This window comes from Sinorhizobium americanum, assembly GCF_001651855.1.
GTDB classification, from domain to species: Bacteria; Pseudomonadota; Alphaproteobacteria; order Rhizobiales; family Rhizobiaceae; genus Sinorhizobium; species Sinorhizobium americanum.
Window position 1 is genome coordinate 112,526 of the sequence record NZ_LNQC01000045.1, and the last position, 114,788, is coordinate 227,313.

General features: G+C 64.1%; 98 protein-coding genes, 4 tRNA genes and 1 riboswitch (2 of these 103 running past the window's edge). Of the genes, 60 read left to right on the plus strand and 42 right to left on the minus strand.

Annotated elements, in window-relative coordinates; translation table 11 throughout:
* The 4 genes from ATC00_RS09020 to ATC00_RS09035 form a co-directional block, all read left to right on the plus strand.
* A protein-coding gene (locus tag ATC00_RS09020) for a nucleoside triphosphate hydrolase (protein ID WP_064252575.1) crosses the window boundary here: on the plus strand, positions 1–376 show its 3' portion. 245 nt of this gene lie to the left of the window's left edge; only the last 376 of its 621 coding nucleotides appear in the window; the start codon falls outside the window, past its left edge; its stop codon occupies positions 374–376.
* Between the two features lie 145 nt (positions 377–521).
* Positions 522–1,559 (plus strand): dihydroorotase, encoded by a 1,038-nt coding sequence (gene pyrC, locus ATC00_RS09025; RefSeq protein WP_064252576.1) that lies wholly within the window; start codon positions 522–524, stop codon positions 1,557–1,559.
* Between the two features lie 61 nt (positions 1,560–1,620).
* Entirely contained in the window at positions 1,621–2,319 is a 699-nt protein-coding gene (locus ATC00_RS09030) for an orotate phosphoribosyltransferase (RefSeq protein WP_064252577.1), read from the plus strand.
* Positions 2,320–2,369: 50 nt separating this feature from the next.
* Entirely contained in the window at positions 2,370–3,296 is a 927-nt protein-coding gene (locus ATC00_RS09035) for a carbohydrate kinase family protein (protein ID WP_037378298.1), read from the plus strand.
* A 56-nt stretch (positions 3,297–3,352) separates the two neighbouring features.
* Here ATC00_RS09035 and pgi read toward each other — a convergent pair whose 3' ends face one another.
* On the minus strand, positions 3,353–4,978 hold the full coding sequence (pgi, locus tag ATC00_RS09040) for a glucose-6-phosphate isomerase (RefSeq protein WP_064252578.1): 1,626 nt from the start codon (positions 4,976–4,978) through the stop codon (positions 3,353–3,355).
* A gap of 279 nt (positions 4,979–5,257) precedes the next feature.
* Positions 5,258–6,958, minus strand: a complete 1,701-nt coding sequence (locus tag ATC00_RS09045) for a long-chain fatty acid--CoA ligase (protein WP_052035345.1) — start codon at positions 6,956–6,958, stop codon at positions 5,258–5,260.
* A 391-nt stretch (positions 6,959–7,349) separates the two neighbouring features.
* Here ATC00_RS09045 and ATC00_RS09050 point away from each other — a divergent pair, with 391 nt between their 5' ends.
* The 5 genes from ATC00_RS09050 (at position 7,350) to ATC00_RS09070 (ending at position 13,582) form a co-directional block, all read left to right on the plus strand.
* Complete coding sequence (locus tag ATC00_RS09050) at positions 7,350–8,525, plus strand: AI-2E family transporter (RefSeq protein WP_037378303.1); 1,176 nt, start codon at positions 7,350–7,352, stop codon at positions 8,523–8,525.
* 74 nt (positions 8,526–8,599) lie between these two features.
* Positions 8,600–11,275 carry a sensor histidine kinase gene (locus ATC00_RS09055; RefSeq protein ID WP_064252579.1) on the plus strand — a complete coding sequence of 892 codons (2,676 nt, stop codon included), beginning with the start codon at positions 8,600–8,602 and terminating at the stop codon, positions 11,273–11,275.
* Between the two features lie 84 nt (positions 11,276–11,359).
* On the plus strand, positions 11,360–12,025 hold the full coding sequence (locus tag ATC00_RS09060; protein WP_037378307.1) for a CDP-alcohol phosphatidyltransferase family protein: 666 nt from the start codon (positions 11,360–11,362) through the stop codon (positions 12,023–12,025).
* Positions 12,022–12,633, plus strand: a complete 612-nt coding sequence (locus tag ATC00_RS09065) for a lysophospholipid acyltransferase family protein (RefSeq protein ID WP_037378308.1) — start codon at positions 12,022–12,024, stop codon at positions 12,631–12,633. Before ATC00_RS09060 ends, ATC00_RS09065 begins: the two co-directional genes overlap by 4 nt.
* Positions 12,634–12,640: 7 nt before the next feature.
* Entirely contained in the window at positions 12,641–13,582 is a 942-nt protein-coding gene (locus tag ATC00_RS09070; protein ID WP_037378311.1) for a phosphatidate cytidylyltransferase, read from the plus strand.
* A gap of 46 nt (positions 13,583–13,628) precedes the next feature.
* Here ATC00_RS09070 and ATC00_RS09075 read toward each other — a convergent pair.
* Both ATC00_RS09075 and ATC00_RS09080 read right to left on the minus strand, forming a co-directional pair.
* Positions 13,629–13,704 (minus strand) — tRNA-Thr (locus ATC00_RS09075).
* A gap of 76 nt (positions 13,705–13,780) precedes the next feature.
* Complete coding sequence (locus tag ATC00_RS09080; protein ID WP_037378313.1) at positions 13,781–14,791, minus strand: NAD(P)H-dependent flavin oxidoreductase; 1,011 nt, start codon at positions 14,789–14,791, stop codon at positions 13,781–13,783.
* 280 nt (positions 14,792–15,071) lie between these two features.
* Between ATC00_RS09080 and ATC00_RS09085 the strand changes: the two genes are divergently transcribed.
* Entirely contained in the window at positions 15,072–16,232 is a 1,161-nt protein-coding gene (locus ATC00_RS09085; RefSeq protein WP_064252580.1) for a hypothetical protein, read from the plus strand.
* An 18-nt stretch (positions 16,233–16,250) separates the two neighbouring features.
* Here ATC00_RS09085 and ppk2 read toward each other — a convergent pair whose 3' ends face one another.
* Complete coding sequence (gene ppk2, locus ATC00_RS09090) at positions 16,251–17,153, minus strand: polyphosphate kinase 2 (protein ID WP_064252581.1); 903 nt, start codon at positions 17,151–17,153, stop codon at positions 16,251–16,253.
* Between the two features lie 331 nt (positions 17,154–17,484).
* On the opposite strand from ppk2, the gene phoR reads away from it, so the two are divergent.
* The 7 genes from phoR (at position 17,485) to phoB (ending at position 25,227) form a co-directional block, all read left to right on the plus strand.
* On the plus strand, positions 17,485–18,747 hold the full coding sequence (gene phoR, locus ATC00_RS09095) for a phosphate regulon sensor histidine kinase PhoR (RefSeq protein ID WP_064252582.1): 1,263 nt from the start codon (positions 17,485–17,487) through the stop codon (positions 18,745–18,747).
* 192 nt (positions 18,748–18,939) lie between these two features.
* The gene (locus ATC00_RS09100) at positions 18,940–19,974 is read left to right on the plus strand and encodes a substrate-binding domain-containing protein (protein ID WP_064252583.1); all 1,035 of its coding nucleotides are present in this window, start codon (positions 18,940–18,942) and stop codon (positions 19,972–19,974) included.
* Between the two features lie 88 nt (positions 19,975–20,062).
* Complete coding sequence (gene pstC / locus ATC00_RS09105) at positions 20,063–21,547, plus strand: phosphate ABC transporter permease subunit PstC (protein ID WP_064252584.1); 1,485 nt, start codon at positions 20,063–20,065, stop codon at positions 21,545–21,547.
* Positions 21,544–22,866, plus strand: coding sequence for a phosphate ABC transporter permease PstA (gene pstA, locus ATC00_RS09110; RefSeq protein ID WP_064252585.1), 1,323 nt, complete (start codon positions 21,544–21,546; stop codon positions 22,864–22,866). Before pstC ends, pstA begins: the two co-directional genes overlap by 4 nt.
* 13 nt (positions 22,867–22,879) lie before the next feature.
* The gene (gene pstB / locus ATC00_RS09115; RefSeq protein ID WP_012706734.1) at positions 22,880–23,695 is read left to right on the plus strand and encodes a phosphate ABC transporter ATP-binding protein PstB; all 816 of its coding nucleotides are present in this window, start codon (positions 22,880–22,882) and stop codon (positions 23,693–23,695) included.
* Between the two features lie 86 nt (positions 23,696–23,781).
* Entirely contained in the window at positions 23,782–24,495 is a 714-nt protein-coding gene (phoU, locus tag ATC00_RS09120; protein WP_037378325.1) for a phosphate signaling complex protein PhoU, read from the plus strand.
* Positions 24,496–24,543: 48 nt separating this feature from the next.
* Positions 24,544–25,227, plus strand: a complete 684-nt coding sequence (gene phoB, locus ATC00_RS09125; RefSeq protein WP_037378327.1) for a phosphate regulon transcriptional regulator PhoB — start codon at positions 24,544–24,546, stop codon at positions 25,225–25,227.
* Positions 25,228–25,310: 83 nt separating this feature from the next.
* On the opposite strand, the gene ATC00_RS09130 is transcribed toward phoB, so the two are convergent.
* A complete protein-coding gene (locus ATC00_RS09130; protein WP_037378329.1) occupies positions 25,311–25,829 on the minus strand; it encodes a GcrA family cell cycle regulator in 519 nt (172 codons plus the stop codon).
* 415 nt (positions 25,830–26,244) lie between these two features.
* On the opposite strand from ATC00_RS09130, the gene ATC00_RS09135 reads away from it, so the two are divergent.
* The 3 genes from ATC00_RS09135 to ATC00_RS09145 all read left to right on the plus strand — a co-directional run bounded on the left by ATC00_RS09135 (position 26,245) and on the right by ATC00_RS09145 (position 29,814).
* On the plus strand, positions 26,245–27,444 hold the full coding sequence (locus tag ATC00_RS09135) for an aspartate aminotransferase family protein (protein ID WP_037378807.1): 1,200 nt from the start codon (positions 26,245–26,247) through the stop codon (positions 27,442–27,444).
* A 48-nt stretch (positions 27,445–27,492) separates the two neighbouring features.
* Positions 27,493–28,410, plus strand: coding sequence for an ornithine carbamoyltransferase (argF, locus tag ATC00_RS09140; RefSeq protein WP_037378330.1), 918 nt, complete (start codon positions 27,493–27,495; stop codon positions 28,408–28,410).
* A 408-nt stretch (positions 28,411–28,818) separates the two neighbouring features.
* Positions 28,819–29,814: an Hsp33 family molecular chaperone gene (locus tag ATC00_RS09145; protein ID WP_037378809.1), complete on the plus strand. Its 996-nt coding sequence runs from the start codon at positions 28,819–28,821 to the stop codon at positions 29,812–29,814.
* Positions 29,815–29,824: 10 nt separating this feature from the next.
* Here ATC00_RS09145 and apaG read toward each other — a convergent pair whose 3' ends face one another.
* Positions 29,825–30,217: a Co2+/Mg2+ efflux protein ApaG gene (gene apaG / locus ATC00_RS09150; RefSeq protein WP_037378812.1), complete on the minus strand. Its 393-nt coding sequence runs from the start codon at positions 30,215–30,217 to the stop codon at positions 29,825–29,827.
* 111 nt (positions 30,218–30,328) lie between these two features.
* Between apaG and ATC00_RS09155 the strand changes: the two genes are divergently transcribed.
* Positions 30,329–30,943: a CDP-alcohol phosphatidyltransferase family protein gene (locus ATC00_RS09155; protein ID WP_037378331.1), complete on the plus strand. Its 615-nt coding sequence runs from the start codon at positions 30,329–30,331 to the stop codon at positions 30,941–30,943.
* A 51-nt stretch (positions 30,944–30,994) separates the two neighbouring features.
* Here the strand turns inward: ATC00_RS09155 and ATC00_RS09160 are convergent, their stop codons facing one another.
* Positions 30,995–32,179 (minus strand): O-succinylhomoserine sulfhydrylase, encoded by a 1,185-nt coding sequence (locus ATC00_RS09160; protein WP_037378335.1) that lies wholly within the window; start codon positions 32,177–32,179, stop codon positions 30,995–30,997.
* A gap of 42 nt (positions 32,180–32,221) precedes the next feature.
* A riboswitch (SAM riboswitch) is annotated at positions 32,222–32,300 on the minus strand.
* Positions 32,301–32,376: 76 nt separating this feature from the next.
* Between ATC00_RS09160 and ATC00_RS09165 the strand changes: the two genes are divergently transcribed.
* The 3 genes from ATC00_RS09165 (at position 32,377) to ATC00_RS09175 (ending at position 34,619) form a co-directional block, all read left to right on the plus strand.
* On the plus strand, positions 32,377–33,474 hold the full coding sequence (locus ATC00_RS09165) for a 2'-deoxycytidine 5'-triphosphate deaminase (RefSeq protein WP_037378338.1): 1,098 nt from the start codon (positions 32,377–32,379) through the stop codon (positions 33,472–33,474).
* Between the two features lie 95 nt (positions 33,475–33,569).
* Positions 33,570–33,644, plus strand: a tRNA-Gly gene (locus ATC00_RS09170).
* 123 nt (positions 33,645–33,767) lie between these two features.
* Entirely contained in the window at positions 33,768–34,619 is an 852-nt protein-coding gene (locus ATC00_RS09175; protein ID WP_082912189.1) for a transporter substrate-binding domain-containing protein, read from the plus strand.
* Between the two features lie 48 nt (positions 34,620–34,667).
* On the opposite strand, the gene ATC00_RS09180 is transcribed toward ATC00_RS09175, so the two are convergent.
* From ATC00_RS09180 to ATC00_RS09200, 5 genes are all read right to left on the minus strand, one after another.
* A complete protein-coding gene (locus tag ATC00_RS09180; RefSeq protein WP_037378342.1) occupies positions 34,668–35,480 on the minus strand; it encodes a sterol desaturase family protein in 813 nt (270 codons plus the stop codon).
* 168 nt (positions 35,481–35,648) lie between these two features.
* Positions 35,649–36,059: a tellurite resistance TerB family protein gene (locus ATC00_RS09185; RefSeq protein ID WP_037378344.1), complete on the minus strand. Its 411-nt coding sequence runs from the start codon at positions 36,057–36,059 to the stop codon at positions 35,649–35,651.
* Complete coding sequence (locus tag ATC00_RS09190; protein WP_064252587.1) at positions 36,060–36,926, minus strand: thermonuclease family protein; 867 nt, start codon at positions 36,924–36,926, stop codon at positions 36,060–36,062. It lies immediately after the preceding gene.
* A gap of 12 nt (positions 36,927–36,938) precedes the next feature.
* A complete protein-coding gene (locus ATC00_RS09195; protein WP_037378814.1) occupies positions 36,939–37,592 on the minus strand; it encodes a S24 family peptidase in 654 nt (217 codons plus the stop codon).
* A 163-nt stretch (positions 37,593–37,755) separates the two neighbouring features.
* A complete protein-coding gene (locus ATC00_RS09200) occupies positions 37,756–38,274 on the minus strand; it encodes a winged helix-turn-helix transcriptional regulator (protein WP_037378351.1) in 519 nt (172 codons plus the stop codon).
* A gap of 157 nt (positions 38,275–38,431) precedes the next feature.
* Between ATC00_RS09200 and ATC00_RS09205 the strand changes: the two genes are divergently transcribed.
* Positions 38,432–38,905 (plus strand): SRPBCC family protein, encoded by a 474-nt coding sequence (locus ATC00_RS09205; protein WP_037378354.1) that lies wholly within the window; start codon positions 38,432–38,434, stop codon positions 38,903–38,905.
* Between the two features lie 12 nt (positions 38,906–38,917).
* Here the strand turns inward: ATC00_RS09205 and ATC00_RS09210 are convergent, their stop codons facing one another.
* The 5 genes from ATC00_RS09210 to ATC00_RS09230 form a co-directional block, all read right to left on the minus strand.
* Positions 38,918–39,499, minus strand: coding sequence for a LysE family translocator (locus ATC00_RS09210; RefSeq protein WP_037378357.1), 582 nt, complete (start codon positions 39,497–39,499; stop codon positions 38,918–38,920).
* Positions 39,500–39,683: 184 nt separating this feature from the next.
* Entirely contained in the window at positions 39,684–39,851 is a 168-nt protein-coding gene (locus tag ATC00_RS09215; RefSeq protein ID WP_234782264.1) for a DUF6958 family protein, read from the minus strand.
* Between the two features lie 161 nt (positions 39,852–40,012).
* On the minus strand, positions 40,013–42,226 hold the full coding sequence (locus tag ATC00_RS09220) for an FAD-dependent oxidoreductase (RefSeq protein WP_064252588.1): 2,214 nt from the start codon (positions 42,224–42,226) through the stop codon (positions 40,013–40,015).
* Between the two features lie 21 nt (positions 42,227–42,247).
* Positions 42,248–43,456, minus strand: a complete 1,209-nt coding sequence (locus ATC00_RS09225) for an acetyl-CoA C-acetyltransferase (protein WP_037378364.1) — start codon at positions 43,454–43,456, stop codon at positions 42,248–42,250.
* Between the two features lie 110 nt (positions 43,457–43,566).
* On the minus strand, positions 43,567–45,363 hold the full coding sequence (locus ATC00_RS09230) for an acyl-CoA dehydrogenase C-terminal domain-containing protein (RefSeq protein ID WP_064252589.1): 1,797 nt from the start codon (positions 45,361–45,363) through the stop codon (positions 43,567–43,569).
* A 417-nt stretch (positions 45,364–45,780) separates the two neighbouring features.
* Here ATC00_RS09230 and ATC00_RS09235 point away from each other — a divergent pair, with 417 nt between their 5' ends.
* The 4 genes from ATC00_RS09235 to ATC00_RS09250 all read left to right on the plus strand — a co-directional run bounded on the left by ATC00_RS09235 (position 45,781) and on the right by ATC00_RS09250 (position 51,965).
* Positions 45,781–49,461 carry a peptidoglycan-binding protein gene (locus ATC00_RS09235; RefSeq protein ID WP_064252649.1) on the plus strand — a complete coding sequence of 1,227 codons (3,681 nt, stop codon included), beginning with the start codon at positions 45,781–45,783 and terminating at the stop codon, positions 49,459–49,461.
* Positions 49,462–49,846: 385 nt separating this feature from the next.
* Positions 49,847–50,773: a sulfite exporter TauE/SafE family protein gene (locus ATC00_RS09240; protein WP_037378819.1), complete on the plus strand. Its 927-nt coding sequence runs from the start codon at positions 49,847–49,849 to the stop codon at positions 50,771–50,773.
* Positions 50,773–51,576 (plus strand): TIGR02186 family protein, encoded by an 804-nt coding sequence (locus ATC00_RS09245; protein WP_037378369.1) that lies wholly within the window; start codon positions 50,773–50,775, stop codon positions 51,574–51,576. Before ATC00_RS09240 ends, ATC00_RS09245 begins: the two co-directional genes overlap by 1 nt.
* Before the next feature lie 152 nt (positions 51,577–51,728).
* Positions 51,729–51,965: an Lrp/AsnC ligand binding domain-containing protein gene (locus tag ATC00_RS09250; protein WP_037378372.1), complete on the plus strand. Its 237-nt coding sequence runs from the start codon at positions 51,729–51,731 to the stop codon at positions 51,963–51,965.
* A 61-nt stretch (positions 51,966–52,026) separates the two neighbouring features.
* On the opposite strand, the gene pdeM is transcribed toward ATC00_RS09250, so the two are convergent.
* From pdeM to ATC00_RS09270, 4 genes are all read right to left on the minus strand, one after another.
* Complete coding sequence (gene pdeM / locus ATC00_RS09255) at positions 52,027–52,752, minus strand: ligase-associated DNA damage response endonuclease PdeM (protein WP_064252590.1); 726 nt, start codon at positions 52,750–52,752, stop codon at positions 52,027–52,029.
* Positions 52,753–52,982: 230 nt separating this feature from the next.
* The gene (locus ATC00_RS09260; protein WP_064252591.1) at positions 52,983–55,538 is read right to left on the minus strand and encodes a ligase-associated DNA damage response DEXH box helicase; all 2,556 of its coding nucleotides are present in this window, start codon (positions 55,536–55,538) and stop codon (positions 52,983–52,985) included.
* Positions 55,539–55,610: 72 nt separating this feature from the next.
* Positions 55,611–56,246, minus strand: coding sequence for a YitT family protein (locus ATC00_RS09265; RefSeq protein WP_064252592.1), 636 nt, complete (start codon positions 56,244–56,246; stop codon positions 55,611–55,613).
* A 104-nt stretch (positions 56,247–56,350) separates the two neighbouring features.
* A complete protein-coding gene (locus tag ATC00_RS09270; RefSeq protein WP_037378380.1) occupies positions 56,351–57,289 on the minus strand; it encodes a class I SAM-dependent DNA methyltransferase in 939 nt (312 codons plus the stop codon).
* A gap of 144 nt (positions 57,290–57,433) precedes the next feature.
* On the opposite strand from ATC00_RS09270, the gene ATC00_RS09275 reads away from it, so the two are divergent.
* The 3 genes from ATC00_RS09275 to ATC00_RS09285 are packed head-to-tail and all read left to right on the plus strand — an operon-like array spanning position 57,434 to position 59,622.
* Positions 57,434–57,700: a DUF6460 domain-containing protein gene (locus ATC00_RS09275; protein WP_037378382.1), complete on the plus strand. Its 267-nt coding sequence runs from the start codon at positions 57,434–57,436 to the stop codon at positions 57,698–57,700.
* 2 nt (positions 57,701–57,702) lie between these two features.
* The gene (locus tag ATC00_RS09280; protein ID WP_037378384.1) at positions 57,703–58,206 is read left to right on the plus strand and encodes a CAP domain-containing protein; all 504 of its coding nucleotides are present in this window, start codon (positions 57,703–57,705) and stop codon (positions 58,204–58,206) included.
* 48 nt (positions 58,207–58,254) lie between these two features.
* Positions 58,255–59,622 carry an MATE family efflux transporter gene (locus ATC00_RS09285; protein ID WP_064252593.1) on the plus strand — a complete coding sequence of 456 codons (1,368 nt, stop codon included), beginning with the start codon at positions 58,255–58,257 and terminating at the stop codon, positions 59,620–59,622.
* Here the strand turns inward: ATC00_RS09285 and ATC00_RS09290 are convergent.
* Positions 59,598–60,686, minus strand: a complete 1,089-nt coding sequence (locus tag ATC00_RS09290; RefSeq protein WP_037378386.1) for a quinone-dependent dihydroorotate dehydrogenase — start codon at positions 60,684–60,686, stop codon at positions 59,598–59,600. The genes ATC00_RS09285 and ATC00_RS09290 overlap by 25 nt on opposite strands.
* Complete coding sequence (locus ATC00_RS09295; protein ID WP_037378821.1) at positions 60,683–61,030, minus strand: DUF952 domain-containing protein; 348 nt, start codon at positions 61,028–61,030, stop codon at positions 60,683–60,685. The genes ATC00_RS09290 and ATC00_RS09295 overlap by 4 nt, the downstream gene beginning before the upstream one ends.
* Positions 61,031–61,150: 120 nt before the next feature.
* On the opposite strand from ATC00_RS09295, the gene ATC00_RS09300 reads away from it, so the two are divergent.
* Both ATC00_RS09300 and ATC00_RS09305 read left to right on the plus strand, forming a co-directional pair.
* Positions 61,151–61,582 (plus strand): hypothetical protein, encoded by a 432-nt coding sequence (locus ATC00_RS09300; protein WP_037378388.1) that lies wholly within the window; start codon positions 61,151–61,153, stop codon positions 61,580–61,582.
* Between the two features lie 107 nt (positions 61,583–61,689).
* Positions 61,690–62,337 (plus strand): response regulator transcription factor, encoded by a 648-nt coding sequence (locus ATC00_RS09305; protein WP_037378390.1) that lies wholly within the window; start codon positions 61,690–61,692, stop codon positions 62,335–62,337.
* Between the two features lie 206 nt (positions 62,338–62,543).
* On the opposite strand, the gene ATC00_RS09310 is transcribed toward ATC00_RS09305, so the two are convergent.
* Positions 62,544–66,050: a PAS domain-containing hybrid sensor histidine kinase/response regulator gene (locus ATC00_RS09310; protein ID WP_064252594.1), complete on the minus strand. Its 3,507-nt coding sequence runs from the start codon at positions 66,048–66,050 to the stop codon at positions 62,544–62,546.
* A gap of 249 nt (positions 66,051–66,299) precedes the next feature.
* On the opposite strand from ATC00_RS09310, the gene mscL reads away from it, so the two are divergent.
* The 3 genes from mscL to galE all read left to right on the plus strand — a co-directional run bounded on the left by mscL (position 66,300) and on the right by galE (position 69,214).
* Positions 66,300–66,728: a large conductance mechanosensitive channel protein MscL gene (gene mscL / locus ATC00_RS09315; RefSeq protein ID WP_037378395.1), complete on the plus strand. Its 429-nt coding sequence runs from the start codon at positions 66,300–66,302 to the stop codon at positions 66,726–66,728.
* Positions 66,729–66,834: 106 nt separating this feature from the next.
* Positions 66,835–68,001, plus strand: a complete 1,167-nt coding sequence (locus ATC00_RS09320) for a pyridoxal phosphate-dependent aminotransferase (RefSeq protein WP_037378397.1) — start codon at positions 66,835–66,837, stop codon at positions 67,999–68,001.
* Between the two features lie 178 nt (positions 68,002–68,179).
* Positions 68,180–69,214, plus strand: coding sequence for a UDP-glucose 4-epimerase GalE (gene galE / locus ATC00_RS09325; protein ID WP_037378400.1), 1,035 nt, complete (start codon positions 68,180–68,182; stop codon positions 69,212–69,214).
* A gap of 8 nt (positions 69,215–69,222) precedes the next feature.
* On the opposite strand, the gene ATC00_RS09330 is transcribed toward galE, so the two are convergent.
* The 8 genes from ATC00_RS09330 to ATC00_RS09365 all read right to left on the minus strand — a co-directional run bounded on the left by ATC00_RS09330 (position 69,223) and on the right by ATC00_RS09365 (position 77,010).
* Positions 69,223–69,528, minus strand: a complete 306-nt coding sequence (locus ATC00_RS09330) for a chorismate mutase family protein (RefSeq protein ID WP_064252595.1) — start codon at positions 69,526–69,528, stop codon at positions 69,223–69,225.
* 442 nt (positions 69,529–69,970) lie between these two features.
* The gene (gene cydB / locus ATC00_RS09335) at positions 69,971–70,975 is read right to left on the minus strand and encodes a cytochrome d ubiquinol oxidase subunit II (protein ID WP_037378407.1); all 1,005 of its coding nucleotides are present in this window, start codon (positions 70,973–70,975) and stop codon (positions 69,971–69,973) included.
* Positions 70,965–72,380 (minus strand): cytochrome ubiquinol oxidase subunit I, encoded by a 1,416-nt coding sequence (locus ATC00_RS09340; RefSeq protein WP_037378824.1) that lies wholly within the window; start codon positions 72,378–72,380, stop codon positions 70,965–70,967. Before ATC00_RS09340 ends, cydB begins: the two co-directional genes overlap by 11 nt.
* Positions 72,381–72,638: 258 nt before the next feature.
* Positions 72,639–73,808: a M20 aminoacylase family protein gene (locus tag ATC00_RS09345; protein ID WP_037378411.1), complete on the minus strand. Its 1,170-nt coding sequence runs from the start codon at positions 73,806–73,808 to the stop codon at positions 72,639–72,641.
* 1 nt (position 73,809) lies between these two features.
* Positions 73,810–74,634: an ABC transporter permease gene (locus tag ATC00_RS09350; protein ID WP_037378414.1), complete on the minus strand. Its 825-nt coding sequence runs from the start codon at positions 74,632–74,634 to the stop codon at positions 73,810–73,812.
* On the minus strand, positions 74,631–75,356 hold the full coding sequence (locus tag ATC00_RS09355; protein WP_064252596.1) for an ABC transporter permease: 726 nt from the start codon (positions 75,354–75,356) through the stop codon (positions 74,631–74,633). Before ATC00_RS09355 ends, ATC00_RS09350 begins: the two co-directional genes overlap by 4 nt.
* 61 nt (positions 75,357–75,417) lie before the next feature.
* Complete coding sequence (locus ATC00_RS09360; RefSeq protein WP_064252597.1) at positions 75,418–76,200, minus strand: transporter substrate-binding domain-containing protein; 783 nt, start codon at positions 76,198–76,200, stop codon at positions 75,418–75,420.
* Positions 76,201–76,236: 36 nt separating this feature from the next.
* Positions 76,237–77,010 (minus strand): ABC transporter ATP-binding protein, encoded by a 774-nt coding sequence (locus ATC00_RS09365; RefSeq protein ID WP_064252598.1) that lies wholly within the window; start codon positions 77,008–77,010, stop codon positions 76,237–76,239.
* Positions 77,011–77,278: 268 nt separating this feature from the next.
* Here ATC00_RS09365 and ATC00_RS09370 point away from each other — a divergent pair, with 268 nt between their 5' ends.
* The 7 genes from ATC00_RS09370 to ATC00_RS09400 all read left to right on the plus strand — a co-directional run bounded on the left by ATC00_RS09370 (position 77,279) and on the right by ATC00_RS09400 (position 85,994).
* A complete protein-coding gene (locus ATC00_RS09370; protein WP_064252650.1) occupies positions 77,279–77,893 on the plus strand; it encodes a TetR family transcriptional regulator C-terminal domain-containing protein in 615 nt (204 codons plus the stop codon).
* Positions 77,894–77,911: 18 nt separating this feature from the next.
* Positions 77,912–79,102, plus strand: coding sequence for a pyridoxal phosphate-dependent aminotransferase (locus ATC00_RS09375; RefSeq protein ID WP_064252599.1), 1,191 nt, complete (start codon positions 77,912–77,914; stop codon positions 79,100–79,102).
* Positions 79,099–80,709, plus strand: coding sequence for a 5-guanidino-2-oxopentanoate decarboxylase (locus ATC00_RS09380; protein ID WP_064252600.1), 1,611 nt, complete (start codon positions 79,099–79,101; stop codon positions 80,707–80,709). The genes ATC00_RS09375 and ATC00_RS09380 overlap by 4 nt, the downstream gene beginning before the upstream one ends.
* Positions 80,710–80,866: 157 nt before the next feature.
* Positions 80,867–81,322 carry a hypothetical protein gene (locus tag ATC00_RS09385; protein ID WP_052035347.1) on the plus strand — a complete coding sequence of 152 codons (456 nt, stop codon included), beginning with the start codon at positions 80,867–80,869 and terminating at the stop codon, positions 81,320–81,322.
* 153 nt (positions 81,323–81,475) lie between these two features.
* Positions 81,476–84,010 carry a protein translocase subunit SecD gene (gene secD / locus ATC00_RS09390; protein ID WP_064252601.1) on the plus strand — a complete coding sequence of 845 codons (2,535 nt, stop codon included), beginning with the start codon at positions 81,476–81,478 and terminating at the stop codon, positions 84,008–84,010.
* A gap of 501 nt (positions 84,011–84,511) precedes the next feature.
* The gene (locus ATC00_RS09395; protein ID WP_037378429.1) at positions 84,512–84,718 is read left to right on the plus strand and encodes a hypothetical protein; all 207 of its coding nucleotides are present in this window, start codon (positions 84,512–84,514) and stop codon (positions 84,716–84,718) included.
* Between the two features lie 265 nt (positions 84,719–84,983).
* Positions 84,984–85,994: a KpsF/GutQ family sugar-phosphate isomerase gene (locus ATC00_RS09400; protein WP_064252602.1), complete on the plus strand. Its 1,011-nt coding sequence runs from the start codon at positions 84,984–84,986 to the stop codon at positions 85,992–85,994.
* Here the strand turns inward: ATC00_RS09400 and ATC00_RS09405 are convergent.
* The 5 genes from ATC00_RS09405 to ATC00_RS09425 all read right to left on the minus strand — a co-directional run bounded on the left by ATC00_RS09405 (position 85,964) and on the right by ATC00_RS09425 (position 98,769).
* Positions 85,964–87,292 carry a capsule biosynthesis protein gene (locus ATC00_RS09405; protein WP_064252603.1) on the minus strand — a complete coding sequence of 443 codons (1,329 nt, stop codon included), beginning with the start codon at positions 87,290–87,292 and terminating at the stop codon, positions 85,964–85,966. The genes ATC00_RS09400 and ATC00_RS09405 overlap by 31 nt on opposite strands.
* Positions 87,293–87,315: 23 nt before the next feature.
* Positions 87,316–88,911, minus strand: coding sequence for an LTA synthase family protein (locus tag ATC00_RS09410; protein ID WP_037378433.1), 1,596 nt, complete (start codon positions 88,909–88,911; stop codon positions 87,316–87,318).
* A gap of 99 nt (positions 88,912–89,010) precedes the next feature.
* Complete coding sequence (locus tag ATC00_RS09415) at positions 89,011–89,814, minus strand: SDR family oxidoreductase (protein WP_037378434.1); 804 nt, start codon at positions 89,812–89,814, stop codon at positions 89,011–89,013.
* Positions 89,815–89,857: 43 nt separating this feature from the next.
* Complete coding sequence (locus ATC00_RS09420; protein ID WP_064252604.1) at positions 89,858–91,273, minus strand: aminotransferase class I/II-fold pyridoxal phosphate-dependent enzyme; 1,416 nt, start codon at positions 91,271–91,273, stop codon at positions 89,858–89,860.
* Positions 91,270–98,769: a type I polyketide synthase gene (locus tag ATC00_RS09425; RefSeq protein WP_064252605.1), complete on the minus strand. Its 7,500-nt coding sequence runs from the start codon at positions 98,767–98,769 to the stop codon at positions 91,270–91,272. Before ATC00_RS09425 ends, ATC00_RS09420 begins: the two co-directional genes overlap by 4 nt.
* A 404-nt stretch (positions 98,770–99,173) precedes the next feature.
* Here ATC00_RS09425 and ATC00_RS09430 point away from each other — a divergent pair, with 404 nt between their 5' ends.
* The 4 genes from ATC00_RS09430 to ATC00_RS09445 all read left to right on the plus strand — a co-directional run bounded on the left by ATC00_RS09430 (position 99,174) and on the right by ATC00_RS09445 (position 103,034).
* Positions 99,174–100,361 carry a polysaccharide biosynthesis/export family protein gene (locus tag ATC00_RS09430; RefSeq protein WP_037378440.1) on the plus strand — a complete coding sequence of 396 codons (1,188 nt, stop codon included), beginning with the start codon at positions 99,174–99,176 and terminating at the stop codon, positions 100,359–100,361.
* A gap of 226 nt (positions 100,362–100,587) precedes the next feature.
* Positions 100,588–101,187 (plus strand): bifunctional nicotinamidase/pyrazinamidase, encoded by a 600-nt coding sequence (gene pncA / locus ATC00_RS09435; protein WP_064252606.1) that lies wholly within the window; start codon positions 100,588–100,590, stop codon positions 101,185–101,187.
* Between the two features lie 66 nt (positions 101,188–101,253).
* On the plus strand, positions 101,254–102,558 hold the full coding sequence (gene pncB / locus ATC00_RS09440) for a nicotinate phosphoribosyltransferase (RefSeq protein WP_064252607.1): 1,305 nt from the start codon (positions 101,254–101,256) through the stop codon (positions 102,556–102,558).
* 263 nt (positions 102,559–102,821) lie between these two features.
* The gene (locus tag ATC00_RS09445) at positions 102,822–103,034 is read left to right on the plus strand and encodes a hypothetical protein (protein WP_037378445.1); all 213 of its coding nucleotides are present in this window, start codon (positions 102,822–102,824) and stop codon (positions 103,032–103,034) included.
* A 137-nt stretch (positions 103,035–103,171) separates the two neighbouring features.
* On the opposite strand, the gene ATC00_RS32900 is transcribed toward ATC00_RS09445, so the two are convergent.
* Complete coding sequence (locus ATC00_RS32900) at positions 103,172–103,318, minus strand: hypothetical protein (RefSeq protein ID WP_082912172.1); 147 nt, start codon at positions 103,316–103,318, stop codon at positions 103,172–103,174.
* 251 nt (positions 103,319–103,569) lie between these two features.
* On the opposite strand from ATC00_RS32900, the gene ATC00_RS09450 reads away from it, so the two are divergent.
* The gene (locus ATC00_RS09450; protein ID WP_064252608.1) at positions 103,570–105,834 is read left to right on the plus strand and encodes a PBP1A family penicillin-binding protein; all 2,265 of its coding nucleotides are present in this window, start codon (positions 103,570–103,572) and stop codon (positions 105,832–105,834) included.
* 177 nt (positions 105,835–106,011) lie between these two features.
* Here the strand turns inward: ATC00_RS09450 and ATC00_RS33355 are convergent, their stop codons facing one another.
* Entirely contained in the window at positions 106,012–106,218 is a 207-nt protein-coding gene (locus ATC00_RS33355) for a hypothetical protein (protein ID WP_050988378.1), read from the minus strand.
* A 599-nt stretch (positions 106,219–106,817) separates the two neighbouring features.
* Positions 106,818–106,892: transfer RNA gene (locus ATC00_RS09460), tRNA-Thr, on the minus strand.
* Between the two features lie 259 nt (positions 106,893–107,151).
* Between ATC00_RS09460 and ATC00_RS09465 the strand changes: the two genes are divergently transcribed.
* From ATC00_RS09465 to ATC00_RS09510, 10 genes are all read left to right on the plus strand, one after another.
* A complete protein-coding gene (locus ATC00_RS09465; RefSeq protein ID WP_037378450.1) occupies positions 107,152–107,370 on the plus strand; it encodes a hypothetical protein in 219 nt (72 codons plus the stop codon).
* A 158-nt stretch (positions 107,371–107,528) separates the two neighbouring features.
* Positions 107,529–108,821 (plus strand): UDP-N-acetylglucosamine 1-carboxyvinyltransferase, encoded by a 1,293-nt coding sequence (gene murA, locus ATC00_RS09470; protein ID WP_064252609.1) that lies wholly within the window; start codon positions 107,529–107,531, stop codon positions 108,819–108,821.
* A 158-nt stretch (positions 108,822–108,979) separates the two neighbouring features.
* Positions 108,980–109,420, plus strand: coding sequence for a DUF2948 family protein (locus tag ATC00_RS09475; protein ID WP_064252651.1), 441 nt, complete (start codon positions 108,980–108,982; stop codon positions 109,418–109,420).
* 33 nt (positions 109,421–109,453) lie between these two features.
* Entirely contained in the window at positions 109,454–110,758 is a 1,305-nt protein-coding gene (hisD, locus tag ATC00_RS09480) for a histidinol dehydrogenase (protein WP_064252610.1), read from the plus strand.
* Positions 110,755–111,231: a UPF0262 family protein gene (locus ATC00_RS09485; RefSeq protein ID WP_064252611.1), complete on the plus strand. Its 477-nt coding sequence runs from the start codon at positions 110,755–110,757 to the stop codon at positions 111,229–111,231. The genes hisD and ATC00_RS09485 overlap by 4 nt, the downstream gene beginning before the upstream one ends.
* Before the next feature lie 11 nt (positions 111,232–111,242).
* Positions 111,243–111,695 (plus strand): arsenate-mycothiol transferase ArsC, encoded by a 453-nt coding sequence (locus ATC00_RS09490; RefSeq protein WP_037378459.1) that lies wholly within the window; start codon positions 111,243–111,245, stop codon positions 111,693–111,695.
* A 187-nt stretch (positions 111,696–111,882) separates the two neighbouring features.
* Entirely contained in the window at positions 111,883–112,101 is a 219-nt protein-coding gene (gene infA / locus ATC00_RS09495; RefSeq protein WP_014327290.1) for a translation initiation factor IF-1, read from the plus strand.
* Positions 112,102–112,142: 41 nt separating this feature from the next.
* A complete protein-coding gene (locus tag ATC00_RS09500) occupies positions 112,143–112,763 on the plus strand; it encodes a Maf-like protein (protein WP_037378465.1) in 621 nt (206 codons plus the stop codon).
* A gap of 6 nt (positions 112,764–112,769) precedes the next feature.
* Positions 112,770–112,982 carry a DNA gyrase inhibitor YacG gene (gene yacG, locus ATC00_RS09505; RefSeq protein WP_037378468.1) on the plus strand — a complete coding sequence of 71 codons (213 nt, stop codon included), beginning with the start codon at positions 112,770–112,772 and terminating at the stop codon, positions 112,980–112,982.
* Between the two features lie 210 nt (positions 112,983–113,192).
* Positions 113,193–113,268: transfer RNA gene (locus ATC00_RS09510), tRNA-Phe, on the plus strand.
* 255 nt (positions 113,269–113,523) lie between these two features.
* On the opposite strand, the gene ATC00_RS09515 is transcribed toward ATC00_RS09510, so the two are convergent.
* Positions 113,524–114,549: a GlxA family transcriptional regulator gene (locus ATC00_RS09515; protein ID WP_234782265.1), complete on the minus strand. Its 1,026-nt coding sequence runs from the start codon at positions 114,547–114,549 to the stop codon at positions 113,524–113,526.
* Between the two features lie 176 nt (positions 114,550–114,725).
* Here ATC00_RS09515 and ATC00_RS09520 point away from each other — a divergent pair, with 176 nt between their 5' ends.
* On the plus strand, positions 114,726–114,788 hold the beginning of the coding sequence (locus ATC00_RS09520; protein WP_064252613.1) for an ABC transporter substrate-binding protein. 933 nt of this gene lie beyond the right edge of the window; only the first 63 of its 996 coding nucleotides appear in the window; it begins with the start codon at positions 114,726–114,728; the stop codon falls past the right edge of the window.

A 114,788-nucleotide genomic window follows, 5' to 3' on the forward strand; every position in this document is an offset into this window, starting at 1 on the left:
GCGGGCCTTCCTTTCGACTTTGGCTGCGGTGCGCGCCAATGACGGCGAGGTGCTCGTTCCGGTGTTCGACCGGACCCGGGAACTCGCAATTGCCTCGGCGCGCGCAATTGCTCCGGAAACCCGGATCGTGCTGGTCGAGGGCAATTACCTGCTGCTTGACGAACTGCCGTGGAGCAGGCTCGATGGGGCCTTCGACTACTCGATATTCATCGATCCGGGGATCGACGTACTCGAGCAGCGATTGCTGCAGCGCTGGCACGATCACGGCTATGATGAGGAGACCGCCCGCACGAAGGCCCTCGGCAACGATATCCCGAATGCTCGCCGCGTCGTCGGCAGCCGCCGCGCCTGCGATATCGTGATCCGGGATTTCTGAATTATGCTTCGAGCCATTGTCTTCGGCGGCGCAATGATGGTATCGAGGCGCGGTTTCACCACATGAGTTACCGCCCCTTCAAGCGCACTGGCCGGCTTTGACGCCGCCCGCGCCGATCGGGCGCGAGCATCGGGAGAAAGCTGAAATGCAAGAGCTCGTTATCCGCCGCCCGGACGACTGGCATCTCCACCTGCGCGATGGCGGCGTGCTGCGCGGCGTCATCGCCGACACGAGCCGGCATTTCGCCCGCGCTATTATCATGCCTAATCTGGTGCCGCCGGTAGTGACCTCGGCCGACGCCGCGGCCTATCGCGAACGCATCCTCGCCGCCATTCCGGCCGGTGACCGGTTCGAACCTTTGATGACCCTCTATCTCACCGAAGGAACCGACCCCGCCGACGTCGAGGCCGGATTCAGGAGCGGTCTGATCAAGGCAGTGAAGCTCTATCCGGCCGGCGCGACCACCAATTCGCACAGCGGCGTCCGCGACATCACCAAGGCGATGCCTGTTCTCGAGCGCATGGCCGAGATCGGCATGCCGCTCTGCGTCCACGGCGAGGTGACGACGCCGGAGGTCGATATCTTCGACCGCGAGGCCGCCTTCATCGAAACGGTCCTTGACCCGCTTCGCCGGCGGCTGCCGGATCTCCGCATCACCATGGAGCATGTGACGACGAAGGACGGCATCGATTACATCAAGGAGCATGCGGCCAACCTTGCCGGCTCGATCACCACGCATCACCTGATCATCAACCGCAATGCCATCCTCGTCGGCGGCATCAAGCCGCATTATTACTGCCTGCCGGTCGCCAAGCGCGAGACACACCGCCTGGCCTTGCGCGCCGCTGCCGTGTCGGGGGATGTGCGCTTCTTCCTCGGCACCGATTCCGCCCCGCATGTCGATCCGCTCAAGGAATGCGCCTGCGGCTGCGCCGGCATCTATACGTCCGTCAATACGCTGAGCTGCCTTGCCCATGTCTTCGAGGAGGAGGAGGCGCTCGACCGGCTCGAGGCCTTCACCTCGCTGAACGGTCCCGCCTGGTACGGCCTGCCAGTGAATGAGGAAACGATCACGCTGCGCAAGGGAGGGGAGCCCGTTCGCTATCCGGCCAAGGTCGAGACCGACGCAGGGCCGATCACGGTTTTCGACCCGATGTTCCCGCTCCACTGGGCGGTCGTCTGATTGAGATATGTCTTGCTGCGGGTCTGAAAAGCGCTTCGGTCACGCTTCTGAAGGAGAGGTCATGTTTTCGAATGCGTTCACCGACAAGACGGTGATGGCCGAGTTGGTCGCCAAGATGCTTTGGGAAATCAAGGCGGTGCATTTCCGGGCCGACGAGCCCTACAAGCTCGCCTCCGGCATGGCGAGCCCGGTCTATATCGACTGCCGCAAGCTGATTTCCTATCCGCGCATCCGCTCGGCGGTGATGGACTTCGCTGCAGCGACGATCCTCGGCGAGGCCGGCTTCGAGCAGTTTGATGTGGTCGCCGGCGGCGAGACGGCCGGCATCCCCTTTGCCGCCCTGCTCGCCGAGCGCCTCGGCCTGCCGATGATTTATGTCCGCAAGGCGCCGAAGGGGCACGGCCGCAATGCCCAGATCGAGGGCCATATGCCGGAAGGCGCGCGCGTCCTGGTGATCGAGGACCTGACCACCGCCGGCGGCTCGATGTTCAAGTTCATCGACGCGATCCGCGCAGCCGGCGGCATCGTCGAACACGGCATCGCGCTCTTCTACTACGATATTTTCCCGGAAGCCCGGGCCAACATGAAGGCAAAGGGCGTCGACCTGCACTACATCGCCACTTGGCGCAATGTGCTCGCCGTTGCCCGCGAGCAGGCGCTGTTCGACGAGAAGACGCTGAACGAGGTGGAAGCCTTCCTCAATGCGCCGCTCGCCTGGTCGGCCCGCAACGGCGGTGTCGACACGCTCGCGGCCGAGTGACGGCACGATGCTGATCTCGTCGATGGAATAGTTTTCAAGGGAGGACATTGATGATCGTTTGCTGCGGAGAAGCCCTGATCGACATGCTGCCGCGCGAGACGGCGGCCGGTGAAAGCGCCTTTGCCCCCTATGCCGGGGGCGCCATCTTCAACACGGCGATCGCGCTTGGCAGGCTCGGCATTCCGACCGGCTTCTTCACCGGGCTCTCCGACGACATGTTCGGCGACATCCTGCGGGAAACCCTGAAAGCGGCGAATGTCGATTTCGGCCCCTGCGCCACCTTGCCGCTGCACACGACCCTTGCCTTCGTGAAGCTCGTCCACGGCCATGCGAGCTACGCCTTCTTCGATGAGAACACCGCCGGGCGGATGATCACAACGGACCATCTGCCGGCCTTCGGCGATTTCTGCGAGGCACTGCATTTCGGCGCGATCAGCCTCATCCCCGAGCCCTGCGGCTCGACCTATGAAGCGTTGATGACGCGGGAGCACGAAAAGCGGGTCATCTCCTTCGACCCGAACATCCGTCCCGGCTTCATCAAGGACCGGGAGGCGCATCTTGCCCGCATGAACCGCATGTCGGCGATGTCAGACATCGTCAAGTTCTCCGATGAGGACCTCGCCTGGTTCGGCATGGAGGGCAGCCACGATGCGCTCGCGGCCGAATGGCTGCAGCGCGGCCCCAAGCTGGTGGTGATCACCAGGGGCGCAGACGGCGCCGTCGGCTATACGAAGAACCACAAGGTGGAGGTTGCGAGCGAGCGGGTCGCGGTGGTCGATACGGTCGGTGCCGGCGACACCTTCGATGCCGGCGTGCTCGCCTCGCTGAAGCTCAACAATCTGCTGACCAAGAAACAGGTCGCAGACTTGAGTGACGAGGCGGTCCGGCAGGCACTCGCTCTCGGCGCCAAGGCGGCCGCCGTAACCGTGTCGCGCGCCGGCGCCAACCCGCCTTGGAACTATGAGATCGGACTCTGATCCGATAGGTTTGAGGGTACAGAGGGCGCCGGCATCGCTGGCGCCCTTTTTGTTGTTCAGCGTGCCGCCTGCAGCAGTGCCGCCACCAGGCCGGCGGTCGAGGAATCGTGCCCCTCGGCGCTCTCCTTGCCCTCGACGACCGGCAGCAGGCCGGTTGCCAGTTCCTTGCCGAGCTCGACGCCCCACTGGTCGAAGGAGTTGATGTTGAAGAGCGCGCCTTCGACGAAGACGCGGTGCTCGTAAAGCGCGATCAGCCGGCCGAGCGCGAAGGGATCGAGCTGGTCATAGACGAAGGTGAGCGACGGCCGGTTGCCGGTGAAGACCCTGTGCGGCGCGATCCTGTCGGCCTTCGCCTCGTCCATACCCTTGGAGGTCAGCTGCGCCTTAGCCTCAGTCAGGGTGCGGCCCTTCATCAGCGCTTCCGACTGCGCCAGGCAGTTGGCGATCAGCAGCTGGTGCTGGTGGCGCAGATCCTTCTCGTGGCCATTGGCGGCGATCATGAACTCGGCCGGGATGATGTCGGTGCCCTGGTGGATGAGCTGGTAGAAGGCATGCTGGCCGTTGGTGCCGGGCTCGCCCCAGACGACCGGACCGGTCGCAAATTCCACCGGCTTGCTGTCGAGCGTCACGGCCTTGCCGTTCGATTCCATGTCGAGCTGCTGCAGATAGGCCGGGAAGCGGGAGAGGCGCTGGTCGTAGGGCAGGATGGCCCGTGACGGATAACCGAGCACGTTGCGGTGATAGAAGCCGATGAGACCGAGCAGCATCGGGATGTTTTCGCGCAGTGGAGCGGTGCGGAAATGCTCGTCGATTGCATGGCCGCCGTCGAGGAAGCGGCCGAAATTCTCACTTCCCACGGCAATCATCAGCGGCAGGCCGATCGCCGACCAGATCGAATAGCGGCCGCCGACCCAATCCCAGAAGCCAAAAACGCGGGCGGCGTCGATGCCGAAGGCGGCGACCTTGTCGAGCGCCGTCGAGACGGCCGCGAAATGGTGGCCGACCGCCGCCTCGCCGAGCTTGCCGGCGATAAAGGCGCGGGCGGTGGCGGCATTGGTCATCGTCTCGGTCGTCGTGAACGTCTTCGAGGCGACGATGAACAGCGAGGTTTCGGGGTCGAGCAGCTTCAGCGTATCGGCAATATGGGCGCCGTCGACATTGGAAACGAAATGCAGCCGCGGACCGTCATGGAAGGGGGCGAGCGCCAGCGTCGCCATCACCGGGCCGAGGTCGGAGCCGCCAATGCCGATATTGACGACATCGGTGATCTTCTTGCCGGTGGCGCCCTTCAGGGTGCCGGAGCGGATGTCGTCGGCAAAGGCCCCCATCGCCTCGAGCACGGCATTGACGTCCGGCATGACGTCCTTGCCGCCGACGAGGATCGGCCGGTTCGAGCGGTTCCTGAGCGCCGTATGCAGGACGGCGCGCTCCTCGGTGATGTTGATGATGTCGCCACTGAACATCGCGTCCCGCTTTTCCTCGACCTTTGCGGCCTTCGCCAACGCCTCGAGACCATCGAGGATCCGGTCGTTGACGGCGCATTTCGAATAGTCGAGGAGCAGATCACCGAGCCTCGTGCTGAAGCGCGAAAAGCGGTTCGGATCGGCCGCGAAGGCGGCCCGGATGTCGGTTGCATTGGTCTCGCGTGCAGTGGCTTTGAGGTTTTCGACAAGCGCTTTCATCGCAGGGCTCCTTGCATCGGAAATCGGCTGCGATAGCTAGTCGGTTTAGACGTGGCAAATCAAGGGCAGGTGTGCACTGCAGCGAAAAAAGCGAGCGTCGAGCCCTTGTAAACTGCCCCTCACCCCAACCCACCCCAACCCAACCCAACCCAACCCAACCCAACCCAACCCTCTCCCCGCACGCGGGGAGAGGGGATTTTGGGGTGGCGCCGCCGCGAGTTCCTTCTCCCCGCGTGCGGGGGAGAAGGTGCCGGCAGGCGGATGGGGGCACTCAGAATGCTAATCGCGCAAATCCTTGCGCAGGATCTTGCCAACATTGGATTTCGGCAGTTCGGTGCGGAATTCCACGTGCCGCGGCCGCTTGTAGTTGGTCAGGTTCTCGGCGCAGTGGCGCTTGACGTCCGCTTCGGTGAGGTTCGGATCCTTGCGGACGACGAAGAGCTTGACCGCCTCGCCGGAATGCGGGTCGGCAACGCCGACCGCGGCGCATTCCAGGATGCCGGGATGAGTTGCCGCGACCTCTTCGATTTCGTTCGGGAAGACGTTGAAGCCGGAAACGAGGATCATGTCCTTCTTGCGGTCGACGATCTTCGTCAGCCCCGCGGCATTCATGAAGCCGATGTCGCCGGTGCGGAAAAAGCCGTCCGGCGAAATCGCCTTCGCCGTCTCGTCGGGGCGCTGCCAATAGCCGGCCATGACCTGCGGGCCACGGATGCAGATCTCGCCGATTTCGCCGGTCGGCAGCGCGTTGCCGTTCTCGTCGCGGATTTCGACCTCGGTGGAAGGCAGCGGCATGCCGATCGTGCCGGTGAACTCGTCGGTGTCGAGCCGGTTGGCGGTTGCGACCGGCGAAGTTTCCGAGAGCCCGTAGCCTTCATGAATCGGGCAGTGCGTCATAGCGAGCCAGCGCTCGGCGACCGGTCGCTGCACCGCCATGCCGCCGCCGAATGTCAGGATCAGCGAGGAGAAGTCGAGCTTCTGGAATTCCGGATTGTTCATCAGGGCGTTGAACAGCGTGTTGAGCCCCGGGAAGATGTTGGTCTTGTACTTTCCCAGTTCCTTGACGAAGGCTGGAATGTCGCGCGGATTGGGGATCAGGATGTTGTTGCCGCCGGTGGCAAGCCCCATCAGCGAGTTCACCGTCAAAGCGAAGATGTGATAGAGCGGCAGGGCGCACATGAAGGTGAGGTTTTCCGGGCGCGGCTTGCGCAGGAAGGCCGTGTTCAGCCAGAGCTCCATCTGCGCCATGTTGGCCAGAAGATTGGCATGGGTGAGAGTTGCGCCCTTCGAAACGCCCGTCGTGCCGCCGGTATATTGCAGGAAGGCGACGTCGCTCGGCCCGATATTGGGTTTCGCAAGCTGAAGCTTCTCGCCCTTGGCAAGAACCGTTCGGAACGAGAGGTGGCCCGGCAGCGACCAGGCGGGAACGAGCTTCTTCACGCGGCGCACGACGAGATTGACGACGACGCCCTTCACCCCGAGCATGTCGCCCATGGTCGCGACCACCACATGCTTGACCTTGGTGCGGGCGACGACCTGCTCGACCGTATGGGCGAAGTTTTCCAGCACGAAGATCGCCTTGGCGCCGGCGTCGACGAGCTGGTGCTCGAGTTCGCGCGGTGTATAGAGCGGGTTGACGTTCACGACCGTATAGCCGGCCCTGAGAATGCCGTAGACGATCACCGGGTTCTGCAGGATGTTCGGCATCATCACGGCGACGCGATCGCCTTTCGCCAGGCCGAGCGACTGCAGCCAGGCACCGATCCGGCCCGAATGGACGTTGAGATCGGCGAAGCTCAGCGACTTGCCCATTGAGGTGAAGGCGGGATGCCAGGAATGCTGCGCCACCGCATGGTCGAAGAACTCGCCGAGCGATCGGTAGGGGAGCGGCCCGATCTCGGCGGGCACGCCCGGCGGATAGGATTTGACCCAGTTCTTCCCCGCGCCGGACCCCGCCTGCTGCATGCTTGCTTCCGCCATGATCTCTCTCCCTCTGGTGGCAACGAACGGCCTTGCTCACGGCGAAGAAAAATCCCTCCCGATCTTCCCTCCCGATCGAAGATGCTGCTTTTCCAGCGTCTCTTCAAGCAGCAATCGGAATTATATAACTTTGACGTAAACGTCAACAATCCGGAAGCGGCTAGGGATAGCGAATTTTGTCGCCGGCGATCCTCGAGCACGTCTAAATCTGCCTGTCATGTCCGTCCGCTAGACCGGTGAAAGGCGATCACGGCAATTGTGAATTGATCCCTGATCGCCGCGATGATTTGGAGACGCGGCTCCTTCAAGCCGAAAGCGCTGGTCGACGCAGGAGACGGGCTGGCAAGCCTGCGGGATTGTTGTAAGGTTCTTGAAAGACGGAGGACTACAGGTGCAATTGGGCAATCGTGAGCGAGAAAATCCCCCGGCGGAGCCGCGGCTCTTCGGGCAGCCTGCCCATTCGCGCTCGGCCCTCGTCTTGCCTATCTCGGCGGCCCGCTGGCTGCTCGTCCTCGTGCTCATCGCCGGCGTCTATTTCTTCCACGGCTTCGTCGTGCCGGTGCTTGCCGCCGTCGTCATCGGCTTTGCCAGCTGGCCCATCTATCGACGGCTGCTTCAGGCACTGAACGGCAACCGCACCCTAGCGGCGACCATTGCCATCACCTCCGTCGTCGCCTTCATCGTCGTGCCCATCTCGATCGCCGCGGCCTATGCCGTGGACGAGGTGCGCGACTGGCTCGTCTGGGCGGTGGAGACCAACGTCAACGGCGCGCCGGTGCCGGCCTGGCTGACGACCATCCCGGTAGCGGGCGCCTGGCTTGGTCAGCAATGGGTGAAATATGTCGGCCATCCCGGCGCGCTCGGCGAACTGGTCCAACTCGTCAGCGGCTCCAATATCGGCAACATCTACCGCGGCGTCCTGGTAATCGGCGCCTCCGCCTTCCAGTCCTTCCTGACGCTGCTCTTCATGCTGATCACGCTGTTCTTCGTCTATCGCGACGGCCAGTCCTTTTCGAAGCAGCTCGATCGCCTCGGCGAGCAGATTTTCCCGATGCGCTGGGAGCGCCTGTCGCGCGTCGTGCCGCTGACCATCAGCTCGACGGTGACCGGCATGGGCATCATCGCGATCGGCGAAGGCATCGTTCTCGGTGTCGCCTATTGGCTGGCCGGCGTGCCGTCGCCCGTGACGCTCGGCATCATCACCGGCCTCATGGCGCTTATTCCGGGCGGCGCGCCGCTCTGCTTCACCCTGGTGTCGATCTATCTGGTCGCGAGCGGCTCGCCCTTCCACGGCGTGGCGCTCTTCGCCTGGGGTACGACGGAGCTCTTCATCGTCGACAAGACGCTTCGCCCGAGGCTCGTGGGCGGCCCGATCAAGCTGCCCTTCCTGCCGACTTTCTTCGGCCTCGTCGGCGGCGTCAAGACGATGGGCTTTCTCGGCCTTTTCGTCGGCCCGGTACTGATGGCGCTGCTCGTCGCGATCTGGCGGGAATGGATGCACGAAGTGGCGAACCAGCCGGAGCCGGCGGCAAAGCCGATCTCCCGGGTCGACGTCGCCGCGAAATAGGATCGGTGAGGTGGGGGTCCGGCCGCGGATAGGCTCTAGGAGCGAAGCTCCGAGGACCGAGTTTGAGAGATTGCATGTCCGATAGTGATCGCGACCTCAAAAGCCGCCCCGATCCCGATGCCCTGCTGGCGCTCGCCGAACGGGGCGGCAGAGGGAAGCTGACGGTGTTCCTCGGCGCCGCGCCGGGAGTCGGCAAGACCTATGCCATGCTGATGCGGGCGCAGCGCCTCAAGCAAGAGGGCGCCGACATCGTCATCGGCCTCGTCGAGACGCATGGCCGCAGCGAGACTGCGGCGCTGCTCGAAGGGCTGGAAGTCTTGCCGCGCCGGGAGGTCGCGCATAGCGGTCGTACGCTCAGAGAATTCGATCTTGACGCCGCTTTGGCGCGCCGCCCGAGGATCATCGTCGTAGACGAGCTCGCCCATACCAATCTGGGCGATGGCCGCCATCCGAAGCGCTACCAGGACATCGAGGAACTGGTGGACGCCGGCATCGATGTCTGGACGGCGCTTAACATCCAACACCTCGAAAGCCTGTCGGACATCGTCACCCAGATCGCCGGTGTGCCGGTGCGCGAACGGATTCCTGACACGGTCCTGAACCGGGCCGACGAGGTGCTGCTGGTCGACCTGCCGCCGGCGGAACTGATCGAGCGGCTGAGGGAGGGCAAGGTCTATCTGCCCGACAATGCCCGGCGCGCCGCGGACAATTTCTTCCGGCTGGGCAATCTGACGGCGCTGCGCGAGCTGGCGCTGCGGCGGACCGCCGACCGGGTCGACGACCAGATGGTCGACTACCTCAAGCAGAACGCCATCGAGGGGCCGTGGCCCGCTGGCGAAAGGCTCGTCGTCTGCATCGGCCCGGATCCGCTGTCGGAAAGGGTGGTGAGGACGGCGAGCCGGCTTGCCTCCGGACTCAATGCCGATTGGATCGTCGTTTCCATCGAACGGGCGGATCGCGAAGCGGGCGACGGCGAGGCGATGCGGCAGCTCGACGAGACCTTCCGCCTTGCCGAGCAATTGGGCGCAGAGACGCGCCGCATCGTCGGCAGCGATTTCGTCGAGGAGATCCTGAAGCTTGCAAGACGCGAGAATGCGACGCAGATCGTCATCGGCGCGCGCCGGCACTGGTTTCCGCTGAGCCTGTTCCGTGCCTCCTTGCCCGATGCGCTGGCCAAGCGCGTCTCCGGTGTCGGCATTCACCTCGTCACAGGCAAGATTGAGCCTGCCGCGAAGCCGCGGCGGAGAAGCAAGCAGCTGCTGCCGGAAGGCTTGGGGCGAGCCTTCGGCATAGCCGCCGGCACCGTCGGGCTGGCGACCGCGCTCGGCGTGCTGATCGAGCAGGTCATCATTCTGCAGAATATTTCGCTTCTCTATCTCCTCGCGGTGCTCGCCTCTGCGGTTTATGCCGGTTATTTCGCGGCCCTGGCGGCCGCGCTGTTTTCCGTCGTCGCCTATAATTTCTTCTTCATCGAGCCAGTCGGCACATTCACGGTGGCGGAGCCGCACGAGGTTTTCGCGCTCGTCGTTTTCCTGGCGGCAGCGGCGCTCGCCGGCGGGCTTGCCTCGCGCATCCGTGATCAGGCAAAGACCGCGAGGGGTCGAGCGACGGCGACGCAGGCGCTTTACGATTTTTCCCGCAAGCTTTCCGGCACCGCCAATGCCGAAGACGTGTTGTGGGCGGCGGCCACCCAGATGCAAGCGACATTGAAGCGCAACGCCGTGCTGTTGCTGCCGGAAGACGTCGATATTGCCGTGAGGGTGGCGTGGCCGCCGGACACCGAGCTCAGCGTCAGCGACATGATGGCGGCGCGCTGGGCGTTCGAAAAAAAGGAGCCGGCAGGCAACGAGACCGGTACGCTGCCGAACAGCCCGTTTCAATTCAGGCCGCTGATGAGCCCGCATGGCGTTGTTGGCGTCTGCGGCTTTCTGCAAGAGGGCAGTCCTCTCGACATCAACGAAGAACGGGCCCTTGCCGCGATCCTCGACCAGACCGCCATCGCCGTCGACCGCGCGAGGCTGTCGCGTGAAAGCCTCGACCAGGCCGCTCAGCTCGAGGGCGAGAAGTTCCGTGCCGCGCTTCTTTCGTCGCTGTCACACGATCTTACCACCCCGTTGGCGGCGATAAGCGGCGCGGTGGCGGGCCTCCGCCAACTCGGCGAAGGAATGCCGCAGGCAGACCGAGAGGATCTGCTGAACTCGATCGATGAGGAGAGCGGCAGGCTGAAGCATTTCGTTGCCAACCTGCTCGACATGACCCGGCTCGAGGCCGGAACGATCAATGCCAGGCGCGATCGGGTGGATGTGGCGGAGGTGGTCCATGATACGGTGGAACGGGCGCGGAAATATTTTCCGGGCCGGGATTTCGAGACCAGCATCGCCGCGGAGCTGCCCTTGATGCGCGGCGACAGCGTCCTGCTCGAGCAGGCCCTCTTCAATCTGCTCGACAATGCCGACCGGTTCGGCGGCGGCGAACCCGTCAGCATCTATGCCCGGCGGGAGGGTGACGAGGTCGTACTGTCAGTGACTGATCTCGGCAAGGGTATCGCGCCGGCCGATCTCGAGCAGGTCTTCGATAAGTTCTTCCGCAAGGGGAAGCCGGACGGACGCTCGCTTGGCACCGGCCTCGGCCTGTCGATCAGCAAGGGATTCGTCGAGGCGATGGGTGGGCGGATCAAGGCCGAGAGCCCGGCCCTCAGGCGCCGCGGAACGCGGATCTCCATGCGCTTCCCGGCGGAACCATCGACCTGAGGCGAGGCGGCCATATGGCCTTTGCCTCGAAGTTGTTTTATGACGGGTTGCAATCATGAATTTGTAGGGGCCGGGTTCAAAAAGATGAGTGTCGCTCCGGATGGCGGAGAGCCCGACAGGCAGGGCGCGGATCGGCGTCCCATTGCGGCCCGCGACAGCGGCTTGGCGCGCCGCCTCACGGCGCTGCTCCTCAAGACGCCGATCACGCCGAATGGGATTTCACTGCTGAGCATCGGCTTTGCCGCGCTAGGCGCGGCGGCGCTCGTCTTCGCGCCGCGCTGGCCGTTGCTCTATCTCGTCGCCGTCGCCGGCATCCAGTTGCGGCTTCTCTGCAATCTGCTTGACGGCATGGTGGCGGTCGAGGGGGGCCGCGGCTCGCCGGTGGGCGCGCTCTACAACGAGTTTCCCGATCGCATTGCCGACACGCTGCTGATCGTGGCGCTCGGCTACGCTGCCGGCGCCGGCTGGCTCGGCTGGGCCGGTGCGCTTGCGGCCGCCCTGACGGCCTATGTGCGTGTCTTCGGCGGCTCCATCGGCCAGGTCCAGGACTTTCGCGGGCCGATGGCCAAGCAGCATCGCATGGCGCTGATGAGCCTTGGCTCCGTTCTGGCGCTCGGCGAAGCCTGGCTGACGAACGGGCGTTTCGTGCTTTATGCCACGGCATGGATCATCCTTGCCGGAGCGCTTCTCACCTGCTGGACCCGCACCAGGGCGATCGTCTCGCGCATCCCGGGAGCCGCGACGCCGTGATCGATCTGCTGCTGATCGGCCTCACCCGGTTCATCGTCGGCGGCCAGGCGCAATGGATCGGTGCCGTGCCGGATACGCGCCAGCGCATCTATTTCGCCAACCACGCCAGCCATCTCGACACGCTGCTGATCTGGTCGGCCCTGCCGCGACCGTTGCGCGGCACCACCCATCCGATCGCCGCGGCCGACTATTGGGGCAGGGGCAAGCTCCGCCGCCACATTGCGCTGAAGGTGTTGAATGCGGTGCTCGTCGACCGCGCCACCCAGGGTCCGCCCGGGGCGGCGCTCGCCCCCTTGCGCGGCGTGCTCGCCGAGGGCGAGTCGCTCGTTCTCTTTCCCGAGGGCACGCGCGGCAACGAGCGTCTGCCGGGGCCGTTCAAGAGCGGTCTCTACTGGCTGTCGCAGGAATTTCCGGAAGTCGAGCTGATCCCCACCTATCTCGACAATCCCTCGCGCGCCTTTCCAAAGGGAACCTTCCTGCCCGTTCCGATCAGCTGCACCGTTCGCTTCGGCGCGCCGCTCCTGCGGCGGGCGGGGGAAGAGAAGGACGCGTTTCTCGAACGCGCCCGCGCCGCCGTCGGCGCGCTCGCCTCAGACACGGTTCCATGAGGCCGCCATGTCCTTGACTGATAAGCTTTTCATCCTCTTCGGCGGCATCTCAGCGCTGCTCGGCATCGCCTCGGTGATCGGCTTCATGCTGTCGCGCAAGGTGACCTCGGAAAACGGCCGGGCGACAGTCGCCAATCTCAACGCCCGCATCAAGGCCTGGTGGGTGATGGTCGCGATCTTCGCGGTCAGCTTCGCGCTCGGCCGCGGCGTCACCGTGGTGCTCTTCGCACTCACCTCGTTCTACACGCTGCGCGAATTCATATCGCTGACACCGACGCGCGGCGCCGATCACCTGCCTCTGGTCGCCGCCTTCTACGTGCTGCTGCCGCTGCAATACTGGCTGATCTGGACGGACTGGTACGCGCTCTTCACGATCCTCGTCCCGGTCTATGGCTTCCTTCTCCTGCCGAGCCTTGCCGCGCTTAAGGGCGATGCCGGTGAGTTCCTGCTGCGCGTCTCACGCATCCAGTGGGGCCTGATGCTGACCGTCTATTGCATCAGCCACGCGCCTGCTCTGCTGACACTCGACCTCCCCGGCCGTCCGAACGAGGGTTTCCTGCTGCTCTTCTTCCTGATCACCGTCGCGCAGTTCAGCGACGTGATGCAATACGTCTTCGGCAAGCTCTTCGGCCGGACGAAGGTGGCCCCCGTCGTCAGCCCCTCGAAGACCCTCGAAGGCCTCGTCGGCGGCGGCCTCTCCGCCGTCGCCGCCGGCGCCGGCCTCTGGTGGATCACCCCGTTCACGCCGCTTGCAGCCGCCGCCATGGCGCTCGCCGTCGTCGCCATGGGCTTTTTGGGCGGATTGTCGCTCTCGGCCGTCAAGCGCTCGATGGGCGTCAAGGACTGGGGCACGATGATCTCCGGCCACGGCGGCGTGCTCGACCGCATGGACTCGCTGAGCTTCGCCGCGCCGGTGTTCTTTCATCTGACCCGGTATTTTTATACGTGAGACGGGGGGCCGATAGTCTCGCGATATGCGGTCCAGGGGAAGAAAATGGTGCCGCTTACGTGACTCGAACACGTGACCCCATCATTACGAATGATGTGCTCTACCGACTGAGCTAAAGCGGCATTAAAGCGCCCCGCAGCGTGGCCGCGGAACGAATGTGAGGCGCTGATAAACGCAAAGCGCCGGGATTTCAAGTCATCAGTTTCGAGAAGTTGAAAATTCCTTCGGCGCGGTGTGGCCGGCTCGCGACGTGAGACCGAGGCGGGCGCGCGCGGCGTCGTACTCGCTCTCCCACCGGTCGACCAATCGGGCGACCGTACTGACCTCACAAACGGCGCCGATGCCCTGTCCGCAGCCCCAGATGTCCTTCCAGGCCTTGGCCCCGTCCGTTGCCTTGCCGAAATCCATCTTCGACGGGTCGGCCTCCGGCAGGCTGTCCGGATCCATGCCGGCGGCGCGGATCGAGGCCTTGAGGTAGTTGCCGTGAATGCCGGTGAAGTAGTTGGAATAGACGATATCGGCGGCGTTGCCGTCGACGATCGCCTGCTTGTAGGCATCGCTGGCCCGGGCTTCCTCGGTGGCGATGAAGGGCGAGCCGATATAGGCCATGTCGGCGCCCATCGCCTCCGCCGCGAGGATGGCGTCACCGCTGGCGATTGCGCCCGAGAGCAGCAGCGGCCCGTCGAACCAGGCGCGGATTTCCTGGATCAGTGCGAAGGGCGAGAGCGTCCCGGCATGGCCGCCGGCGCCGGCGGCAACCGCAATCAGACCGTCGGCCCCCTTGCGGATCGCCGAGTTCGCATGGCGGTTGTTGATGACGTCGTGCAGCACGATGCCGCCATAGGAGTGGATCGCAGCGTTGACCTCCGGCACCGCGCCGAGCGAGGAGATGACGATCGGCACCTTGTACTTGACGCAAAGCATCAGGTCCTGTTCGAGCCGGGTGTTCGACTTGTGGACGATCTGGTTGACGGCAAAAGGGGCCGCCGGCCGCTCGGGATGCTGGCGGTCGTGGTCGGCGAGTGTTTCGATGATCTCGGCAAGCCATTCGTCGAGTTGTGCCTGCGGACGGGCGTTCAGTGCCGGGAACGCACCGATGACGCCCGCCTTGCATTGCGCAATCGTCAGCTTGGGATGCGAGACGATGAAGAGCGGCGCGCCGACAACCGGCAGTCTCGTCGTTCCGGCAAGAATGGGCGGCAACGGCATCAGCTCTCTCCATCACAATTTTTGACGTTTGCGTAAACGTCAATGTAGATAGCAGCAAAGGCCGTGCTTGCAAAGAGAGGTTTTCCGCCCCGCATTTTGACGGGTCAAGGGGCCTTTTCCCCGTGCAAGACCCGGCCGCAGCGCCGCCGGACTTGCAGATTCCGAAAGCAGCGGTTACCCAATCGTTAATAAAACCAACGGCGTGCCGCGGGAAGAGGCGGGGCGCCTTCCGATACTTGCCCGTTGGGCGCGAAGGCTTCTGTGTGCAAAAGGATTTGATGTGAGCGGACTCGAGACGGCGATCAGGAATGCACTGGAACGCTCGGAGCGGAGCAATGCGGAAGTCCGCGCGCGGATCTATCAGTCGGCCCGCCAGGCGCTGGAAAACGGCCTGAAGAAGCAGGAGATCGAGGACCCGGAAATCATCGCCAACCAGCGCCATCGGCTGGAGGCGGTCATTCACGCCATCGAGACGGAGGAGCGCACGGCGCTGAAGGCGCGCGCCGTGACGCCGGTGGTGAGCCTCGCAGAGGTCAAGAGCAATGCCGACGCCGGCGGGCGGCTCTCAGCCGACCCGGCCGCCAACGTGCGGCAGGAGCCGGGTTTTCAGGCGGAGGCGCGTCTGGCCGGAGACGGTGGCCTCAGTGCGCTCGGAGGCCTGCGCCCGGAGCGCGACGGCCCCTCCACGCAGGTGGTCACCGGTGGCGGAAAATCCGTCGAGGCGGCGAGGTCCGGTTCGGTCGCCCCCGATCTCGGCGTCACCGACAAGCGTCCCCGCAAGCGCAGGCGCGGCCGGCTTCTCTCCTTCGTCATGGTTGTGGCGACCCTGGCTGCCGCCGTCGGCGCGGGCGTCTGGTGGGTTCAGACCAATGAGCTGTTGAAATCACCCGCCGAGCGCGACACCAATGTCGCCAATCCGCCGGCCGTCGTCGAGACCGAGGACTTCCCCGGCGCGGCCGGCTTGCCGACGCTCGGCGCGCAGGAGGGCTTTTCCGACGACTGGATCGAGATTTTCACGCCGACGGACACGGCGGCCGTCACGCCTGGCGCCCGCGCCACGGCCGAACCGTTCGACGACGACGGCGGCGAACGCATCCGGCTGGCGTCGGCGGCCGGGTCGAAGGAGGGCGAGGTGGCAATCGACATTCCCGCCGATGTGCTTGCCCAGCTCTCCGGTAAGTCCTCGACGCTGGCCCTGAGCGTCCAGGCGCTGCCGGGAAAGACGACGGAGTTCTCCGTCGAATGTGATTTCGGGGCACTCGGCGCCTGCGGTCGTCATCGCTTCACCGCGCATGACGAGCGCGTCGACATGCTGTTCAAGATCAGCTTCGGAGATCGTGCTGCGCCGGGCAGTTCCGGAAAGCTGCTGATCAACAGCGATGTCAGCGGCGCCGGCAACAGCCTGGATCTCTATGCGATCCGCGTGCTGCCGGGGCAATGATCGGCCGCCGGGCCTGGTTTACCTGAGGAAGCCGGGGCCGGAGCCGACGATTTTGTCGTCCACCTTGCCGATCGCCGCCTTGTCCTTGCCGTCATAGTCGAGCTTCGTCAGCATGTGGCGGATCAGGTTGATCCTGGCGCGGCGCTTGTCATTGCCGCGGATGACGGTCCAGGGTGCATGGTCCGTATGCGTTTCCTTCAGCATTCGGTCGCGCTTCTTGGTGTAGTCGTCCCATTTCCCCAGCGCCGCTATGTCCATCGGCGACAGCTTCCAGACCTTCAGCGGATCATGCCGCCGGTCGTGAAACCGCTTCAGTTGCATTTCCCGGCCGATGCTTAGCCAGAACTTGAAGAGCTGGATGTCTTCGTTGACGATCATCTTCTCGAAACGCGGTGCTTCCTTGACAAAATGCTCGTACTGTTCCGGCGTGCAGAAGCCCATCACCGGCTCCACGCCGGCCCGGTTGTACCAGGAACGGTCGAAGAGAACGAATTCGCCGGCTGTCGGAAAAGTCGAGACATAGCGCTGGAAATACCATTGGCCCCGTTCGGTCTCGGTGGGCTTGGTGAGCGCCACGATCCGTGCCGAACGAGGGTTCATATAGGCCATCGTCGCATGGATCGCGCCGCCCTTGCCGGCCGCATCGCGCCCCTCGAAGACGGCCATGACCCGCTTGCCGGTCGCCTGCATCCAGAACTGCACCTTGACGAGTTCGATCTGCAGCTTCGTCAGCGTTTCCTCGTACTCTTCCTCATCGAGTTTTTTCTCGTAGGGGTAGTCGTCGGAGGAAAAGGCTTCGTCATCGATCCATTTCGGCAGTTCCGGATTGTCGATGTCGAAGACCCGTGTCTTGCCGCCAATATCGAGCTCGACCGCCCGGCTTCCGGGTGCGCCCGCAGTCGGCATCTGTTCGAGAGCCATGTGATCTCCTCCCGCTGATGTGAATTCACTACCGCGCCGTGCGTCGGTTCAGGCACGCAAGCGTCGTAAGCACCTCGCTCGCTGCATGTCCTTTGTCCTTACATTGATTGGGATTTAAGAAAACATGCGATGGAGGAGGCCACAATTACATTGCAGATTCAAGCATGTCGTGAAAATCATGTCACGAAGCGCCGCTATCTCTGACCTTGTGGCCGGCGCGGTCGGCTGGAACGCTTGAGGCGATTCCAACCCAAGCCGCTCCACCTTCGCGGGTATTCGCCACGCTTGCATCACGTGATGTGCAATTCCTCATGGTTCGGGAGGCGGCAAATTGGACAGCGAGGGTATCGTCTTGGATGGCGCGAAAGTGTTCTGGCAGGGCCTCAAGCCGAAGCTGAAGGCAGAGCGCTGGATTCTCGGCCTCTCGATCCTGCTTGCCGTCCTCGCCGCCCTCGCGGGTATTCATGTGCTGGCGGTCATTGCTTTCTGGCTCGTTCTCGTGGCGGCGCTTCTCAAACGAACTGGGCCCTCGGCAGCGCCTGTGCCAGCAGCGGCGCCGACGGTCATGGAGACGCAGACGGACGCGCTGATGCCCGTGCTGAACGCGCTCGATATGCCGGTTCTCGTCATCGCCACGGATGAAACCGTCCTTTTCCAGAATACTGCCGCCGAGAAGGTCTTTGGCGCGATCCCCCCGGAAAGCTACCTTTCGGCGCGCGTTCGCTCCCCCGGAATCCTCGACATGGTGCGCGAGACCATCGCCACGGGCAAGGTCAATCAGATCGAGCATGCGGAACGTTTGCCTTCGGATGCCGTCTATGTCGTCCGCGTTGCCCCGGCGGATATCGGCGGCGAGGCCCCCAGCGGGCGGATCTTCCTGCTGACCTATCGCGATATCTCGCAGACCCGCCGCATCGACCGGATGCGATCCGACTTCGTGGCCAATGCCAGCCACGAACTGCGTACCCCGCTCGCCTCGCTCCGCGGCTTCATCGAGACGCTGCAAGGGCCGGCAAAGAACGACGCGAAGGCGCAGGAGAGATTCTTCGGCATCATGCACGAGCAGGCGACCCGCATGAGCCGCCTCGTCGATGATCTGCTGTCCCTTTCGCGGCTGGAGCTGAAGTCGCACATCGCTCCCGAAGACCCGGTCGATCTGGTGCCGCTGCTCGGACATGTGCGCGACAGCCTGCAGCTGCTGGCAAGCGATCTCGATGTGACGATCTCGCTCGAGGTGCCCGCTGAGCCTGTCGTCGTCCGAGGCGATCGCGATGAATTGATCGAGGTCTTCGAGAATCTCGTCGAGAACGCCTGCAAATATGGGCAGGAAGGCAAGAAGGTCGAGGTGCGGCTGACCGGCGGCGAGGGCAGCCAGGCAGAGGTCTCGGTCACCGACCATGGGCCGGGCATCCCGGCCGAGCATGTGCCGCGAATTACCGAACGTTTTTACCGGGTTAACGTCGAAGCGAGCCGGTCCAAGAAGGGGACTGGCCTTGGCCTCGCGATCGTCAAGCACATCCTGACCCGCCACCGGGCCCGCCTGCTCATCCATTCCGAGGTCGGCAAGGGCACCGTCTTCACGGTCCGCTTCTGACATAAAAGCGGGTAGACGGCTGCGTCTGTTCGGGATATCGAAGCATCTTCAAAGACATAGGCTGTCATAAATGTTTCACGGAAATGACATAAAAGCTGTGGCCATCGGCGGCTAACTAGGGCAGCCGATCAAACGGCGAAGAGAGCGCTGATCGCTAGCGCACCAACACGAGCCCATTCCGGGAGAACATCAATGAACATTCTTAAACTCAGTGTAGCGGCGCTGGTTGCCTCCGCCGCATTCGCGGGCGCTGCTGTGGCTCGCGACCAGATCCAGGTCGCTGGCTCCTCGACCGTTCTTCCCTACGCCAAGATCGTCGCTGAAAGCTTCGGCGAGGCGTTCCCGAACTTCAAGACCCCGGTCGTCGAATCCGGCGGCTCTTCCGCCGGCCTGAAGGAATTCTGCAAGGGCGTCGGCGAAGACACGATCGACATCGCCAACTCCTCGCGCAAGATCAAGGACAGCGAGATCGAGGCCTGCAAGGCAGCCGGCGTGACCGAGATCCAGGAAGTCAAGATCGGTTACGACGGCATCGTCTTCGCGACCGACGCGGGCAATGCCGATATCGCGCTGAAGCCGGAGCACCTCTACAAGGCGCTCGCCGCTGAGATCGTCGTCGACGGCAAGCTCGCTGCCAACCCCTATAAGAAGTGGTCGGAAGTCGACGCTTCGCTGCCGGATGCCGAAATCGCCGCCTACATCCCGGGTCAGAAGCATGGTACGCGCGAAGTCTTCGAAGAGAAGATCCTCGCTGCGGGCTGCAAGGCTTCCGGCGCTCAGGACGTCATCAAGGCTGCCGTCAGCGATGAAAAGCAGCAGCACAGCAAGTGCGTTGCCGTGCGCAAGGACGGCCTGGCGGTCGACATTGACGGCGATTACACCGAGACGCTCGCCCGCATCGCTTCCAACAAGAGCGGCATCGGCGTCTTCGGCCTGTCGTTCTACGAAAACAACGCCGACAAGCTGAAGGTCGCGACCGTCAACGGCATCGTACCGTCGACCGAGACGATCGCCTCCGGCGAGTACCCGGTTTCCCGTCCGCTGTTCTTCTACGTCAAGAAGGCGCATCTCGGCGTCATCCCGGGCCTCAAGGAATATGTCGAGTTCTTTGTCGACGACCAGATGATCGGCCCCGACAGCCCGCTCGCCGAATACGGCCTGGTTGCCGCTCCGGATGCCGAGCGCGAAGAAATTCGCAAGACCTTCGAAGCCGGCAATCTGCTCTGATCAAGACTGGATCCCGGTGCAGCTTTCCGCTGCGCCGGGACCTTGCATAATTTGGATTTTTTGGCGGCCCTGCCGTGGAGACGTGCCGATGAGCACCTCGCTTCTTCTCCTGATCATCGCTTTAATTGGTTTTGTTGCCTATTTTGCCGGCCGCGCCCGTTCGCTTGCCGAGTCCGGCAACAAGCTTGCCACCTTGCATTCGCTGCCGGGCTACCATGGCAGCTATGTCGCCATCGGGGCGGTGCTGCCCGCGGTCCTGGTGCTTGCCGCATGGCTGATCGCCTCGCCTCTTTATGTTGATTCCACCGTTCGCTCGGCGCTGCCCGATACGGTCCAGGGTCAGGGCGACGCAGCAGTCCAGCTCGCGCTCGGCCAGGTGAAGGCGGTCGCCACGGGGCTTAACCGCCTCGACGCGGCGGAAGTCGAGGCGGTCAAGACCGGTTCGGCCAATCTGCGCGAGACGCTAGCCGCCAAGGGCGTGGCGCTTGCCGGTGAAGGCGAGCCGTACATGGTCGAGGCGGCTGAGCAGTTCAATACGATGCGCGGCTACAGCCGCTGGCTGATGAGCGCCGCCGTGCTGCTCGTCGCCGTCGCCGGCGGCCTCTATGCAATCCGCAACGTTACCACCCGCTTTCGCGCCCGCAACCAGGTTGAGCGCGTTATGCTCGGCTCGCTTGTCGTCGCTTCGTCGATCGCCATCCTGACGACGATCGGCATCATCGGCTCGATGTTGTCGGAAGCCGGTCGCTTCTTCAGCATGGTCTCGCCGATGGAGTTCTTCTTCGGCACGGTTTGGGATCCGCGCTTCGCCGCGGCAGGCAGCGAAGGCGCCTCCGGCCAGTTCGGCCTGCTGCCGCTTCTCGGCGGCACGCTCTATATCGCCTTCGTCGCCATGCTGTTTGCTGTGCCGATCGGCCTGTTCGCCGCCATCTACATGGCCGAGTATGCCAGTCCGCGGCTGCGGTCGATCGCGAAGCCGCTCCTGGAGGTGCTAGCCGGCATCCCGACGATCGTCTACGGCTTCTTCGCGCTCGTCACCGTAGGTCCGTTCCTGCGCGACATCTCCACGCAGCTGAACGGTCTTATCACCGGCAACTACCAGAATTTCATTCAGGCGCAGAGCGTGCTGACCGCCGGCATCGTCATGGGCATCATGCTCATTCCGTTCGTCTCGTCGCTGTCGGACGACATCATCACGCAGGTGCCGCGGGCGCTGCGCGACGGTTCGCTCGGGCTCGGCGCGACGCGCTCGGAGACGGTCAAGAAGGTCATTCTTCCCGCCGCCCTTCCCGGCATCGTCGGAGCGCTGCTGCTGACCGCCTCGCGCGCGGTCGGCGAGACGATGATCGTCGTGCTTGCCGCCGGCGTCGCCGCGCGCATGCAGCTCGACCCCTTCGAACCGATGACGACGGTGACGGTCAAGATCGTCCACCAGCTGACCGGCGACCTGGAGTTCACCTCGCCGCAGACGCTGGTCGCCTTCGCGCTCGGCATCACGCTCTTCGTCATCACGCTCTGCCTCAACATCTATGCGCTCTACATCGTGCGCAAATATCGGGAACAGTACGAATGACCGACGTTGCTTCTCCCACGGTAAGGGTCTCGACCCGTCCCGCCGAAAGCCGCCGCGACATCGGCATCAAGCGCCGCTACGCCGCCGAGCGCCGGTTCCGCGCCTATGGCATCAGCGCCATCGTCATCGGCCTGTTCTTCCTGGCGGTCCTTGTCTGGAGTGTTGTTTCGAAAGGCTACACGGCCTTCCAGCAGACGACGATCACGCTGCCGATCGAGTTTTCCGAAAAGGTGATCGACCCGAAGAACGAGCGGGCGACCGATACGAAGCAGTTGATGACGGCCAACTATCCGGTCCTCGTTCGCGACGCCCTGGTCAAGCAGCTGGGCATCGACCCGAAGAAGCGGCCGCTGGTGAAACAGGCGAACGACATGGTCTCCGACAGCGTCCGCACGCAACTGCGAGACATCGTCGTTGCTGATCCTTCGGTGATCGGCAAGACGATCCCGGTGACGCTGCTCGCCGACGCGAACATCGATTCGGCATTCAAGGGACAGATCGACCTCAAGGTCGAAGAATCGAAGCGCAAGGTTAAGGACCAGCAGGTCGCCTGGATGAACCAGCTGGCCGAGGCCGGCGTGCTGAAGAAGAGCTTCAACACTGGCATTTTCGCGTTCGGCGCATCGAGCCGTCCGGAAGCGGCCGGCGTCGGTGTGGCGCTGGTCGGATCCGCCTATATGATGCTGATCGTCCTGGTCCTGTCGCTGCCCATCGGCGTCGCCGCTTCGATCTATCTCGAGGAGTTCGCGCCGAAGAACCGGTTGACCGACCTTATAGAGGTCAACATCAACAATCTCGCCGCCGTGCCTTCGATCGTCTATGGCCTTCTCGGTCTCGCCGTCTTCGTGAATTTCGCCGGCATGCCGCGCTCGGCCGCCCTCGTCGGCGGTTTCGTACTGACGCTGATGACCCTGCCGACGATCATCATCGCAACGCGCGCCGCGCTGAAGGCGGTGCCGCCGTCGATCCGTTCGGCCGCGCTCGGCCTCGGCGCCTCGAGGATGCAGACGATCTTCCACCATGTGCTGCCGCTTGCCATGCCCGGCATCCTGACCGGCACGATCATAGGCCTGGCGCACGCCCTCGGCGAGACGGCGCCGCTGCTCCTGATCGGCATGGTCGCCTTCGTCGTCGACTATCCGGGCTCGCCGCTCGAACCGTCCACGGCGCTGCCCGTGCAGATCTACATGTGGGCGAACGAGGCGGAGCGCGCTTTCGTCGAGCGAACCTCGGGGGCGATCATCATCCTCTTGATCTTCCTCGTCATCATGAACCTCGGCGCAATTCTGTTGCGGCGTCGCTTTGAGCGTCGCTGGTAGTGGGGTAAGGACTATGAACATCATGTCGGAAGCTGCAGTCGAAAAGGCTCTGGACCAGAAAATGAACACGGTGCCCTTGAAGATGATCGGCAAGGATGTGTCGGTCTATTACGGCGAGAAGCGCGCGCTCTTCGACGTCAACCTGAATATCCGCGAGAATACCGTGACGGCGCTCATCGGTCCTTCCGGATGCGGCAAGTCGACCTTCCTGCGCACCCTCAACCGGATGAACGACACGATCGAGAATTGCCGCGTCACCGGCCGGATCACCCTCGACGAGGACGATATCTACGATCCGTCGATCGACGTGGTGGAACTGCGCGCCCGCGTCGGCATGGTGTTCCAGAAGCCCAATCCATTCCCGAAGTCGATCTATGAGAACGTTTCCTACGGGCCGCGCATCCACGGCCTTGCCCGCACGAAAGCCGATTTCGACGAGATCGTCGAAACGAGCCTGCAGAAGGCGGGCCTGTGGAATGAGGTGAAGGACCGCCTGCAGGAGCCGGGGACGGGTCTTTCCGGCGGCCAGCAGCAGCGTCTCTGCATCGCCCGCGCCGTCGCCGTCAGCCCGGAAGTGATCCTCATGGACGAGCCATGTTCCGCCCTTGATCCGATCGCCACGGCCAAGGTCGAAGAGCTCATTCACGAGCTGCGCGCCAATTTCACCATCGTCATCGTGACCCACTCGATGCAGCAGGCGGCCCGCGTCTCGCAGCGCACCGCCATGTTCCACCTCGGCAATCTCGTCGAGGAGAACGATACCGACAAGATGTTCACCAATCCGGACGACCAGCGCACCCAGGACTACATCATGGGCCGGTTCGGCTAAGGCGAGTTGCGGGTCGGGGGCCTTCCGGCCGCCTCCCGCATGCCTGCTGACGTCCCTTCGAGAACAGCGCGCCCGAGGAAACGCATATGACCCACGCACACATCACGTCCGCATTCGACGAAGAACTGAAATATCTGACCCGCCGGATTTCGGAGATGGGCGGCCTCGCCGAGCAGATGGTAGCGGACTCCGTCCGGGCTCTGGTGAACTCCGACCTGGCGCTTGCCCAGAAGGTCATCTCCGACGATGCGATCCTGGACGATGCCGAGCGGCAGATCGGCGAGAAGGCGATCGTCACCATCGCCAAGCGCCAGCCGATGGCCGCGGATCTGCGCGAGATCATGGGCTCGATCCGGATCGCCGCCGATCTGGAGCGTGTCGGCGACCTCGGCAAGAACACTGCCAAGCGCGTCATCGCGGTTGCCGGCTCCGGAATTCCGCGCAAGCTGGCGCGCGGCCTCGAGCACCTCGCCGAGCTTGCCCTGATCCAGCTCAAGGAGGTCCTCGACGTTTACGCCTCGCGTTCGCCGGAAAAGGCAAACAGCATCCGCGAACGCGACGAGGAGATCGACGCGATTTACACCTCGTTGTTCCGCGAGCTGTTGACCTACATGATGGAGGATCCGCGCAACATCACGCCCTGCACGCATCTTCTTTTCTGCGCCAAGAACATTGAGCGTATCGGCGACCACGCCACCAATATCGCCGAAACGATCTACTACATGGCGACGGGCGCCCAGCCGCAGGGCGAGCGCCCGAAGGACGACATGACGTCGACGCTTGGATCCGTCACCGACTGAGGGTCGGACACCCGCCAATCATGAATCTAGGCAAGGAGTCGTAACTGAATGTTGCCGAAGATAGCCGTTGTCGAGGACGAGGAAGCGCTCAGCGTGCTGCTGCGCTACAATCTTGAGGCTGAGGGCTTCGAGGTCGATACGATCTTTCGCGGCGACGAAGCGGAGATCCGCCTGCAGGAGCGCTTGCCCGACCTTTTGATCCTCGACTGGATGCTGCCCGGCGTCTCCGGCATCGAGCTTTGCCGCCGTCTCCGGCAGCGCCCGGAGACCGAGCGGCTGCCGATCATCATGCTGACGGCGCGCGGCGAGGAAAGCGAGCGGGTGCGAGGCCTTGCGACCGGTGCCGACGACTACGTCGTCAAGCCGTTCTCGACGCCGGAGCTGATGGCGCGGGTCAAGGCGATGCTCCGGCGGGCGAAGCCTGAAGTGCTGTCGACGGTGCTTCGCTGCGGCGACATTGAGCTCGATCGCGAAACCCATCGCGTGCATCGTCGCAGCCGCGAAGTGAGGCTCGGCCCGACGGAGTTCCGGCTCCTGGAGTTCCTGATGGCCTCGCCAGGCCGCGTCTTCTCCCGCTCGCAGCTGCTCGACGGCGTCTGGGGGCACGACATCTATGTCGACGAGCGAACGGTCGACGTCCATGTCGGCCGGCTGCGCAAGGCTTTGAATTTCTCCAATATGCCCGATGTGATCAGGACGGTGCGCGGGGCCGGCTATTCGCTGGAAAGCTGACGCTTGCGCGGCTCTTCCGGCGTTCCAAAGAGTTAGGGGCCCGACGGGCCCCTTCATGCTTTCTTCGTTACTGCTCCGACCGATCAGCGCGCGCGCCGCCGCTCGGCCGAGGGCTGGTAGGCGAGGCGAGCGTGGTAGCTGCAATAGGGGGAGGATTCCGGCGAGTCGTTGCCGCAGAAGTGGAATTCTTCCTTGAGCGGGTCGCCGATCGGCCATTTGCAGGTCCGCTCGGTCAGCTGGGTGAGTTCCAGCCGGCGCGACATCGGGACGACGATGTTGGTGTCGAGTGCGAGATCCTGCTCCGCCACCAAATCGACAGCGACCTCTTCCTTGAGCACGGCCGTGCCGGCAGCGCGGGTAACCGTCCGGGTCACGGCGCGTGCCGCGTAGTTCGGGGCGCGGGGCGCCGAAGTCGTCCGCTTAGGACGAGCCGCCGCGGTCGCTCCGCCGGCCTTGGCGCGGCCTGGCAGGCTCAACCGATGAACCTTGCCGATCACCGCGTTACGGCTGACGCCTCCCAGCTGCGCCGCGATCTGACTCGCGCTTAGTCCCTCCGACCACAGCTTCTTCAGCTTTTCAACCCGCTCGTCAGTCCAGTTCATGTCTGCACTCCCCGTTCTCAGCGTTTGGGATGGCAGAATCCATCACCGTCCTCCGGAAAAACCCCGGAGTTACAACGCGATAACTATTTTGGTGACTAGGTCCGCCGCATGCGTCTAGTAATTGAATATTAACCTACCGACAGGGTGACTCCGTGGCAAGAGTCGCCGGAATCGCGCCGAATCGATTTCGCAGTTTTCCCCAACTTGCTGTCGGATAGTTGCATTTTTGCAAGCCCCGCATCGGGATTTTTTCGCAGCGCGGAATCCGGACCGGCGCGACTGTTGCAAGCCTTGGTTTTGTTGACATTGCGCCGCGATATGGGAATAGTGCCTGCGCCGCCGAAAGGCGGCATTTTTGATTTTTGTCGGGCCGATACGTCCGACAGCGATGCCGATGACGAAGGAGACGCTGATCATGGCCGCAACAACGCCGCTCTACGACACCTATCTGCGTGCGCCGTTGCGTTTCGAGCGAGGCGAGGGCGTCTGGCTGATTGCCGAAGACGGCACCCGCTATCTCGACTTTGCAGCCGGCGTCGCGGTCAATTCGCTCGGCCATGCCCATCCTCATCTCGTCGAAGCGCTGAAAGCTCAGGCCGAGAAGCTCTGGCATGTGTCCAATCTCTACGACGTTCCCGGCCAGGAAAGCCTGGCGCGGCGGCTGACGGCGGTTACCTTCGCCGATCGGGTGTTCTTCACCAATTCCGGTGCCGAAGCGCTCGAATGTGCGATCAAGACGGCGCGCCGCTATCATTTCGCCAAGGGCCATCCGGAGCGGTTCCACGTCATCACCTTCGAAGGCGCTTTCCACGGCCGCACCATCGCGACGATCGCAGCCGGCGGCCAGCAGAAATACATCGAAGGGTTCGGGCCGAAGGCCCCGGGCTTCTATCAGGTGCCGTTCGGCGACATCGCCGCCGTCAAGACCGCGATCAACGACGAGACTGCTGCAATCCTGGTCGAGCCGATCCAGGGCGAGGGCGGCATTCGCCTCGCCTCGAAAGAGTTCATGCAGGAACTGCGCGCGCTCTGCGACGAGTTCGGCCTGCTCCTGATCCTCGACGAGGTCCAGTGCGGCGTCGGCCGCACCGGCAAGCTCTTCGCGCATGAATGGTCGGGCATCAAGCCGGACATCATGGCCGTCGCCAAGGGCATTGGCGGCGGCTTCCCGCTCGGCGCCTGCCTGGCGACCGAGGCGGCGGCCGCCGGCATGGTGGCCGGCACCCACGGCTCGACCTATGGCGGCAATCCGCTGGCGATGGCGGTCGGTAATGCGGTGCTCGACGTCGTCCTCGCCGATGGCTTCCTGGAGAATGTCCGCGACGTGGCGCTCGTCTTTCGTCAGGGGCTTGCCTCGCTCAAGGATCGCTTCCCCGACGTGATCGAGGAGATCCGCGGTGACGGCCTGATGCTCGGTATCAAGGCAAAGGTGCCTTCCGCCGACTTCCTGAAGACGATCCGCGTCGAGAAGCTGCTTGCCGTGCCGGCCGGCGAGAACGTGCTGCGGCTGTTGCCCCCGTTGATCACCACGGCCGCCGAAGCGCGCGAGGGGCTGGCACGACTCGAGCGTGCCGCCGAGGCGGTGCACGCCAAGAGCGGAACGGCCGCGGCGTGAGTCGCGACGAACGGTCGATTACCGGTTTATGACAGGAACTACAGCATTATGACTGCCACCAGACACTTTCTCGATCTCTCGGCAATGACGGCGACCGACCTGCGCACGATCATCGACGATGCCCGCGCACGAAAGACGGCGACCAAGGCCGGAACCGCCGAGAAGCCGCTTGCCGGCAAGATGCTGGCGATGATCTTCGAAAAGCCGTCGACCCGCACCCGCGTTTCCTTCGATGTCGGCATGCGGCAGCTCGGCGGCGAGACGCTGTTCCTGTCGGGTACCGAAATGCAGCTCGGCCGCGCCGAGGCGATCGGCGACACCGCCAAGGTGCTGTCGCGCTATGTCGATGCGATCATGATCCGCACGACCGATCATCGCCGGCTTCTGGAGTTGGCCGAGCACGCCACCGTTCCGGTCATCAACGGGCTGACCGACGACACGCATCCTTGCCAGATCATGGCGGACATCATGACCTTCGAGGAGCATCGCGGGCCGGTCAAGGGAAAGACGATCGCCTGGGCGGGCGACGGCAACAACGTGCTTCACTCGTTGATCGAAGGCTCGGCGCGCTTCGGCTACCGGATGAACATGGCCGTGCCGCTCGGCTCCGAACCGCAGGACAAGTTCCTGAACTGGGCACGCAACAATGGCGGCGAAATCCTGCTCTGCCATGAGGCGGAACAGGCCGTTGCCGGCGCCCATTGCATCGTCACCGACACCTGGGTGTCGATGAATCAGGAGCATCGCGCCCGCGGGCACAACGTCTTCCAGCCCTACCAGGTCAACGCGGCGCTGATGAAGCACGCGGCCCCGGAGGCATTGTTCATGCATTGCCTGCCGGCGCATCGCGGCGAGGAAGTCACCGACGAGGTCATCGACGGCCCGCAGTCGGTCGTCTTCGACGAGGCCGAGAACCGGCTGCACGCTCAGAAGTCGATCCTCGCCTGGTGCCTGGGTGCCGTCTGACGGGACCGTTCGAGGGCAGGCCGGGCTATTGAAATCGGAGAGCGCTGACACAATCTAGGCGATGTGCGGGAGAGTTCGGCCGCTGCGCCGTTTCTCGCCACAGCGCGTTTCTACGGATCCGCCGCATACGGGGCGCTTCCGGAGCCGCGCTTGCCTGCTGGACAAATCGGTCCATGCCGGGATCAAATAGGATAAGCGGCAGTTAGAGACGGAGTGCGTCGATCGGCGCTCTCGATGTCACGGGCAATGCACGGTGTCATGCGACCGTTGCGTCTCTCGATTGAGACGCAGCGATGCAAAGGAACGGCAAAGGGTGTGCGCGGCTTGCCGCTTGCACCCGCAGGATTGAAGTTCGATCACGGCGAAGTCGGGTTGCTCGATCGCTGTGATTCATGCAAGGAGCAAACGATGACAGAGACAGCACCGGGACTTGGCGAGTTCGATTTTGCCGGTGACGACCACGTCGTTCCCTTTCAGGTAGAGGGCCTCGACGTCCGCGGCCGAGCCGTGCAGCTCGGCCCGATGCTCGACGCGATCCTCGAGCGGCACAGCTATCCGCTGCCGGTGGCGCGGCTGGTTGCCGAAACCGTCGTGCTGACGGTCCTGCTCGGTACCTCGCTCAAGTTCGAGGGGAAGTTGATCGTCCAAACCCAGGGCGATGGGCCGGTCGACCTCGTCGTCGCCGATTTCTCCACCCCGGACCGGGTTCGCGCCTATGCGCGCTACGACGAGGAGGCGCTTGCCGCCGCCGAGAAGGGCGGCCGCGCGCAGCCCCACGAACTGCTCGGCAACGGCATCCTTGCCTTCACGATCGACCAGGGCGCCCATACCCAGCGCTACCAGGGCATCGTCGCGCTCGATGGGGCGACACTCGAAGAGATCGCCGCGGTCTATTTCCGCCAGTCGGAACAGATACCGACCAAGGTTCGCTTGGCCGTCGCCGAACTGCTCGACCGGGACGAAAACGGCAAGCCGCGGCATCGCTGGCGCGCCGGCGGCATGGTGGCGCAGTTCCTGCCCGAGGCGTCCGAGCGCATGCGCCAGCCGGATCTGCCCGGCGGCGATGGCGATGACGGCGACGCCAGCCTGCTCTTCGAGGAAGACGATCTCTGGGCCGAGGCCAAGGTGATGGTCGAGACCATCGATACCGACGAGCTGACCGATCCCACCGTCGGCACCGAGCGGCTGCTTTATCGTCTGTTCCATGAGCGGGGCGTGCGCGTCTACCAGCCGCAGGCTGTCTACGATCGCTGCAGCTGCTCGCGCGACAAGATACGCGAGGTCCTGGACGGGCTGAGCCAGGAGGATATCGAGCACAGCATCGAGGACGGGGAGATCAAGGTCACCTGCGAGTTCTGCTCCACAGACTACCGCTTCGAGGCGAGCGAGGTGCGATCTCAATAAAGGCGGACGGCTAGTTCAGCGTCCGCACCAGTCCGGGAGAATCGAGCGAAAAGGCGGGGATGGCAACATTGAAGGTCTCCCCGCCCTCGGCCTCCATGCTGTAGTGGCCGAACATGACGCCGGAGGGGGTGTCGAGCGGGCAGCCGGAGGAATATTCGTAGGTGTCGCCGGGATTGAGAAGCGGCTGCTCGCCGATGACGCCTGGACCGCTCACCTCGTCCACCTGGCCGTTCTCGTCGGTGATGTGCCAGTAGCGGGTCATCAGCCGAACCGCGATTTCGGAATGGTTCGATATGACGATGCGGTAGCCCCAGACATAGCGGCTATCATCCGGATCCGATTGTTCTTCGAGATAGTACGGCTCCACCGTGACCTCTATGTCGCGTGTCAGCGCACGGTACATGTTCGACATCCTGTTTCAAAACTGCTCGAGTATCATACAGCGATAAGGTTTCGTGAAGAATAACGGCGGGATTATACGGGTCCTTACGATTTTCGCGCAAGGCAGGGGAACATGCTCGACGGCGCGGCGCGCAGGCATCTCGATCCTATCCTGAACCGGCTTGGCGCCGCACTCGCCAAGCGGGGCTTGAGTGCCGATGCGGTCACGGTCGCCGGCCTTTGTCTTGGATTTGCTGCAGCCGCCCTGATTGCCTTGCACTACTACCTCGCGGGCGCGGCTCTCATTCTCCTGAGCCGCCTCTGCGACGGCCTCGACGGGGCGGTGGCGCGCGCAAGCCGCAAGACCGACTTCGGCGGTTTTCTCGACATCGTCCTCGACTTCGTCTTCTATGGCGCCATCCCGCTCGCCTTCATCGTCGCCGATCCGGCGGCGAACGGTCTTACCGGCGGGCTCTTGCTCTTTGCCTTCTATGTCAACGGCTCGAGCTTCCTCGCCTTCGCCGCGATCGCCGAGAAGCGGGCACTGTCGACCGAGATCCGCGGTGCGAAGTCGATCTATTTCACCACCGGCCTTGCCGAGGCGACCGAGACCATCGCCTTCTTCCTGGCCGCCTGCCTGTTTCCGCACTGGTTCCCGGTGCTGGCGGCGCTCTTCGCGGTCCTCTGCCTTTACACCGCCCTGTCGCGCATCGTTCTCGCGCGTCTCACCTTTCGCGACCAGCCATGAAAAAGCCGCCCGTCGCAGGCCGGGCGGCTGACTCAGCTGAACTTGGACGGTTCAGGCCCCGATCGACTTCAATGCCTTGGCGAAATCCTCGACCAGGTCGTCGCTGTCCTCGATGCCGGCCGAGAAGCGCACCGTGCCGGCCGAGATGCCGAGTTCGGCACGGGCCTCGTCGGTGAGGTTCTTGTGCGTCGTCGTCGCCGGATGGGTGATGAGGCTCTTGGAATCGCCGAGATTGTTGGAAATTCGCACGATATCAAGGGCGTTCTGCAGCGCAAAGGCCGCATCCTTGCCGCCCTTCAGCTCGAAGGCGACCAGCGTCGAGCCGCCGCTCATCTGCTTGGCAATGATATCGGCCTGCGGATGGTCCTTGCGGCCCGGATAGATGACGCGTGCCACCTGCGGCTGCTCGGCGAGGAAGTCGGCGATGCGGCGGGCGTTTTCCGTCTGCTGCTTGACGCGCAGCGGCAGCGTCTCGATGCCCTTGAGCAGCGTCCAGGCGTTGAAGGGCGACATGGCCGGGCCGGTGTGGCGGAAATAGTCGTGCAGGTTCTCGTCGATCCAGGCTTTGTCGGCAAGCACGACGCCGCCGAGGCAGCGGCCCTGGCCGTCGATATGCTTGGTGGCGGAATAGACGACCACATGGGCGCCGAGCTCCAGCGGCTTCTGGAAGAGCGGCGTCGCGAAGACATTATCGACCACGAGCTTGGCGCCGACGTGGTCGGCGAGCTTGGCGACGCCGGCGATGTCGATCACCTCCAGCGTCGGGTTGGTCGGGCTCTCGAGGAAGAAGACCTTGGTGTTCGGGCGCACCGCCTTCTCCCAATTGGCAAGGTCGCGGCCGTCGACCAGCGTGCATTCCACACCGTATTTCGGGGCGAGCGTTTCGACGACCCAGCGGCAGGAGCCGAACAGGGCGCGGGCCGCGACGATGTGGTCACCTGCCTTGACCTGGCAGAGGATCGCCGATGACACCGCCGCCATGCCGGACGCCGTGGCGCGCGCGTCTTCGGCGCCCTCGAGCATGCACATGCGCTTCTCGAACATGTCGTTGGTCGGGCTGCCGTAGCGGGCATAAATGAAGCCGTCGGTCTCGCCCTTGAATCGGGCTTCCGCCGCTTCCGAGCTTTCATAGACGAAGCCCTGTGTCAGGAAGATCGCTTCCGAGGTCTCGCCGTGCTGCGAGCGGGTGGTCCCGCCATGGACGAGTTGGGTTGCCGGGCGCCAGGTCTTGCTCATGCGACGATCACCTTCAAAACAAAAAAACCGGCCGCGAAACGACCGGTTTGACACCCGGCCTTTTTAGCTACTTGTTTAACGTGGCTGCAAGCCGACCGGCCAAATCACCACGGGATAAAGCTTCAAATACTGCCTGGCCGCGCTTGCGTCAATTCCCGGAGTTTGGTTTTGTCTGGCAACTGAGAATGAGGATCGGAATGGGTCGCGACACAGGGATTTTGGCCGACCGCGCGATTGCCGCGCTGTTTGCCACCGGACGTCTGAAGAGCGAGAAGCCGCTGGATGATGACCAGATCCAGCCGGCCAGCCTCGATCTTCGCCTCGGTTCCAAGGCGTTTCGCGTCCGGGCGAGCTTCATGCCGGGACCGGCGCATCTCGTCGCCGACAAGCTCGACCGCCTGAAGCTGCATGTCATCGATCTCAGCGAGGGCGCCGTGCTGGAAACCGGCTGCGTCTATATCGTGCCGCTGATGGAGAGCCTGTCGCTGCCGGAGTCCATGTCCGCCTCCGCCAATCCGAAGAGTTCGACCGGTCGCCTCGACATCTTCACCCGCGTCATCACCGACCGGGCGCAGGAATTCGACAAAATCCCGGCCGGCTACAACGGGCCGCTCTATCTGGAGATCAGCCCGCGGACCTTCCCGATCGTGGTGCGCCGCGGTTCGCGCCTTTCGCAGATCCGTTTCCGTGTCGGCCAGTCGGTTCTTTCCGAGCAGCAGCTGCTGGCGCTTCACGAAAGCGACGTGCTCGTCGCCAGTGAGCGTCCCAACGTCTCCGGCGGCGGCATTGCGCTGTCGATCGACCTCAAGGGCACCGGCCCGGACGGCCTGATCGGTTATCGCGGCAAGCATCACACGTCGGTGGTCGACGTCGACAAGAAGGCGGAGCACGCCGTCTTCGATTTCTGGGAACCGCTCTATAGCCGCGGCCGCGACGACCTGATCCTCGATCCAGACGAATTCTACATCCTCGTGTCCCGCGAGGCGGTCCATGTGCCGCCGCTCTACGCCGCCGAAATGACCCCCTTCGATCCGTTGGTCGGCGAGTTCCGCGTCCATTATGCCGGCTTCTTCGATCCGGGCTTCGGCCACGCCTCGGCCGGCGGCAGCGGCAGCCGCGCAGTACTCGAGGTCCGCAGCCACGAAGTGCCCTTCATCCTCGAACACGGGCAGATCGTCGGCCGGCTGATCTACGAGCACATGCTGGAGCGCCCGGAAGGTCTTTACGGCATCGATCTCGGCTCGAACTATCAGGCGCAGGGTCTCAAGCTTTCCAAGCATTTTCGCGCCGAGTGAGACCAAAGAGCTGGATGATTCACTGCTCCAATCGATAGTGAAATCATCTAGACGCTTGACAGATCGCGGCCGTTGGGGAAATTTCCGCTTCTGATGCGGGTGTAGTTCAGTGGTAGAACGCCAGCTTCCCAAGCTTGATGTCGTCGGTTCGATCCCGATCACCCGCTCCATTTTCCCTTCCTTCCGTATTCGCTCGACAGGCTTGGGAATACGCAGCCGTGCCGGCGGCCTGCCTATGGTCAGCGCTGCAACATCCCGCTAAGTTCCGTTCAATGCTTGGGAATCGGATGGCAATGACGCGCGCATTCTTTCAGAAGTCTATCGGATTGCTGGCGGCCGCGGCCATGCTCGTCGCGTCCGCGGCGAGCGGCGCGCCGAAGGACCTGCCGCTGTTGTTCGATGCCCGCGAGCGCATCGCCAAGCCCGATCTGACAGGCCTGGCGCGGCTGCGTTTTCTCACCACCGTCGATTTCCCGCCGTTCAATTTCATCGATCAGTCGGGCAAGCTTTCGGGATTCCACGTCGATCTCGCCCGGGAAATCTGCCGCGAGCTGGAGATCGAAGCGAAATGCCAGATTCAAGCGGTAACCTATCCCGAACTGATGCCAGCCCTTGAGCAGGGCCAGGGCGAAGCGATCGTCGCCGGCATTGCCGTGACGCCGGAACTGAGGCGGCGCTTCGCATTCTCCAGGGCCTTCATGCAACTGCCGGCCCGTTTCGCCCTCAACAGGAAGAAAGCTGAGGGAGTTCATAGACCGGACGACCTCGTTGGCAAGCCCGTCGGGGCCGTGGCCGGGACGACGCACGAAGCGATGCTGAAGGCCTTCTTTCCGAAGCTCGAGGCAAAGGCTTATCCCGACCGCGAGGCCTTGCTGAACGCATTGCGGGAGGGCGCCGTGACGGCCGCCTTCTCCGATGCCATGCAGCTCTCCTTCTGGGTCTCCGGCAGCGTCGCCGCGGGATGCTGCGCCCTGATGGACGGCGCCTATTTTTCCGAACGCTTCCTGGGCGAGGGCCTGACGATCATGAACCGGACGACCGAGCCCGCTTTGACGCAAGCGATCGACCATGCGCTGCTGGCGCTTTCGCGCAGCGGCAGGCTCGAAGAAATTTACCTGCGCTATTTTCCGAATGGCATCTATTGATGCTGACCGGGCCGGCCTCGGCTGACAAGCAAGAGCCGTGCGCCCATTTTACCCGCGCCGGAACGGCAGCATCAGCGACCACAGGAGCTTTGTCGGCTCGCTGCGTCCAAAGGCCTTCAAGCCGGTCTCGATCCAGTCGTCGCCGCTCGCCGGCCGCGCCACATAGGTCGAAAACAGCCGGTCCCAAAGCGAGAGATTGAAGCCGTAGTTCGAATCCGTTTCCCGCTTTTCGACGGAGTGATGAATGCGGTGCATGTCGGGCGTGACAATCAGCAGCCGCAAGGCCCGGTCAAATTTCGGCGGCAGTCGCAGGTTGGCGTGGTTGAACATCGCGGCGGCATTGAGGACGATTTCGAAGATCAGCACCGAGAGTGCCGGCGCGCCAAGAGCGATGATGACCGCGCTCTTCCAAGCCATCGAAAGCAGAATCTCCAGGGGATGGAAGCGCAACGCCGTCGTGACGTCCACGCCCGGGTCGGCATGATGCACCCGGTGGATGCGCCATAAGATGGGCAGTTTGTGAAACACCACGTGTTCCAGCCAGACGGCGAAATCGAGCGCGACGAACGCCACGAGACCGGCGAGCGGCGCCGCGACGCCAATCGCTGGCAACAGGCCAGCGCCGCGCAAGCCGGTCCAGATCGCGACGCCTGTCGCGGCGGCCGGAAAGACGATGCGCAGCAGCAGGGAGGAGAGCAGAAGAATCGACAGGTTGGTGGCCCAGCGCCGCGCCTTGATGGCCCGCAGCAGTTCCGGCCTTTCAAGCCGGGGATGCAGCAGTTCGAGTGCCGCCAGCGCGGCGAAGACCACCGCAAAGGCACCGAGCCGCCAGACCGGCTCCGCAATCCCGAGGAAAAGCATTTCACCCTCACGCCGATCCTATGGCCGGTCGCTGTAGAACTTTGAATCGCCGCCTCTTTCCTTGAAGCGGCTTTGATTTAGGGAAAGAGGCGGCAGGACGACGGTATGACTGTTGTCGGGCGCGGGCAAAGACACGTTGCCGTGATGTGGCTCCGTACCGGCAGGCGGCTATCTGCGAAAGCGGGCAAGCGCGCCGCGCTCGATTGCGGCGCAGGTGAGCTTGTCGAGGGCGAGACGGTCGCGCAACAGCTGCAACAGCCGGATTTCCTCCGTGCGGATGCGTTGGTCGGCGGCGGCGATCTCGACGGCAAGCGCATAGGCGGTTTCGTAGTGGCGCTGCGGCAGTGATTCGCGAACCATTTCGAGCGTCACGTCGAGGCCTTCCGGGGCGGCGAGCTGGGCCGCGCATTCGCGGCCGATATGGATCAGCCGATCCTCGTCGAAGCCCTCGAAGGCAGGCAGGAAACGCACGAGGCCGCCGATGCGTGCGAATTCGTCGTCGCTCATGCTCCTGTCCACAGCCGACATCATGACCATGACATAGACGAGGGCTTCGTGCTGGCTGAGGCTCGCGGACATCTACTCTCCTGAAATCGATGGAGCCCAGTTAGGAATTCCCGCGGGGGCTTGCAAGTCCGGCGCGGTCCCGCCGAAGTCCGCGGTGCCCGCGGGCTCCTCGATCACCAGCCGCCGCCTTCGGCTCAGATCACGCGGGTCGCTGCCGTAGAAACCGCGCTTGGCGTTCCGGGCGACCTCCGCCTTCGCTTCGAGGGCGGTGCCGGGGAGCGGCATCGCCCAGCCGTTCGTGACCAGCCATTCGGCGACGTTCATGTTGCCGACCGTACAGCTCGCGGCGGTGGAGCCTTCGCGCTTCTCGTCGACCTCGGCGCAGACGAGCGCCCGTCCTCTCAGGAAATTGCGGAAGGCTGTTCGTGCGACCATGCCGCAGGGCCAGCTCTTGCCGCCTCCCTCGCAGATCCTATCCGCCTTTTCCGGCTCGATGTCCCTGATTTGCAGCGTCGTTTCGCCGGTCTGGACGAGTCCGGCGGCCAGGGCGACGGGCCGCTGCAGCACAAGCGGCGTTGCCTTCTTTTCTGGCGGAGCCGAGAGAGGCGGCCGCGGCGCAATTCGTTCGAGCGGTTTCGCAAGCCCCTCTTCCGGCATGGTGAAAAGATTCGGGTCGACGGGTCGCACCGGCGTCCTGGAGGTCTTGGCGGCCGCCTCCTCTTCGGCGTTCGGCTGCGCTGGCGCGGCTGGCGGTTGCTCCGCCGGAACCGGCTCCGCGGCCGGCTCCTCGATCATCGCAACGTCCGGCGTCTCGAGCACGAGATCGGGCGTGGCGGCGCTTTCACGGCCACGGATCGAGGCGGCCCCGCCGAACAGGATGCCGATATAGAGGGCGAGGGCGGCGAGCCCGCCGGCGATGGAGATGAACTGCGGCCGCATCCCGACGCTTTCCTATTGGCTAGCCCAGATGATCCGGGCGATCCATTCCACGTCTTTCATCTCGAAACTGCGGTTTGGGTGCTCGGGATTGAGCGACAGAAGCTCGACGCCGCGCGACGTCTGACGCGCCAGGAGCTTCGCCATCACCTCTCCCTCGCGGCTTTTGAGGACGACGCGGTCGCCGCGGCGCACCTGCGCTCCCGGATCGACGATCAAAACGTCGCCGTCGCGATAGAGCGGCAGCATGCTGTCGCCTTGGACCTCCAAGGCGTAGACGTTGGACTTGCTCTGCGGCGCGACCGGAAATTCGACCTCGTCCCAACCCTGCCCGACGGGAAAGCCGCCATCGTCGAAGAAGCCGCCAGCGCCTGCCTGCGCGAAGCCGATCAGCGGAATGCCCGAGGCAGGCCCGCCGGAGCGGGACAATGTGCCGCTGCCGGGTTGGAGGAGCGCCATGAACTGGTCGATCGTCGCGCCGGTCGCCTCGAGGACCTTCGCGATCGATTCCGTCGACGGCCAGCGATCGCGACCGTCGGGCGACTGGCGCTTCGATTTGTTGAACGAGGTTGGGTCGAGACCGGCGCGGCGTGCAAGCCCGGACGGCGAGAGCTGATGGCGCTCCGCCAGCGCATCGATCGCCCGCCAGATGCTGTCGTGTGAAAGCATGTCGATCCACCCCGCCGGTGCAGCAAACGCGGCGCAACGGTTGAAAACCGCACGCTGGTTAGCTTCCGCTTCAGCCTGATTGTACATTAACGAAGCCAGGATAGGCCGTAAAGAATGGACAGGAAAATAGTCCTGTGCCTGCGGGGGCGGGGCCGGGGATGGCTTATTTGCCGGCCCTGACGAGTTCCCTGGCCTTGCGAGCCATGACGTCTTCATAGGCCGCCTGCAGCGTCTGGCGCACCGTGGGACCTTCCGTCTCGCCGGGCGCGCCAAGATGTTCGGCCCTCAGCTCATCCATGAAACGCTTCCAGAGGGCCGGGCCGCCTTCCTCCATGAGTTGGGCGCGGATGCTCAGTTCTTCGCTGACCGGCAGATAGCGCCGGCCCCATGCGCCGAGATGCGCCATGATCGGCACCAGTGCGATCGCCATCTCGGTCAGGCTGTAGATCGCCTTCTGCTTATGGCTCGGATCGTCTCTCTTCGTCAGCATGCCGATTTCGAGCAGCGTCTTCAGCCGGTCGGCGAGAATATTGGAGGAAATCCCCTCTTGTGATCGGAGCAACTCACGGAAGTGGCGTTTGCCGCCGAAGATCATGTCGCGGATGATCAGGAGGCTCCATTTGTCGCCGAAGACTTCGAGCGAAAGGTTGATCGGGCAGGTCGAGCGGTGGTCGTCAATCATTCTGGTCTCTGTATCGGGGGCGGAAGGGACATGCGAATCCCGTCCTTTAAAACCGCTTGCATTATTGCAGCAGTGGCACTACAGTGCAACTGCTTTCAAAATGAGATCAGTATCGACGCGTCCGGCGCCGGCCGGGACGCAAGGAGAAGAGAAAGCGATGACCCAGACATCCGTCGAACATGCAAGCTTCACCATCGAGCGCGTCTTCAAGGCGCCCCCGGAGCGGGTGTTCCGCGCCTTTGCCGACTCTGCTGCGCACGACCGCTGGTTCGTCAAGGCCGACAATTGGCCGGTGGCGGAATACCGCCGTGATTTCCGCGTCGGCGGCCGGGAAGGCGGCCGCTTCAGCCAGGACGGTAAGACATTCTACTTCAACGAAACCGTCTATCTCGACATCGTCGAGAACCGGCGGATCATCTCGGCCTATACGATGGCAAAGGACGAACGGCCGATTTCCGCCTCCATCGCCACGGTCGAACTGGTGCCGGAAGGAAGCGGCACGCGCATCATATTCACCGAGCAAGCGGCCTTTCTCGATGGCCTCGACCAGGTCGACTATCGCCGGAGAGGCTGGGAGCAACTGATCGGCGCCCTGGCGGCCGAGCTTGGCGAGAAGGCCGAAGCCGCCTGACCTGCGGATCGCCTACAGCATCGATGCAAGCGCGCTGCCGGCGATCCCGAAGGAGAAAGCGGCAAGACAGGCAGCGGCGATGCGGCGCGGAAGACGTGGACCGACCGGTCGCCTCGGCAGGCGCGCCAGAAGGGTACCGGCGGCAATCCATAGCGAGCCGGCGCTCAGCGTCAGCGCCGCAAAGCCGAAAAGCCAGGGCAGCATCGCGACAAGCCCGAGCTGCGGCATGATGACGAGCGCAATGATCAGCGCCTTCGGATTGAGGAGTGTGGTTACGAAGACCTGTCCGGCGGTGATCGGCCGCTCGCTGGCGCTGTGCGCCTTCATCGTCCAGAGCGCATGCGCCATGAAGAGGATCCAGCAGGCGGCGGCAAGCTTCAGCAAAAGTCCGATCTCGGGATGGGCGGAAATGAGCGGCGCCGCCAGCACCGTTGTCGGGACGATCACCGTCAGATAGCCGCCGACTTCGCCGAGAAGCAGGGGCAGGGACCGGCGCATGCCGACTGCCGCGCCGGAAAGCCATAACAGCGTGTTCGTCGGCCCGGGCGTTGCGAGCAGAAGCAGGATGGCAAGTGCAAAGGAGAGCAGCGGCATGGACGGCTTTTCGGCTTTCGGTGACGATAGATGCTCTTAGTCCGGGCGCCAGCTTGGCGAGTTGATCCCCGTCAACTGCTAATCAGGATTTCAGCTTGGCCGGGGCAGTGCTTGTAAACGCGGCGTTAGCCCCTGTGCAGCCGGATTGGCCGCGTTTTCTCCCGCACGATCAATCCTTTCGCCTCTAGATCGAGTTGCACGGTTTCGACCACCAGGAGACGCCCCTGCCTCCGGGGAATTTCTCCTCCGGCAGATGGGCGAAGATCCGCTCGCGGATTTCGGCCAGCGTCAGGCCGGGCGCTTTGGCGGGGCGGATGACGTTCTCGACGCTGACCTTTTTGATCTTCGACATGGCGGTTCCTCCAGTTCCTCCGAAGGACGATCGAGCGAGGTGGCGGCCGACACGGCGAACTAGTCGGGCTGACGCGCGTGCCGCTTCACGAACCAGCACAACAAAAAAGGGCCGCGCCCAGTGGGCCGGCCCTTGGATTTTCATATGCCAGGACGAGCGGCTTAAGCCGCCCTCTGCGCCGCACCGTAGGGGTCGAACCGTCCGTAGAAGGTCTCGCCCTTTTCGGCCATCTCCTTCAAGAGCGGCGTCGGCTTGAAATGGTCGCCATACCCCTTGGCGAGTTTCTCGCAGAGTGCAACGAAGGCCTTGGTGCCCATGCCGTCGATATAGGAGAGCGTGCCGCCGGTATAGGGCGCGAAGCCGAAGCCGAGGATCGAGCCGACATCCGCCTCGCGCGGATCGGTGACAATGCCTTCCTCGATCGTCCGGGCCGCTTCGAGTGCGATCGTCGCTAGGAAGCGCTGCTTCAGCACCTCGACATCGACCTTGTCGGCCGCCTTCTGCGGGTAGAGTTCCTTGAGGCCCGGCCAGAGATACTTCTTCGCCGGCTTTGCCGGATACTCGTAGAAGCCCTTGCCGTTCTTGCGGCCGCGACGGTCGAGTTCGTCGACCATCCTGTTGACGAGCGCCATGTGTTTCGTGTCGACGGCTTTTTCGCCGAGGTCGGCGACCGTCGCCTTGAGGATTTTCTGGCTGAGATCGATCGCCACCTCGTCGTTGAGGGACAGCGGCCCGACCGGCATGCCGGCCATCTTGGCGGCGTTCTCGATCATCGCCGGCGGCACGCCCTCGATCAGCATGTCATAGGCTTCGTGGATATAGCGGAAGACGCAGCGGTTGACGTAGAAGCCGCGGGTGTCGTTGACGACGATCGGCGTCTTCTTGATCGCCGCGACATAGTCGAGCGCCGTGGCCAGCGCCTTGTCGCCGGTCTCCTTGCCGACGATCACTTCGGTCAGCATCATCTTCTCGACCGGCGAGAAAAAATGGACGCCGATGAATTGCTCCGGCCGCTTCGAATTCTTGGCAAGCCCGGTGATCGGCAGCGTCGAGGTGTTGGAGGCGAAGATGGCGTCCGGCGCGATGACGGCCTCCACCTTTTCGATCACGTCCTTCTTGACCTGCCGGTCCTCGAACACCGCCTCGACGATCAGACCGGCATCCTTGAGGTCGCCGTAGTCCGCCGACGGGGTGATCCGGGCGAGCAGCGCTTCGCCCTCATCCTTCGTCAGCCGGCCCTTGCCGACGGAATCCTTGACCAGCCCTTCCGAATGCGCCTTGCCCTTCTCGGCCGCTTCCATGTCGCGGTCGATGAGAGTGACCGGAATGCCGGCGGCGGCCGTCACATAGGCGATCGAGGCGCCCATGAAGCCGGCGCCGACGACGCCCACCTTCTTGAATTCGGACTTCGGCACGCCGGCCGGGCGACGCGCGCCCTTGCCGAGTTCCTGCATCGAGACGAACAGCGAGCGGATCATCGAGAAGGCCTCGGTGGTCTGCAGGATCTCGGTGAAATAGCGCTGCTCGATCTTGAGGCCCGTGTCGAACGGCACCTGCAGCCCTTCGTAGACGCATTTCAGGATGGCGATCGCGCCCGGATAGTTGCCGTAGGTTTCGCGGCGAAGAATGGCGGAAGCCGCCGGCCAGAGCTGCGCCGAAGCGGGCGTCCAGACGCCGCCGCCCGGAAGCTTGAAGCCTTTCTCGTCCCAGGGCTGCACGGCTTTCAGACCATTCTTGATCATCGCCTTGGCGGCCTCGATCAGTTTCTCCGGCTCGACCACCTCGTGCACGAGACCCATGGCCTTGGCGCGTGCAGCGGTCAGCGACGAACCGGTGGTCATCATCTGCAGCGCGTCCTGGGTGTTGGTGAGCCGCGGCACGCGCTGCGTGCCGCCGGCGCCCGGAAAGATGCCGACCTTGACCTCGGGGAGGGCGATCTTCACGGATTTCGAATTGGAGGCGACGCGGCCGTGGCAGGCGAGCGACAGCTCGAAGGCGCCGCCCATGCACGTGCCGTTGATCGCCGAGACCCAGGGCTTGCCGCAGGTTTCGAGCTTGCGGAAGAGCCCGGTCATGCGGCCGACGAGGTTGAAGAGCTTCTGCGCGGCATTGGCCGGATCGTTCTTCTTCTCCTCGGCCTGCAGCGTGAACATCGACTTGATCATCGAGAGGTCGGCGCCGCCGGAGAAGGACGACTTGCCCGAAGTGAAGACGACGCCCTTGACGGCGGCGTCGGCGGTCGTCTGGTCGATGATCGCGTCCAGTTCGTCCATCACCTCCTGGGTGAAGACGTTCATCGACTTCTCCGGCATGTCCCAGGTGACGAGTGCGATGCCGTCTGCGTCGGTTTCGATCTTGAAGTTCGTGTAAGACATATTCTCTCTCCCGGGATCGGATCAGACGCGTTCGATGATCGTGGCGGTGCCCATGCCCGCGCCGATGCAGAGCGTCACCAGCGCCGTGTTGAGGTCGCGGCGCTCGAGCTCGTCGAGCACGGTGCCGAGGATCATCGCGCCGGTCGCGCCGAGCGGATGGCCCATGGCGATCGCGCCGCCATTGACGTTGATCCGGTCATGCGCAATGTCGAACGCCTGCATGAAGCGCAGCACCACGGCGGCAAAGGCCTCGTTGAGCTCGAAGAGATCGATGTCGGAAAGCTTCATGTCGGCGCGCTTCAAGAGCTTTTCCGTGACGTCGACCGGGCCGGTCAGCATCAGCGCTGGATCGGAGCCGATATTGGCGAAGGCGCGTATGCGGGCGCGCGGCTTCAGCCCCATGGATTCGCCGCCGGCCTTCGAGCCGAGCAGCACCGCCGCAGCGCCGTCGACGATGCCGGAGGAATTGCCGGCGTGATGGACATAGTTGATCCGCTCGATTTCCGGATGCGCCTGGATGGCGACGGCCTCGAAGCCGCCCATCTCGCCGGGCATCTGGAAGGAGGGGTTGAGCGAGGCGAGCGCCTGCATGTCGGTGCCGGGACGCATATGCTCGTCGCGGTCGAGGATCGTCAGACCGTTCTGGTCCTTGACCGGCACGACCGAGTTCTCGAAATAGCCCTTTTCCCAGGCATCTGCGGCGCGCTTCTGGCTTTCGACCGCATAGGCATCGACGTCATCGCGCGAGAAACCGTATTTGGTGGCGATCAGGTCGGCCGAGACGCCCTGCGGCATGAAATAGGCCGGCAGGTTGACGGAGGGGTCCATGAACCAGGAGCCGCCCGACATGCCGAGGCCGACGCGCGACATCGATTCGACCCCGCCGGCAATGACGATGTCGTCCGCTCCCTGGGCGATCTTGGCGGCGCCGAAATTGACGGCATCGAGGCCGGAGGCGCAGAAGCGCGAGATCTGCATGCCGGGCGCCCGCGTCGAGTAGCCGGCCTCGAAGGCGGCGGCCTTGGGGATCACCGAACCGGCATCCATCACCGGATCGACGCAGCCCATGACGATGTCATCGACAGTCGACGTGTCGAGCCCGTTGCGGTCGCGGACCGCCTCGAGCACCTTGGCGGCGAGCCGGACGGACGGCACTTCGTGCAGAGATCCGTCCTTCTTGCCACGGCCGCGAGGCGTGCGCACGTGGTCGTAAACGAAGACTTTCGTCATGTCTCATCTCCCTTTCGCCGGCGCCTCGTCGGGCCGCGCATCATCAATTGGAACGGAATGCGGGCGGAAGCCGCCCCGCAGACCATTCCTCGTCCAGTTCCACTCTGAAATTAGAAAGCGGCGGCGTCCAGCGCCATCAGCGTGTCGGCGCCGGTTTCAATGCGCGCCTTGCGCAGTGCGGTCTCCGGCAGGATGCGCTCCATGAAGAACCTGGCGGTGATCAGCTTGTTCTTCAGATAGTCCGCCTGCGCGGTTTCCCCGGCGGCAAGCTTATCCTCCGCCGTCTTGGCGATCTTCGCCCACATATAGCCGAGCACGACGAGGCCGCAGAGATGCATGTAGTCGGTCGAACCGGCACCGGCATTGTCGGGCTTCGCCATGGCGTTCTGCATGAACCACATGGTCGCCGCCTGCAGGTCGTTGAGGCCCTTCTTCAGGGCCTTGGTGTAGCCGGAGAGCCTATCGTCGCCGCGGTTCCCCTCGCAGAAATCGCCGATCTCCTTGAACAGCGCCATGACGGCGCGGCCGCCATTCATCGCCAGCTTGCGGCCTACGAGATCGAGCGCCTGGATGCCGTTCGCCCCTTCGTAAATCATCGCGATGCGGGCGTCGCGCACATACTGGCTCATGCCGTGCTCTTCGATATAGCCATGGCCACCGAACACCTGCTGCGCCATCACCGTGTGGTCGAAGCCCTTGTCGGTCAGCACGCCCTTGAGGATCGGCGTCATCAGGCTGAGAATGTCGTCGGCCGCCTGCCGCTCCTGTTCGTTGCCGGAGCGGTGGGCGATGTCGGACTTCAGTGCCGTCCAGAGGGTCAAGGCGCGGCCGGCCTCGTTGAAGGCCTTGATCGTCATCAACGTGCGGCGCACGTCCGGGTGGACGATGATCGGGTCCGCCTTCTGGTCGGGCGCCTTGACGCCGGAGAGCGAGCGGCCCTGGAGCCGGTCGCGGGCGTAATTTGCGGCATTCTGATAGGCGATTTCGGAGATCGCCAGCCCCTGCATGCCGACGGCAAGGCGAGCCTCGTTCATCATCACGAACATGGCGCTCAGACCCTTGTTCTCCGCGCCAATCAGATAGCCGGTCGCCTCGTCATAGTTCATGACGCAGGTGGAGTTGCCGTGAATGCCCATCTTCTCTTCGATCGCGCCGCAGGAAACGCCGTTGCCCTCCCCGGGCTGGCCGTCGTCGTTCAGCTTGAACTTCGGCACGATGAAGAGCGAGATGCCCTTGACGCCTTCCGGCGCGCCCTCGATGCGGGCGAGGACCAGGTGGATGATGTTCTCCGCCATGTCGTGCTCGCCGGCGGAGATGAAGATCTTCTGCCCGGAGATCCGGTGGGACCCGTCGCCGTTCGGCACGGCCTTGGTGCGCAGCAGACCGAGATCGGTGCCGCAATGCGGCTCGGTCAGGTTCATGGTGCCGGTCCAGGTGCCTTCGACCATCTTCGGCAGGTAGGTGCGCTTCTGCTCCTCGGAGCCATGCTCAAGAATGGCGGCGATCGCTCCCTGCGTCAGGCCCGGATACATCATCAGCGACATGTTCGCGGCGGACAGGAATTCTCCCACCGCGGTATGAAGCGTATAGGGCAGGCCCTGTCCTCCGAATTCCTCCGGCGCCGCGAGGCCCAGCCAGCCGCCCTCGCGATAGAGATCGAAGGCCTTCCTGAAGCCGGCTGGCGTGGTGACGGTGCCGTCGTCGTGGCGCGTGCAGCCTTCCTGGTCGCCGGAAAGATTGATCGGGAAGAGCTCTTCCTCGGCGAGCCTGGCGGCCTCGCCGACGATTGCCGCCACCATGTCCGGCGTCGCATCGGCAAAGCCCGGCAGGTTGTGGTAGCGCTCGAGGCCGAGCACGTCGTTGAGGATGAACAGGGTGTCGTCGACCGGAGCCTTGAAGATGGGCATTCTTTCCTCGCCTTGATGTCCCTCGAGCTGGCCGCGGCTTGCCCGATTCGAGCTGTTGAGCGCGAGCCGAGGTTCTCGGCGTCGCACGATTGGCAGAATGCTACAAAATTTTGACGTTTGCGTAAACGTCAAAAAACAGCGCGTCGCAAAAAATTGGAATGCACCTGCCGCCGGTCCGAAAGGACTTGTCGAGGAAGATTAGGACGGGCGCAGATGGATAAATCGTTAAAAAATCCCGCCGATTAACCGCTTGTTTACCACGTTTAATGAATTGTGGGCTGTGAGATGGGCAAAGCTGCAACCGGAAGGCTCGCGTCTGTTGTGGCTTTGCCCGTATCGGCTGGGCTGCTGAAGAGGAACGGACTTTAACGCCCTTCCGCGGCTTCCATGATAGTCGACGACAGGGGCGAAGAGACAATGAACGGATCGCGATCCAATCCTCAGCGCGCAGGCAACCCGTCCTATGGCGACAGGCCGTCGCTCGATGCCCTGAACCGTACCATCGAGGGTCTCGAGGCCCGCATCGAGGGCCTGATGAGCAGCGTCAGCCGCGAGCAGCGCCAGCCGGAACGTCCCGCAGCCCCGGCGAGCAACGCCATCTCGGAAATACTCGAACGCCAGCGGGCGCTCAGCGCCGCACGCGAGCGATCGCCGTTGCGCGAGCGCCTTGCGGCGCGCGCCTCCGATCGCTCCGCGCCCCAGCGCCTTGCGGAAGAGCCGCGATACCAGCCTCCCCAGCCGGCGCCGGCGCAGCCGCCGCGACCCTCCGCGGCAGCCGATATTGCCGAGGCTCTCGTCGGCCTGAGACAGGACCTGAAGCGCGACATCAGCGATGGGCTTGCCCGCGAAATGCACGCCCTTCGTTCCGAAATCCGCGGCATCAAGGCGGAAGCCTCCCAGGATCGCAGCTACGCCGCCGATATCAGGACCGATCTGCAGCGGCTTGCCGACAGCATCAATCAGCTCGGCCGCCAGGCGCCCTCGGCGCAGGTCGACGCGCTGCGGGTCGAATTCGACGATCTCCGGGCGATGATCGACGGCCTGGCCCGCGAAGACAGCATGCGCCGCATGGAAAGCCGCTGGAACGGCGTCGAGGATCGGCTGAACGCCTTCGACCAGAACCGCGACGACGAGCTTGTGGCGCTCGCCTATCGTCTTGACGAAATCAAGTCGCAGATCGGCACACTGAACCAGGCCTCGGCGGTCGATGTGCTGGAGGACAAGCTGGTCGCGGTCGCCCGCGCGATCGAGATGCTCGGGCGCCAGATAGAGCCCGACGATAGGCGCTTCGTCCCGCAATTCGCCGAGCTCGATCAGCGGCTCGATGAGATCAGCCGCGCGGTCGCCGCCGGCCGCACGGCCACGAACCTCGACAGTGCCTTCGTCAATCGGCTGGAAAGCCGCCTCGGCGACCTCTCGCGCCAGATCGACAACATTGCCCGCCCGGATGCCGGCCTCGGCGCCAGGATCGAGGCGCTCACGGCGCGGGTCGAGGATCTCGCAGGGGAGAGGGCTGCGGCCCGGCTGGAGGAACGCCTCGATCAGCTTTCCGCGCTGCTCGAGCACAGCCAGCGCAACACGGTGCCGGAACTGACGGACTATCTCGCCGATATTTCGCGCAGGATCGAGGCCTTGGACCAGGGCAGCGTCAACGACGCCCTGGCCGAGCGGCTCGACTATCTCGCGCGCCGCATCGACGATCTCGACGGCCATGCCGGCGCGCCGGCGCCTGACATGCGCTTCGAGCGACTCGAGGACCGGCTTGCCGACATCGCTCAGCGCCTTGAGGAGACACAAGCCGCGCCCTTCGACGATCGCGACGCGCTACGCAATCTCGAAGCGCAGATCGGCAATCTTTCGGCGCTCGTCAGCCATTCGCAGCAGGAGCCGGCCGGCGCAGCGCCGGTCGAGTTCGAAAGCCGCATGACGGCGCTCGAAGACTATCTCGCCACCAGCGACGAATATATCATCGAAGCCGCCCGGCAGGCCGCCGAAGCGGTGATGGAGGCCTATGCCAGGAACGGCATGCCGCAGGCCTCAGGCGCCGCCGACATGGCCGCGATTTCGGCGCTCGCCGACGATCTAAGGGCGCTGGAGGAACTCAGCCGTTCAAGCGAAGAACGTACGGCGCGGACCTTCGAGGCTCTGCACGATACGCTCGTCCACATCGCCGAGAAACTGGAGCGGCTCGAAGAGCGGGAGCCGAGTGCCGGACTCCCGAGCGTGGCGCGCGCCGTGCCGATGCCCAAGGCGGTGCAGCCGGAGTTTGGCGGCGATTTCAGCAACGCCGACCAGCGGCAGGGGGAGCTTCAGCCGTTTGGATCAGGAGCCGAAGCCGAAGTCGCCGTCGCAAGCCCGGTCGCGGCCGACCTGTCTTCCTCCGTCGAGGTTGCGACTGTCGCGTGGGACGAAACGCAGGCTCAGCCGCCCGCCGCGAAGGTCGGCCTGCTCGCCGGCCTGACCCGTCGCTTTTCCGCCAAGCGCAGCGAGACGGCGTCCGCGCCGGCGCGGCAGATGGTGGAGCCCGCCCCCTCGATCGACCCGTCGGAAATGCTCGCGCCGGAGGACGCCAACCAGTTGCTCGAGCCGGGCTCCGGCGTGCCGGACGTCAAGAAGATCCTCGAGCGGGTGCGGTCCGGGCAAATGGCCCGCGGCGGCCAGCCGGCTGCCGGCGCCGAAAAGGCGGACTTCATCGCTGCGGCACGCCGTGCAGCGCAGATGGCCGTCGAGGAAGCCGATTCGCTGAAGAGCACCAAGGACAATAGGGGACCGTCTGCCCTGGGTGGTGCCTTCGCCCGTCATCGCCGTCCGATCCTGATGGCCGTCGGTGCCGTTCTGCTGGCGATCATGTCCTATCCGCTGGTCAGCACGGTGCTGAAGGGCAGGGACGCGGAAAGCGCCCGGCCCGCCGCGGCGCTCGAGCGCAAGGCGGAAGCCGAAAGCACGCCGAAGGCGTTCGACGAGGGTGCTGCGAAGCCGCTTCCCGCCATCGCCGCGGCAAAGCCAGCCGAGCCGGTAACGGCTGCGGCTCCGATCGGCAAGACCGGCACGCCCTCCCTCTCGGTGAATGCCCCCGCGGCGCCCGAGAAAGCTGCTGTAATCGCTCCGGCAAAGGACGCCGGCGAGGCGCCGATGCTGCAGACAGCGTTCGCGCCGGCTCAGGCGAGTCCGGTCTCGACTTTCCAGCCGGCGACTACAGGCACGCCGGCGGCAGCGACATTTGCGCCGCTGAAGGCGAATGAAATCGTCCTCCCGGAAGGCTTCGGACCGCCGGCGCTGGTGACCGCGGCAAAGGGCGGCGATCCTCTCGCTCATTACGAGATCGGTACCCGCTTCACCGACGGACGCGGCGCGAACGAAGATCTTGCCGAAGCCGCCAAATGGTACCAGCGCGCGGCCGATGCCGGCGTCGTGCCGGCTGCCTACAGACTTGCCAATCTCTACGAGAAGGGGGCAGGGGTAACCCGCGACGCGGCCAGGGCCAAGGCGCTCTACCAGAAGGCTGCCGAGGCGGGGAATGCCAGTGCGAGCCACAATCTTGCGGTCATGCTTGCCAGCGGCCGCGACGGTGCGCCCGATCTCACTGCGGCCGTGAAATGGTTCGAGAAGGCCGCCAATCTCGGGGTTCGCGACAGCCAGTTCAATCTCGCCGTGCTCTACGCCCGCGGTAACGGCGTCGCTCAGAGCCTCGAGGAATCCTACAAGTGGTTCGCGATCGCCGCACGTGACGGCGACAAGGACGCCGGCGAAAAACGCGACGAGATCGCCAAGGCGATGAAACCCGAGGAGCTTGCGAGGGCCAAGGCCAAAGTCGAGGCTTGGAAGGTGCAGCCGGTCAACGCCGGAGCGAATACGGTCGATGTGCCAGACGCATGGGTGGGTCCCTCGACGAAGACGGCCTCGGTCGACATGACGAAGGCGGTGCGCAACATCCAGGCCATTCTCAACAACAACGGCTTCGACGCCGGCGCCCCCGACGGGCAGATGGGCAAGAAGACGATCGCTGCGATCAAGGCATTCCAGAAGTCGATCGGCCACGAGCCGACGGGTGAAATCACCGACGAATTGGTGAGGGAATTGTTGAAGCGCAATTCGTGAGAGCCGGAGGCCGTTTGCTCGGCCGTTACTCCTGTGGGCTGCGTCGTGGTCGCGGCGCTCACCCGATGCCTACAGGTGACCTATCGGTGATGACCGGCCGACGGCGCGCAAACTGCGGCTCCATGTCCCTGAAAAGGTTGACAGCTCCCGCCTGAGGGCGCATGAGCGGGGTGCCGTCCGGCGTCCCGTCGAGGATGCAGGCGGTCGGCCGAAATGTCCCCGTGGTGAAATTCTTGCCACTTCGAAGCACGCCGCCGTGCCTTGCTCCGAGCGGGCGTGCGAATGCTCCAGTGTTGCACGATTCCTAAATCGTTTTCCGGTTAGGAGTTGTGCAGGTGCAATTTTCAGCCGCCTTGCGGGTTCGTTGTTACATCGAGGTTTGGCCGTGACGGTCTATCTGCCCATCGCAGAATTGTCGGTGAACATTCTCATCATTCTTGGTATGGGCGCGGCCGTCGGTTTCCTGTCGGGCATGTTCGGCGTCGGCGGCGGCTTCCTGATCACGCCGCTCCTGATCTTCTACAATATTCCGCCGGTCGTGGCGGTGGCGACCGGCGCGAACCAGGTGGTTGCCTCGTCGATCTCCGGGGCGATCACCCATTTCCGGCGCGGCACGATCGACATCAAGCTCGGAACGGTGCTGCTTTGCGGCGGCCTCGTCGGGGCGACCTTGGGTGTCTGGCTGTTTTCGCTGCTGCGCAGCATTGGTCAGCTCGATCTCGTCATTTCGCTGCTCTATGTCGTATTGCTGGGTTCGGTCGGCGGCCTGATGCTCTGGGAAAGCATCATCGCCATGCGCAAGGCCGCCAAGAACCAGCCCACGCAATTGCGCCGGCCCGGCCAGCACAACTGGATCCACGGGCTGCCCCTGAAGATGCGCTTCAAGAAATCGAAGATCTATCTGAGCGTCATCCCGGTCGCCACGCTCGGCTTCTGCATCGGCATCCTGACCTCGGTCATGGGCGTCGGCGGCGGCTTCATCATGGTGCCGGCGATGATCTATCTCCTGCGCATCCCGACCAGCGTCGTCGTCGGGACCTCGCTCTTCCAGATCGTCTTCGTCTCCGCCTACACGGTCATCGTCCAGGCCTCGACCAACTATACGGTCGATATCGTGCTCGCCTTCGTGCTGATGATCGCCGGCGTCATCGGCGCCCAATACGGCGTGCGTGTAGGCCAGCGGCTGCGAGGCGAACAATTGCGGGCGCTGCTGGCGCTGCTCGTCCTTGCCGTCGGCATCCGCCTGTCGATCGAGCTCATCATCCCGCCGAAGGATATCTATTCGGTCGTTTCAGCGGGGTTCGGCTTCTGATGCGCGCGTTCGGCCGTCTCGTCCTGTTTGCTCTCGCCCTTTCCGCCGCCGGGCCGGCATCGGCACAGTCTCTGGAGCGCCAGGTCGGCGACTTCCCCGAGAAGCTCGAGATCGGCATCTCGACGGACGAGATCTCCATCACCTCCGATTTCCGCGGCGCCGACCTGACGATCTTCGGCGCCATCGACGGTTTCGACGCCAACCTTCTCGCCCAGGGCAAGTACAACATCATCGTCGTGCTCGAAGGACCAAAGGACAATGCGACGGTGCGCAAGAAGGAGCGCGTCTTCGGCATTTGGGTCAACACCCAGTCGATGACCTTCGAACTCGTTCCCGAAGCCTATTCGCTGTCGAGCACGCGCGATATCGCGACGATCGCGCCGCCGCGCGACATCGCCAATATGGGCATCGGCGTCGATCACATGCGGCTGGTGCCGCTCGGCTTCATCGGCGACGGCAGCAGCCTCGGCGAATTCCGCAACGCCTTCCGCCGCATCCGCGAAGAGAGCGGCGTCTACCAGCGCGATCCGGGCGGCGTGCAGTTCATCAGTTCGAGCCTCTTCAAGGCCTCCGTCCGCCTGCCGGCCAACGTTCCGAACGGCGTCCATGTGGTGCGCGCCTATCTCTTCCGCGAAGGTCTCTTCGTCGCCGCCAAGGCCCTGCCGCTGCGCGTCGTGAAGACCGGCCTCGAACAGGCGATCACCCGTGCCGCGCACGAGCAGCCTATCGTCTACGGCCTTTTTGCCGTGACGCTGGCGGTGATTACCGGATGGGGCGCGAGCCTGCTCTTCCGCAAGGATTGATGCAGAATTAAGCCGGGCGATAGCTTCGCGGGCACGTTCCCTTTTGTGCCGTGGCGGTTTAAGAGAGGCTGAAGATCAGCACGCCCCTCCGGTCCTTGCGCCAGCGGCGGCTACAATGGTCGGGAGCCGACTCCCGGAAGCAGAGGAAGCCCATGAAACCGATTTTCGTGCAACTGCAATGCGCTCCCGGCCGGACCTATGAGGTCGCCGACGAGATCTACCGCAAGGAAATCGTCTCGGAGATGTATTCGACGAGCGGCGACTACGACCTGCTCTTGAAGATCTATGTCGCGGAAGGCCAGGACATCGGCAAGTTCATCAATGACAACATCGCCAGCGTTCCGGGCATTTCCCGTTCGTTGACGACGCTGACCTTCAACGCCTTCTGATCGTTCCAGTAGCGAGCGGGATGCGTGCGGAAAACCGCGCACCCTTTTCCTCGATCCCGCTCTACCCCAAGAGGTTGGCAAAGCGCACCGAATAGATCCGGTCGCGGCCGAGCATATGGGCGACAAGCCGCTCGCGCTCGAAAAGGCCGCCCATCGCCCGGTGCCGGAGATCGAGCCCGCCGGTGGTGACGCCGAAGGCGGGCATAAGCAGGCGGCTGCCATCCGTCGCAAAGCAAGCGCGCCGGATGAATCTTTCCCGGCGCTTCACTGTCGCAGAGGGGTGCAGATGGCCGGCGATTTCACCGAGGCCGTCCACCATCGACGGTTCGTGGCGAAAGACAAGGCCGGCGTGGCGCAGTTCGTCCATCGACGCTCCGGGCAGTCCCGAGGTGCCGTCCGGATCGTGATTGCCGTTGATCCAGATCCAGTCGCGGCCGCGGGCCATCGCGGCGATCATCTGGCGGAAGCTGTCCGGCATCGCTGCCGATCCGCGCCGGTCATGGAAGTTGTCGCCGAGGCTGATCACCGTCGCGGGATCGTGGCGAAGAATGATGGCCTCGAGAATGCGCAGCGTCGCGAGCGTGTCATAGGGCGGCAGCATCATCCCCCGCCTGGCGAAGGCGGAGCCTTTTTCGAGGTGGAGGTCGGACACGACCAGCGTTCGGGTGTCCGGCAGAAAGAGGCCGCCGAGCGGATCGCAGATGCCGGCGATGCCGTTGACCATCGTGCGCGCCTGGAAGAAGGCGCCCGTCGCTGGAGCCGATGTCGCGTGAAGGAGGCGGTGCATCGTTACCTCGACATCTTCGGATGTAGGACAAGACCGCTCCCCAACCCCTCCCCACAAGGGGGAGGGACTAGGTTGCCGCGCCCTCCGCACGTCGTTTTGGCTTGAAGCGCCCGCAGAACCGTCGGAAGGGGCCAATCGGTGCCGCACCGGAGCCCCTCCCCCTCGTGGGGAGGGGTTGGGGAGGGGTCCTCACTCCGAATGAGCCGGCGAGTTTCTCTCATACCGCTTTCCTATTCGCCTGCACCGTGCCCGATTCCCATCGCCTCGTTGATCAACTCATCGGCCGCCGCTTCCGTGAGCAGGAAATCCTGCGCTTCCCCGTGAACCGATTCCCGGCCGATTTCCAGCATGACGGGTACGGCGAGCGGCGAGATGCGGTCGAGTTGGCGGTGGGTGATATGTCCCTTGATTCGCTTGAGCATAGAGCCGAGGCGGCCAATGTCCAAAAGTCCGGCCGCCGCGTCGTTGCGGGTCGCTTCGAGCAGGATGTGGTCGGGCTCGTGCATCCGCAATACGTCGTAAATGAGGTCGGCTGAAACGGTGACCTGCCGGCCGGTCTTCTCCTTGCCCGGATGGCGCTGGTCGATGAGCCCGGCGATCACTGCGCAGGTGCGGAAGGTGCGCTTCAGCAGGAAGGATTCGTTCAGCCAGGCCTCCAGATCGTCTCCGAGCATGTCCTCGTCGAAGAGTTGCGCCAGCGATGGCGCCCGCTCCCGGAACGCCGCGCCCAGATCGTCGAGCGCCCATACGGCCAGCGAATAGTCGGTGGCGACGAAGCCGAGCGGCTTCAGGCCGGCCCGGTCGAGGCGGCGGGTGAGCAGCATGCCGAGCGTCTGGTGGGCGAGCCGTCCTTCGAAGGCGTAGCTGACCATGTAGTGACGGCTGCCGCGCGGGAAGGTCTCGATCAGTAATTCGTCCTCGCGGGGCAGCATCGAAATGTCGCCCTGCAGCACCAGCCAGTCGCGCACCTGATCCGGCAGCGCCGCGCGCCGCGTTGGGTCGGCAAGCATCTGCCTCACCTGGGCAGCGAGATAGGTGGAGAGCGGGAACTTGCCGCCGGCATAGCTCGGCACCTTGGGGTCGAAGGAAAAGGCCTGCGAAACGAGACATTCGTTTTCGCGGATGCCCTCGAAGCGCAGCACCTTGCCGGAGAAGAGAAACGTATCGCCCGGCGACAGCATTTCGAGGAAATATTCCTCCACCTTGCCGAGCGGCATGCCGCCGCGGCCGAGCGAGCCGCGCGCATTCCGCTTCACCATGCGCACGTTCAGCATCGGCGATTCGACGATCGTGCCGACATTCAGCCGGTATTGCTGCGCCACCATCGGATTGGAAACCCGCCACAGCCCTTCCTTCGTCTTGCGAATGCGGGCGTAGCGTTCATAGGTGCGAAGCGCGTAGCCGCCGGTGGCGACGAGGTCGACGACCCGCTCGAAGGTTTCCCAGGAAAGATCGGCATAGGGGGCCGCGGTGGTGATCTCGTCATGAAGCTCGACCGCGTCGAAGGGTCTGGCGCAGGCCATGCCGAGCACATGCTGCGCCAGCACGTCGAGTGCGCCCCTGCCGACCGGCGGCGTATCCTGGGCGCCGATATAATTGGCGTCGAGGGCGGCCTGGCATTCCATCACCTCGAAACGGTTGGCCGGCACGAGGATCGCCCGGCTCGGCTCGTCCATGCGGTGGTTGGCCCGGCCGATCCGCTGCGCCAGCCGGCTCGCCCCCTTCGGGGCGCCGACATGGACGACCAGGTCGACGTCGCCCCAGTCGATGCCGAGATCGAGCGTCGAGGTGGCGACCACGGCGCGCAACCGGTTCTCGGCCATCGCGGCCTCTACCTTGCGGCGCTGGGCGACGTCGAGCGAGCCATGGTGGAGCGCGATCGGCAGGTTGTCGTCGTTGATCGTCCAGAGCTCCTGGAAGAGCATCTCCGCCTGGCTGCGCGTATTGACGAAGAGCAGCGTCGTGCCGTGCTGCTTGATTGCCGCATAGACGTCCGGGATCGCGTAGCGGGCCGAATGCCCCGCCCAGGGCACGTGGTTCTCGCCGCGCAGGATAGAAATTTCGGGCTTTGCCCCGCCGGATACGGTGATCAATCCGGCATGGTTTCGCTCGCCGGGAGGCTGGCCGACCAGCCAGCGCTGCAGTTCCATCGGCTCGGCCACCGTCGCCGAAAGGCCGATCGTCTGCAGCCCGGGCGCCAAGCGGCGCAGCCGCGCCAGTCCGAGGGCAAGCAGATGGCCGCGCTTCGAGGTGACGAGCGAATGCAGCTCGTCGAGTACCACATACCGAAGCACCTTGAAGAAGCGCTCCGCCTCGCCATCGGCAATCAGCAGCGCAAGCTGCTCCGGCGTGGTCAGCAACAGGTCGGGCGGGTTCAGCTTCTGGCGCTGCCTCTTGCCCTGCGGCGTGTCGCCGGTGCGGTTCTCGATCCTGACCGGCAGGCCCATTTCGCTGACCGGCTTCGTCAGATTGCGCTCGATGTCGACGGCGAGCGCCTTGAGCGGCGAAATATAGAGCGTGTGGATGCCGACGAAGGCGGAGCCCGGCGGTATTTTGCCGCGCCGCGTGAGATCGACCAGCGACGGCAGGAATCCGGCTAGCGTTTTGCCCGCACCGGTTGGCGCGATCAGCAGCGTGCTTTCCCCTCCCTCGGCCCGTGACAGCAGTTCCAGTTGGTGGGCGCGCGGCCGCCAGCCCTTTTCAGCGAACCATCGCAGAAAAGGCGCCGGCAACGTCAGGGCGTCGCTTTCCGGCAATGGGGGATCTATCCTGTTCACGGGGAACAAAGGTAGATCAAACGCGGCAAAAGAGAAGCCTGTACCTCTTCATCCCGCAATTGTTGCGAGGCCATCCACGCTTCAAAGCGCGATATATCGATCGGCGCGGTGGTTGATTGCCACGAAGAGGTTCAGAACGACGGCGCCGAGCACCGACCACAGGACGACCCAGGGCGTCGTGACCGCGAAGGCAACAGCCAGAACCACCATGTCGATCGCCAGTTGCACCAACCCGGCCCGGATGCCGAAGCGCTCCTGCAGATAAACGCCGAGAATGCCGACGCCGCCGAGGCTGGCGCGGTGGCGATAGAGCGCCAGGACACCGTAGCCGAGCAGCAGCCCGCCGAGAAGCGCCGCCCAACCGGGATGGATCTGATCGATCGCGAAAAGCCGCGACTGCACGTCGGTGAGCACCGAGGTGAGACCGATGGCGATGAACGTCTTGAGCGTGAAGGCGGTACCGAGCCGCTTCAGCGACAGGTAGAAGAACGGCAGGTTGAGCAGGAAGAAGGCGAGACCGAAATTCACGCCGGTGGCATAGTGCAGCAGGAAGGCGACGCCGGCGGTGCTTCCGGTCAGCAATCCGGCACTGGCGAGGAAATAGAGGCCGAGGGCGGCGACGAGGCTGCCGGAGAACACGCCCTGCACATCCTCGAGCGGCGTGTGCCGTGTAGGACTGGTATTCCAGAGACCGAAAACGCTGCTCGTCTGTGCCATGGTGAACTCCCGCGAAGAGCTCCATCATTTGCTGCGGCGCACAAGAATAATCAAGAAAAATATGTAAGCAATACTGACCTATTTTCGCAGGCCAGCGTTGCGGTTCATGCAGGCTTGCGGGCGAGAAACAGGATGCCGTCAATCGGCAGGCCGGCATCCATGCGAATGACCGTTCGCTCGACGGCGATCATCGAGAGGCGAAAAGCGGCACAGAGGGAAACGACATGGGCTTCCGAATGCGCATAGCGCAGCGATGGCCGGAGCAGGAAGTCGCGCTCGTCCGCCGAGTCCTCGACGGAGAAGGCAAACAGCCCCCCCGGCGCCAGAAGCCGCTCCGCGACGGCGAAGGCGCTTTCGAGATTGCCGAGATACATCAGCACGTCGGCGGCGCTGACGAGATCCGCGCGCCCTTCCGCCAGTTCGCCGAAGATGCCGCAATCGCTTGGCGGCAGCGACAGGTCCGCCTGGCCCAGCCGATCGTAGACCGCCTTGCCTTCCGCCTTGGAGAGCATATTGGCCGAGAGATCGAAGCCCTCGAGGAAGGCGGCGCGGCTGCGGATGCGCTCGCCGAAGAGCCCGGTGCCGCAGCCGAGATCGGTGACATGGCGGAAACCGGACCCGCCGGTCGCGCGTTCGATCAGCGCCGCAAGCTTTTCCGGAACGCTGTAGCCGAGTTTCTCGACCAGCGCCTGATCGAAGCGCTCGGCGTAGTCGTCGAAAAGCCGCTCCACATAGGTGCTCGACGGCTGCTCCGGCGTGTCGGCTGCGCCGAGCAGGGCCAGTTTCAGGCTGGCGCCGAAAATATCCCCTGGGTTGAGGCGGAGCGTGTTGCGCAAGGCCGCGACTGCCGCCTCTTTTCGGCCCGATTTCTCCTCATAGTCCGCCAGCCGGAACCATCCGGCCGCCCAGTTCGGCACGAGCTCCAGCGCCTGGGCCATGAGCTCGGCCGCGCCCTGATGGTCGCCGCTTTCGGCAAGCATCTTTGCATAGTCGGCGCGGCGATCGGCGATCAGATCGCCGGAGGAAAGCTGGTTTGCGGCCATGAGGGTGACGGGTTGGTTTGCGACGGACGCTTCTGGCGCCGGACGCGGGAAAACACAAGCGGAATCTGGAAGACCGCGTTTCGCGCGGCTTGCGAGGGCTGGCAGAGCGGCTTATGTGAAGGGAAACAGGAGAATTCTTCGCTGATGTCGGACGGCGTAAACAAATTTCTCGGTGATTCACCGCTGCGCGTGCTCGTCAAGCTCGTCGTCGTGTCGATCCTTGTCGGCTTCGTCATGACCGTCTTCGACTGGCGTCCCATGGACCTTCTCGACGGCATCCGCGACTTCGTCGTCGACCTCTGGCGCACCGGCTTCGCGGCGCTTGGGCGCGTCGGCGATTACCTGCTGCTGGGCGCGGCCGTGGTCATTCCTGCCTTCATTATCCTCCGTCTCTTCAGCTATCGGCGCTAAGCATGCAGGACCAGTTCTTTCTTCCCCGCAGGCGGCTCATTCTGCGTGCCGGTGCCGTAATATCGCTTGGGCTCCTCGCCGGTTGCTCGACCTCCGGCCTCCTTACACCCGACGACGGCACGGGCAGCGACGAGACCGAGGCGACGCTCGGCTACGTCAACACGCTGCGCAAGGGGAGGGGGCTGACGACGCTCGCGCGGGACCCGGCCGCGTCCGTCGCCGCCATGCACCAGGCCGCCCGCATGGCACGCGCCGGCAAGATGAAGCACAATATCGGCTGGCGCGACGATTTTGCCGATCGGATGAAGGGCGATGGCGTCACCCTTCCGGCCGCCGAGAACATCGCCATGGGCCAGGACAACGCCGAGCGGGCCTACGAAGCCTGGTTCAATTCGCCGAAGCACCTTCAAAACATGCTCGGCAGCTATCGCGGCATGGGCGTGGCGGTGGCGCAAAATAGCGCTTCCGGAAACCGACCCTATTGGGCCATGGTGCTGTCCGGCTGAGTTGATTCCCCAAGATCGCCTTGCGGAGACGGCCGCGGGATAGCGACGATGTCTGCCATGGAAAGCCTTGAGCGCGAAAGGCTTGCCCGCGAAGCGGGTCCGTTCGACGTCACCAACCGGCTGGTTTTTTCGATCGCCCTGCCGATGACGCTTGGCTTTTTGACGACGCCGCTCCTCGGTCTCGTCGACACCGGCGTCGTCGGCAGGCTCGGCCGGGCGGAGATGCTCGCCGGCCTCGCGGTCGGCGCCGTCCTGTTCGATCTGATCTTCACGACCTTCAATTTCCTGCGCGCCTCGACCACCGGCCTCGTCGCGCAGGCCTATGGCCGCGGCGACCGGCGCGAACAGCAGGCGGTGTTCTGGCGCTCGATGGTGATCGCGCTCTTCTGCGGCATCGCCGTCATCCTGTTGTCGCCGCTGCTGCTCGCACTCGGTCTGTGGCTGATGGCGCCCGGCGCTGAGGTGGCGGCAGTCACGAGCACCTATTTTCTCTATCGGATTCTTTCGGGCCCGGCGGCGCTTGCCAATTACGCCATCCTCGGATTCGTCCTAGGTCGCGGCGAGGGCTCGATCGGCCTCCTGCTGCAGACCATCATCAACGGCACCAACATCGTGCTGTCGATTTTGCTGGGACTGGTCCTCGGCTGGGGCGTGGCAGGGGTTGCGATCGGCACGGTCGCGGGCGAGCTGATCGGTGCGCTCGCGGGCTTCGCGATCGTCTACGGCCGGTTCGACAAAAGGGACGCGCCGGACTGGGCGACGATCTTCGCCGGTGACCGGCTCAAGGCGCTCTTCGGGCTCAACCGCGACATCATGATCCGATCCTTCGTGCTGCTCGCCGCCTTCACGCTGATGACCCGGATCGGCACGTCCCTCGGCCCGGTGACGCTTGCAGCCAATGCCGTGCTGATGACCATCTTCCTGGTCGCCGGCTATTATCTCGATGGCCTCGCCAATGCGGCCGAGCAGCTGACCGGGCGCTCGATCGGCGCGGCCTATCGTCCGGCCTTCGATCGCGCACTCAGGATGACCGCGCTATGGTCTCTGGGGCTCGCTTTGTTGACGACGGTCTTCTTCCTCGCCTTCGGAAATGCGCTCGTCGATCTTCTGACGACGGCGCCGGATGTGCGCGCGCTCGCCTATGAATACATGCCCTGGGCGGCGCTGACGGCACTCACCGGTGCCATGGCCTTCCTGATGGACGGCGTCTTCATCGGCGCCACCTGGTCGCGCGACATGCGCAACATGATGCTGGCCGCCTTTATCGTGTATGGCGCCGCCCTTGCCATTCTCGTGCCGGTCTTCGGCAATCACGGCCTGTGGGCGGGGCTCAACCTGTTCCTGCTGCTGCGCGGCCTGTTCCTGGTTATGTTGCTGCCGCGGCGCGCCGCTCAGACGTTCCGCTCTGCCCAATAGTCGAGACGGCTGTCGCGGATGTCGCGGATCGAGGCAAGCTTCTCGCGATCGCAGAGCGCCGAAAGGCCGCGGACGATCCGGCCGGGAAGCGCCGGCCCCTCATAGACCATGCAGGAATAGAGCTGTACCAGGTCGGCGCCGGCGCGGATCTTTTCCGCCGCCGTCTCCGCCGAACTGACGCCGCCGACGCCGATGATCGGCAGGTCCGGCCCAACGCGCTTGCGCATCCGCGCGAGCACCGCCGTCGATTTCTCGAAGAGCGGCTTGCCGGAAAGGCCGCCGGTCTCCTCTGCCTGGCGTTGGTCCCTGAGACCTTCGCGTGACAGCGTCGTGTTGGAGACGATCAAACCGTCGAGATTGTGCGCCAGCACCTCCGCCGCGATGTCGTCCATGCCTTCCTCGGTGAGATCCGGGGCGATCTTCAGGAACACCGGAACCCGTCTTCCGCCCTTAGCGGCCTCGTCGTCGCGGGCGGCGAGCACGGCCGAAAGCAGCGCCGTCAGGCTTTCCCGCGCCTGCAGGTCGCGTAAGCCCGGCGTGTTCGGCGAGGAGATGTTGGCGGTGAAATAGCGAGCGACGGCATGGAAGGTGCGGATGCCGGCGACATAGTCGGCAACCCGGTCGGCGCTGTCCTTGTTGGCGCCGATATTGACGCCGATCAGCGCGTGGCGCGAGCAGGCCTGAAGGCGCGCCAGCGCCGCCCCGTGACCGTCATTGTTGAAGCCGAGCCGGTTGATCACCGCCTCGTCCTCGACCAGTCGGAAAATCCGCGGCTTGTCATTACCCTGCTGCGGCCGCGGCGTCACCGTACCGATTTCGGTGAAGCCGAATCCGAGCCTCAGCAGGGCCTCCGGCACCTCGGCATTCTTGTCGTAGCCGGCGGCCATGCCGACCGGATTCGGGAAGACGAGACCCGCAATGGTCTGCGTGAGCCTGGCATCTGCAGGCGCGGCACAGCTCAGCACGACGCCGCTCTTCAGCGCCTTGATCGAAAGCCCGTGGGCGGTTTCCGGATCGAAGAGGAACAGGCCGCGGCGGGCGAGGCGTTCGAGAGCACCGGTCATGGTGCGAGCTCGGGGAAAACATGCGTGCCGTCCCCACCGAGCGGCAGGGGTTTTTCCCACAACACAGCGTCGAGCATCAGTGGCCCGTAAAGATGCGGAAACAGCGCCCCACCGCGCGACGGCTCGTAGACGAGCTTGTCGCCGAGCGCCCCCGCGTCGACAGCGACGATGAGAAGATCCGTCTGGCCCTCGAAATGCCGCGCCGCAGTTTCGGCGACTTGCTCGCCCGTCGAGAAATGAATGAAGCCGTCGGCGAGATCGACGGGCGCGCCCGCGAATTGTCCAGCCCGCCTGGCTTCCTGCCATAGAAGTGCCGGAACGATCTTGTATATGGTAGCGTTCATCTTTGTCCGCTCGTCCGTCATGATTCCGAGCCATGGCCTTGCCGCAAATAACGGCGCGTGTCCACCGCGGTGTACCGGATTGAACGCGGATTTCCGTCAGTCTCCGAGGGAGAGGATGTCATGAGGAAGGTAGTTGCAGCGCTCGTCTTCGGCCTGGGACTTGGCTGGTTCCTTCCCACCGGAGCTCAGGAGCCGGCTCCGGGGCGGTTCAGCATGGAGAAATCGGAGACGGGATTCGCCCGCCTCGACACCGAGACCGGCGAGGTCACCCTCTGCCAGGAGAAGAACGGCGAGCTCGTCTGCCGCATGGCCGCCGACGAGCGCGCTGCCTTCGAGCGGGAACTCGACCTTCTGACGAAACGGGTCGAGGCCCTGGAAAAGGCTGTGCAGAGCGGGGCGGCAGCCGCGAAACCCGATCTTCCGACCGACGAAGAGATTGACCGGACCATGAGCATCATGGAAAGAATGATGCGCAAGTTCATGGATATCGTGAAGGAGCTTGAAGGTCGCGATACCACCGACGAAGGTGGACCGATCCCCGACAAGACCTGACCGTCCTGAACAATCACCGAATGGCGTGTGGAGGACGAAGCCAATCGGTGAAGGAAATATGCCGCATCCTGAATGCTGCACCGGGGCTCTTGGGAGGGAGCGTCATCATGCCCGACATGACCATCATCATTGCTGACGACCATCCGCTGTTCCGCGGCGCGATGCGCCAGGCGCTGAGCGGCATGACCGGCGCGCCCGCCGTCGTCGAGGCCGGTGATTTCGCCGCCGCCCGCAAGGCCGCGGCGGACTACCCCGATGCCGACCTGATGCTGTTGGACCTGACCATGCCGGGGGTGAGCGGCCTTTCCGGCCTGATCGCCCTGCGCGCTGAGTTCCCCAGCCTGCCGGTGATGATCGTCTCGGCCCATGACGATCCGGCGACCATTCACCGCGCCATCGATCTCGGAGCGGCGGGCTTCCTCTCGAAATCGGCCGGCATCGAGGAGATCCGCGACGGCATCGGCAAGGTCATGGCCGGTGAGATCTTCGTGCCGGCCGGCTACGACCGGAACCAGGAATACGAGCCGGAAATGGCCGACCTCCTGCATCGCCTGCAGACCTTGACGCCGCAGCAATCGCGTGTCTTGTCGATGCTCGCCGAGGGCCTGCTCAACAAGCAGATCGCCTACGAGCTCGGCGTCTCCGAGGCGACCATCAAGGCGCATGTCTCGGCGATCCTGCTGAAGCTCAATGTCGACAGCCGCACCCAGGCGGTCATTCAGCTCTCAAAACTCGGGAGCGTTGCGGCGGCTTAGCGATCCCGCTTGCGGCTTTGGCCCCTCATCCCGCTGCCGCGACCTTCTCCCGCAGGCGGGGAGAAGGGGCATGCCGCCACGTCTCGCTTCTCTCGCCGGCGCATTCGGGGGACCGGGAGCGAGCCGCGCGTCCCTTCGCCCCACGTGTGAGGAGACGGTGCCGGCAGGCGGTGAGGGGCAAGAATTGTGACCCAGCGGAACGACTGCTACTCCGCCGCCGCCCGTGCCGCTGCGGCAAGCTGCGTCAGCCAGGCGCGCAAGGCGGCAGGGCGCACCGGCTTGTGTTGCAGGGAGACGCTGTCGCGCTCGGCGGCGCCGCGGACTTCCGGGGTGCGGTCGGCGGTCACCATCAGTGCCGGAATGCTCTCCTTCCAGCGCGCGCGGATCGAAGCGATCGCCTCGATGCCGGTGCCATCGCCGAGGTGATAGTCGGCGACGATCGCGTCGGGCCGCAGCGGCAGGTCGTCCGGTCCCATCTTGTCGCAGGCGGCAACCGATTCCGCCGTCGTGACTGTGCAGCCCCAGCCGCCTAGCAGCAGCGCCATGCCCTCGAGGATCTTCGGTTCGTTGTCGATGCAGAGGACGGTGAGCCCGGTCAGCGCGTCGCTCGACTTCGGCGCGGTGACCGGCTGCGGCCTGATCCGCTCGGCGGCGCTGGTATCAAGCGGTACGGCAACCTTGAAACCGGTGCCCTTTCCCGGTTCCGATTGCAGGCTGACCGGATGGTTGAGCACCCGCGAGATGCGGTCGACGATCGAAAGCCCGAGGCCAAGGCCGGAGGCGGTGCGCGCGCCCTCATCGAGGCGCGCGAATTCCTTGAACACGGTGCGGAACTTCGACGCCGGGATGCCGATGCCGGAGTCAAGCACCTCGATCGTCGCCGTCTGCCTGTGCCGGCGCACGCCGACGAGCACCTTGCCCTCAAGCGTGTATTTGATGGCATTGGAGACGAGATTCTGGACGACGCGCCTCAAGAGGTTTGGGTCGCTGCGCACGACGAGCGAGGTCGGCATGACCGTGAACTCGATGTCCTTCGCCCGCGCCATCGGGGCGAAATCCGTCTCGATGCGCCGCAACAGATCATCGAGCGGCACGGTCTGCAGCCGTGGTTTCATCGCGCCGGTATCGAGCCGGGAAATGTCGAGCACGGCACCGAGAATCGCCTCCACCGATTCGAGTGAAGAATCGATGTTCTGGACAAGCGCCCTGTTGTCGGAATCTCCAAGCCGCTCGACGAGCGAGGAGGAGTAGAGGCGCGCCGCGTTCAGGGGCTGCAGGATGTCGTGGCCGGCGGCGGCGAAGAAGCGGGTCTTGCCGATATTGGCGTCTTCGGCGGCGGCGCGCGCCTCGCCAAGTTCTTTGTTGACCCGCGTCAACTCGCTCGTCCGCTCGGCGACGCGCAGTTCCAGCGTTTCGTTCGCCTGCTTGAGCGCCATGTCGGCGGCGACCCGCGGGGTGATGTCGGTATAGGTGGTGACGATGCCCTTGTCGGGCATGGCGTTTGTCCGGACCTCGACGATGCGGGCGCCGTTGCCGAGTTCCAGCAGGAACGGCTTGTCGAGCGTCAGGAAGTTGGCGACCAGCGTCTTTTCATAGTCTTTGCGGATGTCGCCGCGGCGCGCCAGGATCGCCACGATGTCGGCAAGCGGGAAGCCGACCTGGCCGGCCGCCTCGGGCAGATCGAGCAGTTCCCGGAAACGGCGGTTCCAGATGATCAGGTTGCTGGCATTGTCGAAGACGGCGATGCCCTGGTCCATCTGCGAGAGCGCCGTCTGCAGCATGTCCTGGTTATGCTGCAGGGCCTCGCTCGCCTGGTCGAGCAGCCAGGCGGTGTCCGAAGAGGTGTCGTCCATTCGCTGCAGCACCAGCGAAAACACCAGCCGGGCCGAGGAGGAACCGATGGCGCTGCCGAGCAATTGCTCGGAAAAATGGACGAGGGCCATGTCGGCGGAGGCGTTTTCGTCGAGCCAGCGGCCGGATTGCTGCTCATAAGTGTGGAACGAGCGCTGCATGCGCTCCTCGCCCATGTAGCGGGCGATCGTAGTCTTGAGGTCGCGTACCGTCACCTTCGTCTTGCGGCCGCGGAAGGCCCGTTCCGTGCGCGAGCGGCGGGTGATGAAAACGCCGGCCTGGAAGCGCTCGAGCGGCTTTGGCGCCCGCGTCAGCGAGCCGAGCACATAGGTGCTGACGTTGACCAGCATGCTGAGGGCCGACGCATTGACGAGTGGATCGGACTGCGGCCCCGAAAACAGATCGGTGAACGGCAGGAGGAAGCTCAGGATCGTCGAGGCCACGTGAGAATTGTCGGGCCCGCCGAGGCTCGGGAGGAACAGTACATAAGCCCAGACGAGGAAGCCGCTGACCATTCCGGCGATCGCGCCGCGGGCGTTTGCCTGCCGCCAGACGAGACCTCCGATGAGTGCCGGCGCCATCTGCGAGATCGCGGCGAAGGAGAGCAGCCCCAGCGAGGCGAGGCCGGAGCTCATGTCTGCCGAGCGATAGTAGCCGTAGCCGAGCAGCAGGACGACAAAGATTGCCGTGCGGCGGATGTTGAGCAGCGTCCCGGCCACGCTTTCCTGTAGCGCACCGCGGGTGCCGAGCCGCTGGCGCAGAAAGACCGGCATGACGATGTCGTTTGAGATCATGATCGACAGCGCCACCGAGGCGACGATGACCATCGCGGTTGCGGCGGAAAAGCCGCCGATGAAGGTGAGGAGCGTGATCAACGGCACGTCGCTGGCGAGCGGCAGGGCCAGGAGGTAGAGGTCGGCGTCGCCGGAGCCGGAGAAGGTCAGGATGCCGGCAATGGCGATCGGCAGGACGAAGAGGTTGATGGCGATCAGATAGAGCGGAAATAGCACCCCGGCGGTGCGCAGCTCGTTCTCGGTGCGGTTTTCGACGACGGTGACGTGGAATTGCCGCGGCAGCATGATGATGCCGAAGGCGGAGAGCACGATCAGCAGGATCCAGCGGGCGGCCGGCGTCTGGTATTCGAGGGCGGAAAGGACGGCGGGGCTTTGCCGGGCCGCCTCCAACAGGTTTGCCGGCCCGTCGAAGAGGACGAAGACGATGTAGAAGCCCGCCGTCAGCATGGCGACGAGCTTGACGACCGATTCCATCGCGATCGCCAGGATCAGCCCGTCCTGGTGCTCGGTCGCATCCGTGTGGCGGGTGCCGAAGACGATCGCGAAGCAGGCGAGGAAGAGGGTGACGAGCAGCGGCAGGTCGATGAAGTTTTCGCCCGCGCCGATGCCGTAGTCGCTGGTGTCGATCATCGCGGCGACGGAGCTCGATACCGCCTTCAGCTGAAGGGCGATGTAGGGAATGGCGCCGACCAGCGAGATCAGCGCGACGATCGCCGCCACCGCCGGGTTCTTGCCGTAGCGCGCCGCCACGAAGTCGGCGACCGAGGTCAGTTTCTCGGTCTTGGCGAGCCGCACGATCCTGCGGATCAGCGGCATGCCGAGCGTGAACATCAGGATCGGCCCGATATAGATGCCGGTGAATTCGAGCCCCTGCTCGGCAGCGAGCCCGACGCCGCCGAAATAGGTCCAGGAGGTGCAGTAGATCGCCAGGCTCAGCGCATAGACCAGCGGCCTGCCCTTGCTCGCAATCCTGCTTCTGCTGGCCCGCCGGTCGCCGTAGCTTGCGACCGCGAAGAGCAGCAGCAGATAGGCGAAGGCCGAGGCGAAAATGACCGAACCCGAAAGCATGCCTCACTCCTCGACGGGCAGCATAGGGCAAGTCCATCCCATTGAGAATTGGCTGCTTTATGCATCTTAAGTCCAAGACGGGACAGCACTGCCGCCCTTGCCGCGCCGGCCGACATGGTCCTGCGGATCGCCTTGGTCACCAAGCCCGGTTTCCTCGAACCCGGCTTTGGTCTAGTTTCCTACCAGCGGTTGCCGCCCGGGACAGGCGTCCGCCGATCGTTCCACCACGGGGATTTCACGGAGAGACGTATGCTGAACGAATTCAAAGAGTTTATCGCCCGCGGCAATGTGATGGACCTGGCGGTCGGCGTGATCATCGGCGCAGCCTTCACCAAGATCGTTACCTCGGTCGTCGACGACCTCGTTATGCCGGTCGTCGGCGCGATTACCGGCGGGGGCTTCGATTTCTCCAACTATTTCCTGCCGCTCTCTGCAAATGTCACAGCACCGACGCTTGCCGCGGCCCGCCAGCAGGGCGCCGTCTTCGCCTACGGCAGCTTCGTCACCGTGCTCATCAACTTCCTGATCCTTGCCTGGATCATCTTCCTGTTGGTCAAGGGGGTGAACCGCATCCGCGCCTCCGTGGAACGGGAGAAGGCACCGGAGCCGGCTGCACCGCCGCCTGAGGATGTCCGGCTGCTGTCGGAAATACGGGATATCTTGAAGCAGCGCGCCTGACGGCAGCGAAATCATCACAGAAATCGATAAGTTCGTCAGAGAAAATCGTGTGATCACGGGTGCGAAAACGTCTAGAAGCGGCGGGCAATTCAGGAGGCCGCCGCCGATGACGACCATGACCAGCCTTAGTCCCCGCGCTCTTGCGGCGCCCGAAAGCGGCATCGTCGAAGTGGTGAACTATGCCCGTGGTCGCGACGGCCTGATTCCGCTCTGGGTCGGCGAGGGCGATCTTCCGACGCCGGACTTCATCAGCCGGGCAGCGGCCGACGCGCTGGTGGCCGGCCAGACCTTCTATACGTGGCAACGCGGCATCCCGCCGCTGCGCGAGGCGTTGGTGCGCTATTATCAGCGCCGCTTCCAGAAGACGCTCGCGCCGGAGAATTTCTACGTCACCGGATCCGGCATGCAGGCGATCAAGCTTGCGATCGAGGCGATCGCCGCGCCCGGCGACGAGATGGTGCTCCTGACCCCCGCCTGGCCAAATTTCGCGGCCGCCGCGGAACTCTCCGGCGTTCGGCCGGTCTCGGTGCCGCTGCGCTTCGAGAACGGCAAATGGCAGCTCGACCTCGACAGACTCGAGGCGGCGATCGGCGAGAAGACGCGGGCGCTGTTCATCAATACGCCGTCCAATCCGACCGGATGGACGGCATCGCCCGACGATCTCAGGGCCATCCTGGCGCTGGCGCGCAGGCATGGCGTCTGGATCATCGCCGACGAGATCTACGCTCTCTACTACTATCTCGGCGGACGCGCACCGTCGTTCCTCGACATCATGGAAGCGGACGACTGCATCCTGTTCGTCAATTCGTTCTCCAAGAACTGGGCGATGACCGGCTGGCGGGTCGGCTGGATCGTCGCACCGCCGGCGATGGGCCAGGTGCTCGAGAACCTGATCCAGTATTCGACCTCCGGGGTCGCGCAATTCATGCAGCGCGGTGCCGTCGCCGCCCTGGACGAAGGCGATGGTTTCGTCGACGACAACGTCATCAAGGCCCGACGCAACCGCGACCTGCTCTGCGATACGCTGATTGCTACAAATCGCGTCGAAACCCTGAAGCCCGACGGGGCGCTTTACGCCTTCCTGAAGATCGACGGTGTGACGAATGCGCGCCAGGCGGCCCTCGACATCGTCGACAAGACCGGCGTCGGGCTGGCTCCGGGAACGGCTTTCGGCGAGGGCGGGTCGCTGTTCATGCGCGCCTGCTTCCTGCGTGACCCGGCCCAGATCGCAGAGGCCGCGGACCGTCTGCGCACCTATATCCTCGACCGCTGATCCAGGATTGCGTCCGTTGCGGGTCGGTCGATAAAATTCGAATGAATGCCGTGGCGGGCGCTTAACCACCGCCGCAGGAATAGCCGGTGAAGAGCGGCCCCGGCGCCCCGATTTACCAATTCCGTAAGCATCGCCCGTCTTTCCTGTTCCCGGGTTCAATCGGGGGTGGAAGGCAGCCATGGCGATATTGGTGACAGGCGGAGCGGGCTATATCGGCAGCCACATGGTTTGGTCGCTGCTCGACGCGGGAGAGACCGTCATCGTGCTCGACAGCCTGACGACCGGCTTCCGCTGGGCAGTGGCGCCGGAGGCGCGCTTCTATTTCGGCGATGTCGGCGATCGGGCGGTGCTGGCGCGGATCTTTGCCGAGAACGAGATCGACGCAGTCGTCCATTTTGCCGGCTCGGCCGTCGTGCCGGAATCGGTTGCCAAACCGCTCGCCTATTACGAGAACAACACGGCAAAGACGCGGACGCTGATTGGCGCGACGATAGAGGCCGGCGTGCGCCGCTTCGTCTTCTCCTCGACGGCCGCCGTCTACGGCACGCAGGAGACGCCGGATCCGGTCAAGGAAACGGCGGCCCTGCGTCCGGAAAGCCCCTATGGCCGTTCCAAGCTGATGTCGGAAATCATGCTCGAGGACGCGGCGGCGGCGCATGACTTCAGCTACGTGGCGCTTCGCTACTTCAATGTGGCCGGCGCCGATCCGCTGGGGCGTGCGGGGCAGTCGACCTTCGGCGCCACCCATCTCATCAAGGTTGCATGCGAAGCCGCCCTCGGCAGGCGCCGCAAGGTCGATGTCTTCGGCACCGACTATCCGACGGCGGACGGCACCGGCATTCGCGACTATATCCATGTCAGCGACCTGGTTGCCGCGCATCGGAAAGCGCTTGATTATCTGAGGTCCGGCGGCGAGCCGCTCGTCAGCAATTGCGGCTATGGAGAAGGCTTTTCCGTGCTGCAGGTCCTCGACACGGTACGGCACGTCTCCGGCCGCGACTTCCGCATCGATTACGCACCGCGTCGCCCGGGCGACGCGGCCCAGGTCGTCGCCGATCCGACCGTTGCGCGGCTGAAGCTCGATTGGGTCCCGACCCATGCGAGCCTCGAACATATCGTACAGAGCGCCTTCGACTGGGAAGGCTATCTCAGCCGCAAGAACAGTTTCGACGATGGCCGCGGCGACGACGGACGCCTTGTCGCCAACGGCTGAAGGAGAGGCTATGCCTCGTCTTCGCCGAGGAGCTTGCGCTCATGCGCGATCGCATGATCGATCAGCTGCGTCCACAAGCCCTCATAGAAGCCGGGCTCGAGGCCGAATTCGGTCGCGTGCCTGCGGGCATTCTCCCTGACCTCTGCAACGCGCGCCGGAATGTCAGCCTTCAGGTTCAGCGCACGCTTGATCTCGGCAGCCCGGTCGATATAGCCCCAGCGTTCGGCAAAGAGCGCCATCAAAGCGTGGTCGAGCCGATCGATTTCAGCGCGTACATCCGCCATTGTCGTGCATTCTGCGGGGGTCTTCGGCATGTCCGGCTCCTGCCGGGGCAGATCGCCCCGTTTCATCGCGCCGAACTGCTAGCAAAGCGGATGCCGGCTGAGAAGGGGAAAAACCGCCGCAGCGCCGGTGGCGAGTTGCCCGGCCGCTGCTTGGTCACCTCGGCAGGCGATCGCTGAGGAGTAGGGTGCGGTCCTGTCTCCGTCGGCGATTGCCTGCCGATGTGTAGGCAGACGGTAGGCCCACAAGCTTGAGCGGGGCTTTCCCTAAAGCATTTTGCAGTCAGGTGGAAACACCTGACGTTGCACAAATGCGGCTAAAACAAATAGATAGAGCGGCGGCGCGCACGTGTGTGAGCCATTTCGCTCTAGCTGCCGAGCGCAAGCTTGATTGCGAGTCCGGCCACGCTCACGGCGGCGACGCCGGCGAGCCAGAGCCCGACGAACCACAGAAGCCTGCGCCCTAGCGCGCTCATCAGTGATAGCCCTCTTCCGGATCGACCTTGCCGCGGAAGACCCAGTAGGAATAGGCGGTATAGGCGAGGATGATCGGCACCAGCACGAGCGCTCCGACGAGCAGGAAAGCGAGGCTGTCGTTCGGCGCCGCGGCGTCCCAGATGGTGAGCGACGGCGGCACCATATAGGGATAGAAGCTGATGCCGATGCCGATATAGCCGAGCAGGAAGAGGCCGAGGGCGGCGATGAAGGGCTGGCGGTCGTGGCGCAGCTGGATGCCCTTGAGCAGCAGGTAGAGACAGCCGAGGACGAGCAGCGGCACGATGACACTGAAGATCGCCGTCGGCCAGCCGAACCAGCGCTGCAGATAGACCGGTTCGAGAAACGGCGTCCAGAGGCTGACGATTCCCATAGCCGCGACGGTGGCGAAGGCGCATTTTAGGGCTAGCGCGCGGGCCCGCTCAGCAAGATCGCCGCGCGTCTTCATGATCAGCCAGGTCGCGCCGAGCAGCGCGTAGCCGACGACGATCGCAGCGCCGGTGACGATCGAGAACGGCGTCAGCCAGTCCCACCAGCCGCCGGCATAGGCCCGGTCCTCGACCGGAATCCCCTGGACGAGCGCGCCGAGCGCCAGCCCCTGGGAAAAGGCCGCGAGCGTTGAGCCGCCGGCAAAGGCCCAGTTCCACAAAAACTCCCCGCGCCGCGTGCGCCAGCGATATTCGAAGGCGACGCCGCGGAAGATGAGGCCGAGAAGCATGGCGATGATTGGCGCATAGAGCGCCGGCAGGACGGTGGCATAGGCGAGCGGGAAGACGGCCATCAGGCCGCCGCCGCCGAGCACCAGCCAAGTCTCGTTGCCGTCCCATACCGGTGCGACGGAATTCATCATCACGTCGCGATCGTGCTTCTCCGGGAAGAACGGAAAGAGAATGCCGACGCCGAGATCGAAGCCGTCGAGCACCACATAGGCGAGCACCGCGAAGGCAATAAGTGCGGCCCAGATGAACGGCAGGTCAATGGCCATGAGGGCCTCCATGGGGCTTGGACGCTGCCGGGCCAGGGGTGACTCCGGCCGTGCGCAGCGGCCCCTCGTCGAGTTCCGGCATGGTGTCGCGCGGGAGCCGAGCCATCAGCCGCAGGATGTAGAATGTACCGGCGCCGAAGACGAGGAAGTAGACGATGATGAAGGCGACGAGCGACGCGCCGACGGCCGGCGCCTCGATGGGTGAGACCGAATCGGCCGTCAGCAGATGGCCATAGACCGTATAGGGCTGCCGCCCGACCTCGGTGGTGATCCAGCCGGCAAGCACCGCGACGAACCCCGCCGGACCCATTGCCACCGCCATGCGATGCAGCCAGGCATTGGTGGCGAGTGTGCCGCGGTAGCGACACCAGAGCGACCAAAGGCCGATGCCGAGCATGGTCAAGCCCATGCCGACCATCACGCGGAACGACCAGAAGATGATGCCGACGGGCGGGTGGAGTTCCTCGGGAAACGAGTCGAGACCGGCGACCGGCGCATCGAGATCGTGCTTCAGAATGAGGCTCCCGAGTTTTGGCACCTCGAGCGCGTAGTCGATGCGTTTTTCCGCTGAATTGGGGATGCCGAAGACGATCAGCGGCGCCCCGTTCTCATGGCTTTCAAAATGCCCCTCCATCGCCATGATCTTGGCCGGTTGATGCTCGAGCGTGTTGAGGCCGTGCAGGTCGCCGGCAAAGATCTGGATAGGCGCAACGATCGCTGCCATCCACATCGCCATCGAGAACATCTTGCGGGCGCGACGTGGGGCGGTGTTGCGCAGCAGGTGCCAGGCTCCGCAGGCGCCGACGACGAAGGCGGTGGTCAGATAGGCGGCGAGCACCATATGCACGAGCCGGTACGGGAAGGACGGGGTGAAGATAATTGCCCACCAGTCCACTGGAATGAATTGGCCGGCTTCGTTCATTGCAAAGCCCGCCGGGGTCTGCATCCAGGAGTTCGCGGACAAGATCCAGGTGGCCGAGATCAGCGTACCGAGCGCGACCATGGCGGTTGCGAAAAAATGCAGTCTTGGACCGACCCGGTTCAAGCCGAACAGCATTATGCCCAGGAAGCCTGCCTCGAGGAAGAAAGCCGTCAGTACCTCGTAGCCCATCAGCGGCCCGATGATCGGGCCTGCCTTATCCGAAAACACGCTCCAGTTGGTGCCGAACTGATAGGACATGACGATGCCCGAGACGACGCCCATGCCGAAGGCGACGGCGAAGATCGTCTTCCAGAAGTTGAAGAGCTCGAGGTAGACCTCGTCCCTTTTCCAAAGCCACAACGCCTCGAGAACCGCGAGATAGCTCGCGAGTCCTATGGAAAAGGCGGGAAAGATGATGTGAAACGAGACCGTGAAGGCGAACTGAATGCGCGCAAGCACTGTCGCATCGAAGGCTTCAAACACGGGCGCGATCCTCTCAGCCGGGCGGTCGGGGCGGACGCGTAAGGAGCCCTTGCATCCCGCACGATCATTCATTCGCTCATCGAGCGCCGGAGCCTCGACTTCATCGTGTGATTGAATTTGATGCAGAATTGCCAAAGGTCAATGACGGGCCGCCGGCCACGTTGTCACACTGCGGCAATGTTTCGCCTGTGGCATTTGGACCGTTTTTGCATGTCGTTGTCCCAAAACCGCTGCACACTTTTGGGCGACATGCACTAACTACGGTCGCGCCAGATAGGCCTCGGCGAGCTCGGTCCAGAACGCCGCGCCAACCGGCAGCAGATCGTCGTTGAAATTATAGCCCGGGTGGTGGAGCGGCTTCTCCTCGCCGGTCACCCGCGACCCCAGGAAGAAATAGGTCCCCGGCCTCTCCTTGAGCATGTAGGCGAAGTCCTCGCTGCCCATATAGGGCCGCGCCAGATCGACGACCTTGTCCGCCCCGGCGAAGCGGATCGCGAGGTCGCGGACGAAATCCGTCTCCGCCTTGTGATTGATCGTGGCGTCATAGCTACGCAAATAGTCGACGGTGGCTCGCATGCCGAAGCTCGCCGCCTGCGCCTCGGCAATCATTCGAATTCGGCGCTCCAGTTCGTCGCGAACGGCCGGATCGAAGGAGCGGATGCCGACGACGATTTCCGCTCGCTCGGGGATGATGTTGCTCGCCGAACCCGCGTGGAAGGCTCCGACGGTGACGACGGTTGGGTCCATCGGATGGATGTTGCGCGATACGATCGTCTGCAGCGCCATGACGATGCTGGCGCCGCAGACGATGGGGTCGGCTGTCTCCTGCGGTTCGGCGCCATGACCGCCGCGGCCGTGAACGGTGATCCGTGCCTCGTCGACGGCGGCCCCGATCGGACCCTCGCGCAATGCGAACTGTCCGAAGGGGAGATTCGGCTCGTTGTGAAGCGCGAACACGGCATCGCAGGGGAACCTCTCGAACAGACCCTCGTCGATCATGATCTTCGCACCGCCGAAATTCTCCTCGGCCGGCTGGAAGATAAGGTGGACGGTGCCGTCAAAATTCTTCCGCTCTGCAAGCGCCCGGGCGGCGCCGAGGAGCATCGCCGTGTGGCCGTCGTGGCCGCAGGCATGCATCAGCCCCGGCGTCTTGCTGGCATAGTTGAGGCCGGTTTCCTCAAGGATCGGCAAGGCGTCGATATCGGCGCGGATGCCGATCGAACGCGGGCTGCTGCCGTTCCTGAGCGTGCCGACGACGCCGGTTTTGGCGAGCCCTGTCGTCACCGTGTAGCCGAGCGCTTCGAGATGGCCGGCGATGAAGGCCGACGTGCGCCGTTCTTCCAGTCCGAGTTCCGGATGGGCGTGCAGGTCGCGGCGAATGGCGACGAGTTCCGGCAAGGCATTGCTGATCGCAGCGGAAATTTTCATGTCAGGCACCACTGGTAGGAATGCGATTCTCGAAATAGCGGAAGGCGACGACCAGGATGCCGGTCAGGCACATGTAGATGAGCGCAAGCAAGAGCAACGGCTCGTAGGTGAGATAGGTTTCCTGCCGCACCTTGGAGATCACCGCATAGACGTCGACCACGGTAATGGTGGCGACGAGCGGCGTCGATTTGAGTTGCAGCACGGTCTCGCCGTTGAGCGTCGGCAGCGCCCGGTGGACGGCGCGCGGCAGCCAGATGCGCCGGAACATCGTCCAGCGCCCCATGCCATAGGCGCGAGCCGCCTCCAATTCTCCCTGCGGCACGCCGGCAAAGGCGCCGCGCATCACTTCCCCCTCGTAAGCCGCGAAGGAGAGCGTCAGCGCCGCCACCCCATAGGGCCACGCTTCGCGCAGGTAGGGCCAGAGGAAGGAATGGCGGATCCAGGGGAACTGGGGAAAGAGCGAACCGAGGCCGTAATAGAGCAGCCAGAGCTGCAAGAGCAGCGGCGTTCCGCGGATGATGGTGCAGAAGAGACGGGCCGGGAGCTTGAGGAACCAGGGGCCGGTCACCTGGACGAGCCCGAGAGGGACGGCGAGCAGGAATCCCAGGATCGCGGTGCCGAACAGCATGGCCAGGCTGACGAGGATGCCGGAGCCGAGCCTCGGCAGGTAGCGCGGCAGCCAATCCCAACGCATGAAGACCGCGACAGCGACGACGAGGCCGGCGAAGAGGATCATGAGGACGATGCGATGCGGCTTGAGAAAGCTCTCTGCTGTGGGAAGGTCCTCGGGGACAAGCGCGAGTGCGTGGGTCGTTTCGTCGGTCATCGCTGCTCCGCGAAGCCGCGCCGGGCGTGCCGCTCGATGATGCCGATGAGAAGGTTAGAGACGAGCGTCAGGGCGAGATAGAGCGCCCCGGCCGCGCAGAAGAACAGCAAATAGGCCTTGGTGGTGCCGGCCGCCTGGCGGGTGACGAGCGTCAGTTCGCTGAAGCCGACGACGGCAAGCAGCGCCGTGTCCTTGGTGGCGATCAGCCAGAGATTGGCAAGCCCGGGTATGGCATAGGGCAGCATCGCGGGCAGCGTAATGCGCCGCAGAACCTTGGTCGGCGACATGCCGTAAGCGCGCGCCGCCTCGATCTGTCCTGGGAGCACCGCCTTGATGGCGCCGCGCAGCACTTCGGTCGAATAGGCGCCCTGCACGACGCCAATGACGAAGATGCCGGCCGCCAAGCCGCTGATATCGACTGTGCCAATCCCCATGGCGCCGAGGAACTGATTCAGGAGGTCGGTTCCGGCATAGTAGAGAAGCAGGATGAGGACCAGCTCGGGGACGGCCCTCACGATGGTCGTATAGCACTCGAGCAGGTCGCGCAGCACCGGGCCGCCATAGAGCTTGCCGAAGGCGCCGCCGACGCCGAGCAGCAAACCGAGCGCATAGCCGCCGACGGCGATTTCGACCGAGTGGAGGAAACCCTGCAGCAGAACGCCGCCCCAGCCTGGCGCCGCAAGCGCCAGCAGGCTCCAGTTGATGAGGGAATCCGCGGCCATCGCTACCTCGTGCGCCGAAAACCAAAGGCCGGCAGGTCATCGGACCGCCGGCCTGCTGCGGTCAGCCGCCGTAGATGTCGAAGTCGAAGTACTTCTTCGAGAACGTGTCGTAGGTGCCGTTCTCGCGGATCGCCTTGATCCCCGCGTTGATCTTGTCCTTGAGTTCGGTCTCGCCCTTGCGCAGCCCGACGCCGACGCCCGGTCCGAGCACGTCGATGTCCTGGGCGACTTCGCCCTTGTAGTCGCAGCATTCCTTGCCCTGGTCGCTCTTCAGGAAGGCGTCGAGAGCGATCGCATCGGCCTGCACGGCGTCGAGACGCCCGGCGGCAAGGTCCTGGTTAGCCTCGTCCTGCGTCTGGTACTCCTTGACCTCCACGTCGGCCGGGGCGAAATGCTTCGTCGCATAGGCCTGGTGCACGGTCGCCACCTGCACGCCGAGCGTCTTGCCGGCTAGCCCTTCCGGCGTCGGCTTGAAGTCCTCGCCCTTGGCGCCGATGATGCCTGTCGGCGTGTTGTAGTATTTGTCGGAGAAGTCGATCGTTTTAAGGCGTTCCGTGGTGATCGACATCGAGCCGACGATCATGTCGATCTTCTTCGACGTCAGCGCCGGGATGATGCCGTCCCAGGCGACGGGGGTGATCACGCAATCAAGCTTCGCCTCGGCGCACATCGCCTTCATGAACTCGACCTCCCAGCCTTCCCAGTTGCCGTTCGCGTCCGGCGAGGTGAAGGGCGGGTAGGGTTCGGCGGCAATGCCGACCTTGACCTGTTCGGCCGAAGCGGCAACGGCGCCGGCGATCGACAGGGCGGCGGCGACCGCCAGGAGCTTCAATGTCTTCTTCATGCTGTTCCCTTTTTTGGTTGTTGAGCATTGCTGAATTCAATGAATCGAACTGATGAACTTCTTCAGCCTTTCGGATTTCGGCGCGCCGAAGATCGCCTCGGGCGGCCCCTGTTCCTCGATGATGCCGTTGTGCAGGAAGACGATATGGTTGGCGACGTCGCGGGCGAACTTCATCTCGTGGGTGACGAGGATCATCGTCCGCTTCTCGCGCGCAAGATCGCCGATCACGGCGAGGACTTCGCCGACGAGCTCTGGGTCGAGCGCCGAAGTCGGTTCGTCGAAGAGCATGACCAGCGGCTGGATCGCCAAGGCGCGGGCGATCGCGGCGCGCTGCTGCTGGCCGCCGGAGAGAAAGGCCGGATAGGCATCGCGCTTCTCGAAAAGCCCGACGCGGTTGAGCAGCCTCTCCGCCGTCTCCACGGCCTCGGCCCTGGATTTCCCCAGCACGTGGACCGGAGCCTCGATGACGTTTTCGAGGATCGTCATGTGCTGCCAGAGATTGAAGCTCTGGAAGACCATGCCGAGTTGGGTGCGGATGCGCTGCACCTGCTTGCGGTCGGCGGGAACCAATCCGCCTTTGCCGTCCGGTTTCATGCGGATTTCTTCGCCATGGACCGAGACCCGTCCGGCCGAGGGCAATTCCAGCATGTTGATGCAGCGCAGAAAGGTCGATTTCCCGGAGCCGCTGCCGCCGATGACGGCAATCACGTCGCCTTGCCGGGCGTTGAGCGACACACCCTTCAGCACTTCCAATGGCCCGAAACGTTTGTGGAGGTCGGTGACCTCGATTGCCTGGGCCGCATCCGTCATCGACAGACGTCTCCCGTCCCTCGCAGAGCTTCTCGTGAAGGCATGAAAACAGTCCCCCTGGTCGTCTTTTCGTGCAGCATCTTCGGCTTGTCACGCTGTTTCATGATAGGCATCGTTGCACTTGTGCCACTATTATTCAAGTGTATAATAACTTCGCCGCTGATTTTTGGCGCGCCCTCATTCATATACGACATCCCCGCAGGAGCCGCGCAATGAGCCTAACCGTCTGGCAGACACCGACGATCGGGCAGAGCGAATGGGGGCGGCCGTGAACCGCCGCAGCTTTCACCGCGCTCCGGAAGGCGAACGCCGCCAGGAACTGATCGAGGCGACGCTCGACTGCATAGCGGAATTCGGGCTCAAGGGCGCGACGGTCCGGCAGATCGCGGTCCGCGCCGGCGTGACCGCCGGGCTTGTCCGTCACTATTTCGACTCGAAGGATCAGATGGTGGCGGAGGCCTATCGCGCCGTCATCGCCTCCCTCACCGAAAAGGCGAAAAATGTCGAGGGCGATCCGACGACGCGGCTCAAGGACTTCATTGCCATCAACCTGACCGAACCGGTCGCCGACAGCCGCAGCGTCTCGCTCTGGGCCGCCTTCATCAGCCAGGTGCGCGTCGATCCGGTGCTCGCCGAAATCCATCGCGAGGGTTATCTCGCCTTTCGCAACGCGCTCCAGGATCTGTTGAGCGTTTTCCTCGCGGCGAAGGGCAGGCCCGCTGGTCCGGAGGAATGCCGCCGCTACGCGATTGCGATAAATGGCCTCGTCGACGGGCTGTGGGTGGAAGGCTGTCTTGCCGGCGATCTTTTCCGCGATGGCGAACTGGTCGGCATAGCCATGGCCTCCGTCGAGGCGTTGCTCGGCCTGCCGATAGAACAATAACAGACGGGAGAAATCACCATGCGTTACGCGTCGATCACCTCGCGCCTGGCGGATCTCGGCTCCGGCAAATGGTCGCTGCACATCCGCGCGCGGCAGCTGAAGGCGAGCGGCGCTGATCTCATCGAGCTCACCATCGGCGAGCCGGACCTGCCGCCGGACCGCGCCCTTCTCGACGAGTGCCAGCGCGCCATGAATGCCGGGCGCTACCGCTATTCGAATGGCCGTGGCGAGCCCGCCATCGTCGCCGCGCTTGCGGAAAAATACCGTCGCCGCCGTGCCGATGTGACTGCGGCGAACATTCTCTGTTTTCCCGGCACCCAGACGGCCCTCTTCGCCGTCATGCTGGGTCTGACCGAGGCCGGCGACGGCGTGCTCGTCGGCGATCCGCTCTATGCCACCTACGAAGGCGTCATCCGTGCGACCGGCGCCCATCCAGTCCTGGTGCCGCTAAAGCCGGAGCACGGTTTTCACATGCGGGCGGAAGACCTGGAGCGGGCGGTCACGCCCGCCTGCCGCGTCCTGCTTCTGAACACGCCGCACAACCCGACCGGAGCAGTGCTGACGGCGGCGGAGATCGCGGCCATCGGCGAGGTGGCGCGCCGCCATGATCTCTGGATCGTCTGCGATGAGGTCTATGAGGAACTGGTCTTCGACGCCGTCTTCGCGTCGCCCTTCGACAATCCGGATCTCGCCGAACGCACCGTGGTTGTCTCGTCCATTTCGAAGTCGCATGCCGCCCCCGGCTTCCGCAGCGGCTGGGCGATCGGGCCGGCGGAATTCACCGAACGCCTGCTGCCGGTTTCGGAAACGATGCTTTTCGGCCAGCAGCCCTTCATTGCCGACATGACCGCCTATGCGCTGACGCATGAGATCGACACGGCGCGGCAGATGCGCGAGGCTTACAGGGGGCGCGCCGGCCGGATAGCGATGGCTCTCGCCCGGACGCCGGGCGTCTCGGTTCTGCCGCCGGAGGCCGGCATGTTCGCGCTGATCGACGTCGCCGGAACGGGTCTCTCGGGCGAAGCCTTCGCGTGGGCGCTGCTCGAGGAAGAAGGCGTGGCAGTGATGCCGGGCTCCTCGTTCGGTGAGCAGGCGCAGGATTTCGTCCGGGTGAGCCTGACCGTACCGGATGCGCCGCTCGACGAGGCGTGCCGGCGCATCGCCGCTCTCGCCGAACGCTGCACGGATCGAAGGGAGCGCCGCGCATGAGCGCCGAGATGAAAACCGTTGGCGAGGTGCTCGTCGATCTGCTCGAGGCGAACGGGGTCGAGGTCGTGTTCGGCATTCCCGGCGTTCACACGGTCGAACTCTATCGTGGGCTTTCGGCGTCGAAGATCCGCCATGTGACGCCGCGCCACGAGCAGGGTGCCGGCTTCATGGCCGACGGCTATGCGCGCGTCAGCGGCAAGCCGGGCGTGGCGCTGGTCATCACCGGGCCGGGGCTGACCAATACGATCACGGCGATGGCGCAGGCGCGGCAGGATTCGATCCCGATGCTGGTCATTTCCGGCGTCAACCGGCGCGACTCGCTGGGGCATGGCCGCGGTCTGCTGCACGAGCTTCCCGATCAGCAGGGCATGATGAAGACCCTGGCGCTTTATTCCCACACGCTGATCAATCCAACCGACCTGCCGCTGGTCGTCGACCGTGCCTTCGCGGTGCTGCTTTCCGGCCGGCCCGGGCCGGTGCATATCGAGATCCCGACCGATGTGATGGCCGAGCGGATTGAAAGCCGGGGGACAAAACCGGCGGCGGCGACCCGCCCGCGCTCCGACAGCGAAACCCTGCAGAGGGCGGCGATCCTCTGTGCCGAAGCCGCGCGCCCGGTCATCCTCTGCGGCGGCGGCGCCCTGACGGCGGAGGCGGAAGTGCGTGCGCTCGCCGAGCAGATCGGCGCGCCGGTGGTCACCACGGTGAACGCCCGCGGCATGCTGGCCAGTCATCCGCTGCGCGTGCCGGCAAGCCCAAGCCTCAAGGCCGTTCGCGCCCTGCTGCGCGAGGCCGATCTGGTGCTGGCGCTCGGCACCGAGATGGGGCAGACCGACTACGACCTCTACGGCGACGGCGGTTTTCCCGTCCTCGGCAACCTGATCCGCACCGATATCGACGCCGCGCAGCTGGCGCGGGGGCCGCAGGCGGCGCTGTCGATCCTTTCCGGCGCAAGGGCGGCAACGGCGGGCATTCTGGGCTTCCTGCCCGGCCATACCGCGGCGAAGGACGGCGCATCGCGGGCCGACGCGGCGCGCAAGGCCCTGAAGGAACTGACCCCGAAGATGCGAGCCGAGATCGGTGTCATCGAGCTGATCTACAAGGCCCTTCCGGACTGCACGATCGTTGGCGATTCGACCCAGGCCGTCTATGCTGGCAATCTCTATTGCGACGCACCGCGGCAGCGCGCCTGGTTCAATTCCGCCACCGGTTACGGTTCGCTCGGCTATGCCCCACCGGCGGCGGTCGGCGCGGCGATTGCCGACCGCGCGAGGCCGGTCGTCTGCCTTGTCGGCGACGGCGGTTTCCAGTTTTCGCTAGCCGAGATCGGCTCGGCGTTTGACGCCGGAGCGAGAGTGATCTTCCTCGTCTGGAACAATGATGGCTATCGGGAGATCGAGTCCCACATGGTCGAAGCCGGGGTCATGCCGGAAGGCGTGAAGCCTTCGGCGCCGGACTTCCTGCTGACCGCCAAGGCTTATGGTGTCCCGGCCGAGCGGTTGACGGATATTAAGGACTTGCCGCGCGCGCTCGCGGAGGCCGCTTTGCAGCCGGGGCCGTCGCTGATCGAGATCCATCAGGACAAGACCGCCGGCGTCGGCGGCTGACCGGTGTCAGGCGAGCGCAGATTTGACTTTTGCGCCCCGGAATGGTGTTAAGGGCGCCTGCTCGAATCCGGCCATGTTCTTCAACTAGGCTTACGGGATCGGGCTGAATTATATCTGCGGGCGCTAAAGGCGCCGAGAGAAAGGGACTGCGTCCTCGATGGACCGCTTGGGTGGTGGCAGCAGAAACATGCAGGCCGGCCGGCTTCTTGCCGTGCTGTGGCTGTTCTGCGCTTCCTTTGCCATGCAGGTCATCGCCGTCGGGCAGGGCGTTTCCGGTCGTCTGGGTGCGCAGAGCGGCAGTGTCTCGGCGCCCGACAGCGGAGCGCCCGATCGCCCCGCCGCCCGTCAGGTCTCGCGCGCCGTCGCCTTGCCGGAATTGCGCATCGTCGGCGAGCGACCCGATGGCAAGCTGACGCTCGGCGGCGATCCGGCCGCGGTCCTTGCGGCCGAAGCGGCGATCTTGCCGACCTATGAAGACATTCGGCTCCTCGTTTTCCCGCGCAGGGAAGGCGCAGCCGGCGCCCGCCACGCAAGCGAGCGCATCCGCGGACCGCCCGCGGCCTACAGCGCCGCGCGTCTTATCAGACGCGCAAGGGTCGCTGTAGCAATTTGAATTGCTGCATGTCTTTGTCCTTAAATCGAGGTCGATTTAAGGAGACATGCAGTAGAATTGCGATTGAGAATTCGGCGGAGGTCCACTCCGGCTCGATGAAACCCAGCCCGATGAGTGCCACAAGGCGCGTCCGGGCGTTTTTGGAATTTCCACATGCGTACATCCAGATGGGCGGTTCTCGCCTATGTCGCGATCATTATCTTCGGATGCCTCGCGGCGGTGCCGAGCGTGCTGACGCCGGCCATGCGGGAGCAATTCGCTTCCGTGCTTCCCTTCAAGCCGGTCACCCTCGGCCTCGACCTCAGGGGGGGATCGCACCTCGTGCTCGAGGTCGACGGGGCGGGGCTGCAGAAGGCGCGCCTCAACTCGCTTCTCGACGACACCCGCCGCGTTCTGCGCGGCGAACGCGTCTCGGCTTCTTCGGCGCGCATCAGCGGCAATAGCGTGACGGTAAACGTCACGGATCCGGCTGACCGCGAAAAGGTGCTGCCGAAGCTGCAGGAACTCGCGGCACCCGTCGGCACCGTTGGCTTCGGCGGCTCCGCGCCCGAGCTCGACGTGACGGCAAATGGCGACGTGATCACACTTGACATGACCGAGGCAGGCCTTGCCGACCGTATGACCAAGGCGGTCGAGCAGAGCCTTGAAATCATCCGCAACCGCGTCGACCAGGTCGGCGTCGCCGAGCCGCTGATCCAGCGCATCGGCTCGAACCGCATTCTCGTGCAGCTGCCGGGCCTCCAGGACCCGACGCGGCTGCGCGAGCTGCTCGGCTCGACCGCGCAGATGAGCTTCCACATGCTCGACCAGACCGTCGATATCACGCAGCCGGCTCCGCGCGGCGTCGATATCCTGCCGGGCGCCGATGACGGCAACAAGTATCCGGTCGAAAGCCGTATCGCCATTTCCGGCGAACGCCTCGAAGATGCGAAGGTCGGCTTCGACCAGCGCACCAACCAGCCGGTCGTGGACTTCGCCTTCGACTCGCTCGGCGCCCGTCAGTTCGCCGACATCACCCGCGAAAATGTCGGCCGTCCCTTTGCCATCGTCCTCGACGGCAAGGTCCTGACGGCGCCGGTCATCAACGAACCGATCCTCGGCGGCCGTGGCCAGATCAGCGGCAACTTCACGGTGGAGGAGGCAACGGTCCTCTCGGCACTGCTTCGCTCCGGCGCCCTGCCAGCACCGCTCACTATCATCGAGGAGCGCTCGGTCGGGCCTAACCTCGGCAGCGATTCGATCCGCATGGGTCTCTATACGGGCCTTGCCGGGTTCGGCCTCGTCGTCACCCTCATGATTGTCCTTTACGGTGCCTGGGGCATGATCGCCAATGCCGGCCTGGTGCTGCACACCATCATGACAATCGGCGTTCTCGGCCTGATCGGCTCGACGCTGACCCTGCCGGGCATTGCCGGTATTATCCTCGGCATCGGCATGGCGGTCGACGCCAACATCCTCATCAACGCCCGCATCCGCGAAGAGACGGAAGCAGGCGCCGGTGCGATGAAGGCGCTCGACGTCGGCTTCAACAAGGCCTATGCGACCATCCTCGATTCCAACGTCACCACGCTTGCCGGTACGGTTCTCCTGTTCTGGCTCGGCAGTGGTCCGGTCCGCGGCTTCGCGGTCACCATGATGCTCGGCATCATCATCTCGATGTTCACGTCGGTCACCGTCGTGCGCCTGCTGATGCGCGAGGTTGTCGTGCGCCGCAAGATGAAGAAGCTGGAGATCCCGTCGCTCTTCGGACGGGTGCCGCATTTGCCGACCTTCTCCTTCATGAAGCGCCGCTACCAGGCGATCGGCTTCTCGGCCTTCCTGTCGATCAGTTCGGTCATCCTGTTCTTCACGCCGGGCCTCAACTACGGCATCGACTTCATCGGCGGCATTCAGGTCGAGGCGGTTTCAAAGGATAAGATCGACCTGCCGACGCTGCGCCACGGCCTCGAAGAGCTCAATCTCGGCGAGGTGGCGCTGCAGGACTTCGGCGGCGGCCAATCGGTGCTCATCCGCGTCCAGCGCCAGCCCGGTGGCGAACAGGAGCAGACGGCAGCCCTGAACAAGATCAAGGATGCGGTAACCAAAGCGATTCCGGATTCGACGATGGAGCGGACCGAGGTCGTCGGTCCGACGGTCAGCGGCGAGCTGGCGCGTTCGGGCTTCCTCGCCGTCGGTCTCGCCATGGTGGCGATCCTGCTCTACATCTGGTTCCGCTTCGAATGGCACTTCGCCGTCGGCGCGATCGCCGTGTTGCTGCTCGATATCACCAAGACCGTCGGCTTCTTCGCGCTGATGGGGATCGACTTCAATCTGACGGCGATTGCAGCCCTGCTGACGATGATCGGCTACTCGGTCAACGACAAGGTGGTGGTCTACGACCGCATGCGCGAGAACCTGCGCAAGTACAAGTCGATGCCGTTCTCCGATCTCATCGACATGAGCATCAACCAGGTGATCGCGCGATGCATCTTCACCTCGATGGCGACGGCGCTTTCGCTGGTGCCGATGGCGATCTGGGGCGGCGAAGCGGTGCGCAGCTTCGCCTGGCCGATGATCTTCGGGGTGATCGTCGCGACGACCTCGTCGATCTATATCGGCGGTCCGATCCTGCTGTTCCTCAGCCGTTGGTGGAAGGACCGCGAGGCGAGCCGCTCCGGTGCGCAGCAGCCCGGTGCGCCGGCGGCCTGACGCCGCCGCGCCTGTTGCCGAAAAGTCAGGGGCAGCCTCGAGGGGCTGCCCCTTTTTTGTCCGAAAGTGCTGCCTTTATCCGAATCGTCACTTGCAGGCCGATTCGGCGCTCCCTAGATAGGAAGTGCTCCTGCAGGGGAGCACGGGATTGTCTACGAGGCAGTCAGAAACGCATGGAGAAGAAATATTTTTCGTCTCATCGTTTTTGTAGTTGACTAAATTGGTAGATTATTCTAGTTTGCAGACCGTGACGCGGAAGGAGTCCGCCTCACATTGTTCATGAAACGCCGCGGCGCTCTGTGCCGCGCCCAGCCAAAGGAGAGTGACATGTCCAGAACCGTCTCGACCGCCGCCCCCTGCGGCTCTCGTTCCCTTTGTCGTGCAACAGTGAAAGGCCTCATTCGTACGCTTTGCCGAATGTGACCTGTCGAACTTACCGAATTCACCTATTGCCGAGAAATGAAAATATCCGCGCCCGATGCGTGGAGGAGCGTTATTCGCATGAACAAGCAAGTTATCGAATACGGCGGAGAAGCCGTTGGCGTCGTCGTCCCGGATCAGGACCGGTTCAAGTTCCTGGCCGTCAAGTATCATGTCTGGGATCTCGACGCGAAGCGTTTCGGCTCTGCCGATGAGGCGCGTGCGGCCATAGGGCACCTGCTTGCCGGCCGGAATGCGGCCAAACCCCAGATCGGCGCGGCGGCGTGATTCTGCGCCGCTGCCCCAAGCCTTAAGAGAGAAACGTAAGCAGTTTGTTACGGACGGTCCCGCGGAGGCGCGTTTCCTGCCGCCGAACGCGCCTGTGGAAAATCCAGTCCACCGAGGTGAGTGCTGCGAAAAGTGGACGATTTGGGCGATACACGGCGGAGTGAGGCTTGGTTTGCGAGAGGAAAGGGCTTATTTGGCTCTATATTCCGAGCGAGGCCGCGAGAGGCGAACTCGCCGTCATATCGTTTCTGGACCGGGTTTGATTATGGGCTTGCGAAATGTGAAGGCCGAAGGGCATTCCCCTAGTGCCATTCTGGACTCGATCGGCCGGACACTGACGACGGCGACGAACGGCATCAAGGCGCTCGCCGAGCACCTAGCGGCGGACGCAAACTTTGCGCAAAGCCTCGTCAGTGCCGTCGAGTTGATTGGTGACGGGCATGGCCGGGTCGTCGTTTCCGGCGTCGGCAAGAGCGGGCATATCGGCCGCAAGATTGCCGCGACCTTGGCCTCGACCGGCACCTCCGCCTATTTCGTCCACCCGACCGAGGCAAGCCACGGCGATCTCGGCATGGTCACCTCCGATGACGTGCTGATCCTGTTGTCCTGGTCGGGCGAGACGGCGGAACTCGCCAACATGCTCACCTATGCCAAGCGCTTCAGGGTGCCGATCGTCTCGATCTCGTCGAACCGCGACAGCATCCTGGCCCGCAATTCCGAGATTGCCCTGGTGCTTCCAAGGGTGCCGGAAGCCTGCCCGCACGGCCTCGCACCGACGACATCGGCCATGCTGCAACTCGCCGTCGGCGATGCGCTGGCGATCGCGCTTCTGGAGCGGCGCGGCTTTTCCGCCGAGGACTTCAAGACCTTCCATCCGGGCGGAAAGCTCGGCGCGCAATTGCGGCTGGTGCACGAGCTTGCGCATCAAGCCGAACAGATGCCGCTGCTAGCCATCGGCCGGCCGATGAGCGAGGCCGTCATTGAAATGTCGTCAAAGGGCTTCGGCGTCGTCGGCATCGTCGACGGAGCCGGCGTGCTCGTCGGCGTCATCACCGATGGCGACTTGCGCCGGCACATGGGCGGCGACCTGCTCGGCCAGCCGGTCGAAGACGTCATGTCGCATCATCCGAAGGTGGTCCAGGCAGACCTGTTGGCGAGCGCCGCCATGGAATTCATGCAGGAGCACAAGGTCACCGTGCTGTTCCTCGTCGACGAGGCGGGGATGCCCGAAGGCATCCTGCACATTCACGACCTCTTGCGCGCCGGCGTTGCCTGACCCGAAGCGGCCGCCTTCTTTTCCGGCTTTTGCCGGGGCGGCGGATCGACAAAGGCGCCGGGTTCGTTGACGGTGTTGTGGTGCAGTCGCTCGGCAATGGCTTGAGCCCCGGCATCGGTTCCGGCGGCGGAATAGAAGTTGCCGCGAACCTGGATCGAGGCCGCCATCAGCCGGAACATTGCCGTGCTCAGCTCCGAATCCGGCGGCCGCGGCGCTTTCCAGAACGTATCTAGCGGCTGCTGGTCCGTGAGCCCCCCGATATCGAAAACGGCTTTGCCGAGGATTTTCACCGGTTTGCCCTGCTTCAAGGCATGCAATCCGGCGGTCGAGTTGACCGTCACCATGCCAGTGCACTTTTCCGCCAGCAGATCCAGATTGCCGCCATCAAGATAGATGACGCGCTCGGCCACCCCGAGGGCCGCCGCTTGATGGGCAATGATCCGGCGCCAGGGGATAAGGCTGTTGTCGAGCGGGTGCAACTTGACGGCGAGCTTGCTGGTCGCCGGCGCATGGCGCGCGAAGGAGGCCAAAATATCCGCGATCGCCTCCTTCTGGCTGTTGAAGGGAGAGTGCGCCCGCAGTTGGAAATCGGTCTCGAGTTGCAGCGGGTAGACGAAATAGGGCGCGCCTGCAGCCGTGAGCGAGGCGACCAGCGCGTCTGCGGCTCTTTGCTGGCGCTTGCTTGCAGCCAGACGTCTCACCCAGCCGGCATATTCGGCCAGCGGATGAAAGATCGCGTGCCGGCGATAACCCGGAAAAAGAAACCAGAAGAAGACATTCGGCAGATTGTAGAGAAGGTCATAGGCCGCCTCGGCCAGGAAGGCCTGTGTGTGCCGCCGCCGCCAGTCCGGCTCCGGCAATCCGGCCGCCGCTTGCAGGATCTGCCGCGGATCGACGGGGAAATGCGAATTGGACGACATGCCGCCTCGCTCGAGCGTAAGCCAGTCGGGCCTGAGATACCCCATCTCGACGACGAAGACCTCGATCCCGAGCCGGCGAGCGGCGGCGATCGCCACCCGGTGGTAGGGGCGCTCCTCGCCGAGGAGGACGAGATCGCTGACGGAATGGCGGCGGAGGAACAGCTCCACATAAGCGCCCCAATCGGTGAGCGAGCCGCGATAGTTGTGCGCCCCGCCGCGCCGCCAGAAGATCTGGTCGCCCGCGTTGAGATTGATGCGCAGGCATGTGTGGCCGAAGGCCTCGAGCCGCGCGGCGATCTTGGCAAAGATCGGCGAAGACGGGCCCTGCAGGAACAGGAATGTCCGCCGTGGCTGCTGGATCGTGGTGCCTGCCGTCATGCTCGAATTCCCCGCAGCCGCCGCTATTGCAGCGCGTCCCTGTGCAGGTTGGCGTGCTTGAGCAGGGCACGCAGAAGGTTCCACGGGTCCTCGTCCTTCGGAGCTTTGGGCCGGTGATTTGCCGGGCGCGCTTTGGCAAGCGGGACGATGAAATAGTCCGTGCGCGGGTCGGGAAAGGGATCGGCAAAGGACTTCAGGAGGGGCGCATGATCACCGTAGAAGACGAGCCATACCGGGCGGTCCAGCCTGTCGAGACCGTCGACCAGCTTCCTCAGCGCGGCATCCGATTGCTGCAGGATCGCCAGGTAGATGTCGACCGGGTTGGTGAGCGTTTCGACGCGGCCGGGTTCCCAAGGCCCGTGATTGGCCATTGAGGCAACGAAGAAGAGCCCGCTTTCGTCGTCGGGGAGTTTCCGCATCTCCTCCAGAACTCTCGCCGCCAGCGCGGCATCGGAGACATATAGTCCGTCTTGCGCAGGGTCATGATCGAAGGCGTCGAGCATGGTCAGTGTCTCGAAGCCGAGCACCGGCATGGCCTTGTGGCGCAGGAAGAAAGTCCGGTCATAGGGATGAATGAAATGCGTGCGCCAGCCGGCGCGCTTCAGCTTTCCCGGCCAGACGACATCGGCATAATGGGCGGCGCGAAGATAGGGATAGCTCGCATCGACATGGATATCGTCCGGCTCGAGGCCGCTCAACACCGCGAATTCGGTGCGCAGCGTGTAGCCGCCCTCGAAAACATTGCTCAACCGGCCCCATTGCACTGCCTGCTGGCGCAGCCTGTCGACCGCCGGCAGCTTGATCGTGTCGACGCCGAAATGCCGCATGTCGATGAAAGATTCCGATTGCCAGACGACGATCAGCGGCGCCTCCTCATGGCCGATCAACTCATGAACGGCGGCGCGCAGGCGTTCTGAAAGTTCGGCGACGATCTTCTCGCGCTTGACCCCCAGCCAGACGATGAAGTGGAAGACCACCGAGCCGAAGGTGCCGAAGCGCACCGTGCTCATCTTGACGTTGACCTTCTTGCCCACGAGCCGCTGCACGAGAGCGGCCGTCGGGCGGTTGACGGGGCCGTAGAACAGCAGGAGCCAGGGTCCGGCGGCGACCGCGATCATCACCAGGATCCAGAAGGGCTTGTCGCGAGCCGGCAGGATGCTCGGCTCGAAATACATGTAGAGACCAGAGACCCCGAAGACGTAGAGGAACGCGACGATCCAGAACAGGATGTTCAGCGAGGTCGCATAGAAAATGCTCTTGTATTTGAAGACGTCGGCGACGAGCGCGATGTCGGAGAAGACCAGCGGCTCGCGGATGAACTTGAACTTCGCGCGGGAAATGCCGGTGAAGATGATGAAGAAGCTCATTACCCCGGCCGCCGCGTAGAGCGGTCGCCAGGAGATGGCGAAAAAGCCGGCGAAGACGAGGGCTATCACCGGCAGTCTGGCGAGCGCATCGATGATATCCTGGTTGCGACCATGCGGAGACGCGTTCTTCCGACGCTCGCGTGCCGGCAAGGCAAAGCGGTCGGTGAAGAAGATCACCCCGCAGGACAGCAGGCAACAGCCAAGCGTCAACGCTGCCGGATAATCGTGCAATTCAAAGGGAAGTAGCGCCAATCCGTTACCTTCGAGCCTTTCCGCGCCTCGCCAGCAGGTCTCCGCCCGACACTTAAATGCTAACCACTGCAGGCACAAGCGCGGCAGAGAGCTCCACGGTCACCGTCCACGACTGCGCGCGATCGCCCGGTCGAACCACCAGTCGATCAGCGGCCGAACGGCGGGGCCGAAGCGCCCGAGGAGGAAAAGCGTGAGGCCGAAATAGATCTCGAACCGCTTTTTTGCGACGCCATTGCCGATCTTCCTGGCAACGGCCTCCGCGCTCCAGGGACGGACGACACCCATCACCACGCTTGCCTCCGGCGGGCGCTCCGCGATCTCCCGCTCGAATTGGGGCGTTTCCGTATCCGGTGGAAAGCCCACCGATATGTCGACGCCATGGCAGCGGCCCTCGCTGCGCAACGCCTCGGCAAAACCGCGCAGCGCGAACTTCGACGCGCAATAGGCGGTGTAGCCGTAGATGCCGATAAGCCCGGAACCCGACGAAATCATCACGATGTGACCACGGCGGCGCCGCGCCATGTCCGGGTAGACGGCACGTACCGCGTTGACGGTGCCGGAAAAATTCGTGTCCATCTGACGGCGGAACGCGTCGCTCGACGCGTCCAGGAACGGCGCCGGTTCGACAATGCCTGCGGAGGTCACGAGAATGTCGCAGGGGCCGAGCGCCTCGACGCAGTGGCCGATCGCCGCGCCGATTTCGGCCTCGTTCGCGACATCGGCCGTTTCGATGTGAATGTCGGCGGCCTGGGCGCCGTGTTTGGCAACGAGCTTCTGCGCCGCGAGTTCCAGGAGATCGCGCGAGCGCGCAATGAGCGACAGCCGCGCTCCCCGGCCCGCATAGAGGGCCGCGAGTGCCAGGCCAATGCCGCTGGAGCCGCCGGTTATGATCACATGGGTCATGCAGCAACCTGCCTGCCGCCGCGGCTCGACGCGGCCACGATGTCTAGCGCGCCGAGAGCGCCTTCAGCATCTGATCGATATCGACGCCGCCGAGGCCGAAATTCCGTTGGATCAGATCCGTCAGCCGCTCGGCCGTCAGGGCGACGGTGCGGCGGATCTGCTCCTCCGTATGCTCGCTGGTGATGAAGAAGCGCAGCCGCGCCATGCCCTCCGGAACGGCGGGATGGATAATCGGCAGCACGTTGACGCCGGCGGCGAGCAGATCGTTCGAAAGCTGTACCGCCCTGAGCGAATCGCCGACGATCACCGGCACGACCGAGTAACCGCCACTGAGGCCCGTGTCGAGACCGGCCTCCTTGGCGAGTTTCAGGAACAGGGCGCCGTTGCGCCTCAGCGCTGCGGTGCGCTCCGGCTCCCCTTCGAGCACGTCGAGGCTCGCCACCGCCGATGCTCCGAGAACGGGCGCGAGGCCGACGCTGTAGACGAAGCCGCCGGCCGACGCCTTGAGCACGGCCGCCAGTGCCGCACTGCCGGCGATATAGCCGCCGCAGCTCGACGTGGTCTTCGACAGGGTTCCCATCCAGATGTCGACCTCGTGCGGATCGACCCCGAAATGTTCGGCCAGGCCCTTGCCCCGCCGACCCAGGACGCCAAGCGAATGGGCCTCGTCCACCATCAGCCAGAAGCCGAATTCCGCCTTGAGCTTCAGAAGTGCAGGCAGGTTGGCGACATCGCCGTCCATCGAATAGATGCCTTCGACAATCACCATGATGTGGCGATAGTCGCCGGAAACCGTGCGCAGCACATGTTCGAGGTCGGCAGTATCATTGTGCTTGAACAGGCGGCGTGCGGCGCCTGAAAGCTTGATGCCGGCAAGGGCGCTGTTATGGATGAACTCGTCGTGGATCACGAGGTCCTGCGGCCCCAGCAGGCAGCCTATGGCAGCCACGTTGGTGAGATAGCCGCTGACGAAACAGACGGCCGCCTCGACGCCGTAGAAGCGTGCGATCCGCTCCTCGAGCTCGACATGCACCGGTCTTTCGCCTGCCACGAGCCTGCTCGCCGAGGCGGAAATCCCGAAGGTTTCGATCGTCTCGCGCGCCCTGTCGAGCACATGGGCATGTCTGTTCAGCCCGAGATAGTCATAGGACGCGAAGTTGATGAGCTTGCGGCCGTCGATCACCGTCGTCGCGCCGGCGGCGGTCTGATGAGCCCGATAGAACGGATTAGCGATGCCGAGTTGCTCGCTCGCGAACTTCTGCGCTTGCACCTGCTTGAATTCCGGCAGGTCCTCGAAGCGCGCCTGCTGGCGGCGCGGGGCAGGCGGCAACTCCCGTTCCGAGCGCGCCATGCGGTTGCGCTCGGAGGATTGATGGGTGTTCCTCATCCTGTCCAGCAGGTTCTCCCTAAGGCTGCTGTTCATCTTGGAGAAGATCTGGCCGTTTCCGTCCTTGCTCATTGGCTCAGTGCTTTTTCCTTGACTGCTCCGATATGGCGTTGCGTCAGTTCGGTGACGAGCTTGTCGTCGGCCGGTTCGGCATCGTCGCTCTGATCGCGCTTGCTGACCTTTTCGTAGAGCTTGCGCGCAACGTCGCCGACGGTCGTGGTGTCGGCGACGCCGCTGAGCGGCATGTCGAAGCCGGTATTCTGCTGGAAGCTTAGGCCGAGCTCGACCGCCATCAGGCTGTCGAGGCCGATCTCCTTCAGGATCTTGCCGCGCGTCACCGTATCCTTGGCGACGCGCAGAATGGCGGCGATCTCGCCTGCCACCAGATCGAACAGGATATCCTCGGCCTCCTGCGCCGACTTGCCCTCGATCATCGCCACCAGGTCCATCTTGGTGCCCTCGGTGCCGGAGGCATGCTGGTCGGCGCTGCGCAGGATGACCTCGAAGAGCGCGTTCTTGGCAACCGGCAAGTTGCGCGCCGCCGCCCAGTCGATCTCGGAGATCATCACGACGGCGGCACCGACGCTGCCCGGATCGGCGGCGATATGGCTCTCCACCATATCGAGCGCCATCTGCGCCTTGAGCGCCGTCTTGCCGATGCGCTTGGAAAGCAGATCGTTCACATCGGCGTTCTGCGTCAGGTAACCGGCATCGGCGATGGCGCCGAAGCCGACGGCCAGCGCGGCCAGCCCCTCGGCGCGCCGCGCGCGGGCGAGGCCCTCGAGATAGCCATTGGCGGCAACATAGTTCGCCTGGCCCGGATTGCCGACGAGTGTGGTTGCGGAGGAGAACAGGATGAAATTGTCGAGCTTATCCTTCCGCGTCAGCCGGTCGAGGATCGTCGCGCCCTTTGCCTTCACCTCGATGACCGGTCGGTTGCGCTCTCGGCTCAAGTTGCTGATCAACGCGTCGTCGAGCACCATTGCCGCGTGCACGATCGAGCGCAGCGGCGCCTGTGCCCGAAGGGTCGCGAGGAGCGCTTCGACGGCAGCGGCGTCGGTCACGTCGCAGGCGTGAAGCGATGCCGTCACGCCGGCCTTCTTCCAGCGCTCGACCATCGCGCTCGTGGCGGCATCCGCCTGGCCCCGGCGTGAACAGAGGGCGATGTGGCGGGCCCCCTTCTCGACGAGCCAGTTGGCGGCGACAAGGCCGAAGCCGCCGATGCCGCCGATGAGAAGATGCATGCCATCCGGATCGACCTTCATGCCGCGACGCGGCTTGGCGGCAATCTCGTGCTTGCCGGCGACCGGCGGCAGCACGACGATCTTGCCGATGTGGCCCGCGTTCTGCATGAGCCGGAAGCCATTGCCGATCTCGTCGAAATCGAAGGCGCGATAGGGAAGCGGCGTCAACCGGCCCTCGTCGAACAGCGCACCGATCTCCATGAAGATGCGCTTGGTCAGCTCCGGCTGGTTGACGAGGAGCTGGTCGGCGTCAATGCCAAAATAGCTGACATTGCGGCGGAACGGCCTAAGACCGATCTTGCTGTCGGCGTAATAGTCGCGCTTGCCGAGTTCCAGGAACCGCCCGAACGGTTTGACGAGGGCGAGGCTCTGCTCCATCGCCTCGGCGAAGAGCGAGTTGAGGACGAGGTCCACGCCTTCGCCGCCGGTCACGGCGCGAACGTCATTGACGAAACCGAGCGTACGGGAATCGAAGACGTGGTCGGCCCCGAGCATCGCCAGGAACCGCCGCTTCTCGCGGGTTCCGGCCGTCGCGATGACCTTGGCGCCCTTCAGCTTGGCGACCTGGAGCGCGGCGAGACCGACCCCGCCGGCAGCGCCGTGAATGAGGATCGTCTCGCCCGCCCGGATCCGGCCGAGCTCGACCATGGCATAATAGGCGGTGAGGAAGGCGACGGGCAGGGTGGCGGCGGCCACCGGGCTGATCGTCTGCGGCAGCTTGGCGACGCCCGCCCGAGAGACGACGGCATGCGTCGAGAAGGCGGCAGAGGCGATCGCCATCACCGCATCGCCAACGGCGAGATCGTCGACGCCTTCGCCGACTTCGACCACATGGCCGGAAAGCTCCATGCCGATCGTTGCGCCGGCAAAGCCGTCTTCGAGCGCCTCTTCCGGCAGCAGGCCCATGGCCCACATGACATCGCGGAAGTTGAGCCCCGTGGCGGCGACGGAGACGACGATCTCACCCGGTCCGGCCTTCGGCACGTCGGTTTCTTCCCAGGCGATGCTGCCCACCTGGGAGCTGACGCGCTGGCGAATGGTCGCGGCCGGGAAAGCGCTTGTCTTGCCTTCGGTCTTGACTGCCGGACCGGCGACGGCCCGGATTTCCGAGATCAGACCCGTCGTACGATCAAGCAGCCATTCGCGGTTAGAACCTTCGATGGTGAGCAGCGGCAGCGCCGAGGCAAGCAACTTCTCGCGGGTCGCGCCGGAATGATCGGAGAGATCGAGCGAATGAACGTCGAGGAATTCATACTCGTTCTGCAACACGCGGACGAATGTCCACAGTCCCGAATTCACGCCCGAGCTTGCCGTCCCAGCCACCGGAGCGCCGCCCGGCGCCAACAGCACGAGGCGGGGACGCTCGGCGCCGGCGGACTCCGCGTTCGCAAAACGCTGCTTCAGCGCTTCAGCAAAGGCGCTGAGCGCCAGCACCTGCGTCTGCAGCAGGTCGGAGCCGGCGTCGCTGGCGGGATCTGCCGTTGCAGAGACGTAAACCGCGCGGACCGGCTTTTCGCCGAGCCTGTCGAGCGCTGCCCCGAGCGCGGCGACATCAGCAGCCATGTCACCCGACACGGCGACAGGAATGGCCTCGGCAGGAACAGAGCTTTTCCGTCCGTCCGTTTCGATCAGCAGATAGGGGCCAACGGCGGCTTCGCTTGCCATCGGCCGCGCCGTAGCTGTGCCGCGCGCCTCGATCAGGATCATATTGCCGTGCGGGCACTCGCGATCGCCGACGCTGACATCGTCAAGCTCGAGATCGGCCAGACATTTCTGCCAGTGCGACACCGCGGCGAGCCTGCCAATCGGGAACTCCGCCGTCTGGCTGCGCTCGAACCAGCCATCGGAAAGGCCGAGCGCAAAATCGCCGAAGATCGACGGAGCACTGACGGCCGCAACGAGCGCGCCGCTTTCCCGCAGCATCGAACGAAGCGCGGTGCGGACATCGGCTTCCTCTTCGATCAAGCGATAAAGGTTGTCCGAAGCGCTGACGGCGAGATCGAAGGGCCCTATCGCGGCGAATTCGCTCTTCTTCAGAATGCGCACATGGGCGTCTTCCTCGAACGCGATCTCGAGGTTGCGTTGCGCATTGTCCCGCGGCTCGACGACCGAGAGGGTCGTTTCATGCCGTGCCGCGAGATCGGCCAAGCGCCGCGTGAAGCCGGCGGAGACGCTGCCGAGCTCGACGATGCGCAGGCGCGCGCCGCCAAGCTGTGCAGCAAGGGCGCGCTCGACCATGCCGAGGAGCTGATCCATGCGCGAACGGCTCGCCACCGAGTGGACGGCCTGATGGTCGAGCGTCGCCTCGCTAATAAAGCCGGCATTGAAGACCGCCGTTTCACTGCCGGCCGTTCTCGCCAGCAACAGGTCGAGGCGGCTCAGTGCTTCCGCATAGGCATTGTTGATCAGCACCGCTTCGACGGCGCGGTCGGGACGCTCGCCATAGAGCTCGCCGAGGATCTCATCGACGGATGGCAGTGTAAACTCAGGCGCGATTTTCCAGCTGCCGTTCTGATGTTCGCAGAGCCCGGCATCCTCGAGCGCGTAGAGGCAGTTCGCCAAGAAACACTGGAAGGCGAAATCGCCCGGCAGGCCAGCGCCTTGGATCGTGCTCTTGCCGCGCGCCAGCTTGAGCGCGATTTCATGGCAGGCGCGGTAGATCGCCGCGTTGAAGAGCAGCGTCGCGTTGTCGATGCCGCTTTCGGCGGCCGATTCCGTCAGCTTCGCGGGCACCGCTCCTGTAAACTTCGTGCCGGGCACGATCACATCGGACAGAACTGCCTCGTAGTGGAAGGACAGGCCGTCTAGCGTCTTGTGCTTGCGCAGATAGGTTCGGCGGAAACGGCAATCGTCGAAATGCGCGATCGCTTCGCCGCTCGCATCGAAGAAGTGGAAGCGGGCCTTGATCGAATTGGCGCTGACACGGTCGATCTCGATCGTCGCACGGGCAATCGGCTTGCCTGCATTGACGACGCGCACCGAACCGAAGCGAACTGGGATATAGGGCGCGCCGCCTTTGTCGCCGGTGAAGCGGTCGAAGAGCGCCACTAGCCCGTGGAATGTAGCGTCGACGGAGATCGGATTGAGCGCGTAGGCGACGAGGGGATGCCCCGAACCAGCCGGAGGCTTCAGCTCGACATCGATCAGCCGGTCCCCATAGGCGATCGCCTTGGCGAGCAATTGGAAGCGTGGGCCGTAGTCGAGCCCGAAGTGCTTGGCCGTGTCATAGGCCTTTTCGGGCGTGACGGTGGCTGTCGTCGCCAGACCGGCGAAGGAGGGCCGCGTTCCGTTCGCAACGGCTATCGGCTTGCGGCTTCTCGCCACCGCATGCACCGTCCAATCATCCTCAGAGAGGCGCTCGCGTGAACGGATCTCGATGTCGCCGGTTTCCGGCGACAGGACGGTCGAGAGTTCCATCATCCGGCTGTCGCTGAGCTCGAGCGGCCGGACGATCTCGAGATTGGTGATCTCGACTTCGTCGCTGCCGTAATATTGCTGCGCGGCCGAGACCGCCACCTCGATGAAACCGCTACCCGGCAGGATTGCCTTGCCGTCGACGACATGTTCGGCGAGGTCCGGGAAAAGATGCCCATCGATATGGTTTTTCCAGCTGCCGCTGTTGGGGTCGCCGCGCCAGCCGGTCAGGCGGTAGGGCTTGCCGGAGCGACCGAAGAGGTCGGTCGCATCGGTGGTCGCCTGCGGGCGCAGTTCGACTGGTTCGAACGGCAGGCTCGGCAGCTCGATGAAGGCGTCGCGCTTGCCATGGACGCGCAAGCTGTCGACCGCCGCACCATGGGCGAGGGCCCGCGCCATTGATGCGGAGATCGGGTCCTGCCCCCTCTCGCCGGCATCGCGAAGCAAGGTCGGCACGACAGTTGCCGGAACCGCCGCCTGCTTGATCGTTTCCTTGACGTAGGAGGCGAGGATCGGCCGTGGAGAGATTTCGATGAACAGCCGGCAGCCGAGCGCCAGCGCCGCGTCGGTGGCCGCCTGGAAACGCACCGGCTCGCGGACATTCTTCCACCAATAGTCCGGATCGAGCTCGGTACCGTCGAGCGCGCTGCCGGTGACCGTCGACAGATAGGTCAGGTCCGTCCGGCGTGGGGCGATATCGGGAATATCGGCGAGGAACGCCTCTTTCGCCCGGTCGATGATCGGATGATGGAACGGGTAGTTGATGTCGAGGATCTGAACGGGGATCTTCGCTTTGCGGGCGGCGTCGCGGAAGGCGGTGACCTCCTGCGCCGGCCCGGAGATAGTCACCGAATTGTGCGCGTTCACGGCTGCGATGCAGACGTCGTTGAGGCCGCGCGCCTCGGCAAAGGCGGCGGCCGCCTCATCGCCGAGCATCACGGCCGCCATCGTGCCCTGGCCCGCCAGCAGATCCTGATGCAGCGAGCGCTTGGCGACGATCGATACGGCATCTACCAGCGACAGGGCGCCTGCCGCATAGGCAGCGGCAATCTCACCGACCGAGTGGCCGAACACGGCGACCGGCTTGACACCCATCGCCACAAGCGAGTCGGAAAGCGCCGCCTGGATCGCAAACAGCAGCGGCTGGGCGACTTTGGTGTCGGCAAGCTTCCTGTCGAGCTCCGGGCCGGTCAAGAGGTCCTTAAGATCGATATCCGAGTGGAACTTGAAGAGCGCGCTGACCGACGTGAAGGACTGTCGAAAATGCAGGTTTTCGCGGAAAGCCTCGACACCCATCCCGGCCCATTGCGAACCGTTGCCGGAGAAGACGAAGGCGACCTTGGCATCCTTGACCGGCGCCTCGCCGATTTCGCCGATATCGGAGCCGGGATTTTCCAGCTGGCTGGCGATCGCCCGGACGATATCCTCGGGATGGTCGCTGCGCGCCGCAAAGCGGTGGCGCATGTGGGTGCGGTTTGCGCCAGAGGCGGCGATGATGGCGCGCGTCTCTTCCTTGGAGGCACCTGCGAAGGCCGCCTTGTAATCCTTGAGCAGGTTTTCGAGGCTCGATTGCGTGTGGGCGCTGGCAAGAAACACATGGCCCGCCGATGCGGCCTGTGTCCTTTCCTGCGGGACCGGATCCGGATCGCTGATCACGACATGCGCATTGGCGCCGCCGAAGCCGAAGGAGTTGATGCCGGCGAGCCGGGTGCGCTTGCCCTTCAGGAGTTCGATCGGATTGGCCGTCACGCGGACGTTGAGGCCCTCGAAATCGATATTTTCGTTCGGCGTATCGAAATGCAGCGATGCCGGAAGGTAGTTGTGCTCGAGAGCGAGCACCGCCTTCAGCATGCCGAACAGGCCCGAGGCGGGCTCGGTGTGGCCGATATTCGACTTGATGGAGCCGATCGGCACCGGCGCGCGGCGCTTGGCGCCGATGACGGTGCCGATCGACCACACTTCCGCCGGATCGCCGACCTTGGTGCCGGTGCCATGGCCTTCGACGAAGGCCACCTGGTTGGCGTCGATGCCATTGCCGTCGTAGATGCTCTTCAGCAGATTGGCCTGCGCCTCGCGCGAAGGCAGCGAGATGCCGTTGGTGCGGCCGGCCGAATTGACGCCGGAGGCGACGATCCTTGCATAGCTCCTGTCTCTTTCACGGCGGGCCCGGTCGGAGCGCCGCAGCACGAAGACGACGCCGCCCTCGGCGCGGACATAGCCGGCGCCGTCATTGTCATAGGCGCGGCAGAGGCCTTCCGGCGACAGCATGCGCGCCTGGGCGAAGCCGACGAAGGGAAGCGGATGGGCGAGAATATTGACGCCGCCGACGATCGCCGTGTCGATCTCGCCGGCGTTCAGCGCCCGCATCGCCTGGTCGAGCGCGACGAGCGAGGAGGAACAGGCGGTATCGACCGTCATGCTCGGGCCGCTCAGCCCAAAGACATGCGAAATACGGTTGGAAACGATCGAGAGCGTGTTGCCGGTCATGAAATAGGGGCCGGCGGCCGCCGGGTCCTCGACCGTCAGGTTGGCATGATCGAGGCTCGATGCGCCGATATAGACTCCGACATTCTCGCCGTTGAGCGACGCGACCGAGATATTCGCGTCCTCGAGGGCGCGCCAGGCGAGCTGCAGCAACACCCGCTGCTGCGGGTCCATATACATGGCCTCGCGCTGCGACATGCCGAACACGGCCGGGTCGAAATCGTAAATCGTGTCGAGAACGCCGGCGGCGAAGGAATAGGTCTTGCCCTGCGTCCCCATGACCGGGTGCCAGAAGCGCGCCAAGTCCCAGCGGTCGCCCGGCACGCTGGAGACGGTGCACATGCCTTGACGGAGAATTTTGAAGAGCGCCTGCGGCGATTGCGCTCCAGGTGCCAGGCAGGCACGCCCTATGATTTCAACAGTCATGTATGATCGAACGCTCTGAGAACTGCCGTTAAATTGATCCAGCCAATCGCAACGTCAAACGAAAATTGCAACCGGCGATACATTCGCTGGGCGGTTTTCCCCTTTTTTGTACCCCCTGCTGCATTAGGGAGCTTTTAACTCATAGGGCCTAGCTTTCAACCCCAAAGGACTAGATAAACGGCCTGCAATCCCCGTCCAAGACAATTACGGCGACAAGTCGTAACCGTTTTCGAGGGCGGTATGGCCGGAAAGGCGCAGTTCCGAATATTTTGGCCCGCTTCACGGCGGGTGACTTGTTGTGGGACGGCGATTGTGCTTTTCAGGGTCCGGCGGATTCCTGCCGGGAAGAATGCGGCGCAGATTTTTGAACGGAATCATCGCTGTGCCGAATACGGAGTAACCTAGTGAAACGAGTGACTGCCCTTCTGCTTTGTACCGCGCTTGCGGGATGTCAGGCTGTACCGGGCGAGGGGCCCCTGACCAGCGATATCGTCGCAGAGGCCGGCCAGTCGGGATCGCAGATCGGCAGGAAGAACGCCACCGTTTTCGACATCATTGATATCGACGGCCAGTCCGCGCGGCTCGTTTCCGAATATGTGGCGACGACGCTGAGCCGCCGCTTCGGCATCGGCGGTGGCGTCGGCCAGGTGGTGATCGGCGTCGGCGACCAGCTGAAGGTCACGATTTTCGAGGCGGGCAGCGACGGGCTGTTTTCCACAACGGAATCGAAACAGACGAGCATCGATCTCGTCGTCCAGCCGGACGGCAAGGCGGCGATCCCCTATGTCGGCTCCGTCCGCTTCGCCGGCCTGACGCTGGAACAGGCGCGCCAAGCGATCCTCGACGCGCTGAAGCAGAAGGCCGTCGAGCCGGACGTCATCGTCACCTCGACGTCGACCGCCTCGCGCATCGTCACCGTCTCGGGCGCTGTCGGCCGCCCGTCGGTGGTGCCGCTCAATCTGGTCAGCGAAACCATCAACGAGGTGATCGCCAAGGCCGGCGGTCCCTCGGCGCAACCCTACGAGACCTATGTCACGCTGGTGCGCGGCAAGAAGACCGGAACGGTTCTCCTGAAGTCGATCATCGAGAGCCCGTCGGAAAACATCCATGTGAAGCCGGGCGACCAGATCTTCGTCACCCGCGACCCGCGCACCTTCACCATCCTCGGCCAGGTGCGTGCCAACCAGCGGGTTGAATTCGGCGCCAACGACCTGAACCTGCTGGAAGCGGTGGCGCTCGCCGGCGGTGGGTCGGATCGGACCATCGATGCGAAGGGCTATTTCGTCTTCCGTTACGAGGAGCCGGACATCGTCATGAGCCTGCTCGGCCGGGAGCGCTTCAACACCATGCTGAGCAAGGGCATGAAGCCCGACAGGGTCGGCCGCTATCCGATCGTCTACCGTTTCAACATGACGAACCCGGACAGCCTGATCGTCGGGCAGACCTTCCCGATCAAGAACCGCGACGTCATCTACGCCTCGCGGCATCCCTCGGTCGACATCACGAAGTTCATGGAGTTCATCGCCCGGCCGATCGGGATCGCGAATTCCGGCGTCAACGTGGCCGACAATATCAACGATCTCAACAATTGATGGTCGCGCGGGGGGAACGACACCCCCTGCGGGCCACGCTTCCCGCGAACGAAGCGGCACCGCGCCGCCGCTAACATCCATTGCCTTGATCGCTTGCGTTCAATCGCGCCGAAGCGGCAGCGGCCGGCGAACATGCTTGCCGCCCCGCGCGTTCTGTGATTGATCTTGCAGGATTAAATCGATTTGCCGGTCGCCAATATTGGTCGGCTATCGCGAGGAGTGGCCCATGGCTGAAGACGCCTTGATCGTCATCGACATGCAGAACGATTTCTGCCCGGGGGGCGCGCTTGCCGTGCCGGGCGGCGATGAAATCGTGCCGATCGTCAACCGTCTGATCGAAGCGGCGCCGCACGTCATCCTGACCCAGGACTGGCACCCGGCCCGCCATTCGAGCTTCGCTTCGAGCCACCCCGGCAAGGCGCCCTTCCAGACGGTGACGATGCCCTATGGCGAACAGACGCTCTGGCCGGATCACTGCGTCCAGGGAAGTTCGGGAGCCGATTTTCATCCCGGCCTGCGATGGACGACGGCGGAACTGGTGGTGCGCAAGGGCTTCCGCACCGGGATCGACAGCTATTCAGCCTTCTTCGAGAACGATCACCTGACCCCGACGGGACTAGCCGGTTACCTGCGCGAGCGCGGCATCGCCAAGGTGTCGCTCTGCGGTCTGGCGACCGATTTCTGCGTCGCCTACTCGGCGCTCGATGCGGTCGCTGAGGGCTTTTCGACCTCCGTCGTTCTCGCCGCCTGTCGCGGCATCGATCTGAACGGATCGCTGACCGCGATGACCAGGCGCATGCGCGAGGCGGGCGTTGAACTGATCTAGCCGCGGCGGAGCAGGATCAATCGATCGCGACGGCCCCGTGACGATCCAGAAGGAGCGAAGTCTCAGATGCCAAAGACCGATATCGCGCGGCGGGTCTATAACCACACCTGGAAGCTCGACCCGATCGTCCGCAGCCTGTTGGATACGGATTTCTACAAGCTCCTGATGCTGCAGATGATCTGGCAGCTCTATCCGGATGTCGACGCGACCTTCTCGCTGATCAACCGCACCAAGACCGTGCGGCTTGCCGAAGAGATCGACGAACAGGAGCTGCGCGACCAGCTTGATCACGCCCGCACGCTGCGCTTCACCAAGAAGGAGATGATCTGGCTCGCCGGTAACACCTTCTACGGCCGCAAGCAGATCTTCTCGCCGGAGTTCCTCTCCTGGCTCGCCAAGTTCCGCCTGCCCGAATACGAGCTGTCGCGCCGCGGCGGCCAGTTCGAGCTGACCTTCCGTGGGCGCTGGGTCGAGACCACCATGTGGGAGATCCCTGCTCTGGCGATCATCAACGAGCTGCGCTCCCGAGCCGCGATGAAGGGCCTCGGCCCCTTCACGCTCGACGTGCTCTATGCGCGCGCCAAGGCCAGGATGTGGTCGAAGGTCGAGCAGCTGCGGCACTATCCGAACCTGCGCATTTCCGACTTCGGCACCCGCCGCCGGCACAGCTTCCTGTGGCAGCGCTGGTGCGTGGAGGCACTGAAGGAAGGCATCGGCGCCTCTTTCTCCGGCTCGAGCAACGTGCTTCTCGCCATGGACAACGATCTGGAGGCGCTCGGCACCAACGCCCACGAACTGCCGATGGTGGCCGCCGCACTTGCCCGCGACGACCGGGAGCTCGCCGCCGCTCCCTACAAGGTCCTGCAGGACTGGAACCAGCTCTATGGCGGCAATCTGCTGATCGTCCTGCCGGATGCCTTTGGAACCGCCGCCTTCCTGCGCAACGCCCCGGACTGGGTGGCGGACTGGACCGGCTTCCGGCCCGACAGCGCCCCGCCGATCGAGGGCGGCGAGAAGATCGTCGCCTGGTGGAAGAAGATGGGCCGGGACCCGCGCGACAAGCTGTTGATCTTCTCAGACGGGCTCGACGTTGACACGATCATAAAGACATACCGCCATTTCGAGGGGCGCGTGCGCATGAGCTTCGGCTGGGGCACCAACCTGACGAACGATTTTGCCGGCTGCGCGCCGACCGAGATCAGCGGCCTCAACCCGATTTCGATCGTCTGCAAGGTCAGCGAAGCCAACGGCCGTCCGGCCGTCAAGCTCTCGGACAACCCGTTAAAGGCGACCGGCGACCCGGCCGAGGTGCAGCGCTATTTGAAGTTCTTCGGAACGGAGGATTTCGTCGAGCAGAGCGTCCGGGTGTGAGGACAATCCCAAAAAAGAAACCGGCCGGGCCGGTTTCAAGAAGGAGAATTGCGATTGTCCACCATCGCGGGTTTATACTAAGGATTGAAACCTTAAGCTTCCGTTATCGCGGGACGCCAAGCCAGGCATACGACGCGCAGCGATCGAAAAGCGGCACCCGGATGTCGCAATAATATGACTTATTGGGGTCCCTCACTATTTTCTTGTATTTCCCCCAGAATACCCCATGATGCGCCCATTGAGGTACACCTTGGGAGGGGTTCGTGCGTCAAGCCTATTCGCCTGATGACGTCGACGTCATGCGCGGAGCACTGGATGTCTGGTGCGCCCTGCACAATGTCGGCAAGGATGGAGCAGAGGCCAACAGAGCCGCCCGGCGCATCCTCGACTTGATGGACAGGAGGAAGTGCTCCTGCGACGAGCTGCTTGCTCAGCTCGGAGATTTCCGGCCGGAGCCGCGCCAACGCGCCTTCTAAAAACAAGCGACAGCATCATCCGAGGTTCTGCGCGGCTGGTCCCGTTTGACGGAGCGCTGTGCACGGAGGCGTGCGTTTGCGCCGCCCGAGTGGCGAGCCGAGCGCGCGGGATGATGCATCGCGTTGCCCGTCGATCGTTACCGCGGGATCGACGAGGTGATCTCGCCGGAGATGGCGGCGTTCGCCTGTATCCTGTGCTGCGTTAGCGCGACATGGAGAATGCCGGATACTACGATCGACACGACGAGAACGGCGATGGTGGCGCCGAGCCCCGATTTGATCATCCCCATGTCCTCCAGGAAGGCGTGAATTGCCGCTCCGGCTGTCAAAGCGCGAAATGGAGATATTCCTGCGGCGGCGACCCGGCTGTTCCCCGAGTAACGGTGGATATGGTTAACGATGTCTTCACGGGGTTCGGCGGGCGGTCTGCAACAATCATGCGGCGCCACCATGTTTTGGACATGTTTCTGGCAACCACTCGCCGGCCAATGCGTTCCCTGCGAACGCAGGGTGATATTCTTGATCGAGAGCTTGGATGGCGCAAAGCGATGCCGCGTCGAAGATTGACCCCGACAGTCAGGGGCCGGAAGAAACCGAGCCGAGCCGAGATCACCCGGACCGTTCGGAAGGCGCAGCATTCTCAAAAACCAGAAGAGCACTCGCCGGGCTCGGCCGCGCTCTGACGAGACTTGGCCGGGCGCTCGGCGAGGAAGTGCCCGTCGCGGCACGTCGAGCCGGTGAAAAATCACGTGCCGCCGCACTTGCCGCCTTGGATCGGCTGAGGCGGCCTTCGAGCGGCAATGGCGAATCCTCCGCTCTGGCGGAGCGCCTGCCGAGGCATTGGTTTAGGGCGCGGCGAGGCGCCGCAACTGAAGACCGCCCAGCCACACCGAAGCGTCCGGCTGGCCGGCGCGCAATCCTGCTGCGGAGCGCAGCGGCGGCGGCCGTGGCGTCGTTCGTGTTGCTGGCCGTCGTCTTCGCCTGGGCGCTCCGCGACGTTCCCTGGAACGAAATCGCCAAAGGCTCGCTGAAGCCGGTCGTCGTGCTGGAAACCGCCGACGGCAAGCCCCTGGTGAGTCAGGGGCCGTTTCAGGGATCCTATGCGGCACGTGCCGATTTTCCGCCGCATCTCGTCGAGGCGGTGCTCGCCAGGGAGGACCGGCGCTTCTACGAGCATTCCGGCATCGATTTGAGGGGCATCGCCCGGGCGGTCTACACCAATCTCGGTGCGGGGGAGGTCGTGCAGGGCGGCAGCACCATCACCCAGCAGCTGATCAAGATACTCTATCTCGAGCGCGACCGCACCTGGAAGCGCAAGATCCAGGAGGCAGTGATCGCCTTCTGGCTGGAGCGCAAGCTCGGCAAGGACGAGATACTCACCCGCTATCTGAACAATATTTATCTCGGCGCCGGCGCCACCGGCGTGCCGGCGGCGGCGCGGATCTATTTCGACAAGGAGGTGCAGGCGCTTTCGATCGGCGAGTCGGCGATGCTGGCGGCGATCATCCGGGCGCCATCGCAACTCAATCCGCTCACCAATCCGGAGGGCGCCCGGCAGCAGGCGGAGCTGGTCCTCGATGCGATGGTGAAGGGCGACAGGATCACCCAGGAAGAGGCGAAGGTCGCCCGCGCCGACTTCGGCAAACTGCAGCCGACTAGTCCTGCGGTCCGCTCGGGAAGCTGGTTTGCCGACTGGATCATGCAGGATGCCCGCGAGCTCGCCGGCCCCTATCGCGGCACGATCAAGGTGAGGACCACCATGGTGCCACGGCTGCAGGCGATCGCCGAGAAGGTCGTCGCCGATGCGCTGCGGCGCGAGGGCGGCAAGGCGGGCGTCTCGCAGGCCGCCCTAGTGGCGATGACCCCGCAGGGTGCCGTCGTCGCCATGGTCGGCGGCCGCGACTATACCAAGAGCACCTTCAACCGCGCCTTTTCGGCGATGCGCCAGCCCGGCTCCGCCTTCAAGCTGTTCGTCTATTACGCCGCGCTGAAGCGGGGGCTGACGCCGTTCGACCCGGTGGAGGATGCTCCGATCGAGATCAACGGCTGGTCGCCGGAAAATTTCGGCGGCGGCTATAGCGGCGTCGTCAGCATCGCTGAAGCCTTTGCCCGCTCGCTGAACGCGGCGACGGTGGCGCTGGCGATGGAGGTCGGCATCGACGAGGTCATCGCCTCGGCCCGGGAACTCGGCATCGACGCCAAGCTTGCCGACACGCCGAGCCTCGCGCTTGGTTCCTCGGAGGTGAACCTGCTCGACCTCACCGGCGCCTATGCTTCCGTCAGGGCGGGCCGGGCGCCGATCGAGCCCTGGGGCATCGAGTCGCTCCATGCCGAGGGCCAGCCGCAGGCCTTCCGCGTCGGCCCTTCCAGGGAGGCCACCACCGATATCAGCCAGTACCGATCGGATCTCGTTTCGCTCTTGCGGCTCGTCGTCGAGCGCGGCACCGGCCGCGAGGCCGATATCGGCATGCTCGCCGCAGGCAAGACCGGCACCAGCCAGAACCACCGCGACGCCTGGTTCGTCGGCTTCACCGAACCACTGATCGTCGGCGTCTGGGTCGGCAACGACGACGAAACGCCGATGAAGGACGTCACCGGCGGCAAGCTGCCGGCGCGGATCTGGAAAAACTTCATGACCGCGGCACTGGCCGAGGGCACTCCGCAGGAGCCGGGTGCACAAGTGGCGGGCTCGGCGCCAGCTTGCAACTTCCGCGCCTGTGCCAGGGCGTATCGGTCGTTCCGACCGGATGATTGCACGTTCCAGCCGTATTACGGACCGCGGAGGCTTTGCGAGAAGTAGAGATCGAAGGGCGGCGCAGTGCCGTGCCTGAAGTGTCTTCGGTCGGTTGAGCTTCTTCTGTGCGCCCAAGTCCAAAGCTCAGAAGACTGATCGTGTCCAGGTGGGGTGAGGCAGTGAAGCTTAGTGCAGTCTTCCGTGTTGAGAAGGTGTCACGACACTTCGCTAATCGACGCGCGATCATGCGCTACGCTCTGTCTCGCTTCCCTCGTCCAATTCCTGGATTGGCAGAAAGCCGTATCCGTGTAGCCACTCGCGAATGATGAGTCGGATTATCGATTCTCGCGTCATCTCAAGCAATTCGCAGGCGAGGACGAGCGCCAACTCCACGTCGTCGTCATCGAACGTCCGCCTATCCACGTTTTCGGTGTGAACCATTGTCGCCATGACTGCCCCTACTACTACAACCTCACAGACTAAAGGTTCTCACAGCACACGTTACAGTCAAGGATTACGGGCCCCTTCAAAGGGGTAGAATATGCCGCTAAGCCGTTGGAAAAATTGGGCTAAGACCTTTGTCGCGGTCTCCTAAGACTAAGGTCCTAAAGTCGCGTGCGCGCGGGCACCCTCAAGTCGCCGAGGCAACAGGCGACCTATTGAACGCAGTCAAAGCCAATAAGGCCGGGCGGGCAAAGCGGCGCTCACACGGGACGGGCCCAGAGGCGCGGAGCTAACCCGAGTCCCAGAGCTGCCGGAGGGTACACGGCGATGCTCTGGGCCCCGCGTGGCCCACACCGGAGGGGGATTATTCTCCGACGTGGTAACTGCGCATTTTGCTCCCCCGTTGGCCTTGAGAAAATCTCCCAAATCGGCGGAAAGTACATCTTGCGGGCTGCTCAATGTGCGTCCTGGCACATGCGAATTACTGAGGGACCCGGCGGGAACCTTTTGCGCGACAATACGTTATCCGGAATCGCTCCGCTCATCCTGGCCTCAACCCGGGAGCCGTGCCGCTCTGCTAAATACGATGATTTTATTGAGAAAACTGGTGCTGCTAGAGAGATTTGAACTCTCGGCCTCTCCCTTACCAAGGGAGTGCTCTACCCCTGAGCTATAGCAGCATCCGGCGGCGTTTCGAGTACGCCGCAGCAAGCGAGGGGCCTATTGCCATAGCTTGCGGGAGAGCGCAAGCCGCATTTCGAAGTTTTTGGTCGGGTTGGGACATGCCGGCATGCGGCAGGCCCGGTATCGGATCGCAAATGCCGCTGGTTTCAATAGTTTGGGCTAGATCGTGGCTGAAAATTCGCCTTTGTTTTTTCGCATTTCTCTCGGTCCGAAATCCTCTTGCTGCTTCCGGGGCGCCCGCTTTTGCGCTAATCCATGATCATGCAGAACGACGACGACAAGGAGCGCGCGCCGGGGCCGCGAAGCGGCGGGCAGAAGGGCGTGAACGAAGCCGAGGCGCGGCGCCAGCGGCTGGCGAAGACGCTGCGCGACAATCTCCAGCGCCGCAAGCAGCAGGCGCGGGCCCGCCGGGCGGGCGACGCCGACGAGACATCCGGGCTGCCCGCCGCAAAATCGGACGAATCGGGAGACTAGTAATCGGCGGGGATAAACCGCCTGCTTCGCTCGGCTCCCGCCATTCCTGTCGACTTTGCATTTCAAGGCACTTCTAATTTCCCGGCATCTCCACTAAGAGACGCCCTTCAGAACACCGGATTTTAAGAAAGCGGGCGGCGCCCCGTGCGAGAGGTCTCATGGATCGCATCAGGATCGTAGGCGGAAATCAACTTCAGGGGGTCATCCCCATTTCCGGCGCCAAGAACGCTGCTTTGCCGCTGATGATCGCATCGCTCCTGACCGACGATACGCTGACCTTGGAAAACGTGCCGCATCTCGCCGATGTCGAGCAGCTGATCCGGATCCTCGGCAATCACGGCGCCGATATCTCCGTCAACGGCCGCCGCGAGCGCCAGGGCGAGAGCTACGCCCGCACCATCCATTTTACCAGCCGCAACATCGTCTCGACCACGGCGCCCTATGAGCTCGTCTCGAAGATGCGCGCCAGCTTCTGGGTCATCGGGCCGCTGCTTGCCCGTGAAGGCAAGGCGCGCGTCTCGCTGCCGGGCGGCTGCGCCATCGGCACGCGGCCGGTCGATCTCTTCATCGAGGGCCTGGCGGCGCTCGGCGCCAACATCGAGATCGACGGCGGCTACGTCAACGCCACGGCGCCGGAAGGCGGGCTCACCGGTGGGCGCTACGTGTTCCCGAAGGTCTCCGTCGGCGCCACCCATGTGCTGATGATGGCGGCGACCCTTGCCAACGGCATGACGGTGATCGGCAATGCCGCCCGCGAGCCCGAGGTCGCCGATCTTGCCAAGTGCCTGAACGCCATGGGCGCGAAGATCACCGGTGCCGGCACCGGCACGATCACCATTGAAGGCGTGCGCTCGCTGTCGGGCGCCCGCCACCGGGTGCTCCCCGACCGGATCGAGACCGGCACCTATGCCATGGCGGTGGCGATGACCGGCGGTGACGTGATCCTCGAGGACACGGAGGCGAGCCTGCTCGATACCGCGCTTGAAGCGATCCGCCGCACCGGCGCCGAGATCAGCGAGACGAACAGCGGCATCCGCGTCGTGCGCAATGGCGCCGGCATCCGGCCGGTCGATATCGTCACGGATCCCTTCCCTGGTTTCCCGACCGACCTGCAGGCGCAGTTCATGGGCCTGATGACCAAGTCGAGCGGCGTTTCCCACATCACCGAGACGATCTTCGAGAACCGCTTCATGCATGTGCAGGAACTGGCGCGGCTCGGCGCGAAGATTTCGCTTTCCGGCCAGACGGCGAAGATCGAAGGCGTCAGCCGCCTGAAGGGCGCCCCGGTGATGGCGACTGACCTGCGCGCTTCCGTCTCGCTGGTCATCGCCGCACTTGCCGCCGAGGGCGAGACGATGGTCTCGCGCGTCTACCATCTCGACCGCGGCTTCGAGCGGCTCGAGGAAAAGCTGACGCGCTGCGGCGCCCATGTGGAACGCGTCAGCGACTGATCGCTGCTGCATGTCGCCCAAGAGTGTGTGCCGGTTTTGGGATAACGACATGCACAAAAACAGATCACGCGCCTGACCGTTGCGGTTTCGGGCGCAACGTCTTATGTCCTTGATGATTGCGGTGCAAAAGTCGGCGCCGGGCTACAGGGATGGATCGCATGGATGCTTTGAAGCTGCTGGCGCTCGACGAGGAAGACCTGGGGGTCGTTTCCGCTCATGTGCAAGACGCAGTCTTCAAGGTGGCCGGCATTCATTATGATCCGCGCCGGCGCCAGTTTTCCCTCGTCGTCAACCGCTTCGTCTGGGAAAAGGCGGAAGGCAAGCGCAGGAGCTTCGAGCGGCGCCGCGCCCTGCTGCTGTTCAAATGCGTCAGCGCCGTGCGCTCGCTCGGCTTCGACCGGGCCGATATGGAAGCGGTGCTCGATCTGCTGGCCTTGCGCTTCCTGGTCAAGGGGGAGGGGCCGGAGGGAACGGTCGAGATCGTGCTTGCCGGCGATGCCTCGCTCGCGCTCGATGTGGAATGCATCGAGGCGCAGCTTGCCGATACCGGCGGGGCATGGGAAACCGCGTCCAAGCCGCGCCATCCCGAAGGCGACTGAGCAGAGCGCCGCACCACCAAGAGGATCATCGCATTGGCAATCCGGTTGAATTTTCTCGACAGCGGCTTCGAACGTGACTTCGCCGCCTTCCTGACAACCAAGCGGGAGGTCTCCGAGGACGTCAACGCCGTGGTGCGCGCCATCATCGACGACGTGCAGGCCCGTGGCGACGCGGCGCTCGCCGACTATTCCGCCCGGTTCGACGGCGTGGATTTCAGCGTCGCGCCCATGGCGGTCAGCCCGGCCGAGATCGATGCGGCGATCGACGCGGTCGCGCCGGAGGTGCTCGGCGCCCTCAAGGTTGCGGCGACCCGCATCGAGGCGCATCACCGCCGGCAGGTGCCGAAGGACGATCTCTACGAGGATGCGATGGGCGTCGGCCTCGGCTCGCGCTGGACGGCGATCGATTCGGTCGGGCTTTACGTTCCGGGCGGCACCGCCAGCTATCCGAGCTCGGTGCTGATGAACGCGTTGCCGGCCAAGGTCGCCGGCGTGCCGCGCATCGTCATGGTCGTGCCGACAAGGGGCGGTGCGATCAACCCCGCGGTGCTGGCGGCGGCAAGGCTCGCCGGTGTCGAGGAAATCTATCGCATCGGCGGCGCACAGGCGATCGCGGCGCTCGCCTACGGCACTGAGACGATCGCGCCAGTGGCGAAGATCATGGGCCCCGGCAATGCCTATGTGGCGGCCGCCAAGCGGCAGGTCTTCGGCACGGTCGGCATCGACATGATCGCCGGCCCCTCCGAGGTGCTGGTGATCGCCGATGGCGACAACGATCCGGATTGGATCGCCGCCGATCTGCTGGCGCAGGCCGAGCACGATGCCGGCGCCCAGGCGATCCTGATCACCGATGACGCCGCCTTCGGCGCGGCGGTCGAACAGGCGGTTGAGCGGCAGCTGAAGACGCTGCCGCGCGCCGAGACGGCGGCGGCGAGCTGGCGCGACTTCGGCGCCGTGATCCTCGTGCCGGATCTCGACAAGGCCGTGCCGCTCGCCAACCGGCTCGCCGCCGAGCATCTCGAGCTGGCCCTGGCCGATCCGGACTCGATGGTGCCGAAGATCCGCAATGCCGGCGCCATCTTCATCGGCCGCCATACGCCGGAGGTGATCGGCGACTATGTCGGCGGCTCCAACCATGTGCTGCCGACGGCGCGCTCGGCGCGCTTCTCCTCTGGCCTCGGCGTGCTCGACTATATGAAGCGGACCTCCATTCTCCGGCTCGGGCCCGAGCAGCTGCGCATTCTCGGCCCGGCGGCGATCGCGCTTGCCAAATCGGAAGGGCTGGAGGCCCATGCCCGCTCGGTCGCCATCCGCCTCAATCTTGAGGACGCCGGATGAGGGCGGACCGCAACTTGCGCCTCTGCGATGTCGTGCTGGACGAGACGATCGGCCGCTCGACGCCGGACGTCGAGCACGAGCGCGCGGTTGCGATCTTCGATCTTTTGGAAGAGAACCTGTTCGAGCCCGTCGGCCACCCGGGCGGGCCTTATCGGCTCAACCTGTCGCTGCTCGACTCGAAGCTCGTCTTCGCCATCTCGACCGATGGCGGCGATGCGGTTGCCACCCATATTCTGTCGCTCACCCCCTTTCGCCGCATCGTAAAGGACTATTTCCTGATCTGCGAAAGCTATTACGAGGCGATCCGCACGGCCACGCCGAGCCAGATCGAGGCGATCGACATGGGCCGCCGCGGCATTCACAACGAGGGCTCGCAGACGCTGATGGATCGGCTTTCCGGCAAGATCAGGCTGGATTTCGACACGGCGCGGCGCCTCTTCACCCTGGTCTGCGTGCTCTATTGGCGCGGCTGACGGAGGCGGACATGAGCGGCATCGCCTCGCCCGGATCGAAGATGCCTCGCTCGATACTCTTCATGTGCGGCATGAATGCGATCCGCTCGCCGATGGCCGAGGCGCTGGCCAAAGCTGCCCTGCCGAAGGGCACCTATGTGGCCTCGGCGGGCGTCCGGCAGGGCGAGCGCGACCCCTTCGTCGACGTCGTTCTCGACGAGATCGGTCTGTCGATCGGCCGCCATCAGCCGCGCACGCTCGAAGAACTCGAAGACGATTATTTCGATGTGATCGTCACGCTGGCGCCGGAGGCGCACCACAAGGCGCTGGAACTGACCCGCTCGATGGCGGTCGACGTCGTCTACTGGCCGACGCCGGACCCCACGGTGGCGACCGGCACTCGCGACCAGATCGTCGGCGCCTATCGCGCCGTCAGAGACCACCTCGCCGGCCTGATTGCCAGCCGGATCGCCGGCCGCGAGTAGGTCGGCTGAAGGCCAACGCGGTTCGCTTCAGCGTCGATGAACCCGGTAGCGGCAGCGCAGGGTAGAATTCAAGAAAAAACGGGCATCAAGGCGGGTTCACAAATCCATGGCGATTGTGTAGTTTCCGGCAAATTTTTCAAGGATGCGTGGCGCATCCGCTCTTGAACATGAGAAAGCATCATCCTTTATGGCGAAAGAAGAAGTCCTCGAATTTCCGGGCGTGGTCACCGAATTGCTTCCCAACGCGACCTTCCGCGTAAAGCTGGAGAACGACCATGAGATCATCGCCCACACGGCCGGCCGCATGCGCAAGAACCGCATCCGCGTTCTCGCCGGCGACAAGGTGCTGGTCGAAATGACCCCCTACGACCTGACCAAGGGCCGCATCACCTACCGCTTCAAGTAAGCGTTAGCGGCGGTAACCTCCGGGATTCGCGGCTCGTTTCCATGACAGTCACCCAAAAGCTGATATTAGCCTCCGGATCACCGCGTCGCGTCGAGCTCTTGGCACAGGCGGGCATCGAGCCGGCGCGCCTGCTGCCGATGGACCTCGACGAGACGCCCAAGCGCGCCGAGCACCCCCGCTCGCTCGCCCGCCGGCTTTCCGCCGAGAAGGCCAAGGCGGCGCTGGCGGCGATCAAGGGCGAGCCGGGCTGGGACGGCAGCTATATTCTCGCGGCCGACACGGTCGTCTGCGTCGGCCGCCGCATCCTGCCGAAGCCGGAGCTCGTCAGCGAAGCCTCGAGCGCGCTGCATCTGCTCTCCGGCCGCAGCCACCGCGTCTATACCGGCATCTGCCTTGTGACGCCGGATAGGACGCTCCGCCAGAAGGTGGTCGACACGAAGGTGCGCTTCAAGCGCCTTTCCGGGCTCGACATCGAGAGCTATCTGGCCTCCGGGCAATGGCGCGGCAAGGCCGGTGGCTACGGCATCCAGGGCATCGCCGGAAGTTTCGTCGTCAAGCTCGTCGGCTCCTATACCAATGTGGTAGGCTTGCCGCTCTACGAGACCATCAATCTCCTCATCGGCGAGGGGTACGACGTCCACGGTCGCTGGCTGGAAGGCTGAAGGCAGGTGAGTGGCGAAGGCAAGAAGAAGAGCTCGAATGTCGAGCCCCTGCGCCCGACGCGGCCCTGCCCGGAATGTGGCCGCCCGTCGGTGCGCGAGCACTATCCCTTCTGCTCCGAGCGCTGCCGCAACGTGGACCTCAACCGCTGGCTTTCCGGATCCTACGCCATCCCCGTCGCCGACGACGAGTCGAAGGCCGACGACGGCGAGGATCACTGACGGCGCGCCGCAAGGCGCCGAAGCACGGCTCCGATCCTGCTGAATCCCTTTGCTTTTCACGGCTTTTCCACGCCCCCGGGATTTCCTTCGAAAAAGAGTCATTTGGTGCTGGACACCGCCGAACAAGATGCTATAACCCCGCTCGCTTCCGGGGCGAACCAAGCGCCCCGACGGTCTTCGAAAGCGAAGGCCGCTGCCAAAAGGCAGGATGCCCGGATAGCTCAGTTGGTAGAGCAGCGGATTGAAAATCCGCGTGTCGGTGGTTCGAATCCGCCTCCGGGCACCATTCAGCTCCTTGCCCAGCCCGGAGACATAGGTAACAGTTGGCCCCTGAGACATGGGTGACAATCTCGTGTCGAACGGATTGTCAATGGTTTGCAAAGTCCTCCACTCAGATCGATATACCCCAGGTCATATCGCATGAAGCTGACGAGCCAAATTCCATCGTCGACATGGCACGAAGCGGACCGCTCATGCGTGACTGGCAGCAAGTCCGTGATGGCGCGTCGCGCTGCATGGTAGTCAATCGGCCCTGGCGGCGTTAGCGCACGCCAAAGTGCCGGTGGAACCTCCGCAGCTTTGCGGGCGTGACATGATAGGAGCGCTTGAACCAATGGACGAAGTGGGCGCAGTCCGTGAAGCCGCATTCATACGCGATCTGCGCGATGGAGCGATCGCTGTTGAGCAGTAGCCATTTCGCGGCCTTCAAGCGCATCTGCCGCCAATAGCGGGCAGGAGAAACCTGCAGATGCCTCTGGAACAGACGGCAGAGTTCGCGTTCCGATGTGCCGACGCTCGCTGCGATCTGGGCGATGGAGCAGAGCTCATACATCTTCTGGCGCATGATGCCGATTGCGTTCACGACGCGCCGGTCCTCGCACTTAAGGCCGAGGTCGAGTCCCTCGGTGACTTTCATTTTGTCGAAGCCGAGGTCTCCGAGAAGATAGTGGAAAGCCTTGTGGACCCGGGACTCGCCGCAGGCTTCGGCAACCAGGTACATGGCGAGATTGATGGCGGCCAAGCCTCCTGGCGAGGTAATGATCGTGCCGTCTCGAACGACCGGCATGTCCGTTATCGGCGTCACCTCCGGGAAAGACTGGCGGAGCATGCCGGCCAGCGAGAAATGTACCGCACATCGCTTTCCCGTCAGGAGTCCGGCCTCAGCCAGAACAAAACTTCCCGCGCAGCTTCCGACGAGCGGAATCCCCTGACGATCCGCGGCAACCAGGAAGTCGTAAAGGGCCGGGGATGGCTTTTCCGCGCTGTGGAGAATTCCTCCGTGCACGACGATGTAGTCGTAGTCCGCCGGATCGCCGAATATCCTGTTCGGATGCACCCTCATGCCGCAGCTCGCGGTGATGGGCGCTTCGTCATGGGACAGAAAATCCCAGGTGCAATAGATCTGCCGGCTGAAATCGCTTTCGTCTCCGGCGAGGCGCAGGAAATCCACGAAGCAGGCAAGCGGCATCAAGGTGAAGTTCGGGGTTGGCACGATGCCGACGCGAAGCGGCGTTTCGACAAGCGGAGGCGGTTTGCTCGGGCCGAGGTCTGAATAGTCGCGGTGCAAAGGAACGGCCTCCACTTTCCATATTAATTGTCCGAAACATACAATACAGGACGGCGCCACACAAATAGCCTCGGTTCGCACGGGAGAAGCGGAAGCGATGATCAGAAGTCCCGGAAAAGACCAGATCGCTCCGCCCGCCCAGCTTGATGCAACACGAAACCTCAAGGGGAGCGAGCATGAGGAATCTTCTGGCATTTGCGGTGATGGGCGTCACCGCGGGACTGGCTTCGGCGGCGAAC

What these genes read in the sequence shown, in the direction of transcription:
- secD (WP_064252601.1), top strand. Translation starts at nt 81,476, where the DNA reads ATGCGTACATCCAGATGGGCGGTTCTCGCCTATGTCGCGATCATTATC.
- ATC00_RS09245 (WP_037378369.1), top strand. Translation starts at nt 50,773, where the DNA reads ATGCGCGCGTTCGGCCGTCTCGTCCTGTTTGCTCTCGCCCTTTCCGCC.
- ATC00_RS09355 (WP_064252596.1), bottom strand. Translation starts at nt 75,356, where the DNA reads ATGGCCGCGGATTCCCTCATCAACTGGAGCCTGCTGGCGCTTGCGGCG.
- ATC00_RS09500 (WP_037378465.1), top strand. Translation starts at nt 112,143, where the DNA reads ATGACAGTCACCCAAAAGCTGATATTAGCCTCCGGATCACCGCGTCGC.
- ATC00_RS09195 (WP_037378814.1), bottom strand. Translation starts at nt 37,592, where the DNA reads ATGCTTTCACACGACAGCATCTGGCGGGCGATCGATGCGCTGGCGGAG.
- pdeM (WP_064252590.1), bottom strand. Translation starts at nt 52,752, where the DNA reads ATGCACCGCCTCCTTCACGCGACATCGGCTCCAGCGACGGGCGCCTTC.
- pstB (WP_012706734.1), top strand. Translation starts at nt 22,880, where the DNA reads ATGAACATCATGTCGGAAGCTGCAGTCGAAAAGGCTCTGGACCAGAAA.
- ATC00_RS09475 (WP_064252651.1), top strand. Translation starts at nt 108,980, where the DNA reads ATGGATGCTTTGAAGCTGCTGGCGCTCGACGAGGAAGACCTGGGGGTC.
- cydB (WP_037378407.1), bottom strand. Translation starts at nt 70,975, where the DNA reads ATGGCCATTGACCTGCCGTTCATCTGGGCCGCACTTATTGCCTTCGCG.
- ATC00_RS09185 (WP_037378344.1), bottom strand. Translation starts at nt 36,059, where the DNA reads ATGTCCGCGAGCCTCAGCCAGCACGAAGCCCTCGTCTATGTCATGGTC.
- pncB (WP_064252607.1), top strand. Translation starts at nt 101,254, where the DNA reads ATGCCAAAGACCGATATCGCGCGGCGGGTCTATAACCACACCTGGAAG.
- ATC00_RS09235 (WP_064252649.1), top strand. Translation starts at nt 45,781, where the DNA reads ATGAACGGATCGCGATCCAATCCTCAGCGCGCAGGCAACCCGTCCTAT.
- ATC00_RS09265 (WP_064252592.1), bottom strand. Translation starts at nt 56,246, where the DNA reads ATGGCACAGACGAGCAGCGTTTTCGGTCTCTGGAATACCAGTCCTACA.
- ATC00_RS09490 (WP_037378459.1), top strand. Translation starts at nt 111,243, where the DNA reads ATGAGCGGCATCGCCTCGCCCGGATCGAAGATGCCTCGCTCGATACTC.
- ATC00_RS09305 (WP_037378390.1), top strand. Translation starts at nt 61,690, where the DNA reads ATGCCCGACATGACCATCATCATTGCTGACGACCATCCGCTGTTCCGC.
- mscL (WP_037378395.1), top strand. Translation starts at nt 66,300, where the DNA reads ATGCTGAACGAATTCAAAGAGTTTATCGCCCGCGGCAATGTGATGGAC.
- ATC00_RS09400 (WP_064252602.1), top strand. Translation starts at nt 84,984, where the DNA reads ATGGGCTTGCGAAATGTGAAGGCCGAAGGGCATTCCCCTAGTGCCATT.
- ATC00_RS09215 (WP_234782264.1), bottom strand. Translation starts at nt 39,851, where the DNA reads ATGTCGAAGATCAAAAAGGTCAGCGTCGAGAACGTCATCCGCCCCGCC.
- pyrC (WP_064252576.1), top strand. Translation starts at nt 522, where the DNA reads ATGCAAGAGCTCGTTATCCGCCGCCCGGACGACTGGCATCTCCACCTG.
- ATC00_RS09375 (WP_064252599.1), top strand. Translation starts at nt 77,912, where the DNA reads ATGCGTTACGCGTCGATCACCTCGCGCCTGGCGGATCTCGGCTCCGGC.
- ATC00_RS09385 (WP_052035347.1), top strand. Translation starts at nt 80,867, where the DNA reads ATGGACCGCTTGGGTGGTGGCAGCAGAAACATGCAGGCCGGCCGGCTT.
- phoU (WP_037378325.1), top strand. Translation starts at nt 23,782, where the DNA reads ATGACCCACGCACACATCACGTCCGCATTCGACGAAGAACTGAAATAT.
- ATC00_RS09465 (WP_037378450.1), top strand. Translation starts at nt 107,152, where the DNA reads ATGATCATGCAGAACGACGACGACAAGGAGCGCGCGCCGGGGCCGCGA.
- ATC00_RS09060 (WP_037378307.1), top strand. Translation starts at nt 11,360, where the DNA reads ATGAGTGTCGCTCCGGATGGCGGAGAGCCCGACAGGCAGGGCGCGGAT.
- ATC00_RS09420 (WP_064252604.1), bottom strand. Translation starts at nt 91,273, where the DNA reads ATGAGCAAGGACGGAAACGGCCAGATCTTCTCCAAGATGAACAGCAGC.
- ATC00_RS09165 (WP_037378338.1), top strand. Translation starts at nt 32,377, where the DNA reads ATGGGTCGCGACACAGGGATTTTGGCCGACCGCGCGATTGCCGCGCTG.
- ATC00_RS09285 (WP_064252593.1), top strand. Translation starts at nt 58,255, where the DNA reads ATGTCTGCCATGGAAAGCCTTGAGCGCGAAAGGCTTGCCCGCGAAGCG.
- ATC00_RS09055 (WP_064252579.1), top strand. Translation starts at nt 8,600, where the DNA reads ATGTCCGATAGTGATCGCGACCTCAAAAGCCGCCCCGATCCCGATGCC.
- ATC00_RS09415 (WP_037378434.1), bottom strand. Translation starts at nt 89,814, where the DNA reads ATGACCCATGTGATCATAACCGGCGGCTCCAGCGGCATTGGCCTGGCA.
- ATC00_RS09365 (WP_064252598.1), bottom strand. Translation starts at nt 77,010, where the DNA reads ATGACGGATGCGGCCCAGGCAATCGAGGTCACCGACCTCCACAAACGT.
- ATC00_RS09175 (WP_082912189.1), top strand. Translation starts at nt 33,768, where the DNA reads ATGACGCGCGCATTCTTTCAGAAGTCTATCGGATTGCTGGCGGCCGCG.
- infA (WP_014327290.1), top strand. Translation starts at nt 111,883, where the DNA reads ATGGCGAAAGAAGAAGTCCTCGAATTTCCGGGCGTGGTCACCGAATTG.
- galE (WP_037378400.1), top strand. Translation starts at nt 68,180, where the DNA reads ATGGCGATATTGGTGACAGGCGGAGCGGGCTATATCGGCAGCCACATG.
- ATC00_RS09080 (WP_037378313.1), bottom strand. Translation starts at nt 14,791, where the DNA reads ATGCCGTTGCCGCCCATTCTTGCCGGAACGACGAGACTGCCGGTTGTC.
- ATC00_RS09130 (WP_037378329.1), bottom strand. Translation starts at nt 25,829, where the DNA reads ATGAACTGGACTGACGAGCGGGTTGAAAAGCTGAAGAAGCTGTGGTCG.
- ATC00_RS09345 (WP_037378411.1), bottom strand. Translation starts at nt 73,808, where the DNA reads ATGAAAATTTCCGCTGCGATCAGCAATGCCTTGCCGGAACTCGTCGCC.
- ATC00_RS09155 (WP_037378331.1), top strand. Translation starts at nt 30,329, where the DNA reads ATGCTCGACGGCGCGGCGCGCAGGCATCTCGATCCTATCCTGAACCGG.
- ATC00_RS09030 (WP_064252577.1), top strand. Translation starts at nt 1,621, where the DNA reads ATGTTTTCGAATGCGTTCACCGACAAGACGGTGATGGCCGAGTTGGTC.
- ATC00_RS09180 (WP_037378342.1), bottom strand. Translation starts at nt 35,480, where the DNA reads ATGCTTTTCCTCGGGATTGCGGAGCCGGTCTGGCGGCTCGGTGCCTTT.
- ATC00_RS09350 (WP_037378414.1), bottom strand. Translation starts at nt 74,634, where the DNA reads ATGACCGACGAAACGACCCACGCACTCGCGCTTGTCCCCGAGGACCTT.
- ATC00_RS09380 (WP_064252600.1), top strand. Translation starts at nt 79,099, where the DNA reads ATGAGCGCCGAGATGAAAACCGTTGGCGAGGTGCTCGTCGATCTGCTC.
- pstC (WP_064252584.1), top strand. Translation starts at nt 20,063, where the DNA reads ATGAGCACCTCGCTTCTTCTCCTGATCATCGCTTTAATTGGTTTTGTT.
- apaG (WP_037378812.1), bottom strand. Translation starts at nt 30,217, where the DNA reads ATGTACCGTGCGCTGACACGCGACATAGAGGTCACGGTGGAGCCGTAC.
- ATC00_RS09330 (WP_064252595.1), bottom strand. Translation starts at nt 69,528, where the DNA reads ATGCCGAAGACCCCCGCAGAATGCACGACAATGGCGGATGTACGCGCT.
- ATC00_RS09360 (WP_064252597.1), bottom strand. Translation starts at nt 76,200, where the DNA reads ATGAAGAAGACATTGAAGCTCCTGGCGGTCGCCGCCGCCCTGTCGATC.
- murA (WP_064252609.1), top strand. Translation starts at nt 107,529, where the DNA reads ATGGATCGCATCAGGATCGTAGGCGGAAATCAACTTCAGGGGGTCATC.
- pgi (WP_064252578.1), bottom strand. Translation starts at nt 4,978, where the DNA reads ATGAAAGCGCTTGTCGAAAACCTCAAAGCCACTGCACGCGAGACCAAT.
- ATC00_RS09225 (WP_037378364.1), bottom strand. Translation starts at nt 43,456, where the DNA reads ATGACGAAAGTCTTCGTTTACGACCACGTGCGCACGCCTCGCGGCCGT.
- ATC00_RS09275 (WP_037378382.1), top strand. Translation starts at nt 57,434, where the DNA reads ATGTCGGACGGCGTAAACAAATTTCTCGGTGATTCACCGCTGCGCGTG.
- phoB (WP_037378327.1), top strand. Translation starts at nt 24,544, where the DNA reads ATGTTGCCGAAGATAGCCGTTGTCGAGGACGAGGAAGCGCTCAGCGTG.
- ATC00_RS09135 (WP_037378807.1), top strand. Translation starts at nt 26,245, where the DNA reads ATGGCCGCAACAACGCCGCTCTACGACACCTATCTGCGTGCGCCGTTG.
- ATC00_RS09190 (WP_064252587.1), bottom strand. Translation starts at nt 36,926, where the DNA reads ATGCGGCCGCAGTTCATCTCCATCGCCGGCGGGCTCGCCGCCCTCGCC.
- ATC00_RS09300 (WP_037378388.1), top strand. Translation starts at nt 61,151, where the DNA reads ATGAGGAAGGTAGTTGCAGCGCTCGTCTTCGGCCTGGGACTTGGCTGG.
- ATC00_RS09405 (WP_064252603.1), bottom strand. Translation starts at nt 87,292, where the DNA reads ATGACGGCAGGCACCACGATCCAGCAGCCACGGCGGACATTCCTGTTC.
- pstA (WP_064252585.1), top strand. Translation starts at nt 21,544, where the DNA reads ATGACCGACGTTGCTTCTCCCACGGTAAGGGTCTCGACCCGTCCCGCC.
- ATC00_RS09290 (WP_037378386.1), bottom strand. Translation starts at nt 60,686, where the DNA reads ATGACCGGTGCTCTCGAACGCCTCGCCCGCCGCGGCCTGTTCCTCTTC.
- ATC00_RS09070 (WP_037378311.1), top strand. Translation starts at nt 12,641, where the DNA reads ATGTCCTTGACTGATAAGCTTTTCATCCTCTTCGGCGGCATCTCAGCG.
- pncA (WP_064252606.1), top strand. Translation starts at nt 100,588, where the DNA reads ATGGCTGAAGACGCCTTGATCGTCATCGACATGCAGAACGATTTCTGC.
- ATC00_RS09035 (WP_037378298.1), top strand. Translation starts at nt 2,370, where the DNA reads ATGATCGTTTGCTGCGGAGAAGCCCTGATCGACATGCTGCCGCGCGAG.
- argF (WP_037378330.1), top strand. Translation starts at nt 27,493, where the DNA reads ATGACTGCCACCAGACACTTTCTCGATCTCTCGGCAATGACGGCGACC.
- ppk2 (WP_064252581.1), bottom strand. Translation starts at nt 17,153, where the DNA reads ATGGCTCTCGAACAGATGCCGACTGCGGGCGCACCCGGAAGCCGGGCG.
- ATC00_RS09205 (WP_037378354.1), top strand. Translation starts at nt 38,432, where the DNA reads ATGACCCAGACATCCGTCGAACATGCAAGCTTCACCATCGAGCGCGTC.
- ATC00_RS09100 (WP_064252583.1), top strand. Translation starts at nt 18,940, where the DNA reads ATGAACATTCTTAAACTCAGTGTAGCGGCGCTGGTTGCCTCCGCCGCA.
- ATC00_RS09230 (WP_064252589.1), bottom strand. Translation starts at nt 45,363, where the DNA reads ATGCCCATCTTCAAGGCTCCGGTCGACGACACCCTGTTCATCCTCAAC.
- ATC00_RS09310 (WP_064252594.1), bottom strand. Translation starts at nt 66,050, where the DNA reads ATGCTTTCGGGTTCGGTCATTTTCGCCTCGGCCTTCGCCTATCTGCTG.
- ATC00_RS09220 (WP_064252588.1), bottom strand. Translation starts at nt 42,226, where the DNA reads ATGTCTTACACGAACTTCAAGATCGAAACCGACGCAGACGGCATCGCA.
- ATC00_RS09320 (WP_037378397.1), top strand. Translation starts at nt 66,835, where the DNA reads ATGACGACCATGACCAGCCTTAGTCCCCGCGCTCTTGCGGCGCCCGAA.
- ATC00_RS09395 (WP_037378429.1), top strand. Translation starts at nt 84,512, where the DNA reads ATGAACAAGCAAGTTATCGAATACGGCGGAGAAGCCGTTGGCGTCGTC.
- ATC00_RS09295 (WP_037378821.1), bottom strand. Translation starts at nt 61,030, where the DNA reads ATGAACGCTACCATATACAAGATCGTTCCGGCACTTCTATGGCAGGAA.
- ATC00_RS09250 (WP_037378372.1), top strand. Translation starts at nt 51,729, where the DNA reads ATGAAACCGATTTTCGTGCAACTGCAATGCGCTCCCGGCCGGACCTAT.
- ATC00_RS09280 (WP_037378384.1), top strand. Translation starts at nt 57,703, where the DNA reads ATGCAGGACCAGTTCTTTCTTCCCCGCAGGCGGCTCATTCTGCGTGCC.
- ATC00_RS09145 (WP_037378809.1), top strand. Translation starts at nt 28,819, where the DNA reads ATGACAGAGACAGCACCGGGACTTGGCGAGTTCGATTTTGCCGGTGAC.
- ATC00_RS09045 (WP_052035345.1), bottom strand. Translation starts at nt 6,958, where the DNA reads ATGGCGGAAGCAAGCATGCAGCAGGCGGGGTCCGGCGCGGGGAAGAAC.
- ATC00_RS09450 (WP_064252608.1), top strand. Translation starts at nt 103,570, where the DNA reads ATGGCGCAAAGCGATGCCGCGTCGAAGATTGACCCCGACAGTCAGGGG.
- ATC00_RS09210 (WP_037378357.1), bottom strand. Translation starts at nt 39,499, where the DNA reads ATGCCGCTGCTCTCCTTTGCACTTGCCATCCTGCTTCTGCTCGCAACG.
- ATC00_RS32900 (WP_082912172.1), bottom strand. Translation starts at nt 103,318, where the DNA reads ATGATCAAATCGGGGCTCGGCGCCACCATCGCCGTTCTCGTCGTGTCG.
- ATC00_RS09200 (WP_037378351.1), bottom strand. Translation starts at nt 38,274, where the DNA reads ATGATTGACGACCACCGCTCGACCTGCCCGATCAACCTTTCGCTCGAA.
- ATC00_RS09485 (WP_064252611.1), top strand. Translation starts at nt 110,755, where the DNA reads ATGAGGGCGGACCGCAACTTGCGCCTCTGCGATGTCGTGCTGGACGAG.
- ATC00_RS09425 (WP_064252605.1), bottom strand. Translation starts at nt 98,769, where the DNA reads ATGACTGTTGAAATCATAGGGCGTGCCTGCCTGGCACCTGGAGCGCAA.
- ATC00_RS33355 (WP_050988378.1), bottom strand. Translation starts at nt 106,218, where the DNA reads ATGGCGACAATGGTTCACACCGAAAACGTGGATAGGCGGACGTTCGAT.
- ATC00_RS09160 (WP_037378335.1), bottom strand. Translation starts at nt 32,179, where the DNA reads ATGAGCAAGACCTGGCGCCCGGCAACCCAACTCGTCCATGGCGGGACC.
- ATC00_RS09270 (WP_037378380.1), bottom strand. Translation starts at nt 57,289, where the DNA reads ATGGCCGCAAACCAGCTTTCCTCCGGCGATCTGATCGCCGATCGCCGC.